Here is a 110,683-nt window from a genome sequence, read left to right as displayed (position 1 = left end):
GTCAGATCGGTGCCATCATGGAACTTGACGTCCTTGCGGATGACGAAACGCCAGGTGTGGTCGTCCACCTGCGCCCATGCGGTGGCAAGGAAGGGCTGCGGCAGCCCGTCCGGGTCCAGCCGGATCAGGGTTTCCGCCGCGCTCCAGCGCGACAGCTTGAAGGCATCGTCCGACAGCGGCGTCAGCCCCGAACGCGGCGGCTGCAACATCGCCAGCCGGATGCGGGCGTTGTCGTCATGCGGGGCGGCGTCCTGTGCAAGGCCAGGGCCGGCGGACAGCATCAGCGCGCCCAGCAGCGACAGGACGAGGGGTTTTCGGGTTGCGAGCATCGGTTGCACTCCATTCATGGCGGACGCAGGCGCCGCCGGACAGCGGTTGGTTTTCAGGCGGGGGGCCTACGCCTGCGGCGCGGGCAGCCTTGCGGTATCGGGCAATGCCGCCGCGACCAGTTCGCGGGCGGCGGGGTGGTGCGGATCGGCCAGCAACTCGGCACTGGGGCGATCCTCGACGATGGCGCCGTCATACATCACCACCGTGCGGGTGCAGAGCCGCGCCACATCCACGATGTCATGCGACACAATCAGCAGCCCGGTGCCCTGGTTCTCCGACAGATCCCGCAGCACCGCGGCAACCTGTCGGCGGATCGGCAGGTCGAGGCCGCTCATCGGCTCGTCGGCCAGCAGGAAAGCGGGGCGCGTGGCGATGGCGCGGGCGATGGCCACCCGCTGTGCCTGGCCGCCGGAGAGTTCATTGCGGCGGCGCAGTAGGAGCTCCGGCCCGAGCCCGACCCGTTCCAGCGATTCACGGATGCGGACATCGTGGTCGCAATCCACACCAAGGCGGCGCAGCGGCTCGGCGATCTGCTGGCGCACCGTCATACGCGGGTCCAGCGAGGCCGCCGGGTCCTGCGGGATGTATTGCACCGATTGCCGATACCAGCGCAGTTCCGCCATGCCCGCCGGTCGGACCGGCTTGCACTGGCACAGGATATGCCCGCAATCGGGCGCGTCGATGGCGAGCAGCGAGCGCAGCAGCGTCGTCTTGCCTGAACCCGAGGCGCCCACCAGCGCCACCCGCTCACCCGGCCACAGCGCGAAATCGACCCCGCGCAGCACCATGCGGCGTTCGGGCTTGCGCCACAGGCCCGCCGGGACCGGAAAGCTGCGCTCAAGCCCGCTGACCGACAGGAAAGAGCCATCCTCGTTCATGAGAAGGGCGTTCATCAAGCAACCTCGCGGACGATATGCAGCCCCTCGCAGGCGCAATCGACCAGTTCGCAGGTGAAGGAATGACGCGGGCGATTCAGGATCTGGTCGATGGGACCATCCTCGACGATCCGCCCCTCGGCCAGGATCAGCGCCCGGTCGCAGACCCGCATCGCCGCCGACAGATCATGCGTGACCAGCAACAAGCCGGGGCTGCCGGGCGCGCTGGTCTTTTGCTTCAGCACCTCCAGCACCTGCGCCTGCGTCACCACGTCCAGCGCCGTCGTCGGCTCATCCGCGACAATCAGCCCGGTGCGGCAGGCCAGCGCCAGCGCGATGCAAACCCGCTGCCGCTGGCCGCCCGAAATCTCGGCCGGGCTGGTCCGCAGGAAGGCGTCGGTGCCGGGCAGGCCGATGGAGGCCAGCAGGGCACGGACCTCCTCCCGCGCCGCCCCAGCATCCAGCCCGCCATGCCGCCGCAGCGGTTCCTCAAGCTGCGATCCGATGGAGACCAGTGGGTTCAGCGCCGATTGCGTGTCCTGGAACACCATCGCCACTCGCGCATCGGCGGGACGCTGCGGCACACGGATGTTCAGCACCTCATGGCCGTTCACGCGCACGCTGCCGCTGCATTGCGCGCGCGTCGAGATCAGCCCAAGGATCGCCACCGCCGTCATCGATTTGCCGGAGCCTGATGCCCCCAGCAGGCAGATCCGCTCGCCGCGCGCAACGGTGAAGTTGAGCGGACCGACGATCTCGCGCGGACCGAAGGAGATCCGCAGCCCCGCGACCTCCAGCATTGCCGTTCTGTCCATACCCGCACCTGCATCCGCGTCGATAGCTGTCCGGCGTTCAGGAAGACAATGTAATGCTATTACATGTCAAGAGCAGCAGTGATGTTATTACGTGCGATCCTGCTTTTTCCGGACCCATAGGCCTGACAACGCAATACGAAGAGCCGTTAAATCCCCGCGCAGCGGTCTCAGCGCGCCGCACGACATGAAAGCATCCATTCGTCGGCGAAGGCAGCCCCGACATTCGACGTAATCTTCTGTCCCATCGCGACAAGCGCATCCAGCAGCGCCAGTTCGTCGGCATGGCGACGGCGTGCCGCCTCGCCGTCTGCCCGCCTTACCCGGATCTCGCATCCTTGCCGGCCGGCGATCCGCAGAGGAGAGGACAGCCGATAGGTGGTGTAGTAACCCGGATCATACATCCTTATCGAGATCGCGCCCTGCGCGCAGGTGCTTGCCCCCTCGGCTCGGGGACCGCCCGCAGTCTGAACCTCGCCATCGTCCATCGGGGCGGTGAATGCAGTTCAGACACGAGATAGAACCATGAAATCCAGAATTCTGGCCGCCCCGATGCTGGGCGCGCTTTTCCTTGGCCTCCTTGCCGCCTCGGCCTCGGCCGATCCCGTAACGCATGGAGATCTGCTGCTTTCGGACGGCTATGTCCGCGCCATGCCGCCCAATGCCCCGGTGGCCGGCGGTTATGTCACCATCGCCAACAAGGGCAGCCAGGAGGACCGGCTGGTCGCGGCCCGCTCGACGCGGGCGGGCGCGCTGCATATCCACGAGATGACCAGGAAGGGCGACGTGATGAAGATGCGCGAACTGCCCGATGGCCTGCCAGTCCCGGCCGGTGGCTCGGTCGAGCTGAAGCCCGGCGGCTATCACCTGATGTTCATGCAGGTGCCGACCCCCTTTGCCGAGGGCGATACCGTCGAGACGACACTGGTCTTCGAGAAAGCGGGCGAAATCGCCCTGCCGTTCGAGGTGCGCGCCATGAATGCCACACCCGCCGCCGACCAGGGCCATACCTCTGATCATTCGGGCCATTGAGCGCCCGTTCCCAGCCAACATCGGTCCTGCCTCGGCGGGCCAACGCATGCGAGGACTCCATGTCTGCAATTCCCAATACCGCTCGCCAGGGTGTGGGCGACCTTTATCGCGCCGTCTGGCGTTGGCATTTTACGCGGGCCTGCTGGTGCTGCCCTTCATGATCACGCTGTCGATCAACGGCGCGATGTATGTCTTCCGCAACGAGATCGACAACTGGTATCACGCCGACCTCAAGCGCGTGCAGGTGCAGGACAGCCAAAGGCTGGCACCGACCGCGCAGGTCGCCTCGACCCTGGATGCGGTTCCGGGCACGGCGGTCAAATACACCGATCCGGCCGACCCCGGCGCCTCGACCAAGATCACCGTCAGCACGGAGCGCGGCAAGATGGCGGTCTATGTGAACCCCTATAACGGCTTGGTGCTGGGCGCGATGCCGGATCGTTCGACGATCATGTGGACGATCCGCACGCTGCACAGCTTCAAGTATTTCGGCACCTGGACGCGCTATGTCATCGAGATCGCGGCGGGCTGGTCGATCCTGCTGGTCGGCACCGGCACCTGGCGGTGGTGGCCGCGCGGGCAAAAGGGCGGCATCGTCTCCGTTCGGGGCAAGCCGCAGCGCCGGGTGTTCTGGCGCGACCTGCATGCGGTGACGGGGCTGCTCGTGGGCCTCTTCATCGTCTTCTTGGCCGTCACCGGCATGCCCTGGTCGGGCGTCTGGGGCAGCAAGGTGAACGAATGGGCCAACGGCAACAACTTCGGCTATCCCGACGGGGTGCGGGTGAACGTGCCAATGTCGCAGCAGAAGCTGGATCAGATTGCCAAGACCTCGTGGTCGCTGGAACAGGCGCAGATCCCTGAAAGCCCGGTGCCCGGCGGCACCCCGATCACCCTGGACGATGCGATCGCGTCCTTCGACCGGCTGGGTCTGCATCGCGGCTATGCCGTCAACCTGCCGCAGAAGCCCGAAGACATGTTCAGCGGTTCGGTCTATCCCGACGACCTCACTCAGCAGCGTGTGGTGCACCTGGACCAATATAGCGGGCAGCCGCTGCTGGACATGGGCTATGCCGATTACGGTCCGCTGGGGAAATGGCTGGAATGGGGGATCAACACCCATATGGGCCAGTCCTTCGGCGTGCTGAACCATGCCGCGATCACGGCGATCGAAGGGCGCAGCACCGCGGCGACGCGGATGGCCGGGCTGCTCGTTGACGAATGGACTCCCGAGCGGATCCGGGATTTGGAGGCCAGCCTCTATATCGGCTTCAATGCGGGTGGCGACAAACCGGCGCAGTCCGCGGCCGCCGATGGCATCGGTCGCTCCATCCCCGGCCCGGAAGTGCATGAGCCGCGCCCGGCGGCTTGCCCGGCAAGCCCGGTCACCGGCCCTGCCCCCACGCAACCCGACCTGCCCGACGCGGCCCCCGCAACGCAGCCCTGGTCCATCACGGAGTAACCCCATGCCCAATCCCACCGAGGCCGCCCGGATCCTTCAGAAACTGCGGAACCTCCGCGTCGATACGCCAAGGGACGCCGCATTCACCACCCATCTCGACCGGCTGCTCTGCCGGGATGAGGCGGGCAACCTCTTGCCCGAGCCGCAGCGCTTTTCCGCGGGGCGAGAGACCCACGGCGTGATGGTGGTGGATGGTGCCGGTGGCGGCAAGACCACGCTGATCTCCCGCGCCCTGGAACGGCACCCGGTTCTGTCCGGAGCGACGGGGCGGCACTATCTCGATGCCAGCGTGCCCACCCCGCCACCTTCAAGAGCATGACCGCTGCGCTGTTGCAGCGCAGCGGTTACCCGGTGATCACCGCCAACCGCGAAGGCTGGGGCCTTTGGGAAACCCTCCGGGGTCGGCTCAAGGATCTGGGTATCGTTGTTCTCTGGATCGACGAGGCGCATGACCTGTTTTGCGCCGATCGCCACCTGATCCTGCGCGCCCTCAAATCCCTCATGCAGGGGGACGAGGCCGTCATCCCGATCCTGTCCGGCACCGAGAGGCTGCACGAGATCGTCCGTTCCGATCCTCAGGTCCAGCGTCGGCTTTCGACGCTGATCCTGCCGCCGGTCTCGGAGGTGACGGATGGGGCAAGCGTCGTTCGGGTGATCCGGGAATATTGCCGGATTGCGGGGCTTGAGCCGCCGCTTGACGCAGATCTGATCCCGCGCCTGTTCCATGGCGCGCGTTATCGCTTTGGCCGCTGCATCGAGACCCTGGTCGGCGCGATCGAATTTGCCCTGGCGGCGGGGGCATCCCGTCTGGACATCGCCCATTTTGCGGAATTCTGGGCGATGCAGGAGGGCTGTCCGCCCGGCGGGAATGTCTTCCTCGCCCCGGACTGGCCGCAGATCGACCCCGACCGGAACGAGGCCGACGATCCGCCTGCTCGCGCGCGGGCCCGGCGGCGGCGGGCCTGAGCATGGCCCGCCTTTTTCCCCTGCTGCCGTTCCGGGCGGACGAGACCCATTGGTCCTGGGCGGCCCGCATGGCCGCTTTCCATATCCGCGGCCCCATCGAGACCTTCCTGCGTGATCTCGGCCTTGATCCTTTTGTTCTGTCCATCGGCGATCCGGATGAGGTGGCCCGCCTTTGCGCAACCGCCGGGCAGGATCCGGGACCGGTGCTGCGCAACACCCTGATGCGGCACACCAGCCGGAGCTGGCGGCTTGGTGAGGAGATCCTGATCGACAGCCTGCGCCCGCAGCAGGATCTGCGCTTTTGTCCGGCCTGTCTGGCCGAGGACGATGCGGTCGCCAAGGTGGCAGGTCAGAATATCGCCATCCACCGGCGCGAACGGCTGATCTGGCGGCTGAAGCCGGTCCGATCCTGTCCGACACATAGGCTGCCCCTGATCCGCCGGGATGGGCCTGGTGGAGCGGACGGCAAGGGCGTCTTTGCAGACAGCGTTCCGGAAAACACCGCTAGGTTGCAGGATCTTGCAGGCTGCGCTGCGCCCTGCCCCGGATCCCCGCTCCAGACCTATATCGCTGACAGGATTGCAGAACGCCCCGGTCCGGTATGGCTGGACAGCCTGCCGCTCGAACAAAGTATCCGGGTGACGGAGTTGTTGGGCACCGCTATGGAGTTCGGGCCATATGCCGCTTTCGACGACCTATCAGTCCAGGATCAGATGCTGCAACCACTTGTGGCTGGATCTACACCGCCAAAGGGGTGGCGGGAATCCGCGGCGCATTGCAGATCCTTCAGACCGGGTTTGACCCCGAGCGTTCTCCCTGCCGCATCAAAAACTGGGGAGCTTTCGGGTCGTTGCTCGACGAACTCCACCATCCCGCACCGGGCAGCCCGTTCCGCAGAATCTTCGAAGAGCAATTCGAGAGCATTGGTGGAATCCTGATCCGCTATCGGCAGGCCCAGTCCGGCCCTGCCCTCCATAAGATGCCAGACTTCGTCACGCCGCCTTCGGGCGGCCTTTTTCTTTGGCCATCACGCAACATTTCGATGGTCAATAATCGCGCGTAGAATGGTCAAAGCGGGAAAACAGGCATCCATGAGATAACGTAAAATCAATCAGTTACCACAATACGGAACCCTCTCAATGGCCATTATACGCGCGATTAATGTCCACTGTGCGGGCAAGGTTTCAACATAATCATTTTATTGCAAGGGTTTGCTTGGAATCCAGCGCATGGCGTTGACACCGGGCGCCGTGTCCTGGCGCCGGGATCCGGCAGGTTGACTTGGAAGGCCGCTGTCAAGGTTCTGGCAACTGCTGCGGGACGTGACGAGCATCCGCCCGACGCCATCGCTTCCGGGCCTGCGAAACCTCGTCGAAGCGCCGGGGAAGCGCCGCTTTTCCGAACGGCGGCGCTATGCCCGCAGGATACCATCATGCGACCCGATGCTGCTGTTCCCTGCCCTGAATCGGAGACTTGGATTTCCGCGCAAAATAATGATTTAAAAGATAAATTAAAAGACTCTCCGTCGCACAGCCGGGCCCAAGCACATGCGTCATGAAGGCGCCAGCTCTGCCGCTCTACGGTCCTGTTCCGCAACAACGACCGCCGCCCAAGGCCGATCATGAACAACCTGATCGGCCCCTGCCCCGCAAGCTTGGCGACCGGATGATCTTGCCGAGGACGCCGTGCCGCCTGTCTTCCGTGACGCAGGGGGCGGCTCTCATCGACCGCCGACGGGGATGTCGGGAAACAGCGGGCCGGCGGGAAGGTCGCATGCCTCCAAGGCCGGGGCATGGATCCTGATAAAGCTCACGGCCTCGAAACGCCGCAATCCATGCCGAAACGCCGGTGATCGTCCGCAAGGACGATGCGTCCTGGCAATGCCTTTTGCCTTCCCCTCCGGCCTCGCCGCGGGCCGGCCGCGGCCAGGGTTTCGAGGGCGGCCTGGACGCCGATCCCCTCGACGCGCATGCTCCATGCTCCATGCTCCATGCTCCATGCTCCATGCTCCATGCTCCATGCTACGGGCGGGGCGGCCGCGCGCCCGCCCAGGTCACGGCCTGCTGGCCAGCAGGGACCGCAACTGCGTGGGAAACAGCTGCAGCAGCAGGGTTTCTGTCACCGCGTCCTCGGCTTTCGCGACAAAGACCCGCAGGTCGATGGGGCTGTCGTCGCGGGGCACCAACTCCTCGGGCCCGCCGAAGCCAAGGTCGAACATGGCGCGCCAGGTCGGGCGGCCGACGACCGGATAGACCGCGTCGTTGGACACCACCCCGCGCGAGGCGGTGATGTTGAGATGCGGCTTGTCGCCGGGGGCCAGCGAATGGGGCGTGAAGTCGCAGACGATCTTCACCGTCTCCTGCGGGCGCGGCTGGCCGGGCACGCCGCCGGCACCGATGCGGACCGCGACGAACTGCCCGGTGCTGCCGGCCAGCGGGCTGTCCTCGAGCCAGGACAGCCGGTAGTCCAGCCGGTATTCGTCGCCGGCCCTGGGCGGGGCGGCGGGCTGCCAGAAGGCCACGATATTGTCGTGGATCTCGTCATCGGTGCTGAGTTCGACCAGCGTGACCGTGCCCTCGCCCCAGTCGCCGCGGGGCGCGACCCAGGCGCTGGCGCGCTTTTCGTAGAAGACGCCGTCGTCCTGATATTGCTCGAAACTCCTTTCGCGCTGCATCAGCCCGAAACCCTTGACCGAGGGCGCGGTGAAGGTGTTCGCCATGGTATGGGGCGGGTTGTTCAGCGGCCGCCAGATGCGCTCGCCCGCATGGGTCAGGATCTCGAGCCCGTCCGAATCGTGGATCTCGGGCCGCCAGTCCGGCGCGATATGCGGCGTGTTCTTGCCGAACCAATACATCGAGGTCAGCGGCGCGATGCCCAGCCGCTCGACCCCCTCGCGCAGGAAGATGCGGGCGGTCACGTCCTGCTCGATGCCCTTGCCGCGGCGCGAGACGATGCGATAGGCGCCGGTCGCGCGCGGGCTGTCGAGCAGCGCATAGGTGGTCATGCCGCTGTCGGTTTCCGGCTCGAGCCAGAAATGGGTGAACAGCGGGAATTCCTCGGGCCCGTCGGGGATGGCGGTGTCGATCGCCAGGCCGCGGGCCGAAAGGCCGAACTGGCCGCTGTAGCCCGAGGTCCGCCAGTAGGAGGCGCCCAGGAACGCCATCCAGTCGCGCCCGGTCTGCGCATCCATGACGCTGAAGCCGGCGAAGCCGTCGGTCCGGGCCAGCCGCCGCGCCGGATTGTCGTCGGGGATGTCGAAGAGATCCAGCGAAAACGGGATCTCGCTTGCCATGCCGTCCCGGAGCGCATGGATGTGGACCGGTTGCTTGAAATAGCGGCCGGGAAAGAAGAACCGCACCCGCGAGGCGGCCGGCTCATCGCCCCAGAGCGCCTGGTCCTGGCGAAAGCGGATCTCGTTGTGGCGGTCGTAATCCACCTGCTCGAGGATCTCGGCCTCTTCGATCTCGGGCGGCTGGTAGGCGGCCTGCGCCAAGGCCCGCGCCCGCTCGGTCAGGATATCGAAGGAGAACGCCTCCGGCTCGGCACCGCCGGCGATGCCGTCCGCCGCGCGCGCGATCCGCGGCAGCAGGAAGAAGGCGCCGCCGCCCAGGGCGGCCTGCAGCACGGTGCGGCGAAAGAGTTTTTGCGAATGCATGATGCCCCAAGGATCAGGTGATTCAGTCGCTTGCCATCGGGGCCCAGCTGCGGCCGCATTTCAAGGCATCGATCCCGCATTGGCCGAGTCTTGCCGATCGGTGCCGCCGGGCAAGGCGCATTGCAGCCGGCCAGACGGCGCTCAGCCCCCGGCCCTCAGCCCCCCGCGGGCGGCCACATGCGCTGCCACACGCCGTCGCGCCGGATCAGCGCGTGCTGCAGCGCCGCGCCGACATGCACCGCCAGCACCGCGATCAAGAGCAGGGCCGCGATGAAATGCAGCCCCTGCGCGGCGGCGGCCAGGGCTTCGGATTTCGGCAGCCAGGGCCCTGCCCCCATGGCGTCGAGCAACTCGATGGGAAAGCCGCCGGCCCGCACCCGGACGAAGCCGCTCAGCGGCATGACGACCAGCAGGACGTAAAGCGCCAGATGCGAGGCGGCCGCCGCCCGCCTCTGCCAGCCGGGCACCGAGGCCGGCAAGGGCGGCGGCGGATGCAGCCGGCGATAGACGATCCGCGCCAGGATCACCGGGATCAGCAGCGTGCCGGTGTTCTTGTGAAAGATGAACAGCGCGTCCTGCAAGCCGCGGTCCAGCCCCTCGCGCGTCATGGTCAGCCCCGCCGGGATCATCAGCAGCACGGCAAGCGCGACGATCCAGTGAAACAGGCGGGCGGGCGTTCTGTAACCCAAGGGGGGCTCGCGCATCGGCTGGCTCCTTTTCACTATCCTATCGCAAAACCCCGCCCCGCGCAAAGCCGTAGCATCTTGACGGAACCCACGCTTGGCGTAGCATTTTCCCATGACCGACCCCGATCACGGCCCGCTTGCGCAGCCGCCCCGCCCGGCGGCTGGAATACCGGCGCAGGTCGCCGCCGGCGCCGCGATGGGCGTTTTCGCGATGCAGGCGCTGCGGCTTGGCGGGATCGGCGGCGCGGCCGGGGGCTGGCTTGCCGCAAGCGCGCTTTATCTGGGCTGCTGCGCCATGATCCTGGCGCAAATGCGGCGCAGCTATCCGCATGACCGGATCGGCGGCTGCAACGCGGTGACGCTGCTGCGCGCGGCCATCACCTGCGCCTTGCTGGCGCCGCTTGCGGATGGCGTGGCGGCAGGATGGGCGGTCGCGGTCGCCGGGGGCGTGGCGCTGGTCCTCGACGGAGTCGATGGCTGGCTGGCGCGGCGGTCGGGGCTCGTCTCGGGCTTCGGGGCGCGTTTCGACATGGAGGTGGACGCGGCTTTCGCCCTGGCCCTGGCGCTGCATGCCTGGCTGGGCACCACGCTGGGGCCGGGAGTGCTGTTGCTGGGGGTGCTGCGCTATGGCTTCGTCGCGGCCGGCCTCGCCCTGCCCTGGCTGCGGGCCGAGCTGCCGCAGCGGCTGCGGCGCAAGGCGATCTGCGTGCTGCAGCTCGGCACGCTGATCCTGCTGCAGACGCCGCTGCCGAGCCATGCGCAGGCCGAGTTCCTGGCCTGGTTCGCCACGGCGGCGGTGGTGCTGTCCTTTGCGCTCGACATCCGCTGGCTGTGGCGGCGCCGGCCATGACCATGCGCAGGGCCTTGCCGCTGCTGCTGTCGGCGCTGGCGATCCAGCTGGCGCTGATCGTGCCGGGCGCCGCGATCCGCCCGACGCCCGAACTGCCGGCGCTGCTGCTTTTGCTGGTGCTGGGCGGCAGCGTGGCGCGCCTGCCGGCCGCGGCGGCGCTTACGCTGCTGGCGATGCAGAAGATTGCCGACCTTGCCATGGTGGCATCGCTGGGGCGGCCCTTCAACGTCGCGGCGGACCTGCCGCTGCTGGACGCCGCGGTGCGGCTGACGGGTGGCACCTTCGGCCCGCTGGCGGGTCTCGGCCTCGTCCTGGCCACTGCCCTTGCCGCATCGGGCATCGCCGCGGCGCTGTGGTGGGCGACGGGGCTCTGGGCCCGCCCCGTCGCGGGGCAAGGCGCGCGCATCGCCCTTGTCGCGGCCATCGGGCTGGTCCTGCTGCCCGCCATGGCCCCAAGGCCGGAGAATGCGCGCTATGCGTTTGAGCGCGCCCGGCTGGCCGCCGGCACCTTCGCCGCGCTGCGCGACTTCCGCGCGGCGGCGGCAAACGACCCGATGGCGGGCCGGCCGGGACTGCTGGGTGCCATCGACCGCGACGTGCTGGTGATCTTCGTCGAAAGCTATGGCCGGGCCAGTTTCGCGACCCCCTTCTACGCCGAAACCCATCTCGCCACCCTGCGCCGGGCCGAGGCCGATCTGGCGCGCGCCGGCCTTGCCATGCGCTCGGGGTATCTGGTCTCGCCCACGCAGGGCGGGCAAAGCTGGCTGGCGCATGCGACCTTCGCCTCGGGGCTTTGGGTGGGCGACCAGTCGCTTTACCAGGCCGCGCTGGCCAGCGGGCGGCAGGGGCTGTTCCACCACGCGCAGCGCGCCGGTTTTCGCACCGCGGCCGTCATGCCCGCCATCACCCGCCCCTGGCCCGAGGCGGCGCAGATGGGCTTCGACCGCATCCTGGCCGCATCGGACCTGGGCTATCGCGGGCTGCCCTTCAACTGGGTCACCATGCCCGACCAGTTCACCCTGACCGCCGCCGACCGCCTGCTGCGCCATGATGGGGGCGACCCGCTTTTCGCCCAGGTGGCGCTGATTTCGTCCCATGCGCCCTGGGTGCCGGTGCCGCGGCTGATCGGCTGGGACGAGGTCGGGGACGGTTCCGCCTTCGCCGCCATGGCCGTCGCCGGGGAAAGCCCGCAAGAGGTCTGGCGCGACCGCGACAACATCCGCCGGCATTACCGCGACGCCATCGACTATGCCTTGCAGACCGTCATGGCCTATGCGCTGCGCCATGCGGGTGACGCGCCGCTGATCCTGGTGCTGGGCGACCACCAGGCCGCGCAACGCATCGCGCCGGACGGCGGGCGCGACGTGCCCATGCATGTGATCGGCCCCGCGGCGCTGGTCGAACGCAGCGCCGCGTGGGGCTTTGCCCCCGGCCTGGTCCCCGGCGCGGACAGCCCCTCGATCCCGATGGACCGGATGCGCGACCTGATCCTGCAAGGCTTTGCCGCGCCGGATGCGGGGCCGAGGGAACGCCTCGCCCGCCACGGTCGTTCGTCCCCTGCCCCACCATGACCCGAACGGAGGTGCCCCGATGACCCATTCCCCGCCGACACGCCGCCGGATCCTGCAGACGGGGGCGGCGGGGCTGGCGCTCGGCCTCTCGGGCCTGCCGCACCGGGCGCGGGCGCAGGAGGAGGCCGTGGCGCTGCAACTGTCCTGGCTGCATTCGGTGCAATTCGCCGGCAGCTACATCGCGCTGCAGAATGGCTGGTGGCGCGAGGCGGGGCTGGAGGTTTCGCTGCTGCAAGGTGGCCCGAACGCGCCGGTCGAGCCGCCGGTGGTGGCGGGCACGGCGCTGGTCGGCATCTCGGCCGCCGACTATGCCGCGGCGGCGGTGGCGCAGGGGGCGCCGTTCCGCATCATCGGCGTCGCCATGCAGAAGAACCCCTTCGCCATCGCCTCGCTGCCGGGCAATCCCGTGGAAACCCCTGCCGACCTGCCGGGGAAAAGCATTGGCATGGCCATCGCCAACACCCCCGTCCTGCAGGCGCTGTGCAAGCTGAACGACGTGGATTTCGACGCCATCCGCATCGTGCCCACGCAATATTCCGCCCAGCCGCTGATCGCGGCCGAGGTGGACTGCCTGCTCTGCTGGGAAACCGACCTGCCGGTCGCCATGGCGATCCAGGGCATCGAGGCCCGCACCATGCTGATGGCCGATCACGGCTATGCCCTGCATTCCCAGACCTATATCGCGACCGAGGACAGCCTGGCCCACCGCCGCGAGGCGCTGGTGGCGCTGATGGCCGGCGAGGCGCGGGGCTGGGAGGCGTGCCGCGCCGACAGCGATGCGGCGGCCGAACTGACCGTCGCCCTGTTCCCCGATGCCGGGCTGGACCTGCCCACGCAGAAATTGCAGGCGCGCCGGCAATTGCCGCTGATGTTCTCGGAGCTGACCGAGACGCACGGTTTCGGCTGGTGGAGCGACGAGGCGGTCGAGGCCAATATCCGCACCCTCTCGCTGCTGGGCCGCGAGGTGACGCCCGCGCTCTGGGACCGCTCGATCCTGGAGGCGGTCCATGCAGGATAGCAGCGCCGGGATCAGTTGCCGGGCGCTGACCAAGACCTGGCCCGGCGGCGTGCAGGCGGTTGCGGGCTTCGACGCCGATTTCGCCGCGGGGCAGACCACGGCGCTGATCGGCCCCTCGGGCTGCGGCAAGTCCACGCTGCTGCGGCTGGTCGCGGGGCTCGATCTGCCGGACGGCGGGCAGGTGCGCATCAATGGGCTGGACCCGGCCCATCAGCGCCGGCGGGGCGCGATCTCGATCGCCTTCCAGGATCCCTCACTGCTGCCCTGGCTCAGCGCCGCGCATAACGTGGCGCTGGCGCAAAAGCTCGCCCGCCAGCCCGCCGATCCGGGCAAGGTCGCGCATCTGCTGCGACTGGTCGGGCTGGAGGGCTTTGCCGCCACCCGCCCGGCGGCGCTGTCGGGCGGCATGCGCCAGCGCGCCGCCATCGCCCGCGCGCTGGTCACCGCGCCGCAGGTGTTGCTGCTGGACGAACCTTTCGGCGCTGTCGATGAACTGACCCGCCGCCAGCTGGCGCAGGATCTGCCGCCGCTCTGGCAGGCGCAGGGCACCACCGCGCTGCTCGTCACCCATTCGCTGGCCGAGGCGGTGTGGCTCGCCGACCGCATCCTGGTCCTGTCGCCCCGCCCGGCGCGGATCATCGCCGACATCGCCGTGCCGCTGCCCCGTCCGCGCCGTCCCGGACTGGCCGACAGCCCCGCCTTTCGCCACATCGAGGCCGAGGCGCGGGCGGCGCTCTCTGCCCCCGCCTCGGCCTGCCCATGAGGAATGCGCTGGCCGGGCTTATCCTGCTGCTTGCGCTGTGGCAGGCCGCGGCGCTGGCCCTGGCGGGCCGCCACCTGATCGCCGGCCCGGTCGAGGTCGCGCAATGGACCGCCGCCCATGCCGGGCTGCTGTCGCGGGCGCTGGCCGTGACCGGGACCAATGCGGCGGCGGGCTTCCTGCTGGGGAACCTGGCCGCGGTGGCGCTGGCGGGTGTGGCACTGCTCTGGCCCCGGCTGACCGGGCTGGTCTCGGGGCTGGCGCTGGTGGTCTTTTGCCTGCCGCTGGTGGCGACCGGGCCGATCCTGCGGGTGATGATGGGGCCGGGCGAAGGCCCGCAGATCGCGCTGGCGGCGCTGGCGGTCTATTACACCACGCTGATCCCGCTGCTGGCCGGCCTGCGCGCCGTGCCCGCCGCCTGGCTGGACCTGGTCCATGTCTATGGCCGCGGCCGCTTGGCCGAGCTGCGCCATGTCCGGCTGCGCGCCGCCCTGCCCTATCTGGTCGCCGGGCTGCAGATCTCGGCCCCCGCCGCCTTCCTCGGCGCGCTGGTGGGCGAGTTCACCGGGGCCGAGCGCGGCATGGGCGTGCTGACCATCCGCTTCACCCGCGCGCTGGACGTGCCCGCGCTCTGGAGCATCGCCGCGCTGGCCGCCGCCGTCGCGGTCGCGGCCTATGCGCTGATCGGCGCGGCGGCGCGCCGCTTCCTGGATGGATCGCCGCCCGTGCTGCTGGCCCCGCCGGGCGCCGCGCCCGGCTCGCGCCGCGCGGCGCTGGTCTCGACGCTCGCGGTGGTCGCGACCGTGCTTGCCGCGTGGTGGGCGGCGTTGCGGCTGGCCGGGCTCAGCCCGTTCTTCGCCAAGCGGCCGGGGGACGTGCTGGCGGCGCTGGCCTGGGCCCCGGATGCCGCCCAGACCCGGCAGACCCTGGCGCAGGCGCTGGCGCAGACCGGCGCCCATGTGCTGCCGGGCTATGCGGCAGGGCTGGCGGCGGGCGCGGGCCTCGCCGTCCTGCTGGCGCTGCTGCCTGCGCTCTCGGCACTCGTCACCCCGCTCGCCATCGCGCTGCGCGCCATCCCCATCGTGACCACGGCACCGCTGATCGTGCTGCTGGTCGGGCGCGGCGCGGCGGGGGTGGTGGTGCTGGTCGCGGTCATGGTGTTCTTTCCGACCTTCGTCGCCTGCCAGCACGGGCTGCGGCAGGCGCCGGGCCAGATCCTCGACGTGTTCCGCACCTATGCCGCCGGCCGCTGGCGGCAGATGGTCCATGTCCGCATCCCGGCCATGCTGCCCGCGCTTTTCGCCTCGGCGCGGATGAGCGTGCCGGCCGCGGTGCTGGCCGTCACCGTGGTCGAGTGGCTGGCGACGGGCGGCGGCATCGGCGGGCTGATGGCGCTGTCGGCCTCGGTCTCGGATTACGACATGCTCTGGTCCTCGGTGGTGCTGGTCACGCTGCTCTCATGGCTGGGCCATGCAGGCGTCGGCGCGGCCGAGCGCCGCGTGCTGGCCCGCTATGCCCCCGAACAGGTGCGCCCATGACCCCACCCTGCGACGCCGCCTTCGCCATTCCCGGCGACATCGACACGCTGACCGGCGGCTATATCTATGAACGCCGGCTGCTGGAGGGGCTGCGCGCCCTGGGCCACGACGTCCGCCACCTGCAGCTGCCTGCCAGCTTCCCCGACCCCGCCCCGTCCGAGATGGCGGCGGCCGTCGCGGCGCTGGTGGCCGAGGACCGCCCGCTGATCGTCGACGGGCTGGTCTTCGGCGCCATCGACACCGCCGGCCTCGCCCAGGTCCGCGCGCCCATCGTGGCGATGATCCACCACCCGCTGGCGATGGAGACCGGCCTAGATCCTGCGCGGCGCGCGCATCTCTACCGGACCGAGCGCGACAACCTGCGGCTTGCGCGCCACGTGCTGGTTCCCAGCCCCCATACGCGCGCCCTGCTGACCGAACGCTACGGCGTGCCGCCCGACCGCATCACCATCGCCCGGCCGGGGGTCGAGCGGCCATGGCTCGTCCCCGCGCCCCTGACCCCGCCGCTGATCCTGTCGGTGGGCATCCTGCATCCGCGCAAGGGCCATGACGTGCTGATCAAGGCATTGGCAAAGCTGGAAGATATGGACTGGCAGGCGGTGATCGTCGGCAATCCCTGGGACCGCGCCCATGCCGCCGCGCTGGCCCGGCAACTGGCCGAAAGCCCGGTTTCGGATCGGGTGGTGCTGGCGGGGCGGGTGGATGCCGAGCGGCTGGAACAGCTTTACGCAAGCGCCTCGATCTTCGCGCTGGCGACGCGATACGAGGGGCACGGGCTGGTCTTCGACGAGGCGCTGGCGCATGGCCTGCCGATCGTCGGCTGTGCAACGGGCGCCGTCCCCGATACCGTGCCCGCGGCCGCCGGGCTGCTGGTGCCGCCCGACGACCCGCCGGCCTTTGCGGCCGCGCTGCGCCGGCTGCTGGGCGAGGCGCCCCTGCACGCACAGTTGCGCGACGCCGCGCGCCGGGCCGGCGAGGCCCTGCCCGGCTGGCGGGAAACCGCAGCCGTTGCCAGCCGGATCCTGGAGCGCTGCGCCCTGCCGCGATACAGGGCAATCAGGTCTGCCGGCGATCGCGATTGACGCAAGGCGCCCAAAGCGGACCTTGCAGACCCGACGGCCAGTTCAGGAACCACGGCTTAGCCCGTCAAAGCGGAAACGACAGCCGTCGCATCAAGACCCCGCCCCCGGCTCCCGGCTCCCGGCTCCCGGCTCCCGGCTCCCGGCTCCCGAAAGGAAGGCCCGCGACGGCGCCGGATGGAAAGCCATGCCGGCTTTCTCTGCACCGCCCCTCGGGCCGGCGCGCGGGCTTGATCGGATATAGGCAGACCTTAGTCCACGCCTGCCCGAGTCCGCTGCCGGGCGCGGAGCAGGCTGCGCATCGGAACCTCGAAATGGCGGTAGACCAGCGCCGAAAGCCCCAGCGTAACCAGCAGGGTTGCCGGCACGAACAAGGCCTGCCGGACCGTATCGGGCAAGAACCCAGCCAGCTTCGGCCAGGCAAGGTAGCCCGTGCTGATGACCGGGACATGCAGCATGTAGATGGTATAGGAGATGTCCCCGAGCCAGACCGGCGCGCGGGCGGACAGCAGGCGGCCCAGAACGCCCCGGTCCTCCCAGGTGGACAGGATGCAGATGGCAAAGAGCGGCACCATCCAGAGCAGTTCGAGACGGGCATGCATCATGCCTGCCAGCGCAACGACGCAAGACAACTGAATCAGCGACAGCGCCCTGTCCGACAATCCGGTCCAGGAATGACGATAGTGGCACAGGGCATACCCCAGCAGGAACCCCGGCACCGCCCGCAGCAGGGCAATGCGTTCCCAGCGCAGCCCGTAATGCTGCATCAGGATCTCATGCGCCGCGAGCCCCGCTATCGCCAGCACGACGAAGACCTCGGGCCCAGGGCGCAGGCGCATGAGCAGGCCGCAACCCAGAAGCGGAAACAGCAGATAGGCGGCGAACTCGCCACTGATCGACCAGCTTGGAAAATTCAGGGAAAACTGGTCCTGGAACCCCCAGGCCTGCACCAACGCTACCGTTCGCAACGCTTCCTGCGAAAGCTCGGCCGAAAAGGGACCGCCATAGATCACCAGCAGGGACATCCACGCCAGCGTCAGCAGATGAAGCGGATAGATCCGTGCGAACCGGCTTTGCAGGAAATCGCGCGGACTGAAACGGCTGTCGAAACCGTCGGCGGCATAGACGAGTGTCATCACGAAGCCGCTCAGCATGAAGAACAGGTCGACCATATGCGTCGCGCTCATCACGAAGCCGGTTCTGCCGTCGATGGCCGCGCCCCAGGGAAAGGCGTGGCGGTAGTGATAGAGAACCACCAGCAACGCGGCTATTCCGCGCAGCGCCGTATGGGATCGGATATGTCGGCGATGCATCATCGGGCCTGGACTTCGGGTGACGGAGAGGATTCTGAGCCGGGGACATGCCCACCGTAAGGTCGTGTCGAATGCGGCGGCAATTCCCCCAGATTGGTTCCGGGTCGAGCGGTGAGGTCAAGTTTGGCAAACTTTACGGGCAGATGTCCATCACCGTCGCCACGAACCGCGCTGTCGGTGAACGGCCCACCCTTCCCGGTGGCGCCGAGAGGACCGTCGCAATGCCATCGGCCATCCCGCACCCTGGGACGAAGAGACAGCAACCGTCCTGCTTGAGATGGTCCGCTGCGCCGGGTCGCGGCCTGCGATGCGACAGGCTGGTCCTGACCGTGGACAGGCAGATGCCGCCCAAGCGCGAAGAAAAATCAGCGCAATGGCTTCGGCGCGCCCTTTCGACCGATGCCGTGGAACCTCGTCGACATGCTGCGCCATCCGCGCTGGCCATGGGAGGTGATCCCGCGGCCGGCCCTGCGGCGCCGGATGCCGAGCTATGGCCATTACCCGCCCGAGGTCCGCGCCGGCCCGCTGTCGCCGGCTATGGCCGAGGAGTTGTGCCTTCATCCCGCGCTGACGGGACGGGATTTCCGCGCGCTGTGCCTGAAAGGCGGGCTGTCCGCCGAGGGCGCCGATGCCATCGTGGTCTCGACCCATGGCGGGCGGAGTTTCGACGGCCTGCCGCCGCCCGCCGAGGCCCTGCCCCGCATCGCCGCTGATCCGGGAGCGGTTCCCGAACTGCTGGCCGAGAGCGGCGTCCGGCGCGGTTCGTGCGTGCTGAAACACCGGGCCTTCGGCGCTTCGGCGGTGCAGCTTGGCCGCGCGCCGCTACGGGATCTTGCCGCCGGCGGCGAGGCTGGGGCCGGGGCGCTGCCGGCAATGGCCGAGATGCGGGCGGCGATGGGTTTTCTTGGCGTGCGGACGCTTGCCGATTTCTCGGCTAAGGCTGAAGCCGGTCAACCGAGGGCGCAGAAACGGGAACATGCGGACATGATCCCCGGCGGCCCCGCCGGCGCAGTTCGCAAATGGAACGTGCCGCAGAAGCGCCCTCGATCCCCCAGCTTGCACCGCGGGCGTCGGGATAGGGCTCAGCCATGGGCGGTCCGCACGGCATCCATGCTGGATAGCGCCAGGCGCGGCCCGGCCTTCATGACCTGGCCGGGCAGTTCCCTTCCCAGGATCCGCTCGGCGGTCCGGGCGGCCTCGATCAGCCTGCCGAGGTCGATCCCGGTCGGAAAACCCGATTCCTCGCACAGATAGACGAAATCCTCGGTGGCGATATTGCCGGTCGCGCGCGGCACGAACGGGCAGCCGCCGATCCCGCCCACGCTCGCCTCGAAATCGCGGATGCCGTGCAGCAGGCCGGCATAGGCGCAGGCCAGGCCGACGCCGCGGGTATTGTGGAAATGCAGCGCGATCCCCACCTCGGGCACCGCCTTGCGCAGGGCGTCGAGCGCCGGCACGACATTGCCCGGCGTCGCCATGCCGGTCGTGTCCCCCAGGGTGATGCGCGAAATGCCGAGGTCGCGATACCGCATGGCCTGCTCGACCAGCTGGCCCACCGGCACGTCGCCTTCGAAGGGACAGCCGAAGGCCGTGGCGATGGCGCCATGCAGCGCGACCCCGGACCCTTGGGCGAGGCGCGCGATCTCGTGGAACCCGGCAATCGAATCGGCGCGCGAGCGGTTCACGTTCTTCAGGTTGTGGCTTTCCGAGGCCGAGGCGAACATCACCACCGCGTCGATCCCCGCCTCGATGGCGACTTCGGCACCGCGCAGGTTCGGCGCCAGCGCGCTGAAGCGGACACCGGCCCGGCCGCGGAAATGCCGCACCAGCTCGGCCGCATCGCGCATCTGCGGCACGGCGCGCGGCGAGACGAAGGATGTCAGCTCGACCGAGCGGATGCCGGCCGCGACAAGGCTTTCGACGAGCCGGATCTTGTCCTCGGTCGGGACGAAGGCTTTCTCGGATTGCAGGCCGTCGCGGGGCGAAACCTCGGTCACGGCGACTTGCCTGCCCGGTGCGGATGCGGGGGCGGTCATGTCACGCCGCCTCGCCCGAGGGGGCCTTGGCGGCCGCGGCGATTTCCTCGGGCGTCAGGCCGAGACTGCCGAGGATCTCGGCATTGTGCCCGCCGAGACGGTCCACATCGCCCCCGCCGGCCAGCGAGGCGCCGTCGATCTCGATCGGCAGGGCCGGCGCCCGGAAGCTCCGGCCGTCCGGGGTCTGCGACAGCGCAAGCCCGCCCTGCCGCATGACATGCTGGTCGCGAAACAGGTCCGAGGGCTTGGCCACCGGCGCAAAGGGGATCTCCATCTTCTCCAGCGCCGGCAGAAGCTCGGCCATGGGCCGCCTTGCGACCGCCGCCGCGACCAGGGGCACCACCCAGGAGCGCGCGTTGATGCGGGCCATCCTGCTTTGCAACTCGGGGTGCTGCAGCAGGTCGTCCAGGCCGAGATAGGTGCAAAGCCGGGTCCAATGGCCGTCGCTGACCGCGCCGATGAAGATCTGCCCCCCCTCGGCATCGGCAAAGACGTCATAGATCGGCCAGCTGAAGGCCCGCTCGGGCATCGGTTCGGGGTCCCTGCCCTCAAGCTCGAACTGCACCATGTGCTGCGAGACCAGCAGCAGGCAATTCTCGAACAGGCCGACGCGGATGGTCCGCCCCTCGCCGGTCTTGCCGCGCTCGAACAGCGCGGCGATGACGGCGAAGGCGCCGAACAGCCCGCCCATGATGTCGTTGGCCGAGGTGCCGACGCGCAGCGGCCGCCCCTTGGGGCCGGTCATGTAGGCCAGGCCCGACATCATCTGCACCACCTCGTCCAGCGCCGTGCGCCGCTCGTAAGGCCCTGAAAGGAAACCCTTGTGACTGGCGCAGATCAGGTGCGGAAAGCGGTCCTGCAGGGTTTCGGCATCCAGCCCCATCCCCTTCAGGGTGCTGTCCTTGAAATTGTCGATGAAGACGTCGGCCGAGGCCAGAAGGCGGTCCAGCGCCTTCCTGCCGGCCGGGGTGCGGCTGTCCAGGACCACGGATTTCTTGCGGCGGTTGAACAGCGGAAAGAACGCGCTGCCCATGCCGGTCAGCTGGCGCGTCTTGTCGCCGCCGGGCGGCTCGACCTTGACCACCTCGGCGCCCAGGAAGGCCAGGAACATGCCGCAGCTTGGCCCCATCACCATATGGCTCATCTCAACGACACGGATCCCCGCGAGGGGTTTGAACTCGGCAGTCATGCGGCCTCCCATCCCATGGGCAAAGGATAGGATTGCCTGACTGTTCTTACAATTATATAATACTTATAGCTATGTTCTAAAAATTAGCACCCATGCGAGGCGCCCTTGGACCTGAAGCAATTGCGGTATTTCTGCAGCATCTACGACAGCAAGAGCCTGTCGGCCGCGGCGGAAGCCGAGAGAATCGCCGTGTCGGCGCTGAGCTACCATCTCGCCAATCTCGAGGCCGAGATCGGCGCGCCGCTGTTTACCCGAAAGCCGCGCGGGCTCGAGGCCACGGCGGCGGGCGAGCGGCTTTACCTGCATGCCCGGACCATCCTGAAGACGGTCGAGGTGGCGAAAAGGGATCTGTCCACCTTTCGCGACAATGTCTCGGGCGAGGTGTCGCTGGCCCTGGCCTATTCCGCGATCCAGGCCATCGGCGTCCAGCTGGCGAAGGTCGTGGTCGAGGACTACCCGGACCTGCAGCTCAACATGATCGAAAGCCTTTCCAGCACGACCCTGCTGCACCTGTCCTCGGCCGATGCCGACCTGGGCCTGGCCTACAACCCGCCGCTGACCAGCACCTTCAAGGCCACGCCGATCCTCGAGGAGGATCTGGTCCTGATCGGCAAGCGCGAGATCATCGGCAGCGGGTCCGAGCCGGTGACGGTGTCGGAACTGCTGGATTTCAAGATCATCATGCTGCGCCAGGGCATGGCGGCGCGGGCTCTGCTGGACCATCACAAGACCTTGGAACAGATCTATGCGACCAGCCAGTTGCAGATGAACTCGGTCCACGCGATTTCGGGCGCGGTCCGCGAGGGGCTGGGCTGCACCATCGGGACGACGCTGTTCATGGGCGACGAGATCAAGTCCGGCCGGCTGCATTGGCGGCCGATCATCTCGCCGACGCTGACGAGGACGCTTTATCTATGCGAGCAGACGGACCGGCCGCCGACCATCGCGCTGGAGACGATCCGCGACCTGATCCGCGACCTGATCGTCCGCGCGGTCAAGGACGGCATCTGGCCGGCAAGGCTGGTCGAGGCGGAATGACGAAAGCCCTGTCCGGGCGGACGGGGCTTTCGCATCGGTTTCACCGGCCTACTGCTGCGCCGAGACCTTTTCGACATAGGCGTTGGTATAGGTCTTGCTCAGGTCGATCTTGGCGCCGGCGACCTCGGGCAGGTTGAAGCTCAGCATCGTCTGCACCGCTTCGGCGCCCTTCGCATCCACCAGCCCGGTTTCCGACAGCATTTCCATGCTGTTGTTCAGCGATTCGATATAGACCTGCGGGTCGGCGCCGACCAGGTTGGGCGGCATCTTCGCCGCGATCTCTTCGGCGGGGGTGTTGTGGATGTATTGCAGCGTCTCGACGATGGCGGCGGCCAGGGCCTGCGCCTGTTCGGGATGCTGGTCGAGCCATTCCGTGCGCGTATAAAGCGCCGCGCCGGGATAGTCGGCGCCGAACAGGGCGTGGGTGTCCGCCGCTTTCCGGGTATCGACCAGCACGGGCAGATCGGGATGGCGGTTCTGCAGCTGGGTGATCGCCGGATCGGGCGTGACCACCGCATCGATCCGGCCCTGCTCCAGCGCCGCGACCGCGGTGGCGCCGACGCCGACGCCGACGACCGAGGCGGCATTCGGTTCCAGCCCGTTCTGCGACAGCATGTATTTGAGGAAGAAGTCGGTCGAGGAACCCGGCGCGCTGATCCCGACGGTCTTGCCGGCAAGATCCTTGATCGTCTTGACCTCGCCGGCCTTGCCCGGCGCCACGGCCACGGCGATGCCGGGCAGCCGGCCCATCAGCACGAACGAGGACAGCTCCTGCTGCTTGGCCGCCAGCGTGATCGTGTGTTCGTAATAGCCCGAGACCACGTCCGCGCTGCCGCCGACCACGGCCTTCAGCGCCGCCGAGCCGCCCTTGAAGTCCACGAGTTCGACATCGACCCCGTGCTTTTCGTAAAGGCCAAGCTGCTCGGCCAGGACGACGGGCATGTAGCAGACGCAGCTGGCCCCGCCGATCGCGATCTTGACGGTTTCGGCCGCCGCAGGCGTCGCGCCCGCCACGAGCGACGCCGCAAGGATAGTCCTGAGCATCGTCATCTTTGCTCCTCCCTTCAGTGATTGTTGTCGGGCTGCCAGACCAGCAGCTTCCTTTCCACCATCGTCACCCCCCAGTCGATGAGAAGGACAAAGGCCGACAGGACGAACATTCCCGCGAACACGCCGGCGATGTCGAACATGCCCTCGGCCTGCGCGATCAGATAGCCGAGCCCGGCGGATGACCCCAGGTATTCGCCCACGACCGCGCCGACCACCGCAAAGCCGATCGAGACATGCAGCGAGGAAAACACCCAGCTCAGCGCCGAGGGCAGGTAGACGTGGCGCAGCAGCTGCCGCTCGGTCATGCCCAGCATCCTGGCGTTTTGCAGCACGGTCCGGTTCACCTCCTTCACGCCCTGGTAGACGTTGAAGAAGACGATGAAGAAGACCAGCGTGAACCCCAGCGCCACCTTGGACCAGATGCCCAGGCCGAACCACAGCGTGAAGATCGGCGCCAGCACCACGCGCGGCAAGGCATTGGCGGCCTTGACATAGGGGTCGAAGACCGCGGCCAGCTTGGGCCGGCGCGCCAGCCAGAAACCGGCGATCATCGCGGCGACCGCGCCGATGACGAAGGCCAGCGCCGCCTCGACCAGCGTGATCCACAGATGCCGCCAGATCTCGCCGCTCCTGAACCAGGCGACGATCTGCCAGAACACGTCGGCGGGGGTCGAGAAGAAGAACTGGATCCGGGCCGGATCGCCCAGGATCGAGGTCTTGGTGATCACCCACCACAGCGCGACGGCAACGACCGCCACGAGGATCTGCAGGGTTGTCAGGACGGCTCTGTTCATGCCCGCTCCTCCCGGTTCTGGTTGCCATAGGCCTTGAGCACCTGCTCTTTCAGCAGGTGCCAGATGTCGCGGTGCAGCTCCTGGAACTCGGGGGACAGCTTGATCTCGGACACGTCCCGCGGCCGGGCCAGGGGAATGGTGAAATCCCCGATCAGCTTGGCGTCCGGCCCCGTCGACATGATGACCACCCGGTCCGCAAGCGCGATGGCTTCCTCGAGGTCGTGGGTCACGAACATCACCGCCTTGCGGTCCTGCTGCCACAGGTCCAGCAGCAGATCCCCCATGATCAGCCGCGTCTGCGCGTCCAGCGGCCCGAAGGGCTCGTCCATCAGCAGGATTTCCGGGTCGCGGATCAGCACCTGCGCCATGGCGACCCGCTTGCGCTGGCCGCCCGAGAGCATGTGGGGATAGCGATGCCCGAAGCCCTTGAGGCCGACCTTTTCCAGCCATTCCTCGGCCCGTTCCAGGGCTTCGCGCCGCGGCGTGCCCGAGATTTCCAGCGCGATGGCCACGTTGTCGCGCGAGGTCTTCCACGGCATCAGCGCATCGGCCTGGAACAGGTAGCCCGCGCGCCCGTTGAGCCCCTCGAGCGGCTGGCCCTGGATCTCGACGGTCCCGGCCGAGGGCTTGAGCAGCCCGGCGGCGGCATTCAGCAGCGTCGACTTGCCCGAGCCGGTCGGCCCGACGATGGCGACGAACTCGCCCTCGGCAACGCTGAGATTGGCGCCGGCAACCGCGCGGAACACGGTTTTTCCCGTCCCGCCGAAACTGATGTCGACATTATCCAGACGCACGGCGTGCTGCATTCATCCTCCCTAACCGCCATCGCCCAGGCGACCGGCCGCGAAGGGACGCCGGGTTGCCCCGACATGCCCGACCGGATGCCGCCGCTGCGCGCTGACTGAATATCGCCTTACCGCAAGCCTCCTCATGCGGTTTCCCTAACGTATCCAAGCCGGATCATGCTCACAATTATATAATTTCATATGTTTTGTTCTATTTTTTGGAAACATGCGCGCGTGATCTTCCGGTTGTCCCCGGCCGCGGTTGATGTCCGGCCCCATCCCCCGCATCCTGGGGCCATGCAGCGACAGGAGCGATCATGAGCGACGACTATGCCCCGCCCAGGGTCTGGACATGGGACAAGGAAAACGGCGGCGAGTTCGCCAGCATCAACCGTCCCATCGCCGGGCCGACGCATGACAAGGACCTGCCGGTCGGCAAGCATCCCTTGCAGCTTTATTCGCTGGCCACGCCCAACGGCCAGAAGGTCACGATCATGCTGGAGGAATTGCTGGAAGCCGGCTTCGACGCCGAATACGACGCCTGGCTGATCCGCATCGGCGACGGCGACCAGTTCGGCAGCGGTTTCGTCGCGGTGAACCCCAACTCCAAGATCCCGGCGCTGATGGACCGCTCGGTCGCGCCGCCGCGGCGGGTGTTCGAATCCGGCTCGATCCTGCTTTACCTGGCCGAGAAGTTCGGCGCCTTCCTGCCCCGTGACCCGGCGGCGCGGACCGAGGCGCTGAACTGGCTGTTCTGGCAGATGGGCTCGACCCCCTTCCTCGGCGGCGGCTTCGGGCATTTTTACGCCTATGCGCCGGTCAAGATCGAATATGCCATCGACCGCTACACGATGGAGGCCAAGCGCCAGCTCGACGTGCTGGACCGGCACCTGGCCGATCACCGCTTCATGGCCGGCGAGGACTATACCATCGCCGACATGGCGATCTGGCCCTGGTATGGGCAGGTGATCGCGGGCAAGGTCTATGGCGACGCGGCGACCTTCCTCGATGCCGGGATCTATGGCCATGTCCAGCGCTGGCAGGACGAGATCGCCGCGCGTCCCGCGGTTCGGCGCGGCATCATGGTCAACAAGACTTCGGGCGATCCGGCCAGGCAGCTTTGGGAACGCCACGATGCCGCGGATTTCCTGACCAGGACGCAGGACAAGATCGGCGACAAGGCCGAGGGTTGAGCCGCGCATGAAAGGCCCGGTTCTCGCCGGGCTTTTCCAAAGACGCTGCGTGGGTCTGTTGCGCGGGCGGACCGAACATCCGGATTGCAGGGTGGGAATCCGCCCTGCCGCCTCTCGGCCAAAGCGCCGCGCCGGGAAGGGCCGCGTCCTCGCCGCGCGGCGCTGGGAGGTCGCGGTCCCGACGGCCGCGGCCTTCGCGCGCCTGTCCCGCGAATGTCCGGGTCAGGCGCGCAGCCGGCGGCCGAGAAAATTCAGCACCTGCCTTTCCTCGTGCCGCAGCCCCGGCTTTTGCGGGTCGCCGGCGGGTTTGCGGCAGGGGCCCAGCTTCAGCTTGCCAGCCAGGTAAGCCTTGATGATCCGGGGGTGGACATAGCATTTGCGGCAGATCGCCGGCGTATTGCCCAGATGGCCGGCAACGGTTTCGATGGCCTCGCGGATGTTGCGGTTCGCCGCCGCTTGGCTCTCGCAGGCGGGATATGCCGACAGGGCCAGCGCGGCCAGGACCGTGCCGGTCCAGGTGCGGAAATCCTTGGCCGTCACCTCGCTGCACGAGATCCGGCGCAGATAGTCGTTCACGTCGGTCGAGGTGATCTTCTGCCGGGCGCCCTCCTCGTCCAGATACTGGAACAGGGCCTGGCCGGGCAGATCCTGCATGCTGCGCACGATCCGGGCCACGCGGCGGTCGCGGATGCCCAGGTTCCATTCCCTGCCGCCCTTGCCGCGAAAGCGGAACCGCAGCTGGTTGCCCTCCAGCCTGACATGCCGGCTGCGCAAGGTGGTCAGCCCGTGCGACCTGTTCCGGCGGGCATAGTCGCCGTTGCCGACGCGGATCATGGTGGTCTCGAGCAGATGCACCACCGTCGCCAGCACCTTTTGCTCAGGCAGCCCGCGCAGCGCCATGTCGCGCGCGACGCAGGCGCGGATCCTGGGCAGAAGCCGGGCAAAGGCCAGCATGTGATCGTATTTGGCGCTGTCGCGGAAGGCGCGGAAACCGGGGTGGTAGCGGTATTGCTTGCGCCCGCGCGCGTCCCTGCCGGTGGCCTGGATATGGCCGCGCGGATCGGGGCAGATCCAGACGTCGGTATAGGCCGGCGGCACCGCCAGCGCCGCCAGCCGCCTGCGCTCGGCCTTGTCGGTGATCCGCCGGCCCTGGGGATCGCGATAGCAAAACCCCTTGCCCGCGCGGATGCGGGTGATCCCCGGCATGTCGTCGCCGACATGCACCAGCCCGGCCTGTTTCGCGGCCGCGACGGGGTCCGAAGGGGCGGGCGTGTCCCTGGGCATCTGGTGATCCGACTGACGGTCGCGGGCTCAACGCCGGCCGGGGCGGATGGTTGCGCGGATGGTTGCGCGGATGGTTACGGGGCCAGGACAGCGAGGCTTCCGGGACGGCCGAGACCGCGCGCGATCCGCCTGCCCCCCCGTCAGCCAAGCTCGGCCAGGATCGCGTCGCAGAAGGCATCCAGGTCGGCCGGGCTGCGCGCGGTGATGATGCGGTCGTCCGTCACCGCCTGGCCGTCGACCCAGACCCCGCCCGCATTCACCAGGTCCGTGCGGATGGATTTGTAGGATGTCACCTTGCGGCCCCGGATCAGATCCGCCTCGACCAGCAGCCAGGGGCCGTGGCAGATCGCCGCGACGATCTTGCCCTCGTCGTGAAAGCGCCGCACCAGGTCGACCGCCCCTGGCTCGATGCGCAGCTTGTCGGGGTTGATCTGGCCGCCCGGCAGCACGAGCGCGTCATAGGCCGAGGCGTCGACCGAGGACAGGGCCAGGTCGGCATGGACCCTCTGCCCCCAATCCTCGCCCTGCCAGCCGCGAATGCTTTCCCCGCCGGGCGAGGCGATCTCGACCGTCGCGCCCGCCTCGCTCAGCCGGTCGCGCGGAACTTCCAGTTCGGATTGCTCGAATCCATCGGTGGCGAGGATGAGAATCCGGGCATCGGCAATCTTGCGCATGTCATGGTCCTTTCCTGTTGCAGGGTTCACGCCTTCAACGGCAACGGGTAGGCAACAAGGAAACCCGCAGGATGTTCCTGGCCGTGCGGGAAACGGGCGGACAGGCGTGCCCGAGCCTGTCCCCAGGGGGCGGCGTCCGGCCGATCCGCGCGTCGCGGCGGCATGGCCTTCGGTCCTAGCCGGCGATGACCCGCGGCGAGAGGTGCCGCAGCTTCTCGGGGTTGCGCATGATCCAGATGGCGGCGATCCGGCCCTCCCGGATCGCCAGCGCCGTGGTCTGCACCACGCCCCCCGGCTTGACCAGCACGAAGCCGGGCGAGCCGTTGATCCGGCACAGGTGCGGGACGGCATCGGCCGCATGCGGCCATTTGCGCGCGATGCCCGCAAAGAACCCCGCCGCCCGCCGGCGCCCGCGCAGGACGTTGATGGCCGCGGGCACCTTGCCGCCGCCATCGGTATGGACCTCGATCTCTTCGGCGAAAAGCCGCAGCAGGCCCTCCATGTCGCCCTGTCGGCTGGCCTGCCAGAAGGCGGTGACGATGGGCAATGCCTCGCCCGGCTGGACGGAGGATGCGGGCGCGGCCCCCGCCAGCCTGCGCCGCGCGCGCGAGACGAGCTGCCGGCAGGCGACCGGGCTGCGGCACACCACCGCGGCGATCTCCTCGAAATCGTAGTCGAAGGCGTCGCGCAGGATGAAGGCCGCGCGCATCTCGGGCGACAGCGCGTCGAGCGTCAGGATCAGGGCGATGCCCACGTCCTCGGTCACGATCCATTGCTGCTCGGCCCCCGCCGCGGCGTCCTCGACCAGCGGCTCGGGCAGCCAGGCGCCGACATAGGTCTCGCGCCGCATCCGCGCGGATTTCAGGTGGTCGAGGCAAAGCCGCGTGACCACCGCGCCCAGCCAGCGCGACGGCCGCTCGATGGTGCGCAGATCCTGCCCGGCAAAGCGCAGCCAGGCATCCTGCACGATGTCCTCGGTATCGGCGACCGAGCCGGTCATGCGATAGGCCAGCCCCGCCAGGCGGCGGCGCTGGCCCTGGAAGATCTGCGCATGCCGGTCAGCTTCCATCGCCCAAGGTCCGTTCGGGATGCTGCGACCGGAACCCCACCGCAAAGCGGTTCCAGGCGTTGATCGCGTTGATGACCAGGGTCAGTTCGACCCGCTCGGCCTCGCCGAACTGCGCGGCGAGCGCGTCGTAGTCCCGCTGCGGCGCGCCCGTCGCCTCCAGCCGCGTCAGCGCCTCGGCCCAGCCGAGGGCGGCGCGTTCGCGGGCGTCGAAAGCCGGGCTTTCGCGCCAGGCCGCCAGCACGTCCAGCTTTTGCTGCGGCACGCCCGCCTCGCGGGCCTCCGGGGCGTGCATGTCCAGGCAATAGGCGCAGCCGTTGATCTGCGACACCCGCATCTTCACCAGCTGGCGCAGGGCCGCGGGAACGGCAAGTTGCCGGCTGGCGGTCTCCAGCGCCAGCATCGCCTTCATCGCCGCGGGCGCCGCCTTGAAATAGTCGAGACGTGCGGTCATGGTTGGTTTCTCCATCAATGCTTCCTGCAGAACCATGACGAGATGGCGGCGGGGTTTGTGACAGCCGCGCGGGTTGGTGCCGCCTGCATTGCGCGGCCAGGGCACCGCCTCACATTCCCGGCGCGGCGCCATGGCCCAGCCCGATGCCCGCGGGCTTGAGCAGCATCCACAGCGCCATGGCGACCATCATCAGGTTCTCGGTCAGCGAGACGAAGCCCAAAGGCACGTTGCTGTCGCCGCCGACGCAGGCGCATTTCAGCGCGCGCCCGTCGACATAGACCGCCTTGAAGACCGAAACCGCGCCCACCGTGCCGATGAACAGCGCCACCGGGATCGACAGCCACATCATCGCCCCGGCCATCATCAGCACCCCGGCAAGCGCCTCGGCAAAGGGATAGACGTAGCCATAGGGCACCCAGCGCCGCGCCAGCAGGTCGTAGTTGAGGAACATGGTCGAAAAGCCCTCGACATCCTTCAGCTTCTGCAGCGCCAGCAGGCACATGGCGATGGCGACGAACCATTCGGCGGCCTGCACCGTCAGCAGGCTGCCGAAGACCGCCCAGCTGGTCGCCAGGGCCATCAGCGCGGCCATGGCGAAAAGCGCGATGACGGGCCGGTAGGTCGGCGCGTCCCTGTCCTTCACCTCCTTGCCGAAGAAGGCCAGAAGATCGTCGTAGCCGCCGATGCGCTTGCCGTCGATGAAGGCCTGGGGCGTGGTCTCGACGCCGTGCCGCGCCTGGAAGGCGTCGATCTCGGATCGCAAGGTCAGGTGGTGGTCCTCGACCTCGTAGCCCTGGCGCTTCAGCAGGTCGAGCGACTTCAGCCCCCAGGGACAGATATGGTCCGCCGTCACCATGCGGTAAAGCGCGGCGCGTTTCGGGACATTTGCCATGATCTTCTCCTTTCGGGATCGCCGGGCCGCAGTTTGGCGATCATGCTTGGGATGAGTCCTCGCCTGAAACCAATCTGCCGCGCGGCCAGGGGTTCCACGACCGCTACGGCATGTGGCCATGTCGCTTGGCGCGGGATCGATAGACGACGCCCAGCTTTCGCCGGCAGAACGAACCCTGGACCCGAGCCGCCCCTTGCCGCGTTCCGCCTGGATCATCCCGAACTGGACGAGGATTCCCCGATGCCGACAGATGGTGCCCGCCTTGCCGACGATCTGGGCCATGCCGCCGAAACCCCCGCCGGGATCCCCCTGCCCGGCTGGAGGCAGATCTTCCGGCGGGTCCGGGCCGAGATCGCCCAGGATCATGTCGGCGTGGTCGCCGCCGGCATCGCCTTCTACGGCCTCATCGCCATCTTCCCGGCCATCGCGGCGCTGGTGGCGATTTCCGGGCTGGTCCTCGATCCGGCCGATCTGGGCAGTACGATGGAGCGGATCTTCACCCTGCTGCCGCCGGATGCCGCCGGGATCATCCGCGACCAGCTGGTCAAGGTGACGGACGGCGGCACGCAGACGGGGCTGGTCGCGATCTCGGGCCTGGCGGTCGCGATCTACGGCGCGACGAAGGGGGTGATGACGCTGATCGAGGGGCTGAACATCGCCTATGACGAGGACGAGACGCGGGGCCTGCTGCGGCTTTACCTGACCGGATTTGCGCTGACGCTGGGGCTGGTGGTCGGCCTGACCGTCGCCATCGGGCTGATCGTGGTGTTGCCCCTGGCCGCCGGGCTGCTGCATCTGGGCGACGGGGTGCAGGCGGCGATCTCGTGGATCGCCTGGCCGATCCTGGCGGGGTCCGGGGTGCTGGGGCTGGCGGTGATCTATCGCTTCGGCCCGGCGCGCAAGGCGGCGAAATGGCGGTGGCTCAGCCTGGGTGCGGCGCTGGCGGTCTGCGTCTGGATCGCCGCCTCGCTGGGATTTTCGCTCTATGCCAGCAATTTCGCCCGCTATACCGAGACCTACGGCACGCTGGCCGGCGTCGTCGTCCTGCTGACCTGGTTGTGGCTTTCGGCCTATGTGGTCCTGGCCGGGGCCGAGCTGAATGCCGAGATCGAACAGCAGACCGCCCGCGACACCACCACGGGCGCGCCGCAGCCGATGGGCCGGCGCGGCGCGGTCAAGGCGGACACGCCGCCGCCGGGAATGGACCATCGCGACGGCGCAAGGGCAGGCGCAGCGGGAAAGGCCGCGCCCTTTTCGCCCGACAAGGTTTCGCCGGACCAGGTCTCGCCGGGCCGGGAATTGCTGCTGGCATCGGCGCTGGCCCTGCGCGCGGCAATCCGCATGGCGGGACAGCGCAAAAGGTGATCCGGCCGGGTCAGGGGCAGCCGATCCCGGCAAGGGCGGGGCGGCGGTTGTCGCCGCCCCGATGGCTCAGCCCTTGATGGCGATGCGCTTGACCTGCGACTGCGCCTTTTCCGTCTTGGGCAGGGTCACGGTCAGCACGCCGTTCCTGAAATGCGCATCGACCTCGTCCTCGCGGATCTCGGCGCCCAGCGGGATACGGCGCTCGAAACGGCCGTAAAAGCGTTCCGAGAATTGCCGGTCCTTATCCTCGACCTCCGAGCGTTTCTCGCCCTTCAGCGTCAGCACGCCGTCATCCAGCAGGACTTCGATGTCCTTCTCCTCAAGGCCCGGCACCTCGGCCGTCACCGTGATCTCCTTTTCATTGTCGGAGATCTCGACGCTCGGCCAGCTGCCCCGGAATGCGGGGGCCGCGCCAAGGGACGGCAGCCCGGCGCCGAAGCCGCGGAACATGTCGTCGAACAGCCGGTTCACCTCGCGATGCAGCGACAGGAAGGGATCGCGGTCGCCCTCGCGGAAAGCGGTGGGAAGCTGGTTGCCGCCGTTGCGGCTCCAGGGGATCAGATCACGGACGTTCATGATTTTCCTCCTTTCTGGGCAACGGGTCCGGCACCGGGCGGTGCCCGGCGCCGTTTGCGTGGCGGACAGGCTCAGGCGGCCTCTTTCCCGGTCTCGATCCGTTTCGGCTCTGTCCGGGGTCTGGCCGCGATCTCGATCCGGCGCGGCTTCATCTCCTCGGGGATCTCGTGCCGCAGGTCGATGGTCAGCAGGCCGTTCTGCAGCTCGGCCCCCGTCACCTTCACATGGTCGGCCAGCTGGAAGCGCCGGCGGAAGGAGCGTTCGGCAATGCCGCGATGCAGATACTCGGCCTTGTCCTCGCCGGCCTTCTGGCCCGACACGACCAGCATGGTCTGTTCCTGCGTGATGGCCAGTTCGTCGGGCGAGAAACCCGCCACCGCCATGGTGATGCGATAGTCGTCCTCGCCGGTCTTGGCGATGTCGTAGGGCGGCCAGGTGTCGATGGTTTCGACGCGGCTCGCGGCCTCGAGCGCGTCCAGCATCCGGTCGAAACCGATGCTCGACCGGTAGAGCGGGGAAAAATCGAAAGTGGTTCTCATAGCCACATCCTCCGTTGAGCAACATGGGTACAAGCGTTCTGCCGGCAGGGCTGGGCGCCCGTCCGGCATGCCGGTCCCGTCAAAGGCTTCCGGCGAGTCACGATCTAGGGCGAGGGCATGGCGGTTCAAGGGGGCGCGCGCCGCCCCTTTTCCCCGCCCGCAAAGCCCTTATCTGACAGGGACGAACCGCAGGAACATCACAGGAGACAGCCATGCGACTTGAGGACATCAGGGCTGTTCTGGGGCCGGTGGACGAGACGCTGATCGCCCAGATCAGCCGGACGGATGCGACGGCCGAGGAACTGGCCGAGGCCTGGGGCTGGCTGCATGCCGACGAGGCCATGATCGACGAGGGCCGCCCCCTGCCCCAGGGCCGCGTCGCCGAGCTGCTCGCCATCCTCGAGGCGGCCGAGCCTGACCCCGAGGAATAGCGCCGGGATCAGTGCCTGAACCTGGGCGACAGCAGCAGGATCCTGCTCTCCGGCTCGCCCTCGCCCTCCCTCGAGGGGGCGGGCCGGTCCTCGACATGCGGGCCGCTGGCCTGCAGCACGTCCAGCATGTCGGGAAAGCCAAGCGCCACGTCCGGCATCCCCGCGATCTCATAGGCGCTCTGCCCCAGCCCGGCATAATGGACGATGGAGCCTCCCCGCCGCGTCAGCCGCGCCGCGAAGAAGGCGCAGGAGATCAGGCATTCGTCCCCGATCTGGCGCGACTCGCCCCGGTGCGCCCGCCGTTGCGCCGCGTCCATCAGCCGGACGGTCAGGCGGTCGGGCGCGATCGGGCGATGCATGTAGCGCGCCAGCGTCGAGGCAAGGTGATATTCCAGCTCCGACGACAGGGCGACCTGGCTTTCGCGCATCCCCTCGATCACCAGGTCGCGGGCGGCAGAGATATACGTGTCCGTCATGAAACCCCTCGGCATCAGTCTGAACGAAACCATTCCATAAGGAAAAGTTTGGCGCAGTCCCGCCGCAGGTCAAGACCCTGCATGATCCGAGGCAGCTGAAATCACTCGATATTGCACGCAAACCTCATGTGTTGGCAGCTGTCTTCGGCGAGTGCCGAAATTTTTCGCGCCACCCCTTGAAACCGCCGCCTAGCGTGCCAATTCCTCTCACGCGCGATGCCATCCGGGTCGCGCAAGCCCCGTGCCGGTCGCTTGGCCGGTGCGGAGGAACCTCTCGCAATCTGTTTGTCCATGAGGAGAACGATATGACGTTCCGTCCACTCCACGACCGTATCCTGGTCCGCCGCATCGATGCCGAGGAAAAGACGGCCGGCGGGCTGATCATCCCCGACAGCGCCAAGGAAAAACCCGCCGAGGGCGAGATCATCGCCGTGGGCGAAGGCGCGCGCAAGGATTCGGGCGAGCTGATCGCGCCCGCGGTCAAGGCCGGCGACCGGGTGCTGTTCGGCAAATGGTCGGGCACCGAGGTCTCGGTCGATGGCGAAGAACTGCTGATCATGAAGGAAAGCGACATCCTGGGCATCATCGCCTGATCGTCCCCTTCCGATAACCCATTCAAGGAGCAGAACAGATGGCTGCGAAAGAAGTTAAGTTCAACAGCGACGCGCGTGACCGGATGCTGAAGGGCGTGAACATCCTTGCGGATGCGGTCAAGGTGACGCTGGGCCCGAAGGGGCGCAACGTGGTGATCGACAAGTCCTTCGGCGCGCCGCGCATCACCAAGGACGGCGTTTCGGTCGCCAAGGAGATCGAGCTTTCCGACAAGTTCGAGAACATGGGCGCGCAGATGGTGCGCGAAGTGGCCTCGCGCACCAATGACGAGGCCGGCGACGGCACCACCACCGCCACCGTTCTGGCCCAGGCCATCGTGCGCGAGGGCCTCAAGGCCGTGGCCGCCGGCATGAACCCGATGGATCTCAAGCGCGGCATCGACATGGCCACCGCCAAGGTCGTGGAAGCCATCAAATCCGCCGCCCGCCCGGTCAACGACAGCTCGGAAGTGGCGCAGGTCGGCACCATCTCGGCCAATGGCGAGGCCTTCATCGGCCAGCAGATCGCCGAGGCGATGCAGCGCGTCGGCAACGAGGGCGTGATCACCGTCGAAGAGAACAAGGGCATGGAGACCGAGGTCGAGGTCGTCGAGGGGATGCAGTTCGACCGCGGCTATCTCTCGCCCTATTTCGTCACCAACGCCGACAAGATGATCGCCGAGCTGGAGGATGCCTACATCCTGCTGCACGAGAAGAAGCTGTCGTCGCTGCAGCCGATGGTGCCGCTGCTCGAGGCCGTGATCCAGTCGCAAAAGCCGCTCCTGATCGTGGCCGAGGACGTCGAGGGCGAGGCCCTGGCGACGCTGGTCGTGAACAAGCTGCGCGGCGGGCTCAAGATCGCCGCGGTGAAGGCGCCGGGCTTCGGCGACCGCCGCAAGGCCATGCTGCAGGACATCGCCATCCTGACCGGCGGCCAGGTCATCTCGGAAGACCTGGGCATGAAGCTGGAGAACGTCACCATCGACATGCTGGGCCGGGCCAAGAAGATCTCGATCAACAAGGACAACACCACCATCGTCGACGGCGCCGGCGAGAAGGCCGAGATCGAGGCGCGCGTCGCCCAGATCCGCCAGCAGATCGAGGAGACCACCTCGGACTACGACCGCGAGAAGCTGCAGGAGCGCGTGGCCAAGCTGGCCGGCGGCGTGGCGGTGATCCGCGTCGGCGGCATGACCGAGATCGAGGTCAAGGAGCGCAAGGACCGCGTGGACGACGCGCTGAACGCGACCCGCGCCGCGGTGCAGGAAGGCATCGTGGTCGGCGGCGGCGTGGCGCTGGTGCAGGGGGCCAAGGCGCTGGAAGGGCTGGCCGGTGCGAACTCGGACCAGGAAGCCGGCATCGCCATCATCCGCCGTGCGCTGGAGGCGCCGATGCGCCAGATCGCCGAGAACGCCGGCGTCGACGGCGCGGTGGTTGCCGGCAAGGTGCGCGAATCCTCGGACAAGGCCTTCGGCTTCAACGCGCAGACCGAGGAATATGGCGACATGTTCAAGTTCGGCGTGATCGACCCGGCCAAGGTGGTTCGCACCGCGCTGGAGGATGCGGCCTCGGTCGCCGGCCTGCTGATCACCACCGAGGCGATGATCGCCGAGAAGCCCGAGCCCAAGGCCCCCGCCGGCGGCATGCCCGACATGGGCGGCATGGGCGGCATGATGTAAGCCGACCCGCCTTCGGCTAGGACCGGGCCGCCCCGCAGGGGGCGGCCTTTTTCGCGGGCGGACCGCGCCAGAACAAGGGCCTTGCCGCGCACCGGGGCCGCTCTGGGCCGCACCGGGGCCGCACTGGGCCGGGCTGGGGCCGCACCGGGCCGGGGTGGGCCGGGCTGGGGCCGGGGTGGGGCCGGGAACCCGTCGGGAAAGGACGGGCCGGGCCAGGGCCCATGCAAGGCCATGCGCTTTTCCTGGCAGAGGCCACAGCCCTCCCCCGGTCCTTTACCCGAAGATTTTCATGCCCGGGAAGACGGAGACGGCCTGGCGACCGCAGGCCGCGCCCTGTCGGGCCTTCAGCACCCTTCCGGCTGGTCGTAGAGCCCGGCGAAGCGCTGGCGCAGCAGGTTCTTTTGCACCTTGCCCATGGTGTTGCGCGGCAGTTCCTCGACGAAGAGCACGCGCTTGGGCTGCTTGAACCTGGCCAGCCGCCCTGCCAGCGCCGCCAGCACCCCCGCCTCGGCCAGCGCCGGACTGCCGCTCCCAACCACGACCGCCGTAACCCCCTCGCCGAAATCGCCATGTGGCAGGCCGATCACGGCGGATTCGACCACGCCGGGCAGCGCGTCGATCTCGGCCTCGACCTCCTTGGGATAGACGTTGAGCCCGCCGGTGATGATCAAATCCTTGCCGCGGCCGAGGATGTGCAGATAGCCGCGCTCGTCGAATTTCCCCAGGTCGCCGGTGATGAAGAAGCCGTTGTCGCGCAGCTCGGCGGCGGTCTTTTCCGGCATGCGCCAATAGCCCTTGAACACATTCGGGCCGCGCACCTCGATCATGCCGATCTCGCCCCGCGGCAGTTCCACGCCGGTTTCCGGGTCGGTGACGACGATCTCGGTGCCGGGCAGCGGCAGGCCGACGGTGCCGGCGATGCGCGCGCCGTCATGGGGGTTCGAGGCGTTCATGTTCGTCTCGGTCATGCCGTAGCGTTCCAGGATGGCATGGCCGGTGCGGACCTGCCATTCGCGATGCGTCTCGGCCAGGAGCGGCGCCGAGCCCGAGATGAACAGCCGCATGTTCGCGGTGGCCGCGGCATCCAGCGCCGGTTCCTGCAGCAGCCGGACGTAGAAGGTCGGCACGCCCATCAGCACGTTCGCCCGCGCCATCGCCCCGAGGACCCGATCCGGGTCGAATTTCGGCAGGAAGATCATCGAGGCGCCCGAGAACAGCACCACATTGGTGGCGACGAACAGGCCGTGGGTGTGAAAGATCGGCAGGGCGTGGATCAGCACGTCCTGGGCGGTAAAGCGCCAGGCGTCGCACAGCACCAGGGCGTTCGAGACCAGGTTGCCATGGGCCAGCATCGCGCCCTTGGACCGGCCCGTGGTGCCCGAGGTGTAAAGCAGCGCGGCCAGATCGCCGCGATCCCGCGCCACGGTCGCAAAGCCCGCGGGCGAGGAAGCGGCGGCGTCGGTCAGGCTGCCCTGCCCCTCGGCGTCCAGCGTGACCATGCGGGCGCCGGCGGCTTCCGCGGGCTCGCGCAGCGCCTCCTGCCGGGCGGGATCGCAGACGAAGACCCTGGGCTCGGCATCGCCCAGGAAATAGCCGATCTCGGCGGGGGTGTAGCCGATGTTCAGCGGCAGGAACACCGCCCCCGCCCGCAAGGTAGCGAGATAGAGGATGATCGCCTGCACCGATTTCTCGACCTGTGCCGCCACCCGGTCGCCGGGCTGGACGCCAAGCCCCGCCAGCGCATTGGCCATGCGGCCGCTGCGGGCGATCAGGTCGCCGTAGCGGATGCGCTCGCCGGCCGGCGTCTCGATGGCCACGGCCTCGGGGTCGCGGATGCGGGTGGCGAGAAGGTCGAACAGGTTGTCGCTCATGAATGGTCCCCGTGGTTCATGCGTTGGAAATCGGCTGCGCGCGCGTCACGCTGTCCGAGGCGGCGATGGCGCTGCCTTCGGCGAAGGCTTCGTGGTTCGCCTCGATCCGGTCGAGGTCGTAGAGGTAGTTCACCATCAGCCCATGCGCCTGCTTGAGCCCGTTGGCCGAGACGTCGCCCAGGAAGTTCAGCCGCTCCAGCCGGGCGCCGTTGCCCAGGTGGAAGCGCGCCACCGGATCGACGACGCGGCCCTTGCCGTCGCGGGCGCGCAGGAAATAGGTGGCGGCGGCGGCCAGCAGCGGCGCGCGCAGGCTTTCGGCCGCGGCCCGGTCCCGGTGCCAGTCGGGCTCGTCCAGCAGGGCGAAGGCCAGGCGCTGGTCGGCACCGATCAGTTCGGACATCTCGTCCTGGCGCTGCCGGGCCAGCCAGGCGGCAAAGCCGGGCACCGGCGACAGCGTGACGAAGCTGCGGATGTTCGGCAGTTCCGCCTTGAGTTCCTCGACCACCTGCTTGATCAGGAAATTGCCGAAGGACACCCCGGCCAAGCCCCGCTGCGTGTTCGAGATGGAATAGAACACCGCGGTGCTGGCGCGCTCAGCCTCGATCGGCTGGCGGTCGAGGTCGAGAAGGCCCGCGACATTGTCCGGGATCTCCTCGGTCAGCGCCACCTCGACGAAGATCAGCGGCTCGTCCACCAGCTGCGGGTGGAAGAAGCCGTAGCAGCGCCGGTCGGTCGGCTGCAGGCGGTTGCGCAGGTCGTCCCAGTTCTGGATGGCATGCACCGCCTCGTAGCGGATGATCTTTTCCAGGATGCTGGCGGGCGTGTTCCAGTCGATATGGCGCAGCACGAGAAACCCCCTGTTGAACCAGGAGGCGAAGAGATGCGCGAAATCCAGGTCCACCCGGCGCAGCGCGGGGTTGCCCTTCAGGTGGGCCAGCAGCTCCTCGCGCATCCGCACCAGCGCCGCCGTGCCGCCGGGGGCGAGGTTCAGGCGACGCAGCAGCTCCTGCCGGCGCGGCTCGGTCGCCTCGTGCAGCGCCTCGATGGCCAGCGCGTCCTCGGGGTCGCGCTGCACCGCCTCCAGCGCGGCGCGGACCGCCGCCGGATCGGGGCCGAAACGCTCGGCGAGGTCGTGCAGGAAGGCCAGCCGCGTCGCCTCGTCGGCATCCTCGAAGGCGGCGAGCAGGTCTTGGGCGATGGCCACGCCCGAGGCTTCGCCCCGCCGCGACAACAGCGCCTCGCCCAGTTCGCACAGGTCGGGCGACTCGGTGGCGGCGCCGGCACCGCGCCGTCCCAGCAGGCGGCGGCCGCGGTTCGTCAGCACCTCGAACAGCTCGCCCAGAAAGGCCGGGCGGCTGGGGCGCGGGGTTTCGACGGTCCTGGTCATTTCGGCCTCCGAAGGGGTTGGCATGCCGGGATCGCCCCGGCAGCACGAAGATCGACCATGGCGCAGCCGGGCGACCGCCGGCGCGCCATGGTCCGGCAGTTTGCGGAAAAACGCCGGCCGGTCCACCCCAGAGGCATCGGCCGCCTTCCAGGCGCGCGGCCGCATCCCCGCGCCGGCGACAAGCGACACCGGCCTTTCGCGGCACTGGCCGCAAAACCCTCTGGCGCATCGCGGCGAAGCGGTGGGATAAACGGGCCGGGGATCGCGGCCGGGCCAGGGAGTTTCCGATGCGCTATTTCGACTTCAGCACCTGGCAGGGGATCCTGACCACCCTGCTGGGCCTTGCGCTGTTCACGCTGATCGGCGTCGGCATCCGGGTGCTGATGCTGCTGACCATCCAGCAGCGCCAGCAGCGCATGAACCGGCAGATCAACGAGCGGCTGCGCACGCTGATCGCCGCCTACAAGGTGCTGGGCGGTTCCTTCACCGGCGAGTTGCTGGTCGATCCGACGCATCTGCGCGACCTGCGGCAGCGCGCGCAAGAGGCGGGCGGCGATGAGGCCGGCGGCTCGGATCGCGCCCGGCGCATCCGCGACGCGGTCGAGGCGGCGCTTTCCGACATCATCCTGCTGGGGACCGAGGAACAGGTGCGCCTGGCCAGCCATGCAGCCGCCGAGATGGCCGCCGGCCGGCCGATCCACACCGCCGAGCTGGTCGTCTCGCTGCGCGATTTCATCCGCAAGGCGCTGGACCTTGCACCGGTGCCGCCCGATGCGGTGATCCCGCTGCAAGGTCCGGCCCGCCAGCTTGGCGGCTCGTCCAAGGGCGGGCGCGGCGAAGGCGGCAAGGGCGGCGGTGGCGGCATGGGCGGGGGCATGGGCAGCGGAATGGGCGGGGGCATGGGCACCGGCATGGGCCTTGGGCCGGGGCGTCCTGCCGACGATGCCGGGCCCTGATCCGGGGCCGCGGGGCGCGCAGCATCGCGGCGGCGCGGACCTGCCCGCGCCGCCGTCGCCTGCCGTGGACAAGCCGCCTACCAGCTGAAATCGTCGCCGCCCAACTGGCCCAGCCGCATGTCCTCGATCACCAGCCGGTCGTTGCCGGCGCGGATCACGACGTCGTTGCCGACCTGGCTCGCCGCGGCGCGGATGTCGCCGAAACCGTCGAACCGGGCGTAATGCGACAGGTTGATGCGGTCGTCGTCGCTGTCGAAATCGGTGATCCGGTCGCGGCCGCCGTTCCAGACGAAGACATCCGCGCCCTCGCCGCCGGTCATGGTGTCGTTGCCGGCACCGCCGTTCAGCGTGTCGTTGCCCTCGTGCCCGACCAGCCGGTCGTTGCCGGCCTCGCCGAACAGGCGGTCGTCGCCCTCGCCGCCCATCACCGTGTCGGCGCCGGCACCCGCGCGGACGACGTCGTTGCCGTCGCCGGCGGCGATATGGTCGCGGCCGTTGCCGGTAAAGGCCTGGTCGTTGCCCTCGCCCAGGGTGATGCGGTTGTTGCCGTTGCCGGCGCGCACCACGTCATTGCCGCTGCCCGCGTCGATGGTGTCGTTGCCGGCACCGGCCAGGATCACGTCGTTGCCCTCGCCGCCCCAGACCCGGTTATGGCCCTGTCCGGCATCCAGGCGGTCGTTGCCGGCGCCGCCATAGATGCTGTCATTGCCCTGGTAGCCGAAGATGCTGTCGTCCCCGGACATGCCCCAGATCTGGTCGGCGGCACTGGTGCCGAGCAGGCGGTTGTCGTCGTCGTTGCCACGTATCTTTGCCATGGTCGTTCTCCGTCACTTGCGTTGGACCGGCAGGATCGGAGCGGCCTTGGGCGGCCGTTCCCCGCGCGTCCCGGTTGCCGGTTCGACCGGGGGCGCAAGTCGCGATGTTCATCAGGCGTCGCGGGCGCGCCAGGCCAGGCGCTGGCCCACCAGCAGCATGCGCATGGTGTTCTCGGCCGCCGCGCGCAGCAGCTTGCCGCCCTCGTCGATCGCCTTGCCCAGCGAACAGGGCCGCCGCATGATCGAGGCATAGGCGGCGATCCCGTGTTCATAGGTCTGGCGCGCGCCCTTGCCGATGGTGCCGGCCAGCGCCACGGTCGGCACGCCAAGCGCCTCGGCGCGGCGCGCGACCTCGCAGGGCACCTTGCCATAGGGGCTCTGCCCGTCCAGCGCGCCCTCGGCGGTGATGACCAGGTCGGCGCGGGCCAGCAGCCGGTCGAAATCCAGGTAGTCCAGCATGATGTCGAAGCGCGGATGCAGCGTCGCGCCGGCAAGGCCGGCAAGCCCCGCCCCCAGCCCGCCCGAGGCGCCCGCGCCCGCCATCCCCGCCACGTCGCGCCCGGTCGCCGCCAGGATCGCGGCGGCGTGGCGGGTCATGCCGCGGTCCAGCGCCTCGACCTGCTCGGGCGTGGCGCCCTTTTGCGGGCCGAAGACGCGGGCGACGCCGCGCGCGCCCAGCAGCATGTTGTGCCAGTTCACCGCCGCGTCGATCCGCACCCCCGCCAGCCGGGGATCGAGCCCGGCGATGTCGATGCGCTCCAGATGCTCCAGCGCGCCGCCGCCTTCGGGCAGCTCGCGCCCCTGGGCGTCCAGGAAGCGCGCGCCAAGCGCCCGCGCCATGCCGGCGCCGCCGTCGTTGATGCCGCTGTCGCCGCAGCCGACCAGGATGCGGGTGGCGCCCTGGTCCAGCGCCTCGAGGATCAGTTCCCCGACGCCGCGGCTGGTGGTCAGCGTCGGGTCGCGCCGGTCGCGGGGCACCAGCGACAGGCCGGCGGCCGCCGCCATCTCGATCACCGCGCTGCGCGGGCCGTCGCCGCCCATCATGCCCCAGAAACTGGCCACGGGCTGGCCCAAGGGGCCGGTGACGGTGGTGGCGACCATGCGGCCGCCGGTGGCGGCGACCAGCGCCTCGGTCGTGCCTTCGCCGCCATCGACCATGGGGGCGGTCAGGATGGTCGCATGCGGGGCGGCGCGGCGGATGCCGCGGGCGATGGCCTCGGCCACCTGATTGACGGAAAGCGATTCCTTGAACCCCGAGGGTGCGATCAGAACGGTCAGGGACATATCCGGCATCCTTTTTTCTGTTGTCTGGCAGGATTACGGCCCGGACCCGCGGATTATTCCGGCGCGGTGCGAAAAGTTTGTGGCAGGAAGCGAAAAGAGCGGCCGGAGCCGCCCTTTCCCCTTGATCCCAAACGATCTTATCGGATGGTGATGCGCAGGCCCACCGGGCGCAGGGCGCGGTTCACCTCGTGCTGCAGCCGCTGCAACTCGCCCATGGCGCGGGGATGGTGCGGCTCGGCCGGAAGTCGCGCGGGCCAAGACGCTGGCCGGGGCACGGGCCGGGTGGCGGAAATCGCCGGGGCCGGAGCCGACACCGAGGCCGGGGCTTCCTGCGCCCCGCCGCGCATCCGCTCCAGCTGCGCGGGCCAGACCAGCAGGGCGAAGCAGACCAGCAGCGCGGTCACGGCGGGCGCCAGCGGCAGCGCCAGCCGCATCAGGTCGCGCTGCGCGAAGCCCGCGCCCTCGGCATGGCCGAAGATCGCCACCGGCTTGGCCGAGGCCATCATGCTTTGGCAAAAGCCGGTGCCCATGACCGCGACCAGGATCATCAGCGCCGGATCGTGGCCCCAGCCCGCCATCGGCAGCGCCAGTGCCGGGATCAGCACCGCCGCACGGGCCGAGCGCGAGGTGATCGCCAGATGCGCCGCCACCGATGCCGCGGCCAGCAGCACCACCACGGCGGCGCGATTCCCGGTCAGCGCGGGCGGCAGCGCGGCCAGCGCATGGCCGGCCAGCCAGCGGTCCGTCCCCGTCGCCGTCATCGCCTGGGCGATCAGCACGGTCGCGGCCATGTAGAGCAGCAGCTCGACATCGACGGCGCGGAAGATCTCCTTGGGCTTGCGGGTGGCAAAGGGCGGGGTCAGCAGCACCAGCGCCCCGGCCAGCGCCGCCAGCGCCATGCCGATGCCGTGCAGCGGCGCGGTCAGCCACAGCCCGACCACCGCCGCCAGCACCAGGGCGATGCGCGCCTGGCGGCGGCGGGTCGCGGGGTCCGGCCGCGGCGTCTCGATCCGGGGCAGCGGCGCCATCAGCAAGGCGCGCGGCACGAACAGCAGCAGGATCAGCGCGGTCCCGGCCAGGCTGGCGGCCAGTGAAAACGGCAGGCCCAGCATGGCCCAGTCCAGATAGCCCAGCTGCAAGCCGGTGGCGCTGCGGATGCTGGCGGCGGCCAGCAGATGCGCGCCCGCCCCGATCAGCGAGGCGCCGGCGGACAGCAGGATCACCGTCGGAAACAGCAGCGCCAGCGGCTTTCGCAGCGCCGGATCGGGCAGAGCGCCGGCGATCGCCGCAAAGACCGGCAGCAGCAGCGCCGCCCGCCCCGAGGTCGAGGGCAGAACGAAGGCCGTCGCCGCCACCAGCAGCGCCAGCAGCAGGACGAAGGGCGCGAAACGCAGCCCCCGGCGCATCAGCGGCGCGACCAGCCGCTGGGTCAGCCCGGCATCCCTGGCGACGGCGGCGACGACGAAGGCCGAAAGCAGCAGCCAGATCAGCTCGCTGCCGAGCGCGGCGAAAAGCTGCGCCTCGCTCAGCACGCCGCCCAGCACCAGCGCCAGCACGGCGGCCAGCGCCACCAGCGATTCCGGCAGGCGCGTGCCGACCCAGCCCAGCACCGCCAGCGCCGAGACGGCCAGCGTCATCCGCCCCCGCGGCTCCAGCGTGGCGGGCAAGCCCCAGGCGGCGGCGATGATGGCCAGGGCCAGCAGCGCGGCGATCAGCCGGCGCGGCCGGGGAAGCGGCAGGGTCGGGGCAAGAAGGGTCCGGGCGGTCATGGCGTTCTCCTGTCTGACCACAGGATTACGCGGCGGGCTCCGATCTATTCCCCCGGCAGGGCGCGCAGGGCCAGCGCCTCGTCCTCGGGGGTCAGCGGCTCGCCCGCGCCCAGGGCGGCAAGCGCCGCCTCGATGCTCTCGGGGCCCGAGGCCGGGCGGTAGTCCGCGCCGTCCGCCTGGGCCTGGGCGGCGAAGCGCGCCTGCCAGCCATCCGCGTCGCGGCAGGCCAGCACGGTGCGCAGCGCGCGCGCGCGGGCGGTTTCATATTCGCGGCACAACTGCCCCCCGGCCAGCTGGAACGAGGCGATCATGCTGATCTCGGTGCCGTCCGCCAGCACCCGCACCTCGCCCGAGGGCAATTCGTCCAGCGCCGCCAGCTCGGCCCCCGGCAGCCCATCGGCGCCCCGCCCCGACCATTCCCACCAGCCAAGGCCAAGCGCGGCCAGCGCGGCCGAGGCCGCCAGCGCAAGCCATGGCCGGCGGTTCAGGTTCGCAGCCGGGGCCCTTGGCGCGGCCTGTGGCGCAGGAGCAGGCGCGGCGGTGGCGGCGGCGCGGATCATGCCGGCCAGCGGGTCTTCGCCGCCGGCGCCGGTGCGCAGGCCGCCCAGCAGGCGCCGCGTCTCGGCAAAGCGGTGCAGCCGGCGCTGCAACTCGGGATCGGCGGCAACGGCACGGCGCACCGCCTCGGCCCGGTCGGGCTCCAGCTCGCCGTCGGCCAGCGCCATCAGGGTCTCATCGTCGATCTGCATGGGCCTGTCCTCCCGCCGGGTTGCCCGCCGTATACGCGCCGCCCGTCATTCTATTCCCAACTTCCCGGCCAGCGCGAGCCGCGCCCGCGACAGCCGGCTCATCACCGTGCCGACCGGGATCGACAGCACCTCGGCGGTCTCGGCATAGCTCATCTCCTCGACGCAGACGAGATGCAGCACCTCGCGCTGCTCGGGCGGCAGGGTGGCCATCGCCGCCTCGACCGATTGCAGCATCAGATGCGCCTCGAGCGCCGGGGCCGGGTCCACCGGCAGCGCCTCGGGGATCTCGAAAATGTCGACCTGGGTGCCCGCGGTCCTTTGCCGCCGGGTCTGGTCGATCCAGGCATTGCGCATGATCCGAAACAGCCACGGCTCCAGCCGCGCGCGGCGGTCGAATCCGGCGGCATGGGTGATGGCGCGCTCGACAGTGATCTGCACCAGGTCGTCGGCCAGATCGGCGCGGCGCGACAGCGACAGCGCGAATCGCCGCAGGTTCGGCAAAAGGGCGATCAGGGCTTCGCCGAAAGCCGCATCCATGAAGTCCTCCGGGCGGGAAAATTGACCTGGGCGGGGAATAATAGAATGTGTCGGGCGTAGAATGTCCAGAAACCGGCTTGATGGAGGAAGGGAAATGCCGCGCCTGCTGCTGTTCGTGACCGTGCTGGCCGCCATGCTGCTGGCCGACCTGCGCCCCGGCGCCGATTGGACGGCGCCCGCCGCCGCCTGGGCCGACGATGACGACGACGATGATGATGACGACGACGATGACGATGCGCCCCGCCGCCGGGCGCCGCCGCCGGCCCAGCCGCGGGCCCGCGCCGAGCCCCTGCCCCAGCGCGCCCCGGACGAGGTGATCGCGCGCGGCCTGTCGCCGGCCGATCTGGCGCAGTTGCAGGGCATGGGCTTCGAGGTGCTGCACGAAACCCGGCTCAGCGCGGGCGAGCCGATGCACCGGCTGCGCAAGCCCGCCGCCATGCCCCTTGAGCAGGCGCGGGACGTGGTGCGCGCCATGGCCTCGGCCACGGCGGCCGATTTCAACCATTACTACCGGCCGGGCAATGCGCCGGGCTGTCGGGGCGCCGACTGCCCCGCCCGGCAGATGATCGCCTGGCCGGCGCATGGCGCGACCTGCGGCACGCCGCCCCGGATCGGCATGGTGGATACCGGGCTCAACATCCGGCACGAGGCGCTGGAGGATGCGCGGATCAGCCTGCACCGCATCGCCTCGGACGCCAAGGCCGCGGCCTCGGACCAGATGCACGGCACCGCGGTCGCGGCGCTGCTGGTCGGGCGCGCCGACGGCCGCACGCCGGGGCTGGTGCCGGGGGCGCCGCTGGTCGCCGTCGATGCCTTTCACAAGCAGCGCCAGGACGAGCGCGCCGATGCCTTCGCGCTGGTCGAGGCGCTGGACTACCTGGCCGCGCAGCAGGTGCGGATCGTGAACCTGTCGCTGGCCGGGCCGGCGAACGACGCCCTGGCCGGGCAGGTCCGGCGCATGGACCGGGACGGGATCGTGCTGGTGGCGGCGGCGGGCAATGGCGGGCCGGCGGCGAAGCCGGCCTATCCGGCCGCCTATCCGCAGGTGATCGCGGTCACGGCGGTGGACCGCCGCGCCCAGGTCTATCGCCGGGCGAACCGGGGCGGGCATATCGACCTGGCGGCGCCGGGGGTGGATGTCTGGACCGCCGCCTCGATCCGCGGGGCGCGGACCAAGACCGGCACCTCCTTCGCGACGCCCTTCGTCACCGCGGCCGCGGCGCTGCTGATGCAGAAGGAACCGGGGCTGACCCCGGCCGAGGTGCGCGCGCGCCTGCAATCCAGCGCGCGGGATCTGGGCAAGGCCGGCCATGACGAGGTCTTCGGCCACGGCCTGGTCAGCCCGCCCGATCCCTGCCTCTGATCCCGGCACGGTGCGGCTGGGGTTGCGGCAGTTTCGGCGTTTCGACGAAAACCGACATGGAGGTGTTTCAGCCGTCGGTTATCCTGCATCCGCCGCCGCCCGTTCCGGGACGGGCCGGCACGATGTCCGGAAGCGCCCGATGGAAGGTCGAAATGCCGCAACAGAAAACCATGGTCTCCGTGCCGGAGTTGATGCTCGAGATCGCGCCCGAGGCGGCCGAGGCCCTGCGCGCCTCGGATCTGCTGCCGGGGGAGCCAGCCGTCCTGCCGCTCCATGCCACCTATTTCGACACGCCCGACCGGGACCTGGCGGCCGCCGGCTTTACGCTGAGCCTGGCCGAGGGCGAAGGCGAGGACGAAACCGGGCGCATCCAGACCGTCCGGGCCACCGGCAGCACCGCCGATCTGTTCGTGCTGCCCGAATGGCGCCAGCCCGTCGCAGGCGACAGGCCGGTGCTGGACGAGCGCACGCCGCTTTGCGCGCTGCTGGGGCCAAAGGTGGCCGACATCGGCCCGCTGTTCGACCTGCACATCCAGCGCCAGCTCTGGACCCTGTCCTGGCAGGGCGCCGACATCGAGCTGGCGCTGGACCGGGGCGAGGTGACGGCCGCCGACCGCCGCTCGGCGCGCTGCGAGCTTCGGCTGGCGCTGCGAGAGGGCGCGCCCGCCGCGCTTTACGCGCTGGCCCGCCGGCTGGACGAGATCGCGCCGCTGCGCCTGGGCGTGCTGAGCGAGGCCGATCACGGCTTTCGCCTGCTGGGCCCGGTGCTGCGCATGCACAAGGCCGCGCCGACAGCCCTTCACCGCGACATGGCGGCGGCCGAGGGCTTTCGCCAGATCGGCGCCGCCTGCCTGCGGCAGTTCCGCCTCAACGAGCCGCTGGTCGATCCCGGCAACCCCGAGGCCGTGCATCAGGCGCGGGTGGCGCTGCGCCGGCTGCGCTCGGCCCTGTCCATCTTCAAGCCGATGCTTCAGGACGAGACGGCCGCGCGGCTGAACGGTGAAAGCCGCTGGCTGGCCGGGGTGCTGGGCGAGGCGCGCGACCTGGACGTGCTGCGCCTGCGCTGCCGGCCGGATGCGCTGCGCGCCCGGCTGGAGCCGGCGCGGATGGCGGCCTATGCCCAGGCCCGGACGGCGCTCGGCTCGCGCCGGGCGCGGCTGCTGATGCTCGACCTGGCGGAATATCTTGCCATCGGCCCCTGGACGACGCAGCCCTCGGCCGCCGAGATCCGCGACCTGCCCCTGCGCGAATTCGCCTCGGCCGCGCTCGACCGCCTGCGCCGCAAGGTCAAGAAGGACGGCATCGGCCTTGCCGATGTGGATGACGAGACCCGGCACGAATTGCGCAAGGACGCCAAGAAGCTGCGCTATGCCGCCGAGTTCTTCGCACCGCTTTATGCGGAAAAGCGCCGCAGGCGCCGGGCCGCGCGCTTCCTGGCCGCGCTCGAGGCGTTGCAGGACCGCATGGGGGCGCTGAACGACCTGGCGGCGGCCCCGGCGCTGGTCGAGCGGCTGGGCCTGGCCGGCGACCCCGCGGCGGCCGCGCTGCTGGGCACCGACCGCGACAAGCGCACCCTGGTCGAAGCCGCTGCCGAAGCGCATGAGGCCCTGGTCGATGCCAAGCGCTTCTGGCGCTAGGGTGGCCTAGCCCGCCAGCAGCTGGTCGGGGGTGATCGCCGCCAGCCCCAGCGCCTCGCCCACCGGCGGCGAGGTCAGCTGCCCCTCATGCGTGGCCAGGCCCGCGCGCAGATGCGCATCCTCGGCCAGCGCGCGCCGCCAGCCCTTGTCGGCCAGCGCCAGCAGGAAAGGCAAGGTGGCATTGCCGAGCGCCTGGGTCGAGGTCCGCGCCACCGCCCCCGGCATGTTGGCCACGCAGTAATGGATCACACCGTCGACCTCGTAGATCGGATCCTGGTGGGTGGTGGGGCGCGAGGTCTCGAAACAGCCGCCCTGGTCGATGGCGACATCGACCAGAACCGCACCGCGCGGCATGGTTTCAAGCTGCGCCCGCGACACCAGCTTCGGCGCCGCCGCACCCGGCACCAGCACGGCGCCGACCACCATGTCGGCGCGCTGGATCAGCTCGGCGGTCGCGGCCGCGCTGGCGTGCTGGGTGGTCAGCTTGCCCATGAAGAGATCGTCGAGCCAGGACAGCCGCGGCAGCGAACGGTCCATCACCGTCACGTTCGCGCCCATGCCGACCGCGACCCGCGCCGCCGCCGCGCCCACCACGCCGCCGCCGATGATCAGCACATTGGCCGGCCTGACCCCCGGCACCCCGCCCAGCAGCACGCCGCGCCCGCCATTGGCCTTTTGCAGCGCCCAGGCGCCGACCTGCGGCGCCAGCCGCCCCGCCACCTCGGACATCGGCGCCAGCAGCGGCAGCCCGCCGCGCGCATCCGTCACCGTTTCATAGGCGATGGCGGTCACGCCCGAAGCCAGCAGCTCACGCGTCTGCGCCGGATCTGGCGCCAGGTGCAGATAGGTGAACAGCACCTGCCCGCGCCGCAGCATGGCGCGCTCGGGCGCCTGCGGCTCCTTGACCTTGACGATCAGCTCGGCCTCGGCAAAGACCGCGGCCGCATCCGGAACGATCCGCGCCCCCGCGGCCAGGTAATCCTCGTCGGCGAAACCCGCGCCCAGGCCGGCGCCGGCCTCGACCAGCACCTGGTGGCCGCGCAGGACGGCCTCGGCGGCGGCGGCGGGCGCCAGGCCCACGCGAAATTCCTGCGGCTTGATCTCCCTGGGGCAGCCGATCCTCATTCCCTTCTCCTCCTGCTGGTTTTTGGAACTCCCGGCGCCAGTCTGGCATTGGCTTTCCGCAAGATGCTGCGAAATCAAGCCCCGCCAAGGCGCGCCGGCGCACAAGGACGCCCCGGATTCCCAGAAGAATCGAAGATCCTGCCGCCGTCAAGCGCCAGGGCGCAAGCTTTCCCCCGCTCGCCACCCTTGCATATATTCGCATACTCGAATATGTCATGGATGAAGGACAGTTTGCGCGCAGGAGGAGTATCCGATGAGCCATGCCCCGACCTCGACCTCGACGCCCGGCCAGGGCGCGGCCCCTGATCGTGATACCCGTGATCGTGATACCCGTGATCGTGCTTCCGGCCCCGGCCGGGCCGCCGATCCGCATTCCGGTCCGCATTCCGATCCTGGCCCCGGTTCTGGCGCAGGCGCAGGCGCGGCCCTGGCGGCTGTGCCGGAGGTGACGGGGTTTTACGAGGCGCGGACCGGCTCGGTGCAATATGTGGTGGCCGATCCGGCGACCGGCCAATGCGCCGTCGTCGACCCGGTGCTGGACTATGACGAGAAATCCGGCGCCACCGCCACCATCGAGGCCGACCGCATCCTCGCCTTCATCGCCGAGCGCGGCTACAGGCTGGAATGGATCCTCGACACCCATCCCCATGCCGACCATTTCTCGGCCGCCGACTACCTCAAGCGCAAGACCGGCGCCGCCACCGCCATCGGCGAGAAGGTGGTCGAGGTGCAGAAACTGTGGAAGGAATTCTACAACTGGCCGGACTTCCCCGCCGACGGCTCGCAATGGGACCGGCTCTTCGCCGAGGGCGAGACCTTCCGCCTCGGCTCGATCCCGGCGCGGGTGCTGTTCTCGCCCGGCCATACCCTGGCCTCGATCTCCTATGTGATCGGCGACGCGGCCTTCGTGCACGACACGCTGTTCATGCCCGACAGCGGCACGGCGCGGGCGGATTTCCCCGGCGGCGACGCGCATGCGCTGTGGCGCTCGATCCAGGAGATCCTGGCCCTGCCCGAGGCGACGCGGGTCTTCACCGGCCACGACTATTGCCAGGGCGGGCGGGCGCCGGCCTGGGAATCGACCGTGGCCGAGCAGAAGGCGCGCAACAGCCACATGGCGCAATACCTGACCGAGGCCGAGTTCGTCGCCGCGCGGCAGGCGCGCGACCGCACCCTGCCGATGCCCAAGCTGATCCTGCATGCGCTGCAGGTCAACACCAATGCCGGCCGGCTGCCCGCGCCGGAGGCGAACGGTCGGCGCTACCTGAAGATCCCGCTTGACCTGCTGCAGGCGCCCTGGGACTGAGGAGGAGGAGGAAGGATGCGGATCAATATCGCAGGCACCGAGCGGGTGCTGCGGCTGGTGCTGGGCCTCGGCCTGGTTCTGCTGGCCTTGCTGGCCGGGCTTTCGCCGGCGTGGAGCTGGGCGGCGGCGGTTGCCGGGCTGGTGCTGCTGGCGACCGCGGCGCTGCGCTTCTGCCCGGTCTGGGCGCTGCTGGGCATCGGCCGCGGGCCGGAAGGCGGCGGTTCCGAAAGCGGCTCTGAAGGCGAAGGCGCGGATCGTCGGGACGGGGACCGCGAGGACGGGGGCCGCGAGGACGGGGGCCGCGAGGACGGGGATCGCGAAAACGGGGATCGTCGGGACGGAGGCGGGGCATGACCGAATTCACCCCTGTGCAATCGCTGCTGGGCGGCGGGTTGATCGGGCTGGCGGCGGTGCTGCTGATGGCGCTGCACGGCCGCATCGCCGGCATGACCGGGATCCTGGCCGGGGCGCTGGCGCCGGGCGGCGGCTGGCGGCTGGCCTTCCTGGCCGGCGCGGTGGCGGCGCCCTTGCTGCTGGTGCGGCTGGGCGGGGTCGAGATCGGCTTCGACAGCCCGGTGCCGCTGGGCTGGACGGCGCTCAGCGGGCTGCTGGTCGGGATCGGGGTCAGCTATGGCGGCGGCTGCACCTCGGGCCACGGGGTCTGCGGGCTGGCGCGGCTGTCGGCGCGGTCGCTGGTGGCGACGCTGAGCTTCATGCTGGCGACCGGGGCGACGGTCTATGCGGTGCGCCATCTTGCGGGAGGGTTCTGAGATGGTCTTGCTGTCGGCCTTGCTGGTCGGGTTGGTCTTTGGCGCGGGGATTGCGGTCTCGGGCATGGCCAACCCTGCGAAGGTTCTGAATTTCTTCGACATTGCCGGGGCCTGGGATCCGTCCCTGGCCTTCGTGATGGGCGGTGCGCTGCTGGTGGCCTATCCGGGCTACCGGCTGGTCTTGCGCCGGCCGGCGCCGGTGCTGGCGCTGCGCTTCCACCTGCCCGAGCGGCGCGACATCGACGCCGGGCTGGTCGGGGGTTCGGCGCTGTTCGGCCTGGGCTGGGGGCTGTCGGGCTTCTGCCCCGGCGGCGCCATCCCCGCCATCGGCCTCATCCGCCCCGAACCCGTCCTCTTCACCGCAACAATGGCCGCCGGAATCGCAATGGTCAAAATCGGGCAGGGGCTTCGCCGCAGATGCATCTGATCCACCGCCTGCCCATGCTGCAATGGGCGCGCGGCTATGGCGGGGCGGTGCTGAGCGCCGACCTGCTGGCCGCGGTGATCGTCACCATCATGCTGATCCCGCAGAGCCTGGCCTATGCCATGCTGGCCAACCTGCCGCCCGAGGTCGGGCTTTACGCCTCGATCCTGCCGCTGGTCGCCTATGCGGTCTTCGGCACCTCGCGGGTGCTGGCGGTCGGGCCGGTGGCGGTGGTCTCGCTGATGACCGCCTCGGCCATCGGGCCGGTGGTGCAGGCGGGGCTGGCCGATGCGCTGACCGCCGCCGTCGCGCTGGCGCTGCTTTCGGGCGCGATGCTGGTGGCGGCGGGCATCTTCCGGCTGGGGTTCCTGGCGAATTTCCTCAGCCACCCGGTGATGTCGGGCTTCATCACCGCCTCGGGCATCCTGATCGCGGCCGGGCAGATCCGGCACCTGCTGGGCGTGGGCGGCGGCGGCTCGACCCTGCCCGAGATCCTGCCCGCGCTTTTCGCCGGCCTGCCCCGGACCAATCCCTGGACGCTGGCCATCGGCGCCGGGTCGCTGGCCTTCCTTTACGCGGCGCGGCGCTGGGGCCGGCACGGGCTGGTGCGGGCCGGCCTGCCCGGCTGGCTGGCCGACATGCTGGCGCGGGCGGCGCCGATCCTGGCCATCGCCGCCGCCATCGCCCTGGCCAAGGCGCTGGACCTGGGCGGGCGCGGCGTGGCGCTGGTCGGCGCCATCCCGCAGGGCCTGCCGGGGCTGTCGCTGCCCATCCCGTCGCTTGAATTGCTGGCGGCGCTGGCGCCGGCGGCGCTGCTGATCTCGGTCGTGGGCTTCGTCGAATCGGTCTCGGTCGGGCAGACGCTGGCGGCACGGCGGCGCGAGCGGATCGCCCCGGACCAGGAGCTGATCGGCCTGGGCGCGGCCAATATCGCCGCCGGGCTGGGCGGCGGCTATCCGGTCACGGGCGGCTTTGCGCGCTCGGTGGTGAATTACGACGCCGGCGCGCAGACCCCGGCGGCGGGGGTATTCACCGCCATCGGCATCGCGCTGGCGGCGCTGTTCCTGACGCCGCTGCTGGCGGACCTGCCGCAGGCGGTGCTGGCGGCGACCATCATCCTGGCGGTGCTGTCGCTGGTCGATTTCCGCGCCATCCGCCGGGTGCTGGACTATTCGCCGCGCGATTTCCTGGCCATGGCGGCGACCATCCTGGTCACGCTGCTGGTCGGGGTCGAGCCGGGGATCAGCGCCGGGGTGCTGCTGTCGCTGGTCATGCAGCTTTACCGCAGCTCGCGGCCGCATTCCGCCGTCGTGGGCCAGGTGCCGGGAACCGAGCATTTCCGCAACGTCGACCGCCACCGCGTGCTGGTCTGGCCCGAGATCCTGTCGCTGCGCGTCGACGAAAGCCTGTATTTCGCCAATTCCCGCTTTCTCGAGGACCGCATCGCCGCGCTGGTCGCCGACCGGCCGCGCCTGCGCCATGTCGTGCTGATGTGCCCTGCCGTCAACGACATCGACGCCAGCGCCCTGGAAAGCCTGGAGGAAATCAACCGCCGCCTGGCCGAGGGCGGCATCCGCCTGCACCTGTCCGAGGTCAAGGGCCCGGTCATGGACCGGCTGCGGCGCAGCGATTTCCTGCGCCACCTGTCCGGCCAGGTCTTCCTGAGCCAGCACGAGGCCGTCTGCCAACTGCGGCGCGACCTGGGGCCGGATGCTAGCCCGGCGCAGGAAACCGGGCTGGCCTGTTACGGCGACGCGGCGCGGCTTTTGCGGGGCGGATAGGGTCCGGCAGGGGCCGGGCCTTGTTTATCTACGCGCCTACGAATATATCTGGGACAGCCCCCGGAACCCCGAGGTTGACCATGTCCGACGCCGACCGCCAGATCGTCTGCACCGCCTGCGGCGCGACCAACCGCCTGCCGCCCGGGCGCGACGCGCGCGAGGCGCGTTGCGGCAAATGCCGCGCGGCACTGTTCTCTGCCCATCCCGCCGATGTGGACGGGGCGATGTTCCGGCGCCAGATCGACCGCAACTCGATCCCGGTGCTGGTCGATGTCTGGGCGCCTTGGTGCGGCCCCTGCCGGATGATGGCGCCCGAGTTCGCCCGCGCCGCCGGCATGCTGGAGCCCGAGATGCGGCTCGTCAAGCTGAACTCCGAGGCCGAGCCGCAGGTCGCCGCCGCCCTGGGCATCCGCGGTATCCCGACGCTGCTGCTCTATCGCGGCGGGCGCGAGGTGGCCCGGCAATCGGGCGCCATGGACGCCGCCTCGATCGCCGGCTGGGCGCGGGCGCAGCTGCGCGACTGAACCGGGCGGTTGCCCGCCCTGCCCGCTCGGCTATGCTGGGGGCCGGACGGAAACGCGCGAGGGGCAGCATGGGCCAGTTGATCGACGGCACCTGGCAGGACGAATGGTATGACACCGAAAGCAGCGGCGGGCGCTTCCAGCGCAGCGTGACGGCCTATCGCAACTGGATCACCGCGGACGGCAGTCCCGGACCCAGCGGCATGGGCGGCTTTGCCGCCGAAAGCGGGCGCTATCATCTCTATGTCTCCTATGCCTGCCCCTGGGCGCATCGCACGCTGATCTTTCGCGCGCTCAAGGGGCTTGCCGCGCATATCGGCGTCTCGGCCGTCCATCCCGACATGCTGTCCGAGGGCTGGACCTTTGCCGCCGATTTCCCCGGCGCGACCGGGGACCGGCTGCACGGCCTGCCCTATCTGCGCGACCTCTACCTCAGGGTGGACCCCAGGGCCTCGGGCCGGGTGACGGTGCCGGTGCTGTGGGACAAGGCGCAGGAGACCATCGTCAGCAACGAAAGCGCCGAGATCATCCGCATGTTCAACTCGGCCTTCGACGGGCTGACCGGCAACCGCGACGATTACTGTCCGGCCGGGCTGCTGGACCGGATCGACGCGCTGAACGAGCGCATCTACGACCGGGTCAACAACGGCGTCTACAAGGCCGGATTCGCCACGACGCAGGCGGCCTATGACGAGGCTGTCGGCCCGCTGTTCGAGACGCTGGACTGGCTCGAGGGCCATCTGGCCGGCAACCGCTATCTCTGCGGCGAGCGGATCACCGAGGCCGATTGGCGGCTTTTCACCACCGCGCTGCGCTTCGACCTAGTCTATCACACGCATTTCAAATGCAACCGGCGCTGGCTGCGGGAATATCCGAACCTCTGGGGCTGGACGCGCGAGCTTTACCAATGGCCGGGCGTGGCCGAGACGGTGCATTTCGACCATATCGTGCGCCACTATCACTATAGCCACGCCACGATAAACCCGCATCGCATCATCCCGATCAACCCGCTGATCGACTGGCAGGAACCGCACGGCCGGGGCTGAGACAGGCGGCCTTGGCAGCCCCTTTGTCTGACATGCGAAGCCGCCCCATCTGGCGGAGGCCAGCACCCGCCCATGCTGCGGCGGCCGAAGGCGATCCTGCGGGCAGCCCTGGCCAGGCAGCAGCCGGGCAAGGTCGCACGCCCTGTCCGCGCGCGGTTGCAGCGCGCAGATTTTCCGGGAAAACCGCTTTGATTCCAGGGCTTATCCGGCGGCGCGAGAATTTTTCCCCGAGGCTGTATTTTTCCGCTTGCACCCGCCGACGCCCCCTCCTATACGACGCCTCACACGGGCGACGGAGACGCCGCCCGAGACCTCCGGTGGGGCCATAGCTCAGTTGGTAGAGCGCTTGAATGGCATTCAAGAGGTCAGGGGTTCGACTCCCCTTGGCTCCACCAATTCACTCGCACATTCTGGTTGACTATCAGCCGCCTAGGCGAGTTCCGTTGTGCGTTACTCCACGCTCGTCCCCATACCCGAAAAAAGATCCCACTGGATTTCGCCGGACGCTTGGCGGCCGGGGAACCTCGAACTCGCCCCGGATTGATGCGCCAGATCAGAGGCGCATCCGGGACCATCCCGCCCGCTTCGGCGGCCAAGGCGGCAGGTAGCAGTTGAGGCCGCGATCAGGGTGGTCATCGCTGGCCCCGGACAGCATCCCGCTCGCATCCACGAGCAACCCGGCGCCCGCTTCCCGCGCATCCAGCGTCGGATCGTCCCGCCGCAGCCAAAGGACTATCCTGCCAGCAGCAGCGCAAGCCGCATCCTCAGCGCCTTGACCGCCTTGGCCTCACTTTGCGCGTGGCGGCGGCCGGCAGCCAAGTCTCCGGCCATGCGACGGTGCGCGAACCCAGCTTCACGGGGAGCCGGGAACCTGTCTGCGGAAATCTGCGCATGGATGGCCGAACGTGCGAGGCCCGTCGGGGCCGAAAGCCGGTCACGGGGGCAGGATACAGGCCGGCCAGCAGCTCCGTCAGGCGAAGCCTTAATGCGACCAAAGGATATGCCGCAGGGGCATGGGGTGGTGAGGATGCGGCACAGTCCGACCGAGACGGGACGGAAGCGAAGGCCGAAAAGGGCGCTGGTAGGGGTGGTCGGACTCGAACCGACACTTCTTGCGAAACCTGATTTTGAGTCAGGCGCGTCTACCATTCCGCCACACCCCCGTGGCGCCCTTGTCCAGGCCGGCCTGGCCCGGCGAAACGGCATCGCCTTGCGCAAGGGGCGATGCTTCCCCCGGCGGGCATTCGGAACATGGACATCCGCCGCCCGGCATCCGGCCGTCTCTGCGCTCCGCCTAAGGCGCAACGCAGCGTTTTGCAAGCCCCGACTTAGGCCTGGCCAAGCTTTGCCAGCCGCGCCTCGCGCAGCTGCGCGAAGTCGTCGCCGGCATGATAGGAGGAACGCGTCAGCGGCGTGGCCGAGACCATCAGGAAGCCCTTGCCATAGGCGGCTTTCTCGTAGCCCTTGAACTCCTCGGGGGTGACGAAGCGGTCCACCCGGTGATGCTTGGGCGTCGGCTGCAGATATTGCCCGATGGTGATGAAATCCACGTCCGCGGCGCGCATGTCGTCCATGACCTGCAGGACGCCCTGGCGATCCTCGCCCAGGCCGACCATGATGCCGGACTTGGTGAACATGCTGGGGTCCAGTTCCTTGACCCGCTGCAACAGCCGCAGGCTGTGGAAATAGCGTGCGCCGGGCCGGACCGTCGGATAAAGGCCGGGCACGGTTTCCAGGTTGTGGTTGAACACGTCGGGCCGGGCCTCGACCACCGCCTCCAGCGCGCCGGGCTTGGACTTCAGGAAGTCGGGCGTCAGCACCTCGATGGTCGAGCCGGGCGAGCGGTGGCGGATGGCGCGGATGGTCTGGGCGAAATGCTCGGCCCCGCCGTCGTCCAGGTCGTCGCGGTCGACCGAGGTGATGACCACATGCTTCAGCCCCAGCTTCTGCACGGCATGGGCGACGCGGCCCGGCTCGAACACGTCGAGCGCATTCGGCTTGCCGGTCATCACGTTGCAGAAGGAACAGCCGCGGGTGCAGATCTCGCCCATGATCATCATGGTGGCGTGGCCCTGGCTCCAGCATTCGCCGACGTTCGGGCAGCCGGCCTCTTCGCAGACCGTGGACAGGCGGTTGTTGCGCAGGATGTCGCGGGTATCCTTGTAGCCCTGGCTGGTCGGCGCCTTCACGCGGATCCAGTCCGGCTTCTTGGGCTGGGGCTGGTCGGGGCGATGGGCTTTCTCGGGGTGGCGCAGAACCGGGGGCATGTCCGCCATATCGGCATCCTTTGCTGGGAGTCAGCCGAACTTACGGGTTTTTCGGGTCTTGATCAACGCCAATGCAGGGTGCATCTATGCCCCTCGATGCTGCGGCGCGGCATCGGCCAAGGGAGGAGCGGATGATGAAAGGACGAATGATGAAACAAGGCGATCTGCTTCCCGAAGTGACCTTCCAGACCCGCGTGCGCGACGAATCCGTGGGCGGGGACAATCCCTATCGCTGGCAGGCGATGACCACTGCGGATTACTTCAAGGGCAAGCGCGTGGTGCTGTTCTCGCTGCCCGGCGCCTTCACGCCCACCTGCTCGACCTATCAGCTGCCGGGCTTCGAGAAGGCGGCGGACGAGATGGCCGATCTGGGCATCGACGCGATCTATTGCATGTCGGTCAACGACAGCTTCGTGATGAACCAATGGGCCAAGGCGCAGAACCTGAAGAACGTCAAGGTGATCCCGGACGGCTCGGGCGCCTTCACCGAAAAGGTCGGCATGCTGGTGCGCAAGGACAACCTGGGCTTCGGCGCCCGCAGCTGGCGCTATGCCGCCATCGTCGAGGACGGCCGCGTCCAGGCCTGGTTCGAAGAGCCCGGCCGGATGGACGACTGCCCCGAGGATCCCTATGGCGCCACCGCGCCCGAGGCGGTGCTGGACTGGCTGCGCGCCAATCCGGCCAAGGCCGCGGCCTGATCCAGGGCCAGGGCCAGGGACGATGCGAAAAGGGCGCCGCCGGGCGCCCTTTTTCATGACCGTCCCCCCCTTGGCCTGTCCCGGCGTCACCCGATCAGCGGCGCGCCCGAGCCGTAGGTTTCGCGATAGTGGCGTTCCAGCCGCATCAGGCCCAGGCGCAGCACGATCTTGCCCGAGCGCGCCGACCAGCCCAGCCGCCGCTCGGTCATCTCGATGCCCTCCAGGAAGCAGCAGACCCGCAGGCACAGGTCGCCCATGCCGGGGCCAAGCTCGCGCAGCGCGGCGGCGACGCGGTTGCGCGCCCCTTCCGAGCCGCCGCCATGGCCGGCCGAGACGCGCGAGACATCGACGCCGGCCGTCAGGAAGCGGTCCCAGTTCTGCGTGACGCGCGGCCCCATCTGCGCCAGCTCGAAATCCTCGCGCAGCCGTTCGCCGGCCGCAACCAGTTCGGCGGCCAGGAAGGGCCGCCCGTCCGGCTCGCGCCGCCGCGCCAGCATCAGCAGCGGGCTTTCGGCGATATTGACGCGGGCGCGGCGGCGGCGGCCGTCCTCGGGGTCGGTGATCTCGCGCTCGTCCCATTGCCGGTGCCGGTCGGCATGGCTGAAGGCGGCGGCATCCTCGGCGCAGCCCTGCGCCGGGGGCATGACCGGGGCGGCAAGGACGAAATCCTCGACCCGCGGCAGGGCGCCGCCGCGCCGGGCGGCCAGCATCGCCCGCAGCGCCTCGCGCCCCTGGGCCGAGATGGCATAGCGGTTGATCCTGCCCTGCCCCAGCAGATGCACCCAGGCGCGCATCGCCATATGCTCGGCCAATTCGCGGTCCAGGATGGCGGTGCGGATGTCGTCGCGCACGACGATGGCCTTTTCCATGCCGTCGGCCACCACCATCTGCGCCCCCGGCTCGGCCAGGCGGCGCAGGATGCGGGTGATCTGCCTGCTGCCCGCCTGCCCCGGATCGGCCGGGCTTGCCCCGCTGCCCCTGCCCTTTTCCGCCGCCCGCTCGACTGCGCGATCGACCAGCGGGTCGTCGCGCCGCGCCTCGAACCGGCGGATGCGGCGCAGGATGGTCGAGGCGTGGCAGCCCGTCTCGCGGGCCAGCGAGCGGATCGTTTCCCCGCCCTCGACATGGCGCAGGTAAAGCTTGAGATCGCCGTCCTCGGCCTGCGGGACAAGCGCGGTTTCGGGCGGATTGCCGTCCGTGGGCTCGACGCCGGCCGGCAGGGCGGCAATCAGGGCGTCCGGCGCGAAATCTCCCGTCAAAATCGTCATGGTCATTCCTTCGCTTCCTGCAGACGAGCGGGCAGAGGCTCGCCGATGGGTTGTATCTCCGCCCCGGTCCGGCACAGCGGGACCACGGCGGGGTGCGGCAGTATTTGCTAAGAATTCCTAACGATTCCTTGCTGCGGCGCGCGCAGCACGGGCGGGCGGCGCAACACATCCCAAGGTTGCAAATAATTCCACCGGATTCGACCGGCAGAGGAAACCGCCATGACGATGATGAGCAATGTGATCGCCTTTCAGCCGCGCCTGGGCCAGCCGCCTCTGCGCCGCCCGCGCCTGCTGGTGCGCGCCGCCAGGGCCGGGCTGGCGGGCTGGAGCCGCCGGCGCGACCTGCGCCGGGTGCTGAAATGCGACGCGCCGCCGCCCGCGGGCATCGCCCTGCCGCGGCTTCTGGCCGAAGAGGAGCGGCTGGACCTGATCCGCCGCAGCGGCCAGGCCGGCTACGACATGCACCGCCACGTCATGCTGCTGATCGCGATCCTGGCCGAGACGGCCCAGGCCGCGCCCCGCCCGGTGCCGAACCGGGTCACTTGCCCCTGAACAAGGAACCCAGCACGCCGCGCACCAGCGCCTGCCCGGTCCTGGTGCCCAGTTGCCGGGCCAGGCTCTTGCCGAAGGTCACGGCGATCGAATCGCTGTTCGAGCTGCGCGCGCGCGGCTTGGGCTCGGCCGGAACCCGCAGGCCGGGGTCATAGCGGCGCGCGCGGGTATATTCGCGGTCCATCTGCCACAGGTCGTCGTCCGCGCCCTTGGCCCCTGCCCCGGCGCTGTCCGCGGCCGCCGCCTCGGCGCGCTTGGCCAGGATTTCGGCCGCCGATTCGCGGTCCAGCGCCCGGCCGTATTTCAGCGCCATGGGCGAGGCCGCATTGATCGCCGCCCGCTCGGCATCCGAAATCGGGCCAAGCTGGGACAGCGGCGGGCGAATCAGGGTGCGCTGCACGATGCCCGGCACACCCTTTGCCTCCAGCAGGGACGTAACCGCCTCGCCGGTGCCGACGGCCTGGATCGCCTCGGCAGTGTCGAAATCGGGGTTCGGACGATAGTTCTGCGCCGCCAGCCGCAGCGCCTTCTGGTCCTTGGCGGTAAAGGCGCGCAGCGCGTGCTGGACCCGGTTGCCCAATTGCCCCAGCACCGCATCCGGCAGGTCGGCCGGGTTCTGGCTGATGAACCACAGGCTGACGCCCTTGGAGCGGATCAGACGCGCCACCTGCTCGATCTTGTCCACCAGCGCCGGCGGCGCGTCGTCGAACAGCAGATGCGCCTCGTCGAAGAAGAAGGCGATGCGCGGCTTGTCCGGGTCGCCCACCTCGGGCAATTGCTCGAAAAGCTCGGACATCAGCCACAGCAGGAAGGTGGCATAAAGCCGCGGCGCATTCATCAGCCGCTCGGCCGACAGGATGTTGACCATGCCCTTGCCCGAGGCATCCAGCCGCATCATGTCGGCAAGCTCAAGCGCCGGCTCGCCGAACAGCCGGGCGCCGCCCTCGTTCTCCAGCACCATCAGCGCGCGCTGGATCGCACCGACCGAGGCGGTCGAGACATTGCCGTATTTCAGCGACAGGTCCTTGGCGTTCTGGCCGACCCAGACCAGCATGGCCTGCAAGTCCTTCATGTCCAGCAGCGCCAACCCCTGCTCGTCGGCGACGCGGAAGGCGATGTTCATCACCCCCTCCTGCGCATCGGTCAGCCCCAGCAGCCGCGACAGAAGCAGGGGGCCCATCTCGGCCGGGGTGGTGCGGACCGGGTGGCCGCGTTCGCCCCAGATGTCCCAGAAGGTGACGGGGAAATCCTGGTAGTCCAGCGCCATGCCGATGGTTTCGCTGCGGGCCTGGAAGGGGCCATGCAGCTTGCCGTTGGGATCGCCGGGCCGGGCGATGCCGGCCAGGTCGCCCTTCACATCCGCCATGAACACCGGCACGCCGGCGCGGGAAAACGATTCGGCCAGGGTTTGCAGCGTCACCGTCTTGCCGGTTCCGGTCGCGCCGGCGATCAGCCCGTGGCGATTGGCATATTTCAGCAGCAGGTTTTGCGGCTGGGCGTGGCCGGGGCCGCCGCCGCCCACGAAGACGGTTCCGGCGTCCAGATCGACGATGCCTGTCATGTTTCCTCCACGGATCGGCAAAAAAGCGCAAGGCTAGGACGAAAGGACAATACAATCGCAAGGATTTTGTGCCAGTCTGTTCCTTGCCGGACCCCGCATCGGCGGATGGCCGGCTTCCTCCCTGTTGGACTGCCGCGCCTTCGGGCGCGGCATTTTTTCGCCCAGGCTGCCTGCGATGCGGTCAGATGGCGCATGCGTCGCGGCGATGTCATATTTGACCTTTAGGACAGTTGACGGCCTGTCCCGCTGCATCTAGCCTTCCGCGCAATGATGACCGGCCAGTCCGGCAGGGAAGGTAAGCCATGGGATCCGGGGCAGCGGTCTTGCGCGCCCCGGATCCTTGTGTTTGCGGCGTCCCGCATCCATGCCAACGCAAAGGTGACGCCGCGCGATGCGATCCGCCCTGACAAGGCGCGATGCCCATGTTAGGACCGGGGCCGATGCATGGACCAAAGGAAGAGAACATGGTCAACAGGACATCCGCGGCACTGGTTGCCGCCCTTGTTGCGCTGGCTGGCAGCGCCGCCGGCGTGATGGCGCAGGACGCAAGCACCCAGACCCCGGCCCAGCCGGCAGCCGAGGCCCCTGCGGCCGAAGCCCCCGCAGCCGAGGCCGCCACCGAAGCGCCCGCCGCCGAAACCCCCGCAGCCGAGGCACCCGCCGCTGAAGCCCCCGCCGCCGAAGCGCCTGCCGCCGAGGCCGCCGGCGATGGCGAGCCGCAGGTCGGCCAGCCCTATGCCAGGGCGACCCATGGCGACTGGACGCTGCGCTGCATGAAGACGCAGGACGGCAAGGATCCCTGCGAGCTTTACCAGCTGCTCAGGGACGACAAGGATTCGCCGGTGGCGGAGGCTTCGGTCATCCCGATGACCGGCGAGGTCCAGGCCGTCATCACCTTCATCGCGCCCCTGGAGACCGACCTCCAGGCCGGGGTGGGGCTGCAAGTCGATGCCGGCAAGGAATCGCGCTATCCCTTCCTGCTCTGCGCGCAGGTCGGCTGCGTGTCGCGCGTGGGCCTGGCCGAATCCGACCTGGGCCCGCTGAAGCGCGGCAAGGCCGCAACCCTGTCGCTTTTGCCCTTCGGCGCGCCGCAGGAGCAGATGGTCAAGCTGCCGCTGTCGCTGACCGGCTTCACCGCCGGCATGAACGCGCTGGCCGAGGCGAACAAGGGCCTCGCCGCCGCGCCGGCCCCGGCCCCGGCCCCGGCGCCCGCAGCCGCCCCGGCCGCGGCGCCGCAGCAGCAGTAAGCCGCAACGAAAACGGGGCGCCGCAGGGCGCCCCGACCAAAGGACGGGCCGGGTCATCCCCGGCCCTTTTTCATGCGCTCATCCCACCGGCAGGGCGACGAAGCGCGGCTCGCCGGCGCGGCGCACCATGACCAGGATCGACTTGCGCCCGGCATCGCGCGCCTCCTTGATGCGCGTCTCCAGGTCGGCCAGCGTGGCGACCGGCTGCTGGCCGGCCTCGGTGATGACATCGCCCGCGGCCAGCCCCTTGTCGGCGGCGGCCCCGGTCGGTTCGACCGATTGCACCACCAGCCCCTGCATGTCGCGCGACACCCCCAGTTCGGCGGCGATCTCGGGCGTCAGCGGCGCCAGCGTCATGCCCATCAGGTCGCTGGCCGATTCCTCGGCGCTGTCCACCTTGCCGCCGCCGGTGCCCTCGGCCAGCTCGCGCCGGCCCAGCGTCACCTTCAGCTCGACCGGCTCGCCGTCGCGCTGGACCACGACCTCGACCGCCTCGCCCACCGGCGCATCGGCCACCCGGCGCACCAGGTCGCGCGGATCCTCGACCGCGCCGCCGGCAAAGCGGGTGATCACGTCGCCCGCCTTCATCCCGGCATCGGCGGCGGGGCCGGCGGGGACATCCGTGACCATGGCACCCTTGGCCTCGGCCAGGCCCAGCGATTCGGCGATGTCGTCGGTCACCGGCTGGATCTTGACGCCCAGCCAGCCGCGCCGGGTCTCGCCATATTCCTCGAGCTGCTCGACCACCTTGCTGACCACGTTCGAGGCCATCGAGAAGCCGATGCCGATCGAGCCGCCGTTGGGCGACAGGATCGCGGTGTTCACCCCGATCACTTCGCCGTCCATGTTGAACAGCGGCCCGCCCGAGTTGCCGCGGTTGATCGCCGCATCGGTCTGGATGAAATCGTCATAGGTGCCCGAAAGCGCCCGGTTGCGGGCCGAGACGATCCCGGTCGAGGCCGAGAAGCCCTGCCCCAGCGGGTTGCCGAGCGCCAGAACCCAGTCGCCCACCCGCGCCCGGTCGCTGTCGCCGAACTTGACGAAGGGCAAGGCGTCGCTGCTTTCCACCTTCAGCACGGCGATGTCGGTCTTGTCGTCCTTGCCGATCACCTTGGCGGGCAGCCGCTTGCCCGAAAAGAACTCGACCTCGATCGCGTCGGCGCCGTCGATGACATGGTTGTTGGTCACGATCAGCCCGTCGGGCGAGATCACGAAGCCCGACCCCAGCGCGTTCGAGCGCTGCTCGCGCTGCTGCGGCCCGCGCTGGAAGGGATTGCCCTCGCCCGGCGGGAATCCCGGAAAGCCGAATTCGCGGAACAGGTCGCTGAACGGGCTGCCCTCGGGCAGTTGCGGCCCGCGCACCAGCGGCGTCGAGACGGTCGAGGTGGTGGTGATGTTGACGACAGCCGGGCTGACCTTCTCGACCAGGTCGGCAAAGCTTTCGGGCATGACCTGCTGCTGGCGGGCCTGGCTGTCGGGTGCGGTCAGCGGCTGGTTGCTGTTCGCGGCCTCCTGCGCGGCATCGGCGCCGGGCGTCGCCGGCTCTTGCGCGACGGCCGGCGTCAGGGCCATCAGCAGCGCAAGCCCCGAAGCGGTCAGGAAATGGCGGGAAGAGGGTCTGTTCATCTGGATTGTCTCCTTCCATGCCGGGGCGGCGCTACCCGGTCTCCTGGCAATATGCTCATGTTCAAGGGGATTTTCGAGCCCGTTGCAAATGAACCACGCTCGCAAAGGATGAACTGATCGTGACTTGCAGGCAATGCCGGGCGCAAGCGCCTGAGCATAAAAAAGTTCCGCGGCCAAAGGACGCGGAACAGGTTTCATCGCAGCGATGATCCTTCAGTGCAGCGCCGCCGCCTCGCCCGCGCAAAGCAGCGTGACCAGGGTCGAGGCGCCGCGCATCTCGATGCCGGCCACGTCCATCGGTCGGCGGTCCATGCCGCCGCCCAGGATCTCGACCCGGCCGGCGCCGTGAAAGGTCGCGTCCAGCAAGGGCAGGACCGCGTCGCCCCGCAACTCGGCCTCGACCCCGCCGGGGATCGGATGGATGGCGGCGGCGGCGATGCGCCTGGTGCCGACGATCAGTTCCATGTCCTGCCTTTCGTCCTGGCCAGGGTCCGGCCGCCGTTTCCGCGCCCGGACCCCGATCGCCTCAGCTGCAACCGCTGGTCGCGCCGCAGGTGTTGCACTTCATGCAGGTGCCGTTGCGCACCAGCGTGTAATTGCCGCATTCGCCGCAGGGATCGCCCTCGTAGCCCTGCATCCGCGCCTTGGTGCGCGCATCCATGGCGACGACGCCCACCGCAGCCGCGGCCCCCTCGGCCGTCGCCACCGCGGCGACCGAGACCCCGGATTGCAGCGCCACCAGATCCTGCGGCAGGCGCTTGCGCAGATAGCCGGTCGAGCTGATCTGCTTGAGCATCTCGAGCGAGCGCGAGGCGCCCTCGCTGACCGGGGCGACATTGGGCTGGCTTTCGGCCTCGCCGCCGCCAAGGTCGTCGAAGCGCGCGCCCTGCGGCTTCACATGCGCCAGGTCGGTGCGGTCCAGATAGGACACGGCCAGTTCGCGGAACACATAGTCGAGGATCGAGGTCGCGTTCTTGATGCTGTCATTGCCCTGCACCATCCCCGCCGGCTCGAAGCGGGTGAAGGTGAAGGCGTCGACGAATTCCTCCAGCGGCACGCCGTATTGCAGGCCCACGGACACGGCGATGGCGAAATTGTTCATCATCGCCCGGAAGCCCGCGCCTTCCTTGTGCATGTCGATGAAGATCTCGCCCAGCTTGCCGTCGTCATATTCGCCGGTGCGCAGATAGACCTTGTGCCCGCCGATGATCGCCTTCTGGGTATAGCCCTTGCGGCGCTGCGGCAGCTTTTCGCGATGGCTGCGCACGGCTTCCTTGACGATGATCTTCTCGACCACCTTCTCGGCGATGACCACGGCCTTTTGCTGCAAGCTGCCGCTGGCCAGGATCTCCTCGGCCTCCTCGTCGTCCTCGACCAGCGCCGAGGCCAGCGGCTGCGACAGTTTCGAGCCGTCGCGATAAAGCGCATTGGCCTTGATGCCCAGCGACCAGCTCAGCTCATAGGCGGCGAGCGCATCGGCGATGCTTGCGCTGTTGGGCATGTTGATGGTCTTGGAGATCGCGCCCGAGATGAAGCTCTGCGCCGCCGCCATCATGCGGATATGGCTGTCCACCGACAGGTAGCGGGTGCCCTTCTTGCCGCAGGCATTGGCGCAGTCGAAGACCGGGTAATGTTCCGGCTTCAGATGCGGCGCGCCCTCCAGCGTCATGGTGCCGCAGACATGGTCGTTGGCGGCCTCGATCTGCGCCCGCGTGAAGCCCAGGTGCCGCAGCAGGTCGAAGCTCGGGTCGTTCAGCCTGTCGGCCGGGATGCCCAGCGTCTCGCGGCAGAAGGCCTCGCCCAGCGTCCACTGGTTGAAGACGAAGCGGATGTCGAAGGCCGAGGCCAGCGCCGCGTCGATCTTTTCCAGCTCGCGCGGGCCGAAGCCGTGGCCGACCAGGCTGGCATGGTTGATGCCAGGGCAATTGCCCAGGCTCGCATGGCCCACGGCATAGGCGATGATCTCCTCGATCTGGGCCGAGCCGTAACCCAGCGCCTCAAGCGCCGCGGGAACCGAGCGGTTGATGATCTTGAAATAGCCGCCGCCGGCCAGCTTCTTGAACTTCACCAGCGCGAAATCCGGCTCGATGCCGGTGGTGTCGCAATCCATCACCAGCCCGATGGTGCCGGTGGGCGCGATCACCGTCGCCTGGGCGTTGCGATAGCCGTGCTCCTCGCCCAGGGTCAGCGCCTCGTCCCAGGCGCCCTGCGCCAGGGCCACCAGCCGCGGGTCGGGGCAATTCGCGGCGTCCAGCTCCACCGGGGCCACGTTCACGCCCTGACAGGCGCCGGTCCCGTAAGCCGCCGCGCGATGGTTGCGGATCACCCGCAGCATGTGCCCGGCGTTCTTGCCATAGCCGGGGAACGGCCCCAGCTCCGCCGCCATCTCGGCCGAGGTGGCATAGGAGACGCCGGTCATGATCGCGCTCAGCGCGCCGCACAGCGCCCGGCCCTGCTCGCTGTCATAGCCCAGCCCCATGTTCATCAGAAGCCCGCCGATATTGGCATAGCCCAGCCCCAGCGTGCGGAAGTCATAGCTGCGCTGCGCGATCTCGCGGCTGGGGAACTGCGCCATCATCACCGAGATTTCCAGCGTCACCGTCCACAGCCGGCAGGCATGGACATAGCCGTCGGCGTCGAACTCGCCGTCCTGCCAGAAGCTCAGCAGGTTCATCGACGCGAGGTTGCAGGCGGTGTCGTCCAGGAACATGTATTCGCTGCACGGGTTCGAGGCGCGGATCGGCCCGTCCTCGGGGCAGGTGTGCCAGGCATTGATGGTGTCGTGGAACTGGATGCCCGGATCGGCGCAGGCCCAGGCGGCATGGCCGATCTGCTGCCACAGCTCGCGCGCCGAGACGGTCTTCGTCACCCGCCCGTCGGTGCGCCGCACCAGCTCCCAGGGCAGGTCGTCGCGCACGGCGCGCAGGAAGGCATCCGTCACCCGCACCGAGTTGTTCGAGTTCTGCCCCGAGACCGAGACATAGGCTTCCGAGTCCCAATCGGTATCATAGGTCGGGAACTCAATGGAATCAAAGCCCTGGCGAGCATATTGAAGAACCCGGTTGATATAGGTCTCCGGGATCATCACGCGCTTCGCCCCGCGGATCGCCGCCTTCAGCGCGACGTTCCGGGCGGGATCGGTGGCATCTTCGGCGCTGCCGTCCCATGCGCGGATGGCGGCGAAGATGGCATTCAGCTCGCGCTCATGCATCTTCGAACCCGCCACCAGCGAGGCGACCTTCTGTTCTTCGATGACCTTCCAGTTGATGAACTGCTCGATGTCGGGGTGATCCATGTCGCAGATCACCATCTTTGCCGCGCGCCGGGTCGTTCCGCCCGACTTGATCGCGCCGGCTGCGCGGTCTCCGATCTTCAGGAAGCCCATGAGCCCCGAAGATTTCCCGCCGCCCGACAGTTTCTCGCCCTCCCCACGAAGGGACGAAAAATTGGTGCCCGTGCCCGAGCCGTATTTGAAAAGCCGCGCCTCGCGGACCCACAGGTCCATGATGCCGCCCTCGTTCACTAGGTCGTCGGCGACGGACTGGATGAAGCAGGCATGCGGCTGGGGATGTTCATAGGCGCTGTCCGACCGGACCAGCTTGCCGGTCTTGTAGTCGACATAGAAATGGCCCTGGCCGGGGCCGTCGATGCCATAGGCCCAGTGCAGGCCGGTGTTGAACCATTGCGGGCTGTTCGGCGCCCCCATCTGGCTGGCCAGCATGTAGCGCATCTCGTCGTAATAGGCGCGGGCGTCTTCTTCGTTGGAAAAATACCCGCCCTTCCAGCCCCAATAGGTCCAGGCGCCGGCCATGCGGTCGAAGACCTGCCGCGCGCTGCTCTCGCCGCCAAAGCGCGCCTCCTCGGGCAGGGCCGCCAGCGCCGCCTCGTCGGGCACCGAGCGCCACAGGAACTCGGGCACGCCCTTTTCCTTGACGCGCTTGAGCCGCGCCGGCACGCCGGCCTTGCGGAAATATTTCTGCGCGATCACGTCCGAGGCGACCTGGCTCCAGCCCTGGGGCACCTCGACCGCGTCGTTGCGAAAGACGACGGTGCCGTCCGGGTTGCGGATCTCGCTGCTGGTGGTGGTAAAGGAAAGCGCGCCGTAAGCCCCGCTCTCGACCGTGGTGAAGCGCCGTTCGATCCGCATCCTGACTGTCCCCCGTCATCCGCAACAAGGCCGCATGCCGACCGCCGCCACCCGCGCCAAGGCACGGACCCAGGCGGCCGGATCGCACGGCACCCCGAAGCATTTTTCCTGATCTTCGCCCCCGCCGCCGGACCGGATCACTTGTCGAAAAAGACACAAGATCTGGTGGCGCCGAAAGCCTGGGCCACAAATTGAACCGAGACAGCACGCATTTCAATCAAAATTTTTGCTGGACTTCGCCGCCGATCCCGACCCTTGGGACGTCATGAGATTCGCTGCAAATGCACTGTTAACAACTGCCTCGTCGCGGCCGGCGGCGAAAAGCCAAGCGATCTGGCAGGGTTCCTTGCAGCCGCTCACCCGGTTTCCACAGGCTTATCCCCAGCCGCAAGGCGTCAGGGTTGCAACTTCGTTCCCGCACTCGCGTCCTGCGATTTTTCCGGCTGCGGCAGGATGACGCCCCGGTCGGTCACGATCAGGTCAAGGGGCTGGTCGGTCGCCTCGGCGGGGATGGCGCGAATCTCTTGCGCCGCATAGGCCAGCCCGATGGCGACCACCGCCCCCTCGGCGCGCAGCCGGGCCAGCGTGCGGTCGTAGAAACCGCCGCCATAGCCCAGCCGGTGCCCGGCCCGGTCGAACCCGGCCAGGGGCACGATCAGCACATCCGGGCGCAGCAGCGGCGAATCGGCGGGGGGATGAAGGGTGCCGAAGCGGCCCGGCTCCAGCCGGTCGCCATGGGCGCGGAACTCCAGCGGCCGGGCGGGGCCGATCACCGCCGGCAGGCAGACCGGCCCGTCATGGGCCGCCATGGCCGGGCGCGGATCGGCCTCGCCCCGCATCGGCCAATAGCCGGCCAGCACCTTGCCGCGATGGGGCGCCAGCGCCGCGACCAGGTGGCGCGTCAGCGCGGCATCGTCGCCGCCCCCGGCCCGCGCCGCCAGCGCCGCCTGGCGCAGCGCGTGCTTGAGTGCCGGGTCCGCGCTCACAGCAGGATCACCGCGGCAAGGCCGAGGAAGGTGAAGAAGCCCACCACATCGGTCACGGTGGTCACGAAAGTCCCCGAGGCCAGGGCCGGATCGGCCCCCGCCTTTTCCAGCCCCAGCGGGATCAGGATGCCCCCCAGCGCGGCGACGAACAGGTTCACCACCATGGCCATGGCGATCACCAGGCTGAGCTTGGGATCGCGGAACCAGACATAGGTGACGCCCGCCAGCGCCAGGCCGAACAGCAGCCCGTTGCCCAGGCCCACCGCCAGTTCGCGGCGCACGATGCGCAGCGCATTGGTGCGGGTCAGGCTTTTGGTGGCCAGGCCGCGCACGGCGACGGTCAGGGTCTGGGTCGCGGCATTGCCGCCCATCGAGGCGACGATCGGCATCAGCACCGCCAGAGCAACCAGCCGGGCGATGGCGTCCTCGAAGAACGCGATGACCGAGGCCGAGACCAGCGCGGTCAGGATGTTCACCGCAAGCCAGGGCACGCGCTGGCGCATGGTCTCGACCACTGTGTCGGAAATCGCGCTGTCCTCGCCGACGCCGGCCAGGCGCAGGATGTCCTCCTCGTGCTCCTCGTCCAGCACCGACATGGCGTCGTCGATGGTGATGACCCCGACCAGTCGGTCGTCGTCATCGACCACCGGGGCCGAGATCAGGTGATACTTGTTGAAGGCATGCGCCACGTCGCCCTCGTCCTGGCGGGCCGAGATGGTGCGGAAGCTGTCCTCGCGGATGTCGCCCAGCAGCACATGCCGGCGCGAGGCCAGCAGCTTGCCCAGGGTGACATAGCCGGTGGGGTGGCGGCGCGGGTCGACCAGCACGACGTGATAGAACTGGTCGGGCAGCCATTCCTCGGCGCGCAGGAAGTCGATGGTCTCGCCCACGCTCCAATGCTCGGGGGCCGTCACCACCTCGGACTGCATCAGGCGGCCGGCGGAATATTCCGGCCAGGTCAGCGAGCGTTCGACGGCGGCGCGGTCGGATTCGTCCAGCGCGGCCAGGATGGCCTGCTGCTCGGGCGCGCCCATGTCCTCGATCAGGTCGACGACGTCGTCGCTGTCCATCTCGCGCACGGCCTCGGCCACCACCTCGTGCGGCAGCTGCTCGATGACCTCGTCGCGGATGGATTCGTCGATCTCGGACAGGATCTCGCCGTCGATCTCGCCGGAATAGAGATGCAGGAACTCGCGCCGGCGCGCCGGCGTCAGCTGCTCGATCAGGTCGGCGATGTCGGCGGCGTGCATCGGCTCGAGCGCGGCGTCCAGCGCCGGGCCGTCGCCGTCGTCCACGGCCTTGTTGATCGCGTCGATGTCCTGCCGGCTCAGCTGGAAATCGGCTTCGGGGGCATCCGTGTCGGTTTCGCGCGGCTCGGTCATCGGCTGGCTCCTCGGGGTTCGGGTCTTGCGACGAGGATGGCGGTCGGGAAAGTCGGTCGGGGCACCATAGGGGGCCCGCGCCGGGGCCTCAATCGCCCTTGAGCAGGGCTAGCGCCTCGGCATGTAATTCTTGTGAACCCGCGGCCAGGATGGTGCCGCCGCCATGCGCCGGCCCGCCCTGCCAGTCGGTGACGACCCCGCCCGCGGCCTGGATCACCGCGATGGGCGCGGCCACGTCATAGGGTTGCAGCCCGGCCTCGATCACCAGGTCGACATGGCCGGCGGCCAGCAGCGCATAGGCATAGCAGTCGAGCCCGTAGCGCACCAGCCGCGCCCGCGCCGCGACGCGGGAAAAGGCGGCATGTTCCGCGGGGTCGCCGACCTCGGGATAGGTGGTCATCAGCGTCGCCTGGGCCAGCGCGACGCCGCGGCGCGCCCGCAAGGGCACGGTGCCGCGGCCCGAGATCAGCCGGGCATGGCCCAGCCCGCCCTCGAACCGCTCGTCCAGATGCGGCTGGTCCACGATGCCGTAGATCGGGCCCCGCGCATCGCTGAGCCCGATCAGCACGCCCCAGCTCGGCGCCCCGGCCATGAAGGCGCGGGTGCCGTCGATCGGGTCCAGCACCCAGGTCAGGCCGCTTCGCCCGGCCTGGGCGCCGTATTCCTCGCCCAGGATCGCGTCCTCGGGCCGCTCGGCGGCCAGGATGGCGCGCATGGCGCGTTCGCTGGCCCGGTCGGCTTCCGTCACCGGGTCGAAGCCGGTCGCGGCCTTGTTGTCGGGCCGCAATGCCGGGCTGCGAAACAGGCTCAGCGTCTCGGCCCGCGCGGCATCGGCAAGGCGATGCGCCACGGCGACGATCCGTTCGGCGTCTTCGACAGGATTGGTCTTGTTCGCGCTCGTCATGACCTGCCCCCGCGGATATGCTTCGGGCGCAGGTTTAGCCGCAGTATCCCGCAAGCGAAAGCCCCGGAACGCGGCGGGTTCGGATCAGGCCGCGTCCGACAGCACGCGGGCCAGTTCGAAGATCTGGCGGCGTTGCGCCTCGGGCATGGCGTAATAGGCCCGCACCAGCTGCAGCGCCTCCTTGTCGGCCAGGATGTCGCCCTCGACCGAGTTCTGGACCTGGCCGTCCTCGAGCCCTTCGAAGAAGAAGCTGATCGGCACGTCCACCGCCCGCGCGATGTCCCAAAGCCGCGAGGCCGAGACCCGGTTCATCCCGGTCTCGTATTTCTGGATCTGCTGGAACTTGATCCCGACCTTTTCGGCCAGCTGCTGCTGGGTCATGCCGATCATCCATCGACGATGGCGGATCCGCTTTCCGACATGGACATCCACGTTATGTTTCATGGTAACACCTCACTCAATCTAAACGGGCGCTACATCAGAACGGCGCAATTTTCGAGGTCGATAATGGCCACTTGTCCAAAAAGACAATCGGTTGCGGGCACCGAAAGCCTCTGGCCGAACCCCCCGGAAACATGGAAAAAAGCCGGGCCGGAAGCAGGCGGAAAGCGGTGGGAGGAATCATGAATACGACCTGGAAAATGATGCAAATCAACAAAATGGCCGGCTCTCCCGTCGCGGGCAGGCTGTCGCTGGCCGCGCCCGGTCCGGGCGAGGTGCTGGTGGGCCTGCGCGCGGCCGCCCTGAATTTCGCCGATCTGCTGATGACCAAGGGACAGTATCAGGAGACGCCGCCCCTGCCCTTCATCCCCGGACTCGAGGGCGCGGGCGAGGTGCTGGCGGCGGGCGAAGGCGTGGCGCTGGCGCCCGGCACCCGCGTCGTCGTGCAAGGCCAGGGCACCATGGCCGAGGCCAACCTGTTTCCCGCCGAAAGCTGCCACCCGATCCCCGAGGCGATGAGCTATGACGAGGCGGCGGGCTTCCTGATCGCCTATGGCACCAGCCATTTCGCCCTGACGCTGCGCGCGGGCCTGCGCGCGGGCGAGACCCTGGCCGTGCTGGGGGCCGCGGGCGGGGTCGGGCTGACCGCGGTCGAGATCGGCGCCGCCTTGGGCGCGCGAGTGATCGCGGTGGCGCGCGGGGCCGACAAGCTGGCGGTGGCGCGGGCGGCGGGGGCCGCGGATTGCATCGACAGCGAGATCTGCCCCGACCTGCGCGCCGCGCTGCGCGGGATGGGGGGCGTCGACGTGGTCTACGATCCCGTGGGCGATGCGCCCGGCGAGGCGGCCTTCGGCGCCCTGCGCCCCGGCGGCCGCTTCCTGGTGATCGGCTTTGCCGGCGGCAAGCCTCCGGCCCTGCCGCTCAACCACGCGCTGGTCAAGAACATCGCCATCCACGGCTTTTACTGGGGCGGCTATCGCAAGCTCGATCCCGGACTGCTGCGCCAGGACATCGCCGCGCTGTTCGCGCTTTACGAACAGGGCCGCCTGCGCCCGCATGTCGGCGCCACCCTGCCGCTCGACCGGCTGGCCGAGGGCTATGACCTGCTGGCCAGCCGGCGCTCGACCGGAAAGGTGATCGTTAGCATCTGAAATTTTCGTCAGCCAGGGCCAAAACCGCCGGTTCTGCATTGAAAAACCGGCGTGCTTTGCCAATATCTGCGTGGATGGTCGGCCATGCGGGCCGCACCGCGATTTTCGACCGGGGAGAACCTATGCAAGACTACAATTCGATCCGCACGGCCGGGACCGCGACGCGCTCGGCTGCCGTGGATGAGGGCCTGCGCGCCTATATGAACAAGGTCTATGGCCTGATGGCCGTGGGCATGCTGGTGACGGCCGGCGCCGCCTGGGGCATGGCGGGCCTGGCGCTTTCCGACACGCCGACGCAATGGGCGCTCGGCAATGGCCACTACCTGACCGAGTTCGGCAAGACGCTGTATCTGTCGCCGCTGAAATGGGTGGTGATGTTCGCGCCGCTGGTCATGGTCTTTGCCTTCGGCGCCGCGCTGAACCGGCTGTCGGTGCAGGGCGCGACCACGCTGTTCTATGCCTTCGCCGCGGTGATGGGCATCTCGATCAGCTGGATCTTCGCCGCCTATACCAGCTTCTCGATCATCCAGACCTTCCTGATCACCGCCATCGCCTTCGCCGGCCTGTCGCTTTACGGCTACACGACCAAGCGCGACCTGTCGGGGATGGGCACCTTCCTGATGATGGGCCTGATCGGGCTGATCGTCGCCTCGATCGTGAACATCTTCCTGAAATCGGGCGCGATGCAATTCGCCATCTCGGCGATCGGCGTGCTGATCTTTGCCGGGCTGACCGCCTTCGACACGCAGAACATCAAGAACACCTATCTGCAGCTGGCCAACTCGGACCGCGACTTCCTGGGCAAGGCCGCGATCATGGGTGCGCTGCAGCTGTACCTGGACTTCCTGAACCTGTTCATGTTCCTGCTGCAATTCCTGGGCAACCGGGAATAAGGCCGGAAGCATCCCGGAACTTCCTTTTCGGCCCCGCCGGCGCAATCGCCCGGCGGGGCCTTTTGCTGCGCAGGCGGGCAGCCAGGCACGGATTGTTCATCCATGTCGACTAAAACGCCACTCATGATCCTTTGGTATGCATTGCTGGCCAGTCCGGTTGAGGCGAATCGCCGCCGGGGCTATGAAAGGGTATGGAAAACCCTGCTCCCCCCGAGACGGGACGGCGCGAAGCCGCCGGCCGGGCGCTGGTCGACGGCGGCATCGGCGCGGTGACGATCCCGCCGCCGGCCCGGCGGCGGCGCCTGCCGCGCGCCGGGTTCCGCCGGTTCTTGGGTGACGGCGGGGCGGCGCCGGATGTGCGTGCCCGCTTCCCCAAGGCCTTCATGGCGCGGCCCGAATGCGCGCCGCGCTGCCGGGCTGTGCAGGGCCGCCAGGTGGACGCCTTGACGGCGCGCTTCGCCAGCCGCTGCCCGGAATGCCGCCGCACCACGGCCATCTCGGGGCACCCGGACCCTTTCCCCAGCGCCGACCGGCCTCGTCTGGATGCGCAAGGCGCTGCAAGCCGGCCGGCGCCCATCCCTGCCACCGCGCGGATCCGCCCCGGCCGGCGACAGACGGCACGCTTCCCCCTCTGCCTGCGCCATGAAGCGGATGCCCGCATGTCCCGGCTCGGCCGCCCTGCCCGGCCGCGGATGCCAGGTCCGGCTGACGATATTGTCGCAAGACATGCCGCTATCGTTGCATCCGGGATGCGCCGGGCCGGGGATGATGCGCCATGGGCGGCGCGCGAACCGCCGGTCGTCGCCGTGCCGGGCAGCGAACCGGCGCCGCTTTCGGCGCCCTCCGGCTCCTGCATGCCCGGTCCGCCTGTCGGGTTCGCCCCTGCGGCCCGGACCGGAACCGCGGACCGAGACGACAACCGGCAGGAACCGGCTCCTGCCCAAGAAGCCTCCCCGGTTTGCGCGACGGCTGGGGTTTGGGGGCCATGTTCGCGCCAGGGAGAAAGAGAATGGGAAGACGGTTTGTTTCCTGCGGTGCGGCGCTTTTGCTTGTGGGCTTTTCGGGCGCGGCCTGGGCGGATTGCGGCAGTCCGACGATTGCCAGCATGAACTGGCAGAGCGCCGAGCTTGCGGCGGCGCTGGATGCCTTCATCCTCAACCAGGGCTACGGCTGCAGCGCCGAGGTGATCCAGGGCGACACGGTGCCGACGCTGACCTCGATGGTCGAGAAGGGCCAGCCCGAGATCGCCCCCGAGGGCTGGGTCGACCTGGTGCCCGAAGTCATCCGGTCCGGCCTGGCCGAGGACCGGATCGTCGTCACCGGCGACATCCTCAGCGACGGCGCCGTGCAGGGCTGGTGGATCCCGAAATACCTCGCCGAGGCCAACCCCGAGCTGAAGACCATCGAGGACGTGCTCAAGCGCCCCGACCTCTTCCCCGATCCCGAGGATCCCGCGAAGGGCGCCATCTTCAACGGCCCGGCCGGCTGGGGCGGCACGGTGATCACCAGCCAGCTCTACAAGGCCTTCGGCGCCCGGGAGGCGGGCTTCAACCTGGTCGACACCGGCTCGGCCGCCGGGCTCGACGGCTCGATCGCGCGCGCCTATGAACGCCAGCAGGGCTGGGTCGGCTATTACTGGGCGCCGACCGCGCTGCTGGGCCGCTACGAGATGGTCAAGCTGGAGCACGGCGTGGCGCTCGACATGGACGAATGGCAGGGCTGCACCTCGAACGCCGATTGCGCCGAGCCCAGGAAGAACGACTGGCCGGCCGACAAGGTGCAGACCGTCGTCGCCAAGCGATTCGCCGACAGCGCCCCGCCCGAGGTGATGGACTACCTTTCCAAGCGGAGCTGGACGAATGCGACGGTGAACGCGCTGATGGCCTGGATGACCGAGAACCAGGCGCAGGGCGAGGAGGGCGCGCGGCAGTTCCTGCGCGAGAACGAGGCGACGTGGACCGAATGGGTCACGCCCGAGGCGGCCGAGAGGATCAAGGCCGCGCTCTGACCGCGCCCCCCGCGGCCGGGCTGGGTGGGCCGAAAGTCCGCCCCGGCCCGCCCTCCGGCTCTCGGGTCCGGGCCGGGCTGCCCGTCGGGCCGGCTTTCCGGTCCGGGCCTTGGCCCAGCCGGTTCTGCGGTCCGGCCTTGGTCTGGCGAGGCTCTCGGCTCTCGGGCCCGCGGTCGCGATCCGGCTCTCGGTCCGGGCCCTGGCTGCCCGTCGGGCCGGCTCCGGTTCCGGTTCCGGCCCAGGTCGGATCCAGGCCTGACCCCGCTCCGGCTCTCGGCTCGGGGGCCCGCTCCGGCTCCCGGTTCCGGGCCCTGGCCTGGCCCAGCCGGTTCTCCGGGCCGGCCTTGGCCTGGCGAGGCTCCGGCTCTCGGTCCCGCGGTCGCGGTCCGGCTTCGGTTTCGGCCCAGGACTGGCCCAGGTCGGACCCAGGCCTGGCCCCGCTCCGGCTCTCGGTTCCGGGCCCTGGCCTGGCCCAGCCGGTTCTCCGGTCCGGTCTTGGCCTGGCCACGCTCCGGCTCTCGGGCCCGCGGTCGCGGTCCGGCTTCGGTCTGGGCCCTGGCTGCCCGTCGGGCCGGCTCCGGTTTCGGCCCAGGACTGGCCCAGGACTGGCCCCGCGGAGCGGCTCTCGGGCCCGCGGACCCGCTCCCGGTTCCGGTCCCTGGCCCAGCCGGCGCTCGGGTCCGGGCCCTGACACCCCTTCGGTCCGGCTCTCGGGTCGGGCCCTGACCACCCCTCGGTCCGGCCTCCGGGCCGGTCCGCGGGACCGCCCCGACCCCCGGCCCGGCCCGATGCCGCCACCCTTTCCCGGTCCCGGCCGCCCAGGCCGGCCCCCAGCCCCATGCGCGAGGATCCCATGACCTGGCTCACCTCCTTCCCCCAATTGAAAAGCGCCTGGCTGCGCGAGTTGCAGCGCGTCATCGACGACGGCTTTCGCAGCTTCACCCGCAGCCACGGCGACATGATCGAGGGCCTCTTCAGCCCGCTGCAGACCATGCTGATCTGGTTCGAGCGATTGCTTCTGGGCACCCCCTGGCTGCTCGTCCTGGCCGTCGTCGCCGCCCTGGCCTGGGGCGCCAGCCGCAGCCTGCGCGTGGTGATCGGCTCCGTGCTGACCCTGGTGCTGATCGGGCTCTTCGGCATGTGGGACGACACCATGAAGACCATCTCCATGGTGCTGGCCGCGACGCTTTTGTCCATCGCCATCGGCCTGCCGCTCGGCATCCTGATGGCGCGCTCGCAGCGGGTGCAGCGCATCGTCAGCCCGATCCTCGACATCATGCAGACCATGCCCAGCTTCGTCTACCTGATCCCGGTGGTGATGCTGCTGGGCATCGGCCGGGTGCCCGGCCTGATCGCGGTGGTGATCTATGCCCTGCCGCCGATGATCCGGCTGACCAACCTCGGCATCCGCCAGGTCGACCGCGAGGTGCTGGAGGCGACCGACGCCTTCGGTTCGTCCTCGTGGCAGAAGCTGGTCAAGGCGCAGCTGCCGCTGGCGCTGCCCACGATCATGGCCGGCATCAACCAGACCATCATGATGGCGCTGGCCATGGTGGTGATCGCCTCGATGATCGGGGTGCAGGGGCTGGGCCAGCCGGTGCTGCGCGCGATCTCGAACCAGTATTTCACGCTCGGGCTCTTCAACGGCTTCGCCATCGTCGGCATCGCCATCCTCTTCGACCGCATCAGCCAGGCCTGGGGCAAGCGGCTGCAAAAACACCAGGAGGCCAGCCATGACTGATCCCGCCACCACGGATCCCATCGGCATCGAGATCAAGAACCTCTACAAGATCTTCGGCGCCAATCCCGAGGCGCATGTCGCGGCCGTCCGCGCCGGCATGACCAAGGCCGAGCTGCAGGCCCGCCACCAGCACGTGCTGGGGCTGAGCGACATCAACATCCAGGTCGCGCCGGGCAGCATCCAGGTCATCATGGGCCTGTCGGGATCGGGCAAGTCGACGCTGATCCGCCACATCAACCGGCTGATCGAGCCCACCGCCGGCGAGATCGTGATCGAGGGCCGCAACGTCGTCGCCATGTCGCAGGCGGAGCTGCGCGCGTTCCGCCGCCACAAGACCGCGATGGTGTTCCAGAAATTCGGCCTGCTGCCGCATCGCACCGTGCTCGACAACGCCGCCTACGGGCTCGAGGTGCAGGGCATCCCGCAGGCCGAGCGCTACCGCACCGCCATGCGCTGGATCGAGCGCGTGGGGCTTTCGGGCTTCGAGAAGAGCTATCCGAGCCAGCTTTCGGGCGGCATGCAGCAGCGGGTGGGCCTGGCGCGCGCGCTGGCCAACGACGCGCCGATCCTCTTGATGGACGAGGCCTATTCGGCGCTCGACCCGCTGATCCGCTACGACATGCAGACGGTGCTCTTGGACCTGCAGCAGGAGGTCAGGAAGACCATCGTCTTCATCACCCACGACCTCGACGAGGCGCTGCGCATCGGCGACCGCATCGCGCTTCTGCGCGACGGCTCGGTGATCCAGCAGGGCACGGCGCAGGACATCGTGCTGCGCCCGGCCGACGATTACGTGGCGAATTTCGTCCAGCATGTCGACCGCGGCAAGGTGCTGAAGGTCGGCGCGGTCATGCAGGCCCGGCACGGTTTCGACGCCCCCGAAGCCGCCCCGCCCGACGCCGCCCTGCCCGAGGCCGCCATCGCCCCCGAGGCCAGCATCGCCGAGGCGCTGCAGCAGATGGCCGCCAGCCGGCTGCAGGCGCTGCGGGTCCAGGATCCCCAGGGCCGGGCCATCGGCGTCATCCCCTTCCAGGCCGCGATCAACGCCTATACCGGCCAGCATGGCGGCCAGTATGGCGGCCAGCATGGCGGGCAGCATGACGGGCGGCAGGCATGAGGGTCGGCCTGATCGGCGCCACCGGCTGGCTCGGCTCGGCGCTCGGCGCGGGGCTGCTCGCGCGCGGCATCCTGGCGCCGGGCGAGCTGGTGCTGCTCAATCGCAGCGCCCCCCAGCCCAACTACCACGGCCATGCCGACGTGACATGGGCCCGCAATGCCGGCGCCGTCGGCTGCGCCACCGCACGCCAACTCGCAGCACGCGGTTTTCGCACCCTGCTCGTCGAGCGCGAAGACTTCGGCGCGGGGGCCTGAAGGATGACCCGACCGCGCCGCCCCACGCCTTGAACGCGGGACGGCGCCTTGGCCGTCGGCAGATCGCCCCCTTGCCGCGACGGCCCGTCCCGGCAGATGCGGGAATGCATATCACGCAGCCCGCCTTCGGCCGGCATATGCGCCAAGGAGCGCGTTAACCCACCGGGATCGCTTATCTTTTAAAAAGAACTGTTCAGTTTTTCCGCTTGCCACGATGCTCATATCTTTTAGACAAAATTGGTCGGCGCCCTGTTGGCCCGATACTGCGCGTCGCGGCTCTTGACGGATCGCCCCGGCCTTGGGGCCGGCAATGCCGATCCCAGCGATGGTCTTCGTCTGCCTGGAAGCCGGACACGCGGGGTAACCGATTACGCGGCCCCCGGCAGGGGCTCGTATCTGAGTGGTGAGTGTTAAAATGTCTTTCAATCATGCCGGCGACAATCATTGCGGTCCCGCCGGACCCGACTGCGAGAAGATGATCTTCCTGGGAAAGCTTCCCGACATGGACCCCTGGGAGCTGGTCCCCGGCGCAGGAAGGGCCAGCACCATATTGGCCGGCGCCAGCTTCGGATCGCAGGCGGACCCGCTGTCGCGCCAGCTGGTCGAGGTCAGCGCCGTGGACCTGGACCAGGACGGCATCATCCGCACCAACGGCCCCTTCGGCTTTCTGGCCGAGCCGATCCGCCACGATGCCGACGGCGACGGCAATATCGCCAGCTACAAGGTCGACTCGACCTTCGTCGTCAAGAACACCGCCGTCACCTTCGCCAATCCCGACGGCAGCCAGGAGACGCTGGTCCTGCCGGTCCGCATCATGCAGGACACCGCCGGCAACACCTTCCTGATGCCGCCGCCCAAGGGCGCCTCGCTGCAAGAGGTCGAGGCGCTGACCACGCGGCCCATCGTCTCGGTCTCGTTTCCCGCCGGGGCCGGCAATTACGAGCTGGACTACCACGGCATCTTCACCGACCGGCATTGCTTTCCCTGTTTCGTCCGCGGAACGCTGATCGAAACCGACCAGGGGCCGCGGCCGGTCGAGGAACTGACCCCCGGCATGCTGGTCGTGACCAGCGACAACGGCTTGCAGCCGGTGCGCTGGATCGGCTCGCGCGTGCTGGGCAGCAAGGCGCTGGACGCCAGTCCCAACCTGCGCCCGATCCGCATCAGGGCCGGCGCGCTCGGCAAGGGGCTGCCCTTGCGCAACCTAGTCGTCTCGCCCCAGCACCGGATCCTGGTGCGTTCCAGGATCGCGCTGAAGATGTTCGGCACGCCCGAGGTTCTGGTCGCCGCCAAGCAGCTTTTGCAGATCGACGGCATCGACATCGCCGACGACCTGCCCTCGGTCGAATATTTCCACTTCCTCTTCGACCAGCACGAGATCGTCCTGTCCGAGGGCGCCGAGACCGAATCGCTTCATACCGGGCCCGAGGCGCTGAAATCCGTCGGCCGCCAGGCCCAGGCCGAGATCTTTGCGCTTTTCCCCGAATTGCGCGACCGGCCCGAGGACGAGGTGCCGGTGGGCGCGCGCGTTCTGGCCTCGGGCCGGATGGGGCGCAAGCTGGCCGTGCGCCACGCCCAGCATCGCAAGACCCTGGTGCAATAGCCAAGGCGGGGTCGCCAGGAAGCTGGACCGGCCTTTTTCCATCCGCCCGCAGGCCGGGCATGGGCCGCCATCCCGGCGGCGCCTGCCGCGGGCAAGCAAGGCCACCGAACCCGCAGGACGGCGGGTGGATCTGCCCCGCCCCCGCGGGGCGGAGCGATTGCGCAGGCCGGTCGATCTTGCGGCCCGTGCGGGCTTCCCCTACATCTTGCAGAACAAAGAAAGGATCCGCCATGGCGATGGAAGCCCAGGATATAGAAGCCCTGATCCGCGCTGCATTTCCGCATGCCAAGATCACGATCACCGACCTTGCCGGGGACGGAAACCACTATGCCGCCGAGGTGATCGACGAAAGCTTCCGCGGCCAGAACCGCGTTCAGCAGCAACGTGCCGTCTATGCGGCGCTGCAGGGCCATATGGACGGCCCCAACGGCGCCCTGCATGCCCTTGCGCTGACCACCAAGGCACCCGACTAAGATCAACCGCAAGCGTCGCGACCAGGCGGCGCTTCAGCAAGGACCGGACGAAATGACCGATGCACGCCAGCAAATCCAGGAGACGATCGACGCAGACGATGTCGTCCTGTTCATGAAAGGCACCAAGGAGATGCCCCAATGCGGCTTTTCAAGCCGCGTGGCCGGGGTTCTGAACTATATGAACGTCCAGTATCGCGACGTGAACGTGCTGGCCGACGAGACGATCCGCCAGGGCATCAAGGATTTCTCGGACTGGCCGACCATCCCGCAGCTTTACGTCAAGGGCGAGTTCGTGGGCGGCTGCGACATCGTCACCGAGATGACGCTTTCGGGCGAACTCGACCAGCTGTTCGACAAGGCCGGCGTGACCTATGACAAGGATGCCGCCAACAAGATCCGCGAAGCGAACGCCTGAGCGCGGGCGCAGCCGACGCGACAGGAAAAAAGACCCCGCCGGCGGCGGGGTCTTTTGTTGTCAATGGGTTGCGGGACGATCCTCAATAGGGATCTTCGCTCCAATCCTCGGCCTCTTCCCAGTCCGGCTCGTCGCGGTGGCGCCAGTGCTGCAGGCGCGAGGCCAGGGTCATCCCCACCGCAAAGGCGCCGATCAGCGGCGCGACGGCCGCCGCCCGCGACTGCGAGGCGCCCTGGACCTGCCCGGCGACGCGGCGCAGCGTATCGGGCGGCAGGCCCAGCGTGCCGACGGCGCTTTCGCCCGCCCGGCGCGCGGCGCCATAGACGCTCGCCTCGGCGCGGTCGGCCATCCGGTCCGCCTTGTAGGCCAGGCTGTCGGTCAGCGAATGCACCCGCTGCTCGGCCTGGTCGATCAGCTGGCCGGCCTTTTGCGAGGCGCGCTCCAGTGCCGCATCCGCGGCGCCGGTGGCTTTTTCGACGGCCATGTCGGCGGCCAGCATCAGCCGCTGCTCGACCTCGGCCTTCAGCTCGTCGGTGGTGGGGACGGGATGGCGTTCCTTGCGCGCCATCAGCATCACCGCCAGCCCGACCAGCACGAAGCCCAGGCCGATCGCCAGCGAGGCGCCAAGCGCCCCCCAGCCCAGGTGATCGGCCAGCCAGGTCCACAGCGCCGCCAGCAGGAACCCCGCCCCGATCAGCAGGGCCGCGCCTGCCCCGGCCGACAGGCCGGCGCGGCGCAGCCTGTCGGTCAGGGCGAGCTGGAGTTTCCTGGTATAGTCGAACATCCGCCGAGACTCAGCGCCGCGCGATGATCAGGCCCAGCAGGAAGCCGATGCCGGCCGCGATCCCCAGCGCCTGCGCCGGGTTGCGCCGCACCATGCCCGAGACCTCGTCGTAATATTCCTCGGCATGGGCCGCGACCTCATGCGCCTGCCGTTCGCCCTGCCGGTAAAGCCGGCGGGCTTCGTCGCGGGCGCGCTCGGCATATTCATGACCCCGCTCGCGGACGGTTTCGGCATATTCGGCGCCGCGGCGCTTGGCGTCCTCGACGAATTCGGCGCCTTTTTCGCGCGCGGTCTCGTAAAGCTCGGCGCCCTTCTCGCGGGCGGTCTCATAGGCTGCGCTGGCCTCGTCAGCGGCGCGGCTGGCGTGGCGGCCTACATCGTCAGCGGCCTCGCGCGCCTTGGCTTTCAGTTCATCGGCGGTGGCTTCGTGGTTCGCCATGATCTTGTCCTTTCGCAGGGCTGTATCGGTTTCGGAAAAGCAAACCCCGAAACCCGCAGATCGTTCCCGGACCGGCCGCGATTTCCTGCCCGCAGCGTCAAAGTGCCGCGTCAAAGGCGGAAACCAGCCGCGCCACCGTGCCCTCGACATCCTTGAGCTTGTCGAGCCCGAAAAGCCCGATGCGGAAGCTGCGGAATCCCTCGCCCTCGCCGACCTGCAGGGGCACGCCCGCGGCGATCTGGTAGCCGGCGGCCAGGAACTTGCGCCCGGTCGAGATCTCGGGGTCGTCGGTATGGCAGACCACCACCCCCGGCGCGGCAAATCCCTCGGCCGCGACCGAGCGCAGCCCGCGCCGCGCCAGCTCCGAGCGCACCGCGTCGCCCAGCCGCCATTGCGCCTCGCGCGCCGCCTCGAGCCCGAAGGCGCGCGTCTCGTCCATCGCGTCGCGCAGGCCCAGCAGCGCATCCGTCGGCAGCGTGGCGTGATAGGCATGGCCGCCGTCCTCATAGGCCTTCATGATCGCGCGCCATTTCTTCAGGTCCAGCGCGAAGCTGTCGCTGACCGTGGTCTCCAGCCGCTCGATCCCGCGCGGGGACAGCATGACCATCCCGGTCGAGGGCGAGGCCGACCAGCCCTTTTGCGGCGCCGAGATCAGCACGTCCACGCCGGTCTGGCGCATGTCGACCCAGATCGCGCCCGAGGCGATGCAGTCCAGCACCATGATCGCGCCCACCTCATGCGCGGCATCGGCCAGCGCCTTGATATAGTCGTCGGGCAGGATCATGCCCGCCGCCGTCTCGACATGCGGGGCAAAGACGGCATCGGGGCGGGTGTCGCGGATCTTTTCCACCACTTCCTCGATGGCGGCGGGGGCAAAGGGGGCGCGGGGCTCGTTGCCCTGCGGCCGCGCCATCATCACCGTGGTCTGGCGCGCGAAACCGCCCGCCTCGAAGATCTGGCTCCAGCGATAGCTGAAAAAGCCGTTCCTGACGATCAGCGCATGGGCGTCGCGGCCGAACTGGCGCGCCACGGCCTCCATGGCGCAGGTACCGCCGCCGGGGACCAGCGCCACCGCATCGGCGCCATAGACCTCGCGCAGCGTGGCCGAGATGTCGCGCATGACGCCCTGGAATTTCTGCGACATGTGGTTGAGCGAGCGGTCGGTGAAGACGACCGAGAATTCCTGCAATCCCTCGGGGTCCACATCGGGGCGAAGTCCGGGCATGGCCGATCCTTTCTGCTGGTTTTGCCGGCAGCCTAGCGCGCCCTCGCCCACACGGCCAGCCCTACCGAAGCGGCAGCCCGCAGCAGCCCCTTGCCGGCCGCGCCGCGCCCGACTAGCTTCAGGGGGAACAACCGACAGGCCAGTCACCATGCGTATCGGCATTCTCAAATGCGGCCAATCGCCCGAGGAACTTCGCGGCGATCTGGGCGACTATGACACCATGTTCGAGCGGCTCCTTGCCGGGCGGGGCTTCGATTTCACCAGCTATCACGTTGAAAGGATGGAGTTCCCGCCGGATGTCCACGCGGCCCAGGGCTGGCTTCTGACCGGCTCGCGCCATGGCGTCTACGAGGATCATCCCTTCATCCCGCCGCTCGAGGAGTTCATCCGCACCGCCTATGCCCGGCATGTGCCGCTGGTCGGCATCTGCTTTGGCCACCAGATCATCGCCCAGGCGCTTGGCGGCACGGTGACGAAGCATCCCGGCGGCTGGGCGGTCGGCGCGCATGACTACGATTTCGGCGGCGAAAAGGTCACGCTGAACGCATGGCACCAGGACCAGGTCGTCGCCCTGCCCAGGGATGCGCAGATCGTCGCGCGAAACGAGTTCTGCGAAAACGCCGCGCTGGTCTATGAGGATCGCGCCTTTACCGTGCAGGCCCACCCCGAGTTCGACGACGCCTTCATCCAGGGGCTGATCGAGCATCGCGGCCGCGGCGCGGTGCCCAAGCCGCTGCTGGACCAGGCCCGCGCCCGCATGGGCACCCCGCGGCAATCGCCGGGCATCGCCGACCGGATCGAGGCCTTCTTCAAGGCGCCGCGCGCCTTCAGCGCAGAAATCCGCCAGGGGGCCGCATGAGACCGCATTGGATCGAGGAAACCCCGCAGGCCGCGCAGGACTATGTCGCCGGGCGGCGGCTGGACGAGGTGGAATGCATCGTCGCCGACATCGCCGGGGTGGCGCGGGGCAAGGCCATGCCCGCCTCGAAATTCGCGCATCAGGAACGGTTCTACCTGCCGAACTCGATCTTCCTGCAGACCATCACCGGGGATTGGGCCGACAACCCCTCGGGCGCCTTCACCGAGCCGGACATGATCCTGACGCCGGATTTCTCGACCGCGACGGCGGCGCCCTGGACGGCGGACGTGACCTTGCAGGTCATCCACGACGTCTCGGACCAGTCCGGCAACCCGGTGCCCATCGCGCCGCGCAACGTGCTGAAACGGGTGGTCGATCTTTACCGGCAGCGCGGCTGGCGGCCCATCGTCGCGCCCGAGATGGAGTTCTTCCTGGTCGCGCGCAACATCGACCCGAACCAGCCGATCATGCCGCCCATGGGCCGCACCGGCCGCCGCGCCGCCGCCAAGCAGGCCTATTCCATGTCCGCGGTGGACGAATACGGCAAGGTCATCGACGACATCTACGACTTCGCCGAGGCCCAGGGCTTCGAGATCGACGGCATCCTGCAGGAAGGCGGCGCCGGCCAGGTCGAGATCAACCTCAACCACGGCGACCCCGTCGCCCTGGCCGACCAGATCTTCTATTTCAAGCGGCTGATCCGCGAGGCGGCGCTGCGCCACGACTGCTTCGCCACCTTCATGGCCAAGCCCATCGAGGGCGAGCCGGGCAGCGCCATGCATATCCACCACTCGGTCGTCGGCATCGGCGACGGGCGCAACATCTTTTCCGACGAGCAGGGCCGCGAGACGCCGGCCTTCATGCATTTCATCGCCGGGATGCAGAAGCACCTGCCGGCGGCGGTGGCGCTGCTGGCGCCCTATGTCAACAGCTATCGCCGCTATGTCCCTGATTTCGCGGCGCCGATCAACCTGGAATGGGGGCGCGACAACCGCACCACCGGGCTGCGGGTGCCGATCTCGAAACCGGAATCGCGGCGGGTCGAGAACCGGCTGGCGGGCATGGATTGCAACCCCTACCTGGGCCTGGCCGCCAGCCTCGCCTGCGGCTACCTGGGGCTGGCCGAGGCCGAGGCGCCGCGCGCCGAATGCCTGGGCGACGCCTATATGTCCGAGGACGAGTTGCCCTATAACCTGGGCGACGCGCTGGACCTGATGGACGAGAGCGCGCCGATGCGCGAGGTGCTGGGGGCCGAGTTCATCGACGTCTACCAGGCGGTCAAGCGCAACGAATACAAGGAGTTCCTGCAAGTCATCAGCCCCTGGGAGCGCGAGCATCTGCTGCTGAACGTATAGAGCCGGGCACGGCCTGGCCTTGGCGCGCCGTCGGAATGGGTATTTGGACAACGAAGAAGGCCGAGGGATGAACCTGCTGTTTTCCAACGACCGGCCGGGGGAGTATCCGCCGAGCCTTTATGCCGCGACCCGCGATCCGCTGCCTGCCTTCCCCGAGCAGCGGGGCGAGGCGCACGCCGATGTCGTGGTGGTGGGCGCCGGCTATACCGGCTTGTCGGCGGCGCTGCACCTGGCCGAGGCGGGCCGCGACGTGGTGGTGCTGGAGGCGCATCGCGTGGGTTTCGGCGCCTCGGGGCGCAATGGCGGCCAGATCGGCTCGGGGCAGCGGCTGGAGGTGGACGAGCTGGAGCGGATGGCCGGGGTCGAGGCGGCGCATCGGTTGTGGGACATGGCCGAGGAGGCCAAGCGCCTGACCCGCGATCTGGCGGCGCGCGCCGGGGTGCCGGTCGCCTGTGGCATCGCCCATGCCTTTCGCAAGCCCGCCGAGCTGGACCATGCCCGCGCCATGATCGACAGGCTGGCGCGCGACTACGGCTATGATCGGATCGAGGCGCTGGAGCGCGACGCCTTTCGCGCGCTGGTGCCCTCGGACGCCTATGTCGCCGGCGAGCTGGACCATGGCGCGGGGCATCTGCATCCGCTGAACCTGGCCATCGGCATGGCGCGGCTGGCGGATGCGGCCGGCGCGAAGATCCGCGAGTTGAGCCATGTCCACCACATCCGCCACGCCCGACGCGCCGGTGAAAAGAGCATCGTCCAGACCGGCAAGGGCCGGGTGATCTGCGACCATGTCATCCTGGCGGGCAATGGCTATCTGGGCAATCTGGACACCCATGTCGCCGCCCGCGTCATGCCGATCAACAATTTCATCGTCGCGACCGAGCCCCTGGGGCCGCGCGCGGCCGAGGTGCTGACCCAGCCCATCGGCGTGCATGACACCAAGTTCGTGGTGAACTACTGGCGGCTCGACCCCGAGGGGCGGCTGATCTTCGGCGGCGGCGAGAATGTCAGCTATCGCTTTCCCGCCGACATCGCCGCCAAGGTGCGCAAGCCGCTGCTGGAGATCTATCCCGGCCTTGCCGACGTCAGGCTGACCCATGCCTGGGGCGGCACGCTGGCGATCACCATGAACCGCATGCCCTGCTTTGCCCGGCCGGCGCCGAATTGCCTGTCGGCCAGCGGCTATTCCGGCCATGGGCTGGCGCTGGCCAATCTTGCCGGCAAGCTGATGGCGCAGGCGGTTCAGGGGCAGGCCGAGGGGTTCGACACCATGGCCGCCCTGCCCTCGCCCGCCTTTCCCGGCGGTGCGGCGCTGCGCTGGCCGCTGCTGGTCGCCGGCATGGGCTGGTATTCGCTGCGCGACCGGCTGGGCTTCTAGCGCTTTTCCGCCAGCTCGCGGTCGCGCCGGGCCTTGGCGCGGGCGATGCGCTCGGCCATCTGCTTTTCGCGGTGGCGGTGATAGGCCTTGATCAGCGGCACGGTCAGGTAATGCGCCGCGACCGAGACCGCGATTCCGGGCAGCACGCCCCCCACCGCATAGGGCAGGAAGATCTGCTCGTTGAATTGCAAAAGCTGGTCCCAATGCGCCGTGCGCTCCGCGCTGAGCGGCGCCAGCAGGTTGTTCCACAGCTCGCTGCCGGCGCGGGTGAATTCGTCAAAGATCAGGTGCGGGGTAAAGCGGCCCTCGACCCCCAGCATCCAGCGCCCCAGCCCCACCGAGGTCAGCGCGATGAAGGGCGTGGTCAGCGGGTTGCCGACGAAGGTGCCCAGAAGCGCCGCCAGGATATTGCCGCGGATCAGCCAGGCCAGCGCCGCAGCCCCCATGAAGTGAAAGCCGAAGAAGGGCGTGAAGGAAATGAAGATGCCGCAGGCCCAGCCGCGCGCTACCCGATGCGGCTGGTCCGGCAGGCGGCGCAGCCGGTGCAGCACGTATTTCGACGCCCGCTTCCAGCCCGAGCGCGGATAGAACATCTCGGTCCACATCTGAGCATAGCTCAGCGGCTTGCGTCTTTTGAACATGCCGGCCGCGCCTCAGCTTATATGGGCGGAAGGATCGCGGATGCGCGAGACCTGGGCCACGTCGCTTTCGGTTTCCAGCGCGGTCAGCAGCGTGTGCAGATGTTCGCGGTCGCGCAGCTCGACCTCGACCCGCAGGCGATAGAAATCCGGCTTGCGGTCGATGAACTCCAGGTCCGAGATATTCGCCCCCTGCGCGCCGATCAGCGTGCAGATGCGGCCCAGCACCCCGGCGTCGTGGCGGATGGTCAGGGACAGCATGGTGGAATAGGCGGCCGGGTGCTGGCCTTCGCGCCAATGCAGGTCGACCCAGCGTTCCGGGCTTTCCTCGAACTCGGCCAGGACGGGGCAGTCGATGGCATGGATCACCACGCCCTTGCCGCGATAGGTGATGCCGACGATGCGCTCGCCCGGCAGCGGGTTGCAGCAGGGGGCGCGGGTGAATTCCTGGTCGGCCGCCAGCCCCGCGACTGCGCGGCGGGCGTCGATCTCGCTGCGCTTTTCGGCAAGTTCGGGGTAAAGCGTGGTCAGCACGTCATGGGCCGAGATCTCGGCGCTGCCGATGCGGGCCAGCAGCTCGTCGGTGTCGGGCAGCGCCATGGTCTTGGCCGCGGTGCGCAGCGCCTTGTCGCTGACCTTGCGCCCGACATGTTCGAAGGCCACCCGCACCAGTTCCGATCCCAGCCGGATGAAGCGGGTCCGGTCCTCTTGCCGCAGGCTGCGGCGGATCGCGGCCTTGGCCCGGCCGGTGACGACGATGTCGAGCCAGGTCGCCTGCGGGCGCTGGCCGGAGGCGGCGATGATCTCGACCGACTGCCCGTTCTTGAGCCGCGTCCACAGCGGCACGCGGATGCCGTCCACCTTGGCGCCGACGCAGGACGAGCCCAGCCGGGTATGGATCGCATAGGCGAAATCCAAGGGGGTCGCGCCCTTGGGCAGCGGGATCACGTCGCCCTTGGGGGTGAAGCAGAACACCTGGTCGGAATACATTTCCAGCTTCACGTGTTCCAGGAACTCGTCGTGATCCTCTTCGCCGAAACGCTCGGTCAGGCTGGCGATCCATTCGCCCGGATCGACGGCAAAGGGGTTCGCGGTGCGCACCCCGTCGCGATAGGCCCAATGCGCGGCCACGCCAGCCTCGGCCACCTCGTGCATCTGGCGGGTGCGGATCTGCACCTCGACCCGCTTGCCGTCGCGCCCCGAGACGGTGGTGTGGATCGAGCGATAGCCGTTCGCCTTGGGCTGGCTGATGTAATCCTTGAACCGGCCCGGCACCGCGCGCCAGCGGTGGTGGATCACGCCCAGCGTGCGATAGCAGTCGGGTTCCGTCCGGGTGATGATGCGAAAACCGTAGATGTCCGACAGGCGCGAGAAGGAAAGCTGCTTTTCCTGCATCTTGCGCCAGATGCTGAAGGGGCGCTTGGCGCGGCCATAGACATCGGCCTCGATCCCCTCGCGTTCCAGCTCGGCGCGGATGTCGGCGGTGATCTTGGGGATCACGTCGCCGGATTCGCGCTGCAGGCTGACGAAGCGGCGGATGATCGAATTGCGCGCCTCGGGGTTGATGACCTTGAAGGCCAGGTCTTCCAGCTCCTCGCGCATCCATTGCATGCCCATGCGGCCGGCCAGCGGCGCATAGATGTCCATGGTCTCGCGCGCCTTTTGCTGCTGCTTGTCCGGGCGCATGGACTTGATCGTCCGCATATTGTGCAGGCGGTCGGCCAGCTTGACCAAGATCACGCGAAGATCGCGCGACATCGCCATGAAAAGCTTGCGAAAATTCTCGGCCTGTTTGGAATGCGCGCCGGAAAGCTGCAGGTTGGTCAGCTTGGTCACGCCATCGACCAGATCGGCGATCTCGCGCCCGAAGATCTGCGCCACCTCGGCCCAGGTCGAGCGCGTGTCCTCGATCGTGTCGTGCAGAAGCGCGGTGACGATGGTCGCATCGTCCAGCCGCATCTCGGTCAGGATGGCGGCGACGGCGACGGGATGGGTGAAATAGGGTTCGCCCGAATGGCGGAACTGGCCTTCATGCATGCGACGCCCGTATTCATAGGCGTCGCGGATCAGTTCGGCATTGGTGCGCGGGTTGTAGTTGCGGATCAGCGCGATGAGGTCTTCGACGTCGATCATGATGGGCCGAAGACCTTTGGATTCAGTTCCTGCCTTGCGCTTCCAGCATCATGCGCAGCATGCGCTCTTCCGATTCCTCGTCGGCGGGCTTGGGACGGTCCATCTCGGCACCCAGCAGCAGGGCCATCGCGTCCTCTTCGGGCTCGTCGACCTCGATCTGGGTCTGATGCGCCTCGATCATGCGCTCGCGCAGATCGTCCACGGGCTGGGTTTCGTCGGCGATCTCGCGCAGCGCCACGACGGGGTTCTTGTCATTGTCGCGATCGACGGTCAGCGGGCTGCCCGCGGCGATTTCGCGCGCGCGATGGGACGCCAGCATCACCAGGTCAAAACGGTTCGGAACCTTATCGACGCAATCTTCGACTGTAACGCGGGCCATCGGTCAACCTTATCAGCTGGAATCGGGGTGCAGGGGGCGAGGCCGGATATTTGGGCGCCCGCGACGGAAATGTCAAGCACTTGCGGGCCGCATCCCCGCCAGCGCCTCGGGCGGAAGCGCCGCCAGCATCTGCGCCACGCTGAGCCCAAGGCGCGGATGCACCCAGTCCGGCGCGATCTCGGCCAGGGGGGCCAGGACGAAGCCGCGGTCCTGCAGCCGGGGATGGGGCAGGATCAGGCCCTGGGGGGCATGCAGCGGCTGTTCCTGCGGTGGCAGGCCGCGCCAATGGTCCTGCACGGCGGCATCGGGCAGCACCAGATCGCCATGGGCCAGCAGGTCCAGGTCCAGCCCGCGGGCCTGCCAGCGCGCGCCGTCGCGGCTGCGGCCCAGTTCGGCCTCGATTTCGTGCAATTCGCGCAGCAGTTGTTCGGGCGGCATGACGCAGCGGAAAGACGCCGCCGCATTCACATAATCGGGACCGGAACCTGCCGGAAAGGCTGGGGTAAACCAGAAGCGGCTGAAGGCCGCCGGCACAACCTGCGGTAATTGCGAGATCTTTTGCAAGGCGAAACGCAGGCTCTGCGAGGGCGAACCTGCCGAACTAGGCAGGTTTGCACCCAGGGCAACGAGGACTAAGTTCGCTTTCTGACTTTGGTTTCGAGACATCTCGGGGGAATCGTGTTTTACAAGGACGACCGGCTGGCGTTGTTCATTGACGGGTCGAATCTTTATGCTGCGGCAAAGTCGCTGGGCTTCGACATCGACTACAAGCTGCTGCGGCAGGAATTCGAACGGCGCGGCAAGCTGGTCCGCGCCTATTATTATACGGCATTGCTGGAGAACGAGGACTACTCACCGATCCGCCCGCTGGTCGATTGGCTGCATTACAACGGCTATTCCATGGTGACGAAACCCGCGCGCGAATATACCGACGCGCTGGGGCGCCGCAAGGTCAAGGGCAACATGGATGTCGAGCTGGTCATCAACGCCATGGAGCTGGCGCCGCGGCTGGATCATGCGGTGCTGTTTTCCGGCGACGGCGACTTCCGGCCGCTGGTCGAGGCGCTGCAGCGTCAGGGCGTGCGGGTCTCGGTGGTCTCGACCATGCGCAGCCAGCCGCCGATGATCGCCGACGAATTGCGCCGGCAGGCGGACAATTTCATCGAACTGGACGCGCTGCGCGACATCATCGGCCGCCCGCCGCGCGAGCCCGCCCCGCAGGAAAGCTGACCCGGCAAAGCTGCCCCGGCACGGGGCCTGCACCATCGACGCCTGACAGCGGCCTGCCACGCGCCTAGCGTTCGGTCAGCTTCAGCTCGATGCGGCGATTGCGGGCACGGGCCTCGGGCGTGTCGCCCTGCGCCACCGGGCGGGTATCGGCAAAGCCGGCAGGCGCCAGGCGGGTTGCCGGAAAGCCCAGATCGTCCACCATGTAGCGCACCACCGCCAGCGCGCGCGCCTGGCTCAGTTCCCAGTTGTCGCGATAGCGCCCCAGCCCCGAAAGCGGCACGTCGTCGGTATGGCCGTCGACGCGGATCATCCAGCCGATCTCGGGCGGGATCTCGGCCGAGATCTGTCCCAGCATCTCTGCCACCCGCGCGATCTGCGCCTGGCCTTCGGGCGACAGCGTCGCCTCGCCCGGCGCGAACAGCACTTCCGAGGAAAAGACGAAGCGGTCGCCCACCACCTGCACGCCCTCGCGGCCGGCCAGGATCTGCGACAGCCGGCCGAAGAACTCCGAGCGATAGCGCGCCAGATCCTTGGCCTCGGCCTCGGCCTTGCTGCGCGCGTCCTCTTCCAGCGCGCGGCGCTTGCGCTCCTCTTCGGCGGCGCGCAGCAGGGCGACGTTCAGCTGCCGGCCCAGATCCTCGGCGCGCAGGTCGGCCTCGCGGCGTTCGTCGCCGGCAGCGTCCAGCACGGCGCGCAGGCTGCCCAGCTGGTCGTTGAGCCGCGCGACCTGCTGGTTCAGCGCGGCCAGCCGGCGCTGGTCCTCGACCGTCAGCGCCTCCTGCTCGGACAGCTCCTGCCGGGCCAGGGCCAGCAGGGCGGCCTGTTTCTCGGCCTCGCTGGCCTGGGCCTCGGCCTGCTCGCCCAGCTGCTTCTTGGCGGCCTCGGCGGCGGCCAGCAGGGTCAGGGTTTCCTCGGCCTCCTTGCGCGCCGCCTCCAGCTCCAGCGTGGCGGCGTCCAGTTCCGCATCCGACCTGGCCAGCCGTTCGCGCAGCGCCTCGGCGGCGGCGGCATCGGCCAGCCGCGCGGCCTCGGTCTCGTCCAGCTGCTGCCGCGTTTCGGTGTTCTGGCGCCGCAGGTCGCCGATCAGCGCCTCCAGCGCCTCGCGCCGGGCGGCGGCAAGGCGCGCCGCCTCGGTCTGTGCGTCGATCTCGGCCCGCGCGGAAGCCACCGCCTGTTCGGAACGCCGCAGCCGGTCGCGCTCGGCCGCCAGGTCGCGGTCCAGCGAGACCGCCTGCGCCTGCGAGGTGGACAGCGCGTCCGACAGCTCGGCCACCTGGCGGCCAAGCTGGTCCAGCTCGCTGTCCTGGGTGGTGATCTGGTCGCGCAGCACCGATTGCACCAGCAGGAAGATGGTCAGCACGAACATCATGACCATCAGCAGCGCGGTCATCGCATCGACGAATCCCGGCCAGATCGTCGCAGAGAAACGGTTGCCGCCGCCCCGGCTAAGTCCCATCGCCGCGCTCCAGGTTGCGGATCGCGCGGGTCAGCGCCGCCAGGTCGCTGCGCAATTCGGCGATCAGCCCGTCGCGGCCGCTGGCGGTTTCCTCGACCAGCCGGCCCAGCTGCACGTCGATGGAACGCAGCCGCATCCGCGCCTCGGGATCGTCGCCCGCGGCGGCGGCGGCAGCAGCCGGCCGCTGCGCGCCAAGGTCCAGGATGCGCTCCTGCCCCTCGGCCAGCCGTTCCAGGGCGCGGGCCAGCCGGCCGTCCTCGGGCGCGGGAGCTTCGGCAAGCGTCGCCAGCCGGGCCTGGCCCTCGGCCAGACGCTCCAGCGCCTCGCCCAGGACGGCGCCGTCGAAGCCCGGTTGCTCCGGCGCCTCGGCCAGCACCGCCAGCCGCTCCTGGCCCGCGGCCAGCCGTTCCAGCACCGCGGGCAGCGCCGGATCGTGGCGGGGCTCGGCGGCAAGACGGTCCTGCCCTTCGGCCAGACGCTCCAGGACGGCGACCAGCTCCGGGTCGCGGCGCGGCTCGGCCAGCCCGCCGATCGCCCGCTCGACCCCGGCCAGGGCCTGCGCGGTCGCCTCGCGCTCGGCGGCCAGCGTCTCGCCCAGCCGGTCACGGTCCGACCCCAGCAGCCCGGCCAGCCGCTCCACCCCCTCGGCCAGCGCCAGCGAGCGCCGGTCGGCGGCGGCGGCCTCCTGGTCGCGCAATTCGTCGCGGCGCAGGTAGAAGTCCTGCAGGCCGGTCATCTGCGCCTCGACCCGCTCGATGAAGCCGGCCAGCGCCGCCTCGCCCAGCCCCTGCCCGTCGCCGCCGCCCAGGCCGATGCGGGTGAATCCCGACATCCATTCCTCGAGCTCGCGATAGAAGCGGTTCTGGCCATGGACGACGAACAGCTCCAGCAGCCCGACCACCAGCGAGCCGGCCAGGCCCAGGAGCGAGCTGGAAAAGGCCGTGGCCATGCCGCCCAGCTGCGATTCCAGCCCCGTCATCAGCTTGTTGAAGACCTCGAGCCCGGTCTCGCCATCCTTGGGCGAAAGCGCGCGGATCGTGTCCACCACGGCCGGCACCGTGGTCGCAAGCCCGTAGAACGTCCCCAACAGGCCCAGGAAGATCAGCAGGTTCGCGAGGTAACGGGTGATGTCGCGCGCCTCGTCGATCCGCGTCGCCACCGATTCCAGGATCGAGCGCGAGGATTCGGTCGAGATCGCCCCGCCCACCGGCCCGCGCTGGCCCAGCAGCGCGGCCAGGGGCGCCAGCAGCCGCGGCGCATCGTCCGGCCCCGCCGGCTCGGCCGCGCTGACGCCGCGCTCGGCGGCATTGCGGCGGCGGGCGGCGAAACGCTCGATCCAGCTGACGGATTTGACCAGCTCGGCCACCTGCCAGAAACAGCCCAGCACGCCCATGACGAAGACGGCCAGGATCAGCCCGTTCAGGTATTCGTTCGAGTGAAAGATCGACAGGATGCGGCCATAGGCGAACCAGGCGCCGGCCACGACCAGCACCAGCACGATCAGCATCAGCAGGATCTGCCGGACGGGCTGCGAGAATTGCGGCTGCGAGGGCCCGGTCCCGCCCGGCCCCCCGTCGCGCGTGGCCGCCAGCCGGGCGGCGCGAGAGCGGCGGCCTTCCGGCGCGGCGGGCGGACCCTCGGGCGGTTCGGCGTCAGTTCGGGACAAGTTCCACCCCCTTGCTGTTTTCCGAGCCGACTGTAGAGGCCGGACCCGCGCCTGCCAAGCGCCCTCGCCAGGGGAAATCGCGCCTATCCCCCGCCGGGGTGCAACAGCCCGCGGACCTGCCGCGCCAGCTCGTCCAGGGCCCGGTCCTCGATGCCCATCTGCGCCAGGTGCCGGGCGGTGTTGAACAGGTAATCCGCGTTCGGCCCCCGCCCGCCCTGCGCCACGGCGATGATGCGGGCCTGTTCGTGCAGCTCCAGCGGGCCGGCATATTGGTCGTGATCGCGCCGGATCACATAGGCGATCGCCTCGACGCCGCGGCCGTCGTCCAGCGCCAGCGGCAGGAAAAGCTCGGCATAGGCGTTGGTGGTCAGCTCGCGCGCGCGCAGGCCGGACAGCGTCTCTTCCCAGTCCGGCTCGGCCACGCGCAGCGCCAGGCCCCGGCAATGCGCCCCCGGATCGGCCTCCAGCCCCAGGACCAGCCCCGGCGTCTCGCTGGTGCCGCGATAGACGATCGAGCGCAGGCAGAAGCTGCGGGCATAGCCGTCCAGCGTCGCGGGCACCATCTCGGCCACGGGAAAGCCCGGATCCCACATCAAAGAGCCATAGGCAAAGACCCAATGCTCCGGCCGTTCACCCATTCTTTACCCCGGTGCCCTAGATAATTCGGTCAGGAAAAACTTAGGACAGCAGGGCCGGCGTTCCAAGACGCCATGAAAACCCCGAGGACCGGATGCGCCGATTGCTTGCCCCCCTGATCGTTCTTGCCCTGATCCTGGGCGGCCTGTGGCTGGGCGGGGAAAGCCTGATGGCGCAGCAGCTGCGCCGGATCGCGGCCGGACAACCCGCGGCCGAACTGGGCGCGGTGCAGGAACTGCGCGAGCCGGGCCGGATCGGGGTGCGCGCCTTGGCGCTGGGAATGCAGACCGACCTCGGCCGCGTCGAACTGCCGCAGGCCGAGCTTTGGCTCAGCCCGCTGCGGCCCACGGAGCTGCGGCTGGCCCTGCCGCCCGGCGCGACGCTGGACCCCGGCTCGGGCCCCGTGGCGCTGGGGCTCGGCGATGCCGCCGCCCGGCTGCGCGTGCAGCCGCTGAACGGGCTGGCCATGGCCTCGGCCGGGATCGAGGCCGGCCCGCTGACGGTCGAGGGCGCGGCGCTCGCCACGCGGCTGCACGCCGATGCCGTGCAGCGCGACCTCGACGCCGATGCGCCGGAGGCGGCCGCGGCCGCCTATGACCTGGAGCTGGACTTGGACGATCTGGAACCCGGCCTGTTCGCGACCCTGCCCCTGCCCGGCCGGCTCAGCCTGGCCGCCACCGGCCGGGTCTGGCTGGACGCCCTGCCCCGTCCGGCGACGCTGGACCCCGACCGGGCACCGCTGCCGGTGGGGCTGCGGCTCGACGATGCCGAATTGCGCCTGGGCGCGGTGCAGGCCCGCATCCTGGGCCGAATCGAGGCCGATGCCCAAGGGCGCGCCCAGGGCCGGCTGGTGCTTTACACCAGGGACGCCGAGGCGCTGTTGCAGGCCGCGGCCACGGCGGGACTGATCCCGACCAGGGTGGTGACGCTGGCCGGCACCATGCTCAAGAACATCTCGGACCTGCCGCTGCCCGAGGATGCGGGCCAGGATTTCCCGCCCCCGGCCGAGGGCGAATTGCGCCTGCCGCTCAGCTTCGCCGAGGGCAGGACGAGCCTTGGCCCGATGGTGCTGGGCCCGGCCCCGGCCTTCCCGCGCCGCTAGGGCCCGCGCCGCTAGCAGGCTGCTGAAAAAGGATTTTGAGAGGGCGACGCAGCGGAAATCGTTCTGGATCCAGCGAATATCGGCCCGGAAATGGGGTGTTTTCGGCAATTTGAGGCGGATTTCCCGGTTCCCCGCCCACGCTGTCCTGTCGCAAGGACTTTTTCAGCAGCCTGCTAGGGCTTGGGCGTCTCGCCCGCCGCCAGGCTGCGGCCGAAATCCGGTGCCGCGGTGTCCTGCCCGGCCTCGATGATGCCGCGCCGGATCGCCCGCGTGCGGGTGAAGTAATCGTGCAGATGCGCCCCGTCGCCCATGCGGATCGCGCGCTGCAGCACGAAAAGCTCCTCGGTAAAGCGGCCCAGGATGTCCAGCACCGCCTCCTTGTTCTGCAGGAACACGTCGCGCCACATGGTCGGGTCCGAGGCGGCGATGCGGGTGAAGTCCCGAAAACCCGCCGCCGAATACTTGATGACCTCGCTTTCGGTGACGCGCTTGAGGTGATCGGCCACCCCCACCATGGTATAGGCGATCAGATGCGGCGTATGGCTGGTCACAGCCAGCACCAGGTCGTGATGGGCGGCGTCCATCGCCTCGACATTGGCGCCCATGGCACGGATCAGCGCCGACAGCCGCTCGACCGCCGCCGGATCGCTGTCCGCGGCGGGGGTCAGCAGCCACCAGCGGTTGCGAAACAGCGCGGCAAAGCCCGAACGGGGGCCGGAATGCTCGGTCCCGGCCAGCGGATGGCCGGGGATGAAATGCACGCCCGCGGGGATATGCGGCGCCACCGCCTCGATCACCGCCTGCTTGACCGAGCCCACGTCGGTCACGGTCGCGCCCGGCTTCAGATGCGGCGCGATCTCGGCCGCGACCGCGCCCATGGCGCCCACCGGCACGGCCAGCACCACCAGGTCGGCCCCCGCCACCGCCTCGGCCGCGCTCTCGGCCACGCGGTCGGCCAGCCCGATCTCGCGCGCGACGGCGCGGGTCTCGGGGCTGCGGGCATGGCCCACCACCTCGCGCGCCAGCCCCGCCTCGCGCATGGCCAGCGACATCGAGCCGGCGATCAGCCCCAGCCCGATCAGCGCCACCCGGTCATAGATCGCGGCCATCAGCGGCTTCCCGCGCGCTCGGCCATGAACTGGCCGATGACATGGGCCACGCGCCGGCAGGACGCCTCGTCGCCCACGGTGATGCGCAGGCAATGCGGCAGGCCGTAGCCGGCGACGCGGCGCACGATCAGCCCCTGCGCCTTCAGATATTCGTCGCAGGCCCCCGCGGTTTCCACATCGGCAAAGCGGGCCAGGATGAAATTCGCGCAGGAGGTGTCCGAGGGCACGCCCTTCTCGGCCAGCGCCTCGGCCAGCCAGGCGCGCATGCGGGCATTCTCGGCCTGGCAGCGGGCGATATGCTCGCGGTCGCGCATGGCGGCCTCGGCCCCCTCCAGCGCGACATTGGACAGGTTGAAGGGGCCGCGGATGCGGTTCAGCACATCGACGATCTCGCGCGGGCCGTAACCCCAGCCGACGCGCAAGCCCCCCAGCCCGTAGATCTTCGAGAAGGTCCGGGTCATGAACACGTTGGGCAGCCGGCTCGCCAGCTCGGCGCCGCCATCGTAATCCTCGACATATTCGGCATAGGCCGCATCGACCACCAGGATCGCCTGCGGCACGGCGCGGGCCAGCCGCTCCAACTCCGGCAGGCCGATCATGGTGCCGGTCGGGTTGTTGGGATTGGCGACGAAGATCAGCCGCGTGCGCTCGCTCGCCCCGGCGATCAGCGCGTCCACATCCGTCACCCGGTCGCGTTCGGCCACCTGCACCGGGGTCGCCCCGGCGGCATGAGCCGAGATGCGATACATCAGGAAACCATGCTCGGTGAACAGCACCTCGGTCCCCGGCCCGGCATAGGCCTGGCACAGGAAATGGATGATCTCGTCCGAGCCGACGCCGCAGATGATGCGATCCGGGTCCAGCCCATGCACCTCGCCGATGGCGGCGCGCAGCCCGGCATGGTCGGTATTGGGATAGCGGTGCAGCGCATGGGCGGCGCGGATCACCGCCTCGCGCGCCTTGTCCGACGGCCCGAAGGGGTTCTCGTTCGAGGAAAGCTTCACGACATTCTCGACCCCCGCCACCTTCGAGGCCCCGCCCTCGTAAAGCGAGATCTCCATGATGCCGGGTTGCGGAGCGATGGTCGTCTGGTTCTGCGACATGGCGGCCCTCTTGCAAGCCCGGCCGTCTTAGCGCCCGGAGAAAGGCTTGGAAAGCCTCGTCGGCCCGCCGCCTTCACCGTTTTCCAAATACTCCCGCGACGGCGCGCGGCATGCGCCGGCGCCGCCGGTCTCCCCCGGCTTCTTCGTTCCGAAAATACCCATGCAAGGCCGCAGCCGGCCCGGCGGTGCCGTCACTCGGCCGCCAGCGCCTTCTCCAGCTCGGGCAGGAAGCGGTTGGTGTAATCCTCGCGCACCAGCGGCCCGGCATAGCGGTAAAGGATGCGGCCCGAGCCGTCGATGATGAAGGTCTCGGGCGGCGCGGTCACGCCCCAGTCGATCGCCACCCGCCCGCGCGGATCGGTGGCAAGCGCGTGATAGGGGTCGCCATGCTCGGACAGGAACCCCAGCGCGGCGCCCTCGGGATCCTTCAGGTCGACGCCATAGACCGGCAGCTTGGCCGAAAGCTCGGTCAGCGTCGGATGCTCGGCGCGGCAGGGCGGGCACCAGCTGGCCCAGAAATTCACCAGCTTCACCCCCGGCTGGCGCAGCATCTCGTCGGTCAGCTGCACCTTGCCGGGCAGCGTGGTCTCGCCGACCGAAGGCGCCTCGCGCCCGATCATGGCCGAGGGCAGCGCGTCGGGATCGTCGCGCAGCAGCGCCCAGCCGGAAAGCCCGGCGAAACCGGCAAACACCGCCACCGGCAACAGCATCATCGGCGAGATCCTAGCCACGGCGCTCATGCTCCTGCAATTCGCGGCGGGCGCGGGCATTGGCCAGCACGGTCTGGACGACGATGCCGACCAGCAGCACCAGGCTTGCGCCATAGGCGGCCAGGACGGTCCCGGCATATTTGCCAAGTTCGGTCATGCGCGATTCTCCCTTGCCAGCAGGGCCGCCAGGCGGCGGCGGCGGATCTCGGTCCGGGTGCGGACCAGCAAAAGCGCCAGGAACAGCAGGAAGAACCCCGCCATGGTCAGGTAGAGCGGATAGCGATAGACCGCCGACATCCGCTCGCCCGGCGCCATGGACAGCGAGGCGCCCTGGTGCAGCCCCTGGTTCCAGAAATTCACCGCATAGCGCGACAGCAGCGCAAAGACCGAGCCCACGAGGCACAGAACCCCGGTCAGGTCGGCGGCGCTGTCGGGATTCTCGACCGCCCCCCACAGCGCCATATAGCCCAGATAGAACAGGAACAGGATCAGAAACGAGGTCAGGCGCGGATCCCATTCCCACCAGGTGCCCCACATCGGCTGGCCCCAGATCGCCCCGGTGATCAGCGCGATCAGCGTCATCACCGCGCCGACGGGCGCCGCGGCCTTGGCGGCCAGCGCGCTGACGTGGTGGCGCCGGACCAGCCAGATCAGCGAAGTCACCAGCATCATCAGCCAGATGTTGATCGCCATCAGCGCGGCGGGGACGTGCAGGAAGATGATCTTGACCGTCGATCCCTGCTTGTAGTCCTGGGGCGTCAGAAAGCCCCAGACCAGCCCCGCCACGGTGCAGACCGCCGCCGCCGCGGCCACCCAGGGCAGCACGGCGCCCGAGGTGCGCATGAACTTGACGGGGTTGGCATATTCCCAGATTGACATGTTCGCTTCCTAAATCGGGCGCGTCGCCCGCTCAAGTGGCCAGTGGTCGCATTCACCGCAGATTGACACGCAGCGCAGCGGCTGCGGCAAAGGGCGCCAGGGCCAATGTGGCCAGCGTGATCGCCGCCAGGAAGACCAAAGGCGTCACCGGATCGGCCCCTGCGGCACCGCGCCGCACCGCCTCGGCCCCGAAGATCAGCGTCGGCACGTAGAGCGGCAGCACCAGCAGCGACATCAGCAGCCCGCCGCGGCGCAGCCCCACCGTCACCGCCGCGCCGAAGGCGCCCAGCATCGACAGCGCCGGCGTGCCCAGCATCAGCGAGGCGACCAGCCAGGGATAGGCCGGCCCCGGCAGGTGCAAAAGCAGCCCGAAGACCGGCGCCGACAGCGCCAGCGGCAGGCCCGTCACCAGCCAATGCGCGAAGGCCTTGATCGCCACCGTCCCCTCCAGCGGCAGGGGCGCCGTGGCCAGCAGGTCCAGGCTGCCATCCTCGAAATCCAGCGCAAAGATGCGGTCGAGCGACAGCAGGCACGAGAGCAGCGCCCCGACCCACAGGATGCCCGGCGCGATGCGCGAAAGCTGGCCGCCCTCGGGGCCGACGCCGAAGGGGACCAGCGTGCAGACGATCAGGAAGAACGCCAGCGCCAGGCCGAAGCCGCCGCCGGCGCGGGTGGCCAGCCGCAGGTCGCGGATCAGCAGCGCCTTCATCCGCGCATCCTCATTTGGCCGCCCTCATCCGAATGCCTCGTTGAAACCGGCCGGCCGCGATTCGCGGCGCGTGCGGGTGGCGCGATAGGGGCCAAGCTCCAGGATCTCGGCCTCGGGCAGGCCCAGCTCGATATGGGTGGCGATCACCGCCGCCCCGCCCCGCCCCAGATGGGCGCGCAGCATCCCGGCGAACAGCGCCACCGAATCGCGATCCAGCGATACCGTCGGCTCGTCCAGCAGCCAGACCGGACGCCCCGTCACCATCAGCCGCGCCAGCCCCAGCCGCCGCTTCTGCCCGGCGGAAAGCGCATGCGCCGGGCGGTCGGCCAGGTCGCGCAGGTTCATCGCCTCCAGCGCTCCGGCGATGTCATGGCCGCCGAAGATCTCGGACCAGAAGCGCAGGTTCTCGGCCGCGGTCAGCGCCGGCTTCAGCCCGTCGGAATGGCCGGCATAGGCGATGGCGTCGGGCGCGGCCTCGATCACGCCGGCGACCAGCGGCTGCAGCCCGGCCAGCGTGCGCAGAAGCGTGGTCTTGCCGACGCCGTTCGGCCCGCGCAGCACCAGCGCGCCGCCGGCCTCCAGGTTGAAGCTGACGCCCTCGACGGCACGCAGCCCGCCCCGCGCCACGGCCAGGTCGCGGACCGCGAGCAGGCTCATAGCGGGATCAGCGCGCAGGCCACGCGCCGGCTTTCGGACAGCGTGACGTTGTAGCTGCGCGCGGCCGAGGGCGAGTTCATCGGCTCGGCCATCACCCCCGCGGCGTCCAGCGCCGCGGCCAGGTCGCGCGGCGGAAAGGCGATCTCGGCCCCCATGCCCAGGAAAAGCACGTCCACCTGGCCGGCCAGCGCCAGCAGGGGGGCGCGGTCATCCAGCCCGCCCCAGGGCTGCACGCCCGCGGCGGTGACGATCACCGCGCCATGATGCACCACGCCGCCGACGCGAAAGAAGCCGGGGCCGTAGCCGTCCACCGGCACGGCCCCGGAAAATTCCGTCGGCACCATCATCGGCATCAGGGCGCGTCCCGGAAGGCGGCGGGAATGTCCTCGCCCGGCGCCTTTTCCTTGGGATCGGGCTTGGACCAGTCGCGCTTGACGCCCAGCCACAGCACGATGTTCTTGGCGACATAGATCGTCGAATAGCAGCCCACGATCACGCCCCAGAGCATGGCGATGACGAAGTCGCGGATCACGTCGCCGCCAAAGATCAGCATGGCGGTCAGCGCGATGGCGGTCGTCACCGCCGTCATGATGGTGCGCGACAGCGTCTCGTTGCAGGTCAGGTTCATCAGGTCGAGCAGCGGCCGCGTCTTGTACTTGATCAGGTTCTCGCGCAGCCGGTCGAAGACCACGACCGTATCGTTGCACGAAAAACCCAGCGTGGTCAGCAGCGCCGCGATGGTGGTCAGGTCGAAGCGCAGCTGGAACAGCGAGAACAGCCCGACCGTCAGCAGCACGTCATGGATCAGCGAGATCACCGCCCCCAGCGCGAACTGCCATTCGAAGCGCAGCCAGATATAGAACATGATGCCGATGGTCGCGGCACCCACCGCATAGAGGGCGGTCTTGATCAGCTCGCCCGAGACCTTGGGGCCGACCGATTCCACCGCGGCAAAGACCACCTGCGGATCGACGGTCTTCAGCGCCGCCTCGATCTCGTTCAGCTGCTCGGGCGTGACCGATCCGGTCTCGTCGGTCGTGCCGATGCGGATCATGGCGACATGCTTGGTGGTGCCGAAGGCGGGGTCGAAGACCTCGGTGATCGAGACATCGCCCAGGTGCAGATCGCTCATCGCCTGGCGATAGTCGCCGACCTCGAAGGCGGTCGGGCTTTCGGTGCGGATGGTGGTGCCGCCCTTGAAGTCGATGCCGAAGTTCAGCCCCATCACCAGCAGCAGCAGGACCGATCCGACCATGGCCGCGGCCGAGACGCCGAAGCTCAGCCATTGCCAGCGGAAGAAGTTGAAGGCGGTGTTGTCGGGAACGAGTTTCAGACGAAATGCCATGGTCCTGCTCCCTTACAAGATCAGTTCTTTGGGCTTGCGCCATTCCAGCCAGAACACGATCATCAGCCGCGTCAGGTAGATCGCGGTAAAGACCGAGGTGACAAGGCCGATGGTCAGCGTGACCGCGAAGCCCTTGACCGGACCCGAGCCCAGGAAGAACATCACCGCGGCGGCGATGAAGCTGGTGACGTTGGCGTCGATGATCGCCGACATCGCCTCGCTGAAGCCGTCGTCGATGGCCTTGACGATGCGCTTGCCGGCGCGCAGTTCCTCGCGGATGCGTTCGTAGATGATGACGTTGGCATCCACCGCCGTGCCGACGGTCAGCACGATGCCGGCGATGCCGGGAAGCGTCAGCGTCGCCCCCATCATCGACATGACCGACAGGATCAGGATGACGTTGACGATCACCGCGATCGAGGCGAAGACGCCGAACAGCCCGTAGCTTGCGACCATATAGGCCACCACGGCGACCGTGGCGATGATCGAGGACAGCCGGCCGGCGTCGATCGAATCCTGCCCCAGCTCCGGGCCGATGGTGCGTTCTTCCAGGAAGGTCATCTCGGCCGGCAGGGCGCCGGCGCGCAGCAGCACGGCCAGCCGGGTCGATTCGTCCACGTTCATCGCGCCCGAGATCTGGCCCGAGCCGGTGGTGATCGCCTGCCGGATCACCGGCGCCGAGATCACCTGGTTGTCCAGCACGATGGCGAAGGGCTGGCCGATATTGGCCGAGGTATAGGCCCCGAACCGCTTGGCGCCCGAGGGGCCGAAGCGGAAATCGACCGCCGGCGCGCCGTTCTGGTCGAAGCTCGGCCGGGCGTCGGTCAGATCCTCGCCGGTGACGACCGGGCTTTCCTCGATCACGTAATAGACGCCGGGCTCGTCCATCGAGGGCAGCAGCACATTGCCGGTGCCGGGGCGGGCATTGGCGTCGGCGGTGCGGCTGACCACCGGGTTGAAGGTCAGCTTCGCCGTGGTGCCGATCAGCTGCTTCAGCTCCTCTGCCGAGCCGATGCCGGGCACCTGGATCAGGATGCGGTCCTTGCCCTGGCGCATGATCGTCGGCTCGCGCGTGCCGACCTCGTCGATGCGGCGGCGGATGATCTCGAGGCTCTGCTGCACGGTGCGGTCGTCGGTCGCGGCCTTTTCCGCATCCGAAAGCTGCACGGTAAGCCGGTTGCCCGAGGCCGAGATCGCCAGGTCGCTTTGCCCCGCGCCGGTCAGCGAGGTGACGGGCACGGCAAGGCCGCGGGCGATCTCGACCGCCTTGGCCATCTGGTCGGGATTGCCGATCTCGACCGCCAGCTGCCCCTCGGGCGCCTGGACGCGGCGGACGGCGCCCACCACGTCGCGCTGCGCCGCCAGCGCGTCGCGCAGCTCGGGCCAAAGCGCATCCATGCGCGCCTTGTAGACATCCCGGACATGCACCTCGCCCAGAAGATGGGCGCCGCCGCGCAGGTCCAGGCCCAGGTTGACCAGCCCCGAGGGCAGCCAGTCGGGCCAGCCGGCGCGGGCGGCGGCGTCTTCCTGGGATTCGAACCCGTTGCGTTCGGCGGCGGTGACGGCGTCGTTATGCTGCTCGACCCGGCTGTAGAACAGGTTCGGCATGGCATAGAGCAGACCCAGGGCGACGAGCCCCAGGATCAGCAGACGCTTCCAGAATGGGATGTCCAGCATGGCGGGATGCGGTTCTTCAGCTGTTGGCGGCGGCGGGTTGGGTGCGGTTCACGAGCCCGGTCACGGTCGAGCGGATCACGCGGACCTTGACGCCGGGGGCGATCTCGACCTCGAGCTCGTTCTCGCGCACCGAAGTCACCTTGCCGATCAGCCCGCCCTGGGTCACGATCTCGTCGCCCTTCTTCAGCGCCTCGACCATGGCGCGATGTTCCTTCACGCGCTTCTGCTGCGGGCGGATCATCAGGAAATACATGATGACGAAGATCAGGATGAGCGGCAGGAACGAGGCGAGTCCTGCAGCGCCGGAAGCGCCTCCGGCGGCCTGGGCATAGGCGGGGGTCACGAGCATTAAGTCTATCCCTGTGCTGTCGTTCTCCGGGCGATCCCCCGGCGGAATTGGCGCGCACCCTATCCGCGGCTCGGACCGATGGCAAGAAAGCCGATGGCTGCTCGCCGCACTGGCGCAGGGGGGCTCCGCCCCCGTCCTTCGGACTCCCCCGGGATATTTGGGCACGAAAGAAAGGCCCGCGCTTCTTTCGTGTCAAAATATCCTGGGGGAAGCGCGGAACGCGCTGGGGGCAAAGCCCCCGCTGAAAGGTGCCGTGGACACGGGCGGCGGGCTGTGGCAGGTCAATGCGGGCCAAGCCTAGCAAGGGGGATCACGATGGCTGAGGACAAGGCGCCCCATCCCGCGCCGGACCATCCCGCACTGGCCCGCGATGCGGCCGACCGCACCGGCATCCGCCGCCTGCTGGCGATCATGGCCGCGCTGCGCGACCCGCAGGCCGGCTGCCCCTGGGACATCGAGCAGGACTTCGCCTCGATCGCGCCCTATACCATCGAAGAGGCGCATGAGGTCGCCGACGCCATCGCGCGCGAAGCCTGGGACGAATTGCCCGGAGAGCTGGGCGACCTGCTGCTGCAGGTGGTTTTCCACGCGCAAATGGCGGCCGAGGCGGGCATGTTCGACTTTGCCGACGTGGTCGAGAAGATCTCGGACAAGATGATCGACCGCCACCCGCATATCTTCGGCGACGAATCCCGCGACAAGTCGGCCGCCCAGCAGATCAAGGATTGGGAGGCGATCAAGGCCCGCGAACGCGCGGCCAAGGCGGAACGCGGCGTGCTGGACGGGGTGGCGCTTGGCCTGCCGGCGCTGACCCGCGCGGTCAAGCTGCAGAACCGCGCCGCCCGCGTCGGCTTCGACTGGCCCGGCCCGGCCGAGGTGCTGGACAAGATCACCGAGGAGGCGCGCGAGTTGGTCGAGGCCAGGGGCGGCTCCGATCACGCCCATTTGACCGAGGAATTCGGCGACCTGATGTTCGTGATGGCGAATCTGGCCCGGCATCTGGAGATCGACCCCGAGGAGGCGCTGCGCCTGGCCAATGCCAAGTTCACCCGCCGCTTCCGCTCCATCGAGGCGGCGCTCGCCGCCCAGGGCCGCCGCCCCGAGGACAGCGACCTGGCCGAGATGGACGCGCTGTGGAACGAGGCCAAGGCTGCCGAACGCGCCTGATCCGCTGGCCGCCCTGCCGCCGCTGGCAGGGATCGAGCCGCTGCGCGTGGCGCGCGACCGGCCCGACCGGCTGGTGGTGCAGGTCCGGCTGGACGGGCAGCCGGCCTGGCTTCGGCAGTTCCGCGGCGCCGATCCTGCCGCCGGCGTGAGCCAGGCCCTGGCGCGGCTGCATCGGGCGGCCGAACTGCTGGGGCAGGATCTCGACGCCGTCGCCCCGCCCCTGCTGGCCCTGCCCGAACGCGGCATCCTGATCACCGCGCCGGCTCCGGGCCGGCCCATGGCGCAGCTGCTGGCCGAGGCGGACCCGGTGGAACGCGCCGCGCTGATCGCGCGCATCGGGGTTTGGCTGCGCCACCTGGCCGCCGCGACGCGCGCCCGCGGCACCTTCGGCCCGCGCTTCTGGCTCAACGGGCTCGAGGCGCGGATCGCGGCGGCCTCGGGGGGCTGGATCGACGCCGACCTGGTGGCCGGCCACATGCGGCGGATGCGGGCCGAGGCCGCCCCGCTGCGCGGCGCCGCGGTCGAGCGCGGGCTCTGCCACGGCGACCTGACGCCCGACAACCTTTTCGCCGACGAGCCCCGCCCCGGCGCGCTGCGGCTGACCGCCATCGACATGCAGGGCGCGACCGAAATGGCGCTGGCCCGCGACATGGCGCGGCTGCTGGTCTGGCTGGAAAGCCGGCGTGCGGAGCCGCCGGGACGGACGCGGGACGGGATCGCCCTGGCCGACTGGCAGGCGCTGGCCGGGGTGCCGGGCCTGCTGGCGCCGGACCAGGCGCCGATCCTGCGCTTCCTGGTCGGGGAATTGATGCTGGCCTATTATCTCGACAGCGCCCGCCAGCCGGTGCGGCGCCGGGCGCTGGTCCGGGCGATACGGGCCTGGGCCAAGGACAAGGTCACGCCGGCGCCATGACCTCGGCCAGCGCCGCATCATAGACCGCCAGCGCCTCGGCCCGGTCGCGGGCCCGCGATGCGCCTTCGGACAATTGCCGCCGCCAGCCGCGCGCGCCGGGACGGCCGTGGAACAGGCCCAGCATGTGCCGCGTTGCCTGATGCAGCCGCCCGCCCTGGGCAAGATGCGCATCGACCAGGTCGCGCAGCGCCCGCGCCGCCTCCAGCGGACCGGCAAAGCGCGGCTCCTCGCCCCACAGCCGGTCGGCCTCGCCCAGGATGTCCCAGGGCTGGTGATAGGCCGCGCGCCCGACCATCACCCCGTCCATCGCCCGCAGGTGATCGCGCACCGCGTCGAGCGAGGCGATGCCGCCGTTGACCGACAGGTGCAGGTCGGGAAACGCCTGCTTCATGCGATGCACCAGCGGATAGTCCAGCGGCGGAATCTCGCGATTCTCGCGCGGCGACAGGCCCTGGAGCCAGGCCTTGCGGGCATGGATGGTCATGCGGCGCACGCCCACGTCGCGCATGCGGGCGATGAAATCGGGCAGCACCGCCTGAGGCAGCTGATCGTCCACGCCGATGCGGCATTTCACCGTGACCTCGACCGGGCTGGCGGCGACCATCGCCGCGACGCATTCGGCGACCAGTTCCGGCCGGGTCATCAGCACGGCGCCGAAACAGCCCGATTGCACCCGGTCGCTGGGGCAGCCGACGTTCAGGTTGATCTCGTCATAGCCCCAATCGGCGCCGATCCGCGCCGCCTCGGCCAGCTGCACCGGGTCAGAGCCGCCCAGCTGCAACGCCACCGGATGCTCGGCCGCATCGAAATCCAGGAGCCTGGCCCGGTCGCCGAAAACCAGCGCCGGGGCCGTCACCATCTCGGTATAAAGCAGCGTGCGGCGCGACAGCAGCCGGTGAATGCGGCGGCAGAGGCTGTCGGTCCAATCCATCATCGGCGCGACGGAAAGCCGCGCGTTGTTGTTTTTGTTGACGAAATTATCCGTCTCAGCCATTTCCAGCACTGGTCGCGCCGCCCGATCCTGTCTTGTTCCCGCCTGCGAATCGCGGGGTCTTGGCAAATCCCAGGGAACCACCGCCCCGGCGCCGCTCCGGGAACGGCATCGCCGTCTATACCGCACCGGCACCGGCAGCGCCACCTTGGGGATTCGACCGCCGAAATCATCAAGAGGCGCTTTCCGGGATATTGAAAAGCCGCCCATGAGGCGGCTTCATTGTCGCGACAACCATCGGCCGGTCATAAACGTCCGGCCAGGTTTTGTCAGAACCGATACGACGCCCGGATCTGGACCATATCCGCATCAAGGTCGATATTGGTGCCGTCCACATCCGAGAAATCGGCATGGCTGTATTCCAGGCCGGCCGAGAAATTGTCGGTCAAAAGGAAATCGGCGCCAATGCCATAGGTCAGGCCGGTTTCCTTGGCATCCTCGCCCGAAAGACGCGCGGCACCCAGGGTCACATAGGGCTGGAACTTGCCCATGTCGTAGCCGGCACGGGCGCGCAGGCGCCACAGGTCCGCGCTGCCGTCGAAATCGTCATGCTCGACATTGTTGTAGTCCAGTTCGCCGCCCAGGACGAACTGGCCGAAATCACGCAGATAACCGGCGTGCAGGCCAAGCGCGTCGAAATCGCCCGCATCGACGGTGACGCCGGGAACCGAGGCGTCGAGGTTGCCCTGCCCGTATTGGAGACCGGCGTAGAACCCGGTCCAATCGACATCGGCGCGGGTTTGCGCGACGGCCACCGGCTGCTCAACGACCGGAGGAACATATCCCCCGGCAAAGGAGGCGCCCGCAACAAGGCTGGCTGCAAGGCTGGCTGCGGCGGCATAGAATGCAGCTTTCAACTTCATCTCCGTAAGTCATGCGAATGCTCGCCGGCGGCACATATCGGCAAAGCCGCGCCCGGAAAAGCGGCCGGAAAAAGCCGCGAGGGTGATGTGATATTTTTATGACTCGGGCAGTTGCATATCATGCCTGCGCCGGAGCTTTATAAGCTCAAGCCGACGATCCCGCGCCGATGAAAACACGACATCCTAGCCGCGGCACAGCAGGCCGCCGCCCTGCCCCAGGCAACCGACGGGGCGCTGCCCTGGACCGGGAATCGCTGGGGCGCAAGCCGCACCGCGTTCAAACGGCCGTCGCCTGCACGGATCATGATCCGTCCGGCTTCTTGCGCTTGGTGGCTGATTGGATGGTACCGCCTCCCCGGCTCGAACGGGGGACCTCTAGATCCACAATCTAGCGCTCTAACCAACTGAGCTAAGGCGGCACAGGCGGGTATCTAGCGCCAGCCACCGGGCTGCGCAAGCCCGTCTTGCCGGAAATTCGCATGCGGGTTAAGGAAAATCCCCGGATCCATGAGGCCAGGCGCCAGGAGAGCCAGCATGAGCATCAACAGCCAAAGCGACATCGCCGCCAATCTTCAGATCGGCCCCACCGACCGCGGCATGGTCAGGATCTATGTCGAGGCCGAGAACGTCGACCTGCCGCTGGACTTCGACCCCGACGAGGCCGAGGAAATCGCCGAGGAACTGCTGGCCGCCGCCGAGGCCGCGCGCAGCATCGGCGGCCCTTCGAAACCCGGCAAGGACGTCAGGAAGCCGCGCCGCTGATCCCCATCGGATCGGTCAGCGCCAGAAGCCGCGCGGTCG

General features: G+C 69.0%; 109 protein-coding genes and 3 tRNA genes (2 of these 112 cut by a window edge). 48 read left to right on the top strand and 64 right to left on the bottom strand.

What is annotated here, in order from left to right; translation table 11 throughout:
- The 4 genes from KF941_RS04155 to KF941_RS04140 all read right to left on the bottom strand — a co-directional run.
- On the bottom strand, positions 1-329 hold the 5' end (the start) of the coding sequence (locus KF941_RS04155) for an ABC transporter substrate-binding protein (RefSeq protein ID WP_214272617.1). It extends 493 nt beyond the left edge of the window; 329 of the gene's 822 nt are visible here — the first part of the coding sequence; it begins with the start codon at positions 327-329; the stop codon falls past the left edge of the window.
- A 66-nt stretch (positions 330-395) separates the two neighbouring features.
- Complete coding sequence (locus KF941_RS04150; protein ID WP_214272616.1) at positions 396-1,223, bottom strand: dipeptide/oligopeptide/nickel ABC transporter ATP-binding protein; 828 nt, start codon at positions 1,221-1,223, stop codon at positions 396-398.
- A complete protein-coding gene (locus KF941_RS04145) occupies positions 1,223-2,020 on the bottom strand; it encodes an ABC transporter ATP-binding protein (protein WP_214272615.1) in 798 nt (265 codons plus the stop codon). The genes KF941_RS04150 and KF941_RS04145 overlap by 1 nt, the downstream gene beginning before the upstream one ends.
- 167 nt (positions 2,021-2,187) lie before the next feature.
- Positions 2,188-2,505, bottom strand: coding sequence for a DUF1007 family protein (locus KF941_RS04140; RefSeq protein WP_072463134.1), 318 nt, complete (start codon positions 2,503-2,505; stop codon positions 2,188-2,190).
- 37 nt (positions 2,506-2,542) lie between these two features.
- On the opposite strand from KF941_RS04140, the gene KF941_RS04135 reads away from it, so the two are divergent.
- The 5 genes from KF941_RS04135 to KF941_RS04115 all read left to right on the top strand — a co-directional run bounded on the left by KF941_RS04135 (position 2,543) and on the right by KF941_RS04115 (position 6,412).
- The gene (locus KF941_RS04135) at positions 2,543-3,049 is read left to right on the top strand and encodes a copper chaperone PCu(A)C (RefSeq protein WP_214272614.1); all 507 of its coding nucleotides are present in this window, start codon (positions 2,543-2,545) and stop codon (positions 3,047-3,049) included.
- A 121-nt stretch (positions 3,050-3,170) separates the two neighbouring features.
- The gene (locus tag KF941_RS04130; protein ID WP_240540214.1) at positions 3,171-4,508 is read left to right on the top strand and encodes a PepSY domain-containing protein; all 1,338 of its coding nucleotides are present in this window, start codon (positions 3,171-3,173) and stop codon (positions 4,506-4,508) included.
- Between the two features lie 4 nt (positions 4,509-4,512).
- The gene (locus tag KF941_RS04125; protein ID WP_214272613.1) at positions 4,513-4,827 is read left to right on the top strand and encodes a hypothetical protein; all 315 of its coding nucleotides are present in this window, start codon (positions 4,513-4,515) and stop codon (positions 4,825-4,827) included.
- Positions 4,824-5,474: a TniB family NTP-binding protein gene (locus KF941_RS04120; protein ID WP_214272612.1), complete on the top strand. Its 651-nt coding sequence runs from the start codon at positions 4,824-4,826 to the stop codon at positions 5,472-5,474. The genes KF941_RS04125 and KF941_RS04120 overlap by 4 nt, the downstream gene beginning before the upstream one ends.
- A gap of 2 nt (positions 5,475-5,476) precedes the next feature.
- On the top strand, positions 5,477-6,412 hold the full coding sequence (locus tag KF941_RS04115) for a TniQ family protein (RefSeq protein ID WP_214272611.1): 936 nt from the start codon (positions 5,477-5,479) through the stop codon (positions 6,410-6,412).
- A gap of 1,115 nt (positions 6,413-7,527) precedes the next feature.
- On the opposite strand, the gene KF941_RS04110 is transcribed toward KF941_RS04115, so the two are convergent.
- The gene (locus tag KF941_RS04110; RefSeq protein WP_214272610.1) at positions 7,528-9,129 is read right to left on the bottom strand and encodes a glucan biosynthesis protein D; all 1,602 of its coding nucleotides are present in this window, start codon (positions 9,127-9,129) and stop codon (positions 7,528-7,530) included.
- A gap of 155 nt (positions 9,130-9,284) precedes the next feature.
- A complete protein-coding gene (locus KF941_RS04105; protein WP_072464007.1) occupies positions 9,285-9,833 on the bottom strand; it encodes a cytochrome b in 549 nt (182 codons plus the stop codon).
- Between the two features lie 94 nt (positions 9,834-9,927).
- Between KF941_RS04105 and KF941_RS04100 the strand changes: the two genes are divergently transcribed.
- From KF941_RS04100 to KF941_RS04075, 6 genes are read left to right on the top strand one after another with little or no spacing between them, the layout of a single operon-like run.
- Positions 9,928-10,665, top strand: coding sequence for a CDP-alcohol phosphatidyltransferase family protein (locus tag KF941_RS04100; RefSeq protein WP_052096219.1), 738 nt, complete (start codon positions 9,928-9,930; stop codon positions 10,663-10,665).
- Complete coding sequence (locus KF941_RS04095) at positions 10,662-12,236, top strand: sulfatase-like hydrolase/transferase (protein WP_214272609.1); 1,575 nt, start codon at positions 10,662-10,664, stop codon at positions 12,234-12,236. The genes KF941_RS04100 and KF941_RS04095 overlap by 4 nt, the downstream gene beginning before the upstream one ends.
- Positions 12,237-12,255: 19 nt before the next feature.
- Positions 12,256-13,254 (top strand): ABC transporter substrate-binding protein, encoded by a 999-nt coding sequence (locus KF941_RS04090; RefSeq protein ID WP_036759605.1) that lies wholly within the window; start codon positions 12,256-12,258, stop codon positions 13,252-13,254.
- Complete coding sequence (locus tag KF941_RS04085) at positions 13,244-14,017, top strand: ABC transporter ATP-binding protein (RefSeq protein WP_214272608.1); 774 nt, start codon at positions 13,244-13,246, stop codon at positions 14,015-14,017. The genes KF941_RS04090 and KF941_RS04085 overlap by 11 nt, the downstream gene beginning before the upstream one ends.
- On the top strand, positions 14,014-15,552 hold the full coding sequence (locus KF941_RS04080; protein ID WP_214272607.1) for an ABC transporter permease subunit: 1,539 nt from the start codon (positions 14,014-14,016) through the stop codon (positions 15,550-15,552). Before KF941_RS04085 ends, KF941_RS04080 begins: the two co-directional genes overlap by 4 nt.
- Positions 15,549-16,634, top strand: a complete 1,086-nt coding sequence (locus KF941_RS04075; protein WP_214272606.1) for a glycosyltransferase family 4 protein — start codon at positions 15,549-15,551, stop codon at positions 16,632-16,634. Before KF941_RS04080 ends, KF941_RS04075 begins: the two co-directional genes overlap by 4 nt.
- Positions 16,635-16,882: 248 nt before the next feature.
- On the opposite strand, the gene KF941_RS04070 is transcribed toward KF941_RS04075, so the two are convergent.
- The 3 genes from KF941_RS04070 to KF941_RS04060 all read right to left on the bottom strand — a co-directional run bounded on the left by KF941_RS04070 (position 16,883) and on the right by KF941_RS04060 (position 21,169).
- Positions 16,883-17,944 carry an acyltransferase gene (locus KF941_RS04070; protein ID WP_276315855.1) on the bottom strand — a complete coding sequence of 354 codons (1,062 nt, stop codon included), beginning with the start codon at positions 17,942-17,944 and terminating at the stop codon, positions 16,883-16,885.
- Between the two features lie 1,082 nt (positions 17,945-19,026).
- Entirely contained in the window at positions 19,027-19,980 is a 954-nt protein-coding gene (locus tag KF941_RS04065; protein ID WP_214272604.1) for a hydroxymethylglutaryl-CoA lyase, read from the bottom strand.
- 1 nt (position 19,981) lies between these two features.
- Positions 19,982-21,169, bottom strand: coding sequence for a CoA transferase (locus KF941_RS04060; RefSeq protein ID WP_036759613.1), 1,188 nt, complete (start codon positions 21,167-21,169; stop codon positions 19,982-19,984).
- A 105-nt stretch (positions 21,170-21,274) separates the two neighbouring features.
- On the opposite strand from KF941_RS04060, the gene KF941_RS04055 reads away from it, so the two are divergent.
- Positions 21,275-22,207, top strand: a complete 933-nt coding sequence (locus KF941_RS04055; RefSeq protein ID WP_036759615.1) for a LysR family transcriptional regulator — start codon at positions 21,275-21,277, stop codon at positions 22,205-22,207.
- Between the two features lie 48 nt (positions 22,208-22,255).
- Here the strand turns inward: KF941_RS04055 and KF941_RS04050 are convergent, their stop codons facing one another.
- Genes KF941_RS04050 through KF941_RS04040 form a run of 3 tightly spaced genes read right to left on the bottom strand, consistent with a single transcriptional unit; the run spans position 22,256 to position 24,857 of the window.
- Positions 22,256-23,257: an ABC transporter substrate-binding protein gene (locus tag KF941_RS04050; protein ID WP_214272603.1), complete on the bottom strand. Its 1,002-nt coding sequence runs from the start codon at positions 23,255-23,257 to the stop codon at positions 22,256-22,258.
- Between the two features lie 14 nt (positions 23,258-23,271).
- Positions 23,272-24,051, bottom strand: a complete 780-nt coding sequence (locus KF941_RS04045) for an ABC transporter permease (RefSeq protein ID WP_036759619.1) — start codon at positions 24,049-24,051, stop codon at positions 23,272-23,274.
- A complete protein-coding gene (locus tag KF941_RS04040; protein ID WP_036759621.1) occupies positions 24,048-24,857 on the bottom strand; it encodes an ABC transporter ATP-binding protein in 810 nt (269 codons plus the stop codon). Before KF941_RS04040 ends, KF941_RS04045 begins: the two co-directional genes overlap by 4 nt.
- A gap of 296 nt (positions 24,858-25,153) precedes the next feature.
- On the opposite strand from KF941_RS04040, the gene yghU reads away from it, so the two are divergent.
- Complete coding sequence (gene yghU, locus KF941_RS04035; protein ID WP_214272602.1) at positions 25,154-26,029, top strand: glutathione-dependent disulfide-bond oxidoreductase; 876 nt, start codon at positions 25,154-25,156, stop codon at positions 26,027-26,029.
- A gap of 222 nt (positions 26,030-26,251) precedes the next feature.
- Here the strand turns inward: yghU and KF941_RS04030 are convergent, their stop codons facing one another.
- The 5 genes from KF941_RS04030 to KF941_RS04010 form a co-directional block, all read right to left on the bottom strand.
- A complete protein-coding gene (locus KF941_RS04030) occupies positions 26,252-27,313 on the bottom strand; it encodes a DNA topoisomerase IB (protein ID WP_214272601.1) in 1,062 nt (353 codons plus the stop codon).
- Positions 27,314-27,453: 140 nt separating this feature from the next.
- Positions 27,454-27,987 (bottom strand): type 1 glutamine amidotransferase domain-containing protein, encoded by a 534-nt coding sequence (locus tag KF941_RS04025; RefSeq protein ID WP_116222794.1) that lies wholly within the window; start codon positions 27,985-27,987, stop codon positions 27,454-27,456.
- Between the two features lie 175 nt (positions 27,988-28,162).
- Complete coding sequence (gene sigJ / locus KF941_RS04020) at positions 28,163-29,056, bottom strand: RNA polymerase sigma factor SigJ (protein WP_214272600.1); 894 nt, start codon at positions 29,054-29,056, stop codon at positions 28,163-28,165.
- Complete coding sequence (locus KF941_RS04015; RefSeq protein ID WP_240540213.1) at positions 29,046-29,522, bottom strand: carboxymuconolactone decarboxylase family protein; 477 nt, start codon at positions 29,520-29,522, stop codon at positions 29,046-29,048. Before KF941_RS04015 ends, sigJ begins: the two co-directional genes overlap by 11 nt.
- A 94-nt stretch (positions 29,523-29,616) precedes the next feature.
- Positions 29,617-30,399, bottom strand: coding sequence for a glutaredoxin (locus KF941_RS04010; RefSeq protein WP_214272599.1), 783 nt, complete (start codon positions 30,397-30,399; stop codon positions 29,617-29,619).
- Between the two features lie 240 nt (positions 30,400-30,639).
- On the opposite strand from KF941_RS04010, the gene KF941_RS04005 reads away from it, so the two are divergent.
- On the top strand, positions 30,640-31,764 hold the full coding sequence (locus KF941_RS04005; RefSeq protein ID WP_214272598.1) for a YihY/virulence factor BrkB family protein: 1,125 nt from the start codon (positions 30,640-30,642) through the stop codon (positions 31,762-31,764).
- Positions 31,765-31,830: 66 nt separating this feature from the next.
- Here KF941_RS04005 and KF941_RS04000 read toward each other — a convergent pair whose 3' ends face one another.
- Both KF941_RS04000 and KF941_RS03995 read right to left on the bottom strand, forming a co-directional pair.
- A complete protein-coding gene (locus KF941_RS04000) occupies positions 31,831-32,340 on the bottom strand; it encodes an Hsp20/alpha crystallin family protein (RefSeq protein WP_214272597.1) in 510 nt (169 codons plus the stop codon).
- A gap of 71 nt (positions 32,341-32,411) precedes the next feature.
- Positions 32,412-32,879 (bottom strand): Hsp20 family protein, encoded by a 468-nt coding sequence (locus KF941_RS03995; protein WP_214272596.1) that lies wholly within the window; start codon positions 32,877-32,879, stop codon positions 32,412-32,414.
- Between the two features lie 212 nt (positions 32,880-33,091).
- Here KF941_RS03995 and KF941_RS03990 point away from each other — a divergent pair, with 212 nt between their 5' ends.
- Complete coding sequence (locus KF941_RS03990; RefSeq protein WP_036759637.1) at positions 33,092-33,310, top strand: hypothetical protein; 219 nt, start codon at positions 33,092-33,094, stop codon at positions 33,308-33,310.
- A gap of 8 nt (positions 33,311-33,318) precedes the next feature.
- On the opposite strand, the gene KF941_RS03985 is transcribed toward KF941_RS03990, so the two are convergent.
- The gene (locus KF941_RS03985; RefSeq protein WP_036759639.1) at positions 33,319-33,786 is read right to left on the bottom strand and encodes a hypothetical protein; all 468 of its coding nucleotides are present in this window, start codon (positions 33,784-33,786) and stop codon (positions 33,319-33,321) included.
- A 305-nt stretch (positions 33,787-34,091) separates the two neighbouring features.
- On the opposite strand from KF941_RS03985, the gene groES reads away from it, so the two are divergent.
- Together groES and groL are read left to right on the top strand one after the other, a co-directional pair.
- Positions 34,092-34,379 (top strand): co-chaperone GroES, encoded by a 288-nt coding sequence (groES, locus tag KF941_RS03980; protein ID WP_214272595.1) that lies wholly within the window; start codon positions 34,092-34,094, stop codon positions 34,377-34,379.
- 38 nt (positions 34,380-34,417) lie between these two features.
- Positions 34,418-36,055: a chaperonin GroEL gene (gene groL / locus KF941_RS03975; protein WP_036761420.1), complete on the top strand. Its 1,638-nt coding sequence runs from the start codon at positions 34,418-34,420 to the stop codon at positions 36,053-36,055.
- A gap of 344 nt (positions 36,056-36,399) precedes the next feature.
- Here the strand turns inward: groL and KF941_RS03970 are convergent, their stop codons facing one another.
- Positions 36,400-37,926 (bottom strand): malonyl-CoA synthase, encoded by a 1,527-nt coding sequence (locus KF941_RS03970; protein ID WP_214272594.1) that lies wholly within the window; start codon positions 37,924-37,926, stop codon positions 36,400-36,402.
- Between the two features lie 16 nt (positions 37,927-37,942).
- A complete protein-coding gene (locus KF941_RS03965) occupies positions 37,943-39,313 on the bottom strand; it encodes a malonyl-CoA decarboxylase (protein WP_214272593.1) in 1,371 nt (456 codons plus the stop codon).
- A gap of 287 nt (positions 39,314-39,600) precedes the next feature.
- Here KF941_RS03965 and KF941_RS03960 point away from each other — a divergent pair, with 287 nt between their 5' ends.
- Positions 39,601-40,269 (top strand): hypothetical protein, encoded by a 669-nt coding sequence (locus KF941_RS03960; protein WP_114536961.1) that lies wholly within the window; start codon positions 39,601-39,603, stop codon positions 40,267-40,269.
- Positions 40,270-40,346: 77 nt separating this feature from the next.
- On the opposite strand, the gene KF941_RS03955 is transcribed toward KF941_RS03960, so the two are convergent.
- The 5 genes from KF941_RS03955 to KF941_RS03935 all read right to left on the bottom strand — a co-directional run bounded on the left by KF941_RS03955 (position 40,347) and on the right by KF941_RS03935 (position 45,423).
- Positions 40,347-41,084: a calcium-binding protein gene (locus tag KF941_RS03955; RefSeq protein ID WP_036761263.1), complete on the bottom strand. Its 738-nt coding sequence runs from the start codon at positions 41,082-41,084 to the stop codon at positions 40,347-40,349.
- A 111-nt stretch (positions 41,085-41,195) separates the two neighbouring features.
- Complete coding sequence (locus KF941_RS03950; protein ID WP_214272592.1) at positions 41,196-42,368, bottom strand: glycerate kinase; 1,173 nt, start codon at positions 42,366-42,368, stop codon at positions 41,196-41,198.
- Between the two features lie 137 nt (positions 42,369-42,505).
- Positions 42,506-44,137: an SLC13 family permease gene (locus KF941_RS03945; RefSeq protein WP_214272591.1), complete on the bottom strand. Its 1,632-nt coding sequence runs from the start codon at positions 44,135-44,137 to the stop codon at positions 42,506-42,508.
- Positions 44,138-44,181: 44 nt separating this feature from the next.
- Positions 44,182-44,886 carry a hypothetical protein gene (locus tag KF941_RS03940; protein WP_214272590.1) on the bottom strand — a complete coding sequence of 235 codons (705 nt, stop codon included), beginning with the start codon at positions 44,884-44,886 and terminating at the stop codon, positions 44,182-44,184.
- A gap of 45 nt (positions 44,887-44,931) precedes the next feature.
- On the bottom strand, positions 44,932-45,423 hold the full coding sequence (locus KF941_RS03935; protein WP_214272589.1) for an RNA polymerase sigma factor: 492 nt from the start codon (positions 45,421-45,423) through the stop codon (positions 44,932-44,934).
- A gap of 94 nt (positions 45,424-45,517) precedes the next feature.
- Between KF941_RS03935 and KF941_RS03930 the strand changes: the two genes are divergently transcribed.
- Together KF941_RS03930 and KF941_RS03925 are read left to right on the top strand one after the other, a co-directional pair.
- On the top strand, positions 45,518-46,786 hold the full coding sequence (locus KF941_RS03930) for a S8 family serine peptidase (RefSeq protein ID WP_214272588.1): 1,269 nt from the start codon (positions 45,518-45,520) through the stop codon (positions 46,784-46,786).
- 152 nt (positions 46,787-46,938) lie between these two features.
- Positions 46,939-48,423, top strand: coding sequence for a CHAD domain-containing protein (locus tag KF941_RS03925; protein ID WP_214272587.1), 1,485 nt, complete (start codon positions 46,939-46,941; stop codon positions 48,421-48,423).
- Positions 48,424-48,429: 6 nt separating this feature from the next.
- Here the strand turns inward: KF941_RS03925 and ald are convergent, their stop codons facing one another.
- Positions 48,430-49,548 carry an alanine dehydrogenase gene (gene ald / locus KF941_RS03920; RefSeq protein WP_072464316.1) on the bottom strand — a complete coding sequence of 373 codons (1,119 nt, stop codon included), beginning with the start codon at positions 49,546-49,548 and terminating at the stop codon, positions 48,430-48,432.
- Between the two features lie 427 nt (positions 49,549-49,975).
- Between ald and KF941_RS03915 the strand changes: the two genes are divergently transcribed.
- The 8 genes from KF941_RS03915 to KF941_RS03880 all read left to right on the top strand — a co-directional run bounded on the left by KF941_RS03915 (position 49,976) and on the right by KF941_RS03880 (position 55,791).
- Positions 49,976-50,854: an MBL fold metallo-hydrolase gene (locus tag KF941_RS03915; RefSeq protein WP_214273641.1), complete on the top strand. Its 879-nt coding sequence runs from the start codon at positions 49,976-49,978 to the stop codon at positions 50,852-50,854.
- A gap of 15 nt (positions 50,855-50,869) precedes the next feature.
- Entirely contained in the window at positions 50,870-51,208 is a 339-nt protein-coding gene (locus KF941_RS27805) for a DUF2892 domain-containing protein (protein WP_240540212.1), read from the top strand.
- Positions 51,205-51,624: a membrane protein gene (locus tag KF941_RS03905; RefSeq protein WP_036761444.1), complete on the top strand. Its 420-nt coding sequence runs from the start codon at positions 51,205-51,207 to the stop codon at positions 51,622-51,624. The genes KF941_RS27805 and KF941_RS03905 overlap by 4 nt, the downstream gene beginning before the upstream one ends.
- A gap of 1 nt (position 51,625) precedes the next feature.
- On the top strand, positions 51,626-52,051 hold the full coding sequence (locus KF941_RS03900; protein ID WP_072464113.1) for a DUF6691 family protein: 426 nt from the start codon (positions 51,626-51,628) through the stop codon (positions 52,049-52,051).
- A complete protein-coding gene (sulP, locus tag KF941_RS03895; protein WP_214272586.1) occupies positions 52,042-53,829 on the top strand; it encodes a sulfate permease in 1,788 nt (595 codons plus the stop codon). Before KF941_RS03900 ends, sulP begins: the two co-directional genes overlap by 10 nt.
- Before the next feature lie 80 nt (positions 53,830-53,909).
- The gene (trxC, locus tag KF941_RS03890) at positions 53,910-54,353 is read left to right on the top strand and encodes a thioredoxin TrxC (protein ID WP_214272585.1); all 444 of its coding nucleotides are present in this window, start codon (positions 53,910-53,912) and stop codon (positions 54,351-54,353) included.
- A gap of 68 nt (positions 54,354-54,421) precedes the next feature.
- Entirely contained in the window at positions 54,422-55,396 is a 975-nt protein-coding gene (locus tag KF941_RS03885; RefSeq protein ID WP_214272584.1) for a glutathione S-transferase family protein, read from the top strand.
- Positions 55,397-55,715: 319 nt separating this feature from the next.
- A tRNA-Ala gene (locus KF941_RS03880) sits at positions 55,716-55,791 on the top strand.
- 684 nt (positions 55,792-56,475) lie between these two features.
- Here the strand turns inward: KF941_RS03880 and KF941_RS03875 are convergent.
- Together KF941_RS03875 and lipA are read right to left on the bottom strand one after the other, a co-directional pair.
- A tRNA-Leu gene (locus tag KF941_RS03875) sits at positions 56,476-56,559 on the bottom strand.
- A 165-nt stretch (positions 56,560-56,724) separates the two neighbouring features.
- On the bottom strand, positions 56,725-57,672 hold the full coding sequence (lipA, locus tag KF941_RS03870; RefSeq protein ID WP_036760049.1) for a lipoyl synthase: 948 nt from the start codon (positions 57,670-57,672) through the stop codon (positions 56,725-56,727).
- 140 nt (positions 57,673-57,812) lie between these two features.
- Between lipA and KF941_RS03865 the strand changes: the two genes are divergently transcribed.
- Entirely contained in the window at positions 57,813-58,361 is a 549-nt protein-coding gene (locus KF941_RS03865; protein WP_036760060.1) for a peroxiredoxin, read from the top strand.
- Positions 58,362-58,447: 86 nt separating this feature from the next.
- On the opposite strand, the gene KF941_RS03860 is transcribed toward KF941_RS03865, so the two are convergent.
- Positions 58,448-59,635 carry a DUF6456 domain-containing protein gene (locus KF941_RS03860; RefSeq protein WP_083539314.1) on the bottom strand — a complete coding sequence of 396 codons (1,188 nt, stop codon included), beginning with the start codon at positions 59,633-59,635 and terminating at the stop codon, positions 58,448-58,450.
- 213 nt (positions 59,636-59,848) lie between these two features.
- On the opposite strand from KF941_RS03860, the gene KF941_RS03855 reads away from it, so the two are divergent.
- On the top strand, positions 59,849-60,181 hold the full coding sequence (locus KF941_RS03855) for a DUF6477 family protein (RefSeq protein WP_214272583.1): 333 nt from the start codon (positions 59,849-59,851) through the stop codon (positions 60,179-60,181).
- Here KF941_RS03855 and KF941_RS03850 read toward each other — a convergent pair.
- Positions 60,168-61,742, bottom strand: a complete 1,575-nt coding sequence (locus tag KF941_RS03850) for a helicase HerA-like domain-containing protein (RefSeq protein ID WP_036760046.1) — start codon at positions 61,740-61,742, stop codon at positions 60,168-60,170. The two genes, KF941_RS03855 and KF941_RS03850, sit on opposite strands and share 14 nt — an antisense overlap.
- Positions 61,743-62,206: 464 nt before the next feature.
- Between KF941_RS03850 and KF941_RS03845 the strand changes: the two genes are divergently transcribed.
- Entirely contained in the window at positions 62,207-62,989 is a 783-nt protein-coding gene (locus KF941_RS03845; RefSeq protein WP_240540211.1) for an invasion associated locus B family protein, read from the top strand.
- A gap of 78 nt (positions 62,990-63,067) precedes the next feature.
- On the opposite strand, the gene KF941_RS03840 is transcribed toward KF941_RS03845, so the two are convergent.
- The 7 genes from KF941_RS03840 to KF941_RS03810 all read right to left on the bottom strand — a co-directional run bounded on the left by KF941_RS03840 (position 63,068) and on the right by KF941_RS03810 (position 72,478).
- The gene (locus KF941_RS03840; RefSeq protein WP_036760044.1) at positions 63,068-64,615 is read right to left on the bottom strand and encodes a DegQ family serine endoprotease; all 1,548 of its coding nucleotides are present in this window, start codon (positions 64,613-64,615) and stop codon (positions 63,068-63,070) included.
- A gap of 213 nt (positions 64,616-64,828) precedes the next feature.
- Positions 64,829-65,080 (bottom strand): hypothetical protein, encoded by a 252-nt coding sequence (locus KF941_RS03835; RefSeq protein WP_036760042.1) that lies wholly within the window; start codon positions 65,078-65,080, stop codon positions 64,829-64,831.
- Positions 65,081-65,141: 61 nt separating this feature from the next.
- Positions 65,142-68,762: a vitamin B12-dependent ribonucleotide reductase gene (locus KF941_RS03830; RefSeq protein WP_214272581.1), complete on the bottom strand. Its 3,621-nt coding sequence runs from the start codon at positions 68,760-68,762 to the stop codon at positions 65,142-65,144.
- 395 nt (positions 68,763-69,157) lie between these two features.
- Positions 69,158-69,748 (bottom strand): 5-formyltetrahydrofolate cyclo-ligase, encoded by a 591-nt coding sequence (locus KF941_RS03825; protein ID WP_214272580.1) that lies wholly within the window; start codon positions 69,746-69,748, stop codon positions 69,158-69,160.
- A complete protein-coding gene (mgtE, locus tag KF941_RS03820; RefSeq protein WP_036760038.1) occupies positions 69,745-71,130 on the bottom strand; it encodes a magnesium transporter in 1,386 nt (461 codons plus the stop codon). Before mgtE ends, KF941_RS03825 begins: the two co-directional genes overlap by 4 nt.
- Positions 71,131-71,218: 88 nt before the next feature.
- Complete coding sequence (hisN, locus tag KF941_RS03815) at positions 71,219-72,034, bottom strand: histidinol-phosphatase (RefSeq protein WP_036760037.1); 816 nt, start codon at positions 72,032-72,034, stop codon at positions 71,219-71,221.
- An 84-nt stretch (positions 72,035-72,118) separates the two neighbouring features.
- Positions 72,119-72,478: a helix-turn-helix transcriptional regulator gene (locus KF941_RS03810; protein WP_024844684.1), complete on the bottom strand. Its 360-nt coding sequence runs from the start codon at positions 72,476-72,478 to the stop codon at positions 72,119-72,121.
- A 215-nt stretch (positions 72,479-72,693) separates the two neighbouring features.
- On the opposite strand from KF941_RS03810, the gene KF941_RS03805 reads away from it, so the two are divergent.
- From KF941_RS03805 to grxD, 9 genes are all read left to right on the top strand, one after another.
- On the top strand, positions 72,694-73,626 hold the full coding sequence (locus tag KF941_RS03805) for an NADPH:quinone oxidoreductase family protein (protein WP_240540210.1): 933 nt from the start codon (positions 72,694-72,696) through the stop codon (positions 73,624-73,626).
- A 122-nt stretch (positions 73,627-73,748) separates the two neighbouring features.
- Entirely contained in the window at positions 73,749-74,519 is a 771-nt protein-coding gene (locus tag KF941_RS03800; protein WP_036760057.1) for a Bax inhibitor-1/YccA family protein, read from the top strand.
- Positions 74,520-75,528: 1,009 nt separating this feature from the next.
- On the top strand, positions 75,529-76,527 hold the full coding sequence (locus KF941_RS03795; RefSeq protein ID WP_214272578.1) for a glycine betaine ABC transporter substrate-binding protein: 999 nt from the start codon (positions 75,529-75,531) through the stop codon (positions 76,525-76,527).
- Positions 76,528-77,380: 853 nt separating this feature from the next.
- Positions 77,381-78,268 carry a proline/glycine betaine ABC transporter permease gene (locus KF941_RS03790; protein ID WP_072464446.1) on the top strand — a complete coding sequence of 296 codons (888 nt, stop codon included), beginning with the start codon at positions 77,381-77,383 and terminating at the stop codon, positions 78,266-78,268.
- Entirely contained in the window at positions 78,261-79,385 is a 1,125-nt protein-coding gene (locus KF941_RS03785; RefSeq protein ID WP_214272577.1) for a glycine betaine/L-proline ABC transporter ATP-binding protein, read from the top strand. The genes KF941_RS03790 and KF941_RS03785 overlap by 8 nt, the downstream gene beginning before the upstream one ends.
- Positions 79,382-79,639 carry a hypothetical protein gene (locus KF941_RS27800; RefSeq protein ID WP_240540209.1) on the top strand — a complete coding sequence of 86 codons (258 nt, stop codon included), beginning with the start codon at positions 79,382-79,384 and terminating at the stop codon, positions 79,637-79,639. Before KF941_RS03785 ends, KF941_RS27800 begins: the two co-directional genes overlap by 4 nt.
- A 415-nt stretch (positions 79,640-80,054) precedes the next feature.
- On the top strand, positions 80,055-81,242 hold the full coding sequence (locus tag KF941_RS03775; protein WP_240540208.1) for a Hint domain-containing protein: 1,188 nt from the start codon (positions 80,055-80,057) through the stop codon (positions 81,240-81,242).
- 230 nt (positions 81,243-81,472) lie between these two features.
- Positions 81,473-81,715, top strand: a complete 243-nt coding sequence (locus KF941_RS03770) for a BolA/IbaG family iron-sulfur metabolism protein (protein ID WP_024844566.1) — start codon at positions 81,473-81,475, stop codon at positions 81,713-81,715.
- A 52-nt stretch (positions 81,716-81,767) separates the two neighbouring features.
- Positions 81,768-82,130, top strand: coding sequence for a Grx4 family monothiol glutaredoxin (gene grxD, locus KF941_RS03765; protein ID WP_036759351.1), 363 nt, complete (start codon positions 81,768-81,770; stop codon positions 82,128-82,130).
- A gap of 82 nt (positions 82,131-82,212) precedes the next feature.
- Here the strand turns inward: grxD and KF941_RS03760 are convergent, their stop codons facing one another.
- The 3 genes from KF941_RS03760 to KF941_RS03750 all read right to left on the bottom strand — a co-directional run bounded on the left by KF941_RS03760 (position 82,213) and on the right by KF941_RS03750 (position 84,578).
- The gene (locus KF941_RS03760) at positions 82,213-82,914 is read right to left on the bottom strand and encodes a hypothetical protein (RefSeq protein WP_072463845.1); all 702 of its coding nucleotides are present in this window, start codon (positions 82,912-82,914) and stop codon (positions 82,213-82,215) included.
- A gap of 10 nt (positions 82,915-82,924) precedes the next feature.
- A complete protein-coding gene (locus KF941_RS03755; RefSeq protein ID WP_036759354.1) occupies positions 82,925-83,353 on the bottom strand; it encodes a DUF883 family protein in 429 nt (142 codons plus the stop codon).
- Positions 83,354-83,450: 97 nt separating this feature from the next.
- On the bottom strand, positions 83,451-84,578 hold the full coding sequence (locus KF941_RS03750; RefSeq protein WP_072463844.1) for an aminotransferase class V-fold PLP-dependent enzyme: 1,128 nt from the start codon (positions 84,576-84,578) through the stop codon (positions 83,451-83,453).
- Positions 84,579-84,726: 148 nt separating this feature from the next.
- Here KF941_RS03750 and KF941_RS03745 point away from each other — a divergent pair, with 148 nt between their 5' ends.
- From KF941_RS03745 to KF941_RS03735, 3 genes are all read left to right on the top strand, one after another.
- A complete protein-coding gene (locus tag KF941_RS03745; protein WP_036759356.1) occupies positions 84,727-85,437 on the top strand; it encodes a type 1 glutamine amidotransferase in 711 nt (236 codons plus the stop codon).
- Positions 85,434-86,792 carry a glutamine synthetase family protein gene (locus KF941_RS03740; protein WP_072463842.1) on the top strand — a complete coding sequence of 453 codons (1,359 nt, stop codon included), beginning with the start codon at positions 85,434-85,436 and terminating at the stop codon, positions 86,790-86,792. The genes KF941_RS03745 and KF941_RS03740 overlap by 4 nt, the downstream gene beginning before the upstream one ends.
- A gap of 67 nt (positions 86,793-86,859) precedes the next feature.
- A complete protein-coding gene (locus KF941_RS03735) occupies positions 86,860-88,170 on the top strand; it encodes an FAD-binding oxidoreductase (RefSeq protein ID WP_214272576.1) in 1,311 nt (436 codons plus the stop codon).
- Here KF941_RS03735 and KF941_RS03730 read toward each other — a convergent pair.
- The 4 genes from KF941_RS03730 to folK form a co-directional block, all read right to left on the bottom strand.
- Entirely contained in the window at positions 88,167-88,811 is a 645-nt protein-coding gene (locus KF941_RS03730) for a DUF2062 domain-containing protein (protein ID WP_036759361.1), read from the bottom strand. The two genes, KF941_RS03735 and KF941_RS03730, sit on opposite strands and share 4 nt — an antisense overlap.
- 12 nt (positions 88,812-88,823) lie before the next feature.
- Positions 88,824-90,941 (bottom strand): bifunctional (p)ppGpp synthetase/guanosine-3',5'-bis(diphosphate) 3'-pyrophosphohydrolase, encoded by a 2,118-nt coding sequence (locus tag KF941_RS03725; protein WP_036759362.1) that lies wholly within the window; start codon positions 90,939-90,941, stop codon positions 88,824-88,826.
- Between the two features lie 22 nt (positions 90,942-90,963).
- Complete coding sequence (gene rpoZ / locus KF941_RS03720) at positions 90,964-91,320, bottom strand: DNA-directed RNA polymerase subunit omega (protein ID WP_024844556.1); 357 nt, start codon at positions 91,318-91,320, stop codon at positions 90,964-90,966.
- Positions 91,321-91,392: 72 nt separating this feature from the next.
- Positions 91,393-91,986 (bottom strand): 2-amino-4-hydroxy-6-hydroxymethyldihydropteridine diphosphokinase, encoded by a 594-nt coding sequence (gene folK / locus KF941_RS03715; protein ID WP_214272575.1) that lies wholly within the window; start codon positions 91,984-91,986, stop codon positions 91,393-91,395.
- Between the two features lie 12 nt (positions 91,987-91,998).
- Between folK and KF941_RS03710 the strand changes: the two genes are divergently transcribed.
- Positions 91,999-92,550: an NYN domain-containing protein gene (locus tag KF941_RS03710; RefSeq protein WP_036759365.1), complete on the top strand. Its 552-nt coding sequence runs from the start codon at positions 91,999-92,001 to the stop codon at positions 92,548-92,550.
- A 64-nt stretch (positions 92,551-92,614) separates the two neighbouring features.
- Here the strand turns inward: KF941_RS03710 and KF941_RS03705 are convergent, their stop codons facing one another.
- The 3 genes from KF941_RS03705 to KF941_RS03695 all read right to left on the bottom strand — a co-directional run bounded on the left by KF941_RS03705 (position 92,615) and on the right by KF941_RS03695 (position 96,310).
- Complete coding sequence (locus KF941_RS03705) at positions 92,615-94,006, bottom strand: peptidoglycan -binding protein (protein WP_214272574.1); 1,392 nt, start codon at positions 94,004-94,006, stop codon at positions 92,615-92,617.
- Positions 93,996-95,672 (bottom strand): hypothetical protein, encoded by a 1,677-nt coding sequence (locus KF941_RS28505; RefSeq protein WP_214272573.1) that lies wholly within the window; start codon positions 95,670-95,672, stop codon positions 93,996-93,998. Before KF941_RS28505 ends, KF941_RS03705 begins: the two co-directional genes overlap by 11 nt.
- Before the next feature lie 83 nt (positions 95,673-95,755).
- Positions 95,756-96,310, bottom strand: a complete 555-nt coding sequence (locus KF941_RS03695; protein WP_214272572.1) for a gamma-glutamylcyclotransferase — start codon at positions 96,308-96,310, stop codon at positions 95,756-95,758.
- A gap of 92 nt (positions 96,311-96,402) precedes the next feature.
- Between KF941_RS03695 and KF941_RS03690 the strand changes: the two genes are divergently transcribed.
- Positions 96,403-97,410 carry a DUF2125 domain-containing protein gene (locus tag KF941_RS03690; RefSeq protein ID WP_214272571.1) on the top strand — a complete coding sequence of 336 codons (1,008 nt, stop codon included), beginning with the start codon at positions 96,403-96,405 and terminating at the stop codon, positions 97,408-97,410.
- Between the two features lie 173 nt (positions 97,411-97,583).
- On the opposite strand, the gene KF941_RS03685 is transcribed toward KF941_RS03690, so the two are convergent.
- The 11 genes from KF941_RS03685 to yajC all read right to left on the bottom strand — a co-directional run bounded on the left by KF941_RS03685 (position 97,584) and on the right by yajC (position 105,948).
- Positions 97,584-98,519: a prephenate/arogenate dehydrogenase family protein gene (locus KF941_RS03685; RefSeq protein ID WP_214272570.1), complete on the bottom strand. Its 936-nt coding sequence runs from the start codon at positions 98,517-98,519 to the stop codon at positions 97,584-97,586.
- Positions 98,519-99,622: a histidinol-phosphate transaminase gene (gene hisC, locus KF941_RS03680; protein ID WP_036759374.1), complete on the bottom strand. Its 1,104-nt coding sequence runs from the start codon at positions 99,620-99,622 to the stop codon at positions 98,519-98,521. Before hisC ends, KF941_RS03685 begins: the two co-directional genes overlap by 1 nt.
- A gap of 191 nt (positions 99,623-99,813) precedes the next feature.
- Positions 99,814-100,332 (bottom strand): DsbE family thiol:disulfide interchange protein, encoded by a 519-nt coding sequence (locus tag KF941_RS03675; protein WP_036759389.1) that lies wholly within the window; start codon positions 100,330-100,332, stop codon positions 99,814-99,816.
- A 13-nt stretch (positions 100,333-100,345) separates the two neighbouring features.
- Complete coding sequence (gene ccmD / locus KF941_RS03670; RefSeq protein ID WP_024844546.1) at positions 100,346-100,489, bottom strand: heme exporter protein CcmD; 144 nt, start codon at positions 100,487-100,489, stop codon at positions 100,346-100,348.
- Entirely contained in the window at positions 100,486-101,211 is a 726-nt protein-coding gene (locus KF941_RS03665; protein ID WP_036759376.1) for a heme ABC transporter permease, read from the bottom strand. The genes ccmD and KF941_RS03665 overlap by 4 nt, the downstream gene beginning before the upstream one ends.
- Before the next feature lie 52 nt (positions 101,212-101,263).
- Positions 101,264-101,920: a heme exporter protein CcmB gene (ccmB, locus tag KF941_RS03660; protein ID WP_036759377.1), complete on the bottom strand. Its 657-nt coding sequence runs from the start codon at positions 101,918-101,920 to the stop codon at positions 101,264-101,266.
- Positions 101,921-101,944: 24 nt separating this feature from the next.
- On the bottom strand, positions 101,945-102,577 hold the full coding sequence (gene ccmA / locus KF941_RS03655; protein ID WP_114534713.1) for a heme ABC exporter ATP-binding protein CcmA: 633 nt from the start codon (positions 102,575-102,577) through the stop codon (positions 101,945-101,947).
- Complete coding sequence (locus KF941_RS03650) at positions 102,574-102,930, bottom strand: Mth938-like domain-containing protein (RefSeq protein ID WP_214272569.1); 357 nt, start codon at positions 102,928-102,930, stop codon at positions 102,574-102,576. Before KF941_RS03650 ends, ccmA begins: the two co-directional genes overlap by 4 nt.
- Positions 102,930-103,922: a protein translocase subunit SecF gene (gene secF, locus KF941_RS03645; protein WP_214272568.1), complete on the bottom strand. Its 993-nt coding sequence runs from the start codon at positions 103,920-103,922 to the stop codon at positions 102,930-102,932. The genes KF941_RS03650 and secF overlap by 1 nt, the downstream gene beginning before the upstream one ends.
- 12 nt (positions 103,923-103,934) lie before the next feature.
- Positions 103,935-105,599, bottom strand: a complete 1,665-nt coding sequence (secD, locus tag KF941_RS03640; protein WP_036759382.1) for a protein translocase subunit SecD — start codon at positions 105,597-105,599, stop codon at positions 103,935-103,937.
- Between the two features lie 16 nt (positions 105,600-105,615).
- Positions 105,616-105,948, bottom strand: a complete 333-nt coding sequence (gene yajC / locus KF941_RS03635) for a preprotein translocase subunit YajC (RefSeq protein WP_036759383.1) — start codon at positions 105,946-105,948, stop codon at positions 105,616-105,618.
- A 411-nt stretch (positions 105,949-106,359) separates the two neighbouring features.
- On the opposite strand from yajC, the gene mazG reads away from it, so the two are divergent.
- Both mazG and KF941_RS03625 read left to right on the top strand, forming a co-directional pair.
- On the top strand, positions 106,360-107,115 hold the full coding sequence (mazG, locus tag KF941_RS03630; protein WP_240540341.1) for a nucleoside triphosphate pyrophosphohydrolase: 756 nt from the start codon (positions 106,360-106,362) through the stop codon (positions 107,113-107,115).
- Positions 107,116-107,161: 46 nt separating this feature from the next.
- On the top strand, positions 107,162-108,028 hold the full coding sequence (locus tag KF941_RS03625; protein ID WP_346428958.1) for a phosphotransferase: 867 nt from the start codon (positions 107,162-107,164) through the stop codon (positions 108,026-108,028).
- On the opposite strand, the gene dusA is transcribed toward KF941_RS03625, so the two are convergent.
- The 3 genes from dusA to KF941_RS03610 form a co-directional block, all read right to left on the bottom strand.
- Positions 108,012-109,022, bottom strand: coding sequence for a tRNA dihydrouridine(20/20a) synthase DusA (gene dusA / locus KF941_RS03620; RefSeq protein ID WP_214272567.1), 1,011 nt, complete (start codon positions 109,020-109,022; stop codon positions 108,012-108,014). The genes KF941_RS03625 and dusA overlap by 17 nt on opposite strands.
- A 266-nt stretch (positions 109,023-109,288) precedes the next feature.
- Positions 109,289-109,882 (bottom strand): porin family protein, encoded by a 594-nt coding sequence (locus KF941_RS03615; protein WP_214272566.1) that lies wholly within the window; start codon positions 109,880-109,882, stop codon positions 109,289-109,291.
- Positions 109,883-110,224: 342 nt separating this feature from the next.
- Positions 110,225-110,301, bottom strand: a tRNA-His gene (locus KF941_RS03610).
- A 115-nt stretch (positions 110,302-110,416) separates the two neighbouring features.
- On the opposite strand from KF941_RS03610, the gene KF941_RS03605 reads away from it, so the two are divergent.
- The gene (locus KF941_RS03605; RefSeq protein ID WP_024844535.1) at positions 110,417-110,644 is read left to right on the top strand and encodes a DUF6324 family protein; all 228 of its coding nucleotides are present in this window, start codon (positions 110,417-110,419) and stop codon (positions 110,642-110,644) included.
- Here KF941_RS03605 and KF941_RS03600 read toward each other — a convergent pair.
- Positions 110,625-110,683, bottom strand: partial view of an MmcB family DNA repair protein gene (locus tag KF941_RS03600; RefSeq protein ID WP_036759385.1) — the end only. Its footprint extends 418 nt past the window's final position; the window shows 59 of its 477 coding nt (coding positions 419-477); its start codon lies off the right edge, out of view — the gene reads right to left on this strand; its stop codon occupies positions 110,625-110,627. The two genes, KF941_RS03605 and KF941_RS03600, sit on opposite strands and share 20 nt — an antisense overlap.

This window comes from Paracoccus sp. pheM1, from assembly GCF_018499825.1.
Taxonomy (GTDB): Bacteria; Pseudomonadota; Alphaproteobacteria; order Rhodobacterales; family Rhodobacteraceae; genus Paracoccus; species Paracoccus versutus.
Note: the sequence above shows the minus strand (reverse complement) of the source record. Positions and strands in the feature narration are given on the sequence as shown.

Bases quoted from the DNA above. Each gene is read 5' to 3' on its own strand.
- KF941_RS04150 (WP_214272616.1), bottom strand. From the start codon at position 1,223: ATGAACGCCCTTCTCATGAACGAGGATGGCTCTTTCCTGTCGGTCAGC.
- KF941_RS04145 (WP_214272615.1), bottom strand. From the start codon at position 2,020: ATGGACAGAACGGCAATGCTGGAGGTCGCGGGGCTGCGGATCTCCTTC.
- KF941_RS04140 (WP_072463134.1), bottom strand. From the start codon at position 2,505: ATGGACGATGGCGAGGTTCAGACTGCGGGCGGTCCCCGAGCCGAGGGG.
- KF941_RS04135 (WP_214272614.1), top strand. From the start codon at position 2,543: ATGAAATCCAGAATTCTGGCCGCCCCGATGCTGGGCGCGCTTTTCCTT.
- KF941_RS04125 (WP_214272613.1), top strand. From the start codon at position 4,513: ATGCCCAATCCCACCGAGGCCGCCCGGATCCTTCAGAAACTGCGGAAC.
- KF941_RS04120 (WP_214272612.1), top strand. From the start codon at position 4,824: ATGACCGCTGCGCTGTTGCAGCGCAGCGGTTACCCGGTGATCACCGCC.
- KF941_RS04115 (WP_214272611.1), top strand. From the start codon at position 5,477: ATGGCCCGCCTTTTTCCCCTGCTGCCGTTCCGGGCGGACGAGACCCAT.
- KF941_RS04110 (WP_214272610.1), bottom strand. From the start codon at position 9,129: ATGCATTCGCAAAAACTCTTTCGCCGCACCGTGCTGCAGGCCGCCCTG.
- KF941_RS04105 (WP_072464007.1), bottom strand. From the start codon at position 9,833: ATGCGCGAGCCCCCCTTGGGTTACAGAACGCCCGCCCGCCTGTTTCAC.
- KF941_RS04100 (WP_052096219.1), top strand. From the start codon at position 9,928: ATGACCGACCCCGATCACGGCCCGCTTGCGCAGCCGCCCCGCCCGGCG.
- KF941_RS04095 (WP_214272609.1), top strand. From the start codon at position 10,662: ATGACCATGCGCAGGGCCTTGCCGCTGCTGCTGTCGGCGCTGGCGATC.
- KF941_RS04090 (WP_036759605.1), top strand. From the start codon at position 12,256: ATGACCCATTCCCCGCCGACACGCCGCCGGATCCTGCAGACGGGGGCG.
- KF941_RS04085 (WP_214272608.1), top strand. From the start codon at position 13,244: ATGCAGGATAGCAGCGCCGGGATCAGTTGCCGGGCGCTGACCAAGACC.
- KF941_RS04080 (WP_214272607.1), top strand. From the start codon at position 14,014: ATGAGGAATGCGCTGGCCGGGCTTATCCTGCTGCTTGCGCTGTGGCAG.
- KF941_RS04075 (WP_214272606.1), top strand. From the start codon at position 15,549: ATGACCCCACCCTGCGACGCCGCCTTCGCCATTCCCGGCGACATCGAC.
- KF941_RS04070 (WP_276315855.1), bottom strand. From the start codon at position 17,944: ATGCATCGCCGACATATCCGATCCCATACGGCGCTGCGCGGAATAGCC.
- KF941_RS04065 (WP_214272604.1), bottom strand. From the start codon at position 19,980: ATGACCGCCCCCGCATCCGCACCGGGCAGGCAAGTCGCCGTGACCGAG.
- KF941_RS04060 (WP_036759613.1), bottom strand. From the start codon at position 21,169: ATGACTGCCGAGTTCAAACCCCTCGCGGGGATCCGTGTCGTTGAGATG.
- KF941_RS04050 (WP_214272603.1), bottom strand. From the start codon at position 23,257: ATGACGATGCTCAGGACTATCCTTGCGGCGTCGCTCGTGGCGGGCGCG.
- KF941_RS04045 (WP_036759619.1), bottom strand. From the start codon at position 24,051: ATGAACAGAGCCGTCCTGACAACCCTGCAGATCCTCGTGGCGGTCGTT.
- KF941_RS04040 (WP_036759621.1), bottom strand. From the start codon at position 24,857: ATGCAGCACGCCGTGCGTCTGGATAATGTCGACATCAGTTTCGGCGGG.
- yghU (WP_214272602.1), top strand. From the start codon at position 25,154: ATGAGCGACGACTATGCCCCGCCCAGGGTCTGGACATGGGACAAGGAA.
- KF941_RS04030 (WP_214272601.1), bottom strand. From the start codon at position 27,313: ATGCCCAGGGACACGCCCGCCCCTTCGGACCCCGTCGCGGCCGCGAAA.
- KF941_RS04025 (WP_116222794.1), bottom strand. From the start codon at position 27,987: ATGCGCAAGATTGCCGATGCCCGGATTCTCATCCTCGCCACCGATGGA.
- sigJ (WP_214272600.1), bottom strand. From the start codon at position 29,056: ATGGAAGCTGACCGGCATGCGCAGATCTTCCAGGGCCAGCGCCGCCGC.
- KF941_RS04015 (WP_240540213.1), bottom strand. From the start codon at position 29,522: ATGGAGAAACCAACCATGACCGCACGTCTCGACTATTTCAAGGCGGCG.
- KF941_RS04010 (WP_214272599.1), bottom strand. From the start codon at position 30,399: ATGGCAAATGTCCCGAAACGCGCCGCGCTTTACCGCATGGTGACGGCG.
- KF941_RS04005 (WP_214272598.1), top strand. From the start codon at position 30,640: ATGCCGACAGATGGTGCCCGCCTTGCCGACGATCTGGGCCATGCCGCC.
- KF941_RS04000 (WP_214272597.1), bottom strand. From the start codon at position 32,340: ATGAACGTCCGTGATCTGATCCCCTGGAGCCGCAACGGCGGCAACCAG.
- KF941_RS03995 (WP_214272596.1), bottom strand. From the start codon at position 32,879: ATGAGAACCACTTTCGATTTTTCCCCGCTCTACCGGTCGAGCATCGGT.
- KF941_RS03990 (WP_036759637.1), top strand. From the start codon at position 33,092: ATGCGACTTGAGGACATCAGGGCTGTTCTGGGGCCGGTGGACGAGACG.
- KF941_RS03985 (WP_036759639.1), bottom strand. From the start codon at position 33,786: ATGACGGACACGTATATCTCTGCCGCCCGCGACCTGGTGATCGAGGGG.
- groES (WP_214272595.1), top strand. From the start codon at position 34,092: ATGACGTTCCGTCCACTCCACGACCGTATCCTGGTCCGCCGCATCGAT.
- groL (WP_036761420.1), top strand. From the start codon at position 34,418: ATGGCTGCGAAAGAAGTTAAGTTCAACAGCGACGCGCGTGACCGGATG.
- KF941_RS03970 (WP_214272594.1), bottom strand. From the start codon at position 37,926: ATGAGCGACAACCTGTTCGACCTTCTCGCCACCCGCATCCGCGACCCC.
- KF941_RS03965 (WP_214272593.1), bottom strand. From the start codon at position 39,313: ATGACCAGGACCGTCGAAACCCCGCGCCCCAGCCGCCCGGCCTTTCTG.
- KF941_RS03960 (WP_114536961.1), top strand. From the start codon at position 39,601: ATGCGCTATTTCGACTTCAGCACCTGGCAGGGGATCCTGACCACCCTG.
- KF941_RS03955 (WP_036761263.1), bottom strand. From the start codon at position 41,084: ATGGCAAAGATACGTGGCAACGACGACGACAACCGCCTGCTCGGCACC.
- KF941_RS03950 (WP_214272592.1), bottom strand. From the start codon at position 42,368: ATGTCCCTGACCGTTCTGATCGCACCCTCGGGGTTCAAGGAATCGCTT.
- KF941_RS03945 (WP_214272591.1), bottom strand. From the start codon at position 44,137: ATGACCGCCCGGACCCTTCTTGCCCCGACCCTGCCGCTTCCCCGGCCG.
- KF941_RS03940 (WP_214272590.1), bottom strand. From the start codon at position 44,886: ATGCAGATCGACGATGAGACCCTGATGGCGCTGGCCGACGGCGAGCTG.
- KF941_RS03935 (WP_214272589.1), bottom strand. From the start codon at position 45,423: ATGGATGCGGCTTTCGGCGAAGCCCTGATCGCCCTTTTGCCGAACCTG.
- KF941_RS03930 (WP_214272588.1), top strand. From the start codon at position 45,518: ATGCCGCGCCTGCTGCTGTTCGTGACCGTGCTGGCCGCCATGCTGCTG.
- KF941_RS03925 (WP_214272587.1), top strand. From the start codon at position 46,939: ATGCCGCAACAGAAAACCATGGTCTCCGTGCCGGAGTTGATGCTCGAG.
- ald (WP_072464316.1), bottom strand. From the start codon at position 49,548: ATGAGGATCGGCTGCCCCAGGGAGATCAAGCCGCAGGAATTTCGCGTG.
- KF941_RS27805 (WP_240540212.1), top strand. From the start codon at position 50,870: ATGCGGATCAATATCGCAGGCACCGAGCGGGTGCTGCGGCTGGTGCTG.
- KF941_RS03905 (WP_036761444.1), top strand. From the start codon at position 51,205: ATGACCGAATTCACCCCTGTGCAATCGCTGCTGGGCGGCGGGTTGATC.
- KF941_RS03900 (WP_072464113.1), top strand. From the start codon at position 51,626: ATGGTCTTGCTGTCGGCCTTGCTGGTCGGGTTGGTCTTTGGCGCGGGG.
- sulP (WP_214272586.1), top strand. From the start codon at position 52,042: ATGCATCTGATCCACCGCCTGCCCATGCTGCAATGGGCGCGCGGCTAT.
- trxC (WP_214272585.1), top strand. From the start codon at position 53,910: ATGTCCGACGCCGACCGCCAGATCGTCTGCACCGCCTGCGGCGCGACC.
- KF941_RS03885 (WP_214272584.1), top strand. From the start codon at position 54,422: ATGGGCCAGTTGATCGACGGCACCTGGCAGGACGAATGGTATGACACC.
- lipA (WP_036760049.1), bottom strand. From the start codon at position 57,672: ATGGCGGACATGCCCCCGGTTCTGCGCCACCCCGAGAAAGCCCATCGC.
- KF941_RS03865 (WP_036760060.1), top strand. From the start codon at position 57,813: ATGAAACAAGGCGATCTGCTTCCCGAAGTGACCTTCCAGACCCGCGTG.
- KF941_RS03860 (WP_083539314.1), bottom strand. From the start codon at position 59,635: ATGACCATGACGATTTTGACGGGAGATTTCGCGCCGGACGCCCTGATT.
- KF941_RS03855 (WP_214272583.1), top strand. From the start codon at position 59,849: ATGACGATGATGAGCAATGTGATCGCCTTTCAGCCGCGCCTGGGCCAG.
- KF941_RS03850 (WP_036760046.1), bottom strand. From the start codon at position 61,742: ATGACAGGCATCGTCGATCTGGACGCCGGAACCGTCTTCGTGGGCGGC.
- KF941_RS03845 (WP_240540211.1), top strand. From the start codon at position 62,207: ATGGTCAACAGGACATCCGCGGCACTGGTTGCCGCCCTTGTTGCGCTG.
- KF941_RS03840 (WP_036760044.1), bottom strand. From the start codon at position 64,615: ATGAACAGACCCTCTTCCCGCCATTTCCTGACCGCTTCGGGGCTTGCG.
- KF941_RS03835 (WP_036760042.1), bottom strand. From the start codon at position 65,080: ATGGAACTGATCGTCGGCACCAGGCGCATCGCCGCCGCCGCCATCCAT.
- KF941_RS03830 (WP_214272581.1), bottom strand. From the start codon at position 68,762: ATGCGGATCGAACGGCGCTTCACCACGGTCGAGAGCGGGGCTTACGGC.
- mgtE (WP_036760038.1), bottom strand. From the start codon at position 71,130: ATGACCGAGCCGCGCGAAACCGACACGGATGCCCCCGAAGCCGATTTC.
- hisN (WP_036760037.1), bottom strand. From the start codon at position 72,034: ATGACGAGCGCGAACAAGACCAATCCTGTCGAAGACGCCGAACGGATC.
- KF941_RS03810 (WP_024844684.1), bottom strand. From the start codon at position 72,478: ATGAAACATAACGTGGATGTCCATGTCGGAAAGCGGATCCGCCATCGT.
- KF941_RS03805 (WP_240540210.1), top strand. From the start codon at position 72,694: ATGGCCGGCTCTCCCGTCGCGGGCAGGCTGTCGCTGGCCGCGCCCGGT.
- KF941_RS03800 (WP_036760057.1), top strand. From the start codon at position 73,749: ATGCAAGACTACAATTCGATCCGCACGGCCGGGACCGCGACGCGCTCG.
- KF941_RS03795 (WP_214272578.1), top strand. From the start codon at position 75,529: ATGGGAAGACGGTTTGTTTCCTGCGGTGCGGCGCTTTTGCTTGTGGGC.
- KF941_RS03790 (WP_072464446.1), top strand. From the start codon at position 77,381: ATGACCTGGCTCACCTCCTTCCCCCAATTGAAAAGCGCCTGGCTGCGC.
- KF941_RS03785 (WP_214272577.1), top strand. From the start codon at position 78,261: ATGACTGATCCCGCCACCACGGATCCCATCGGCATCGAGATCAAGAAC.
- KF941_RS27800 (WP_240540209.1), top strand. From the start codon at position 79,382: ATGAGGGTCGGCCTGATCGGCGCCACCGGCTGGCTCGGCTCGGCGCTC.
- KF941_RS03775 (WP_240540208.1), top strand. From the start codon at position 80,055: ATGTCTTTCAATCATGCCGGCGACAATCATTGCGGTCCCGCCGGACCC.
- KF941_RS03770 (WP_024844566.1), top strand. From the start codon at position 81,473: ATGGCGATGGAAGCCCAGGATATAGAAGCCCTGATCCGCGCTGCATTT.
- grxD (WP_036759351.1), top strand. From the start codon at position 81,768: ATGACCGATGCACGCCAGCAAATCCAGGAGACGATCGACGCAGACGAT.
- KF941_RS03760 (WP_072463845.1), bottom strand. From the start codon at position 82,914: ATGTTCGACTATACCAGGAAACTCCAGCTCGCCCTGACCGACAGGCTG.
- KF941_RS03755 (WP_036759354.1), bottom strand. From the start codon at position 83,353: ATGGCGAACCACGAAGCCACCGCCGATGAACTGAAAGCCAAGGCGCGC.
- KF941_RS03750 (WP_072463844.1), bottom strand. From the start codon at position 84,578: ATGCCCGGACTTCGCCCCGATGTGGACCCCGAGGGATTGCAGGAATTC.
- KF941_RS03745 (WP_036759356.1), top strand. From the start codon at position 84,727: ATGCGTATCGGCATTCTCAAATGCGGCCAATCGCCCGAGGAACTTCGC.
- KF941_RS03740 (WP_072463842.1), top strand. From the start codon at position 85,434: ATGAGACCGCATTGGATCGAGGAAACCCCGCAGGCCGCGCAGGACTAT.
- KF941_RS03735 (WP_214272576.1), top strand. From the start codon at position 86,860: ATGAACCTGCTGTTTTCCAACGACCGGCCGGGGGAGTATCCGCCGAGC.
- KF941_RS03730 (WP_036759361.1), bottom strand. From the start codon at position 88,811: ATGTTCAAAAGACGCAAGCCGCTGAGCTATGCTCAGATGTGGACCGAG.
- KF941_RS03725 (WP_036759362.1), bottom strand. From the start codon at position 90,941: ATGATCGACGTCGAAGACCTCATCGCGCTGATCCGCAACTACAACCCG.
- rpoZ (WP_024844556.1), bottom strand. From the start codon at position 91,320: ATGGCCCGCGTTACAGTCGAAGATTGCGTCGATAAGGTTCCGAACCGT.
- folK (WP_214272575.1), bottom strand. From the start codon at position 91,986: ATGTCTCGAAACCAAAGTCAGAAAGCGAACTTAGTCCTCGTTGCCCTG.
- KF941_RS03705 (WP_214272574.1), bottom strand. From the start codon at position 94,006: ATGGGACTTAGCCGGGGCGGCGGCAACCGTTTCTCTGCGACGATCTGG.
- KF941_RS03695 (WP_214272572.1), bottom strand. From the start codon at position 96,310: ATGGGTGAACGGCCGGAGCATTGGGTCTTTGCCTATGGCTCTTTGATG.
- KF941_RS03690 (WP_214272571.1), top strand. From the start codon at position 96,403: ATGCGCCGATTGCTTGCCCCCCTGATCGTTCTTGCCCTGATCCTGGGC.
- KF941_RS03685 (WP_214272570.1), bottom strand. From the start codon at position 98,519: ATGGCCGCGATCTATGACCGGGTGGCGCTGATCGGGCTGGGGCTGATC.
- hisC (WP_036759374.1), bottom strand. From the start codon at position 99,622: ATGTCGCAGAACCAGACGACCATCGCTCCGCAACCCGGCATCATGGAG.
- KF941_RS03675 (WP_036759389.1), bottom strand. From the start codon at position 100,332: ATGCTGTTGCCGGTGGCGGTGTTTGCCGGTTTCGCCGGGCTTTCCGGC.
- ccmD (WP_024844546.1), bottom strand. From the start codon at position 100,489: ATGACCGAACTTGGCAAATATGCCGGGACCGTCCTGGCCGCCTATGGC.
- KF941_RS03665 (WP_036759376.1), bottom strand. From the start codon at position 101,211: ATGTCAATCTGGGAATATGCCAACCCCGTCAAGTTCATGCGCACCTCG.
- ccmB (WP_036759377.1), bottom strand. From the start codon at position 101,920: ATGAAGGCGCTGCTGATCCGCGACCTGCGGCTGGCCACCCGCGCCGGC.
- ccmA (WP_114534713.1), bottom strand. From the start codon at position 102,577: ATGAGCCTGCTCGCGGTCCGCGACCTGGCCGTGGCGCGGGGCGGGCTG.
- KF941_RS03650 (WP_214272569.1), bottom strand. From the start codon at position 102,930: ATGCCGATGATGGTGCCGACGGAATTTTCCGGGGCCGTGCCGGTGGAC.
- secF (WP_214272568.1), bottom strand. From the start codon at position 103,922: ATGGCATTTCGTCTGAAACTCGTTCCCGACAACACCGCCTTCAACTTC.
- secD (WP_036759382.1), bottom strand. From the start codon at position 105,599: ATGCTGGACATCCCATTCTGGAAGCGTCTGCTGATCCTGGGGCTCGTC.
- yajC (WP_036759383.1), bottom strand. From the start codon at position 105,948: ATGCTCGTGACCCCCGCCTATGCCCAGGCCGCCGGAGGCGCTTCCGGC.
- mazG (WP_240540341.1), top strand. From the start codon at position 106,360: ATGGCCGCGCTGCGCGACCCGCAGGCCGGCTGCCCCTGGGACATCGAG.
- dusA (WP_214272567.1), bottom strand. From the start codon at position 109,022: ATGGCTGAGACGGATAATTTCGTCAACAAAAACAACAACGCGCGGCTT.
- KF941_RS03615 (WP_214272566.1), bottom strand. From the start codon at position 109,882: ATGAAGTTGAAAGCTGCATTCTATGCCGCCGCAGCCAGCCTTGCAGCC.
- KF941_RS03605 (WP_024844535.1), top strand. From the start codon at position 110,417: ATGAGCATCAACAGCCAAAGCGACATCGCCGCCAATCTTCAGATCGGC.